Raw genomic sequence first — 112,080 nt, 5'->3', positions numbered from 1 at the left:
CCTCTGATCTGGATGCCCTCAAAGCCGATTTCCAGTTCAAGTCCGAGCCCGACAAGGACGGTTTGCAGTGGGTGCGTGCCACGCCCAAAAAACCAGAAGGCCAAATCCAGTCGGTGCTGGTGGGCTTGCGCAGCACCGAGAAAGGGGTGGCCTTGTCGGTACTGGATGTGCAAGACAGCCTGGGTCAGCGTTCGGTGCTGACCTTTTCAGCCTTTGAACTCAACCCGACTTTGGCGGCCCAGACCTTTGTCTTTCGGGCACCCGCCGGTGTGGATGTGATCCGTCCCTGAATTCCCTTTGGACCCCATGACTGCAGCACCCTCCCATGCGCCACTGGCTGAGCGCTTGCGTCCCCGTCGCCTGGGGGAGGTGATCGGTCAGCAACATTTGCTGGGCGATGGCATGGCGCTGCGCCTGGCCTTCGAGTCGGGCCAGCCGCACAGCTGCATCCTGTGGGGGCCACCCGGTGTGGGCAAAACCACCATTGCCCGTTTGATGGCCGATGCCTTTGATGCCCAGTTCCTGAGCATCAGCGCGGTGCTGGGGGGCGTCAAGGACATCCGCGAAGCGGTGGAAAAAGCCGAATTGGCCCGAACCGGGCTGCACCCGCAGCGCACCATCATGTTTGTCGATGAGGTGCACCGCTTCAACAAAAGCCAGCAAGACGCGTTTTTGCCGCATGTGGAAAGCGGGCTGTTCACCTTCATTGGTGCCACCACCGAAAACCCTTCGTTTGAGGTGAATTCGGCCTTGCTCTCGCGCGCGGCAGTTTATGTTTTGCAGCCGCTCAATGAAGACGATCTGAGCCACATCGTGCTGCGCGCGCAGGCCATACAGGCTGTGCCGCCCATTGAGCCCCAGGCACTGAGCCGTTTGCTGGCCTATGCCGATGGCGATGCCCGCCGCTTGCTCAACACGTTGGAAACCTTGTCCATGGCGGCCAAGCAGCAAGGCGTTGACCCTGTGACTGACGAGTGGTTGCTGCGCGTGCTGGGCGAACGCATGCGCCGCTATGACAAGGGTGGCGAGCAGTTTTACGACACCATCAGCGCTTTGCACAAATCCGTGCGTGGTTCGGACCCTGACGCCGCACTGTATTGGTTCGTGCGCATGCTCGATGGCGGTGCCGATCCGCGTTACATGGCGCGCCGATTGATCCGCATGGCCAGCGAAGACGTGGGCCTGGCCGATCCCCGGGCCTTGCGCATGGCGCTCGATGCATCCGAGGTGTACGAGCGCCTGGGCAGCCCGGAAGGCGAGTTGACGCTGGCACAGTGCGTGATTTATCTGGCCATGGCACCCAAGTCGAACGCCGCCTACAAGGCCTACAACGAAGCCCGCGCCTTTGTCAAAAAAGACGGCACACGCCCCGCGCCGATGCACTTGCGCAACGCGCCCACGAAGCTGATGAAAGACCTCGATTACGGCAAAGGCTACCGCTACGCCCACGACGAGGAAGATGGCTTTGCAGCGGGTGAGCGGTACCTGCCCGATGGCATGGCCGATCCGGGCTTTTACAGGCCCGTGCGCCGGGGTCTGGAGATCAAAATCGCTGACAAACTGGAAGAACTGCGAAAGAAGAATTTGGCTGCAGGGTAAGTCCGTAGTGAATTGAATACCGACCCCATGTTTTCTTTCACTACAATCCCGCCACCCCGCCAGGCCTTGCATCGATCTGGCGGGGTTTTTGCTAGTTGTCAGGGCTCACCCAAAAGGTGATTCTTGATTTCAGAACAACAACCGAAGCGTGATCTGCTAAGCGCAGGTCAATACACGGAGAAATGAAATATGGACGTCTTCCTGCAACAGGTCATCAATGGCCTGGTCATGGGCAGCATGTACGCCTTGGTGGCCCTGGGCTACACCATGGTGTACGGCATCATCAACCTGATCAATTTTGCGCACGGTGAAGTGCTGATGGTGGGCGCTTTGACGAGCTGGTCCGCCATCGGCATGATGCAGAGTGCCATGCCGGGCACCCCAGGCTGGATCATTTTGATCTTGGCCACCCTGATTGCCTGCGTGGTGGCTGTCGTGCTGAACTTCACGATTGAAAAAGTCGCCTATCGCCCGCTGCGCAACAGCCCCAAATTGGCCCCCCTGATCACGGCCATTGGCATGAGCATCTTGTTGCAGACCGTGGCCATGATCATCTGGAAGCCCAACTACAAAGCTTATCCCACCTTGCTGTCCAGCACACCGATCAATCTCGGTGGCGCGGTCATCACGCCCACGCAAATCATGATTTTGGGCGTGACGGCGGTGTCTTTGGCGGTCCTGATGTGGCTGGTCAACTACACCCGTTTAGGGCGCGCCATGCGTGCCACGGCTGAAAACCCCCGTGTGGCCGGTTTGATGGGCGTCAAGCCCGACATGGTGATTTCGGCCACCTTTGTGATCGGGGCGATTTTGGCGGCCATTGCAGGTGTGATGTACGCCTCCAACTACGGCACGGCGCAGCACGCCATGGGCTTTTTGCCCGGACTCAAAGCCTTCACGGCTGCCGTTTTTGGCGGCATCGGCAACTTGTCGGGCGCTGTGGTGGGCGGCATCTTGCTGGGCCTGATTGAGGCCATCGGCTCGGGCTACATTGGCCAGCTGACAGGCGGCGTTTTGGGCAGCCACTACACCGATATCTTTGCGTTCATTGTGTTGATCTTTGTGCTGACCCTGCGCCCTTCGGGCCTGATGGGTGAACGCGTGGCCGACCGGGCTTGATGGAAGGGACCACTGTCATGAAAATCAACAAAACACTTCAATACATCCTGATTGGCGTGGCGCTCATCGTGCTGCCCCTGATCCTTCAGGGCTTCGGTAACGCCTGGGTGCGCATTGCCGACATGGCCTTGCTTTACATCTTGTTGGCCGTTGGCCTGAACATCGTGGTGGGTTATGCCGGTTTGCTCGATTTGGGCTATGTGGCTTTCTTCGCAGTGGGGGCCTACATGTATGGCCTGCTGTCGTCGCCCCACCTGTTCAACACCTTCGCGTGGATCGCTGCGGCCTTTCCGGAGGGCATGCACATGCCCATCTGGCTGATCGTGCCCGTAGGAGCGGCTTTGGCGGGCATTTTTGGCATGCTGCTGGGGGCGCCCACGCTCAAGTTGCGAGGGGACTACCTGGCCATCGTCACTTTGGGTTTTGGCGAAATCATCCGCGTGTTCATGAACAACTTGGACCACCCCGTCAACATCACCAACGGCCCCAAAGGCCTGGATCAAATTGACCCGATTTCTGTTTTTGGCATCAACCTGGGCAAGAAACTGATGATTGGGGACTTTGAAATTTCCTCGGTGTCGCTCTATTACTACCTGTTCCTGAGCCTGGTGCTGCTGGCCATTTTGATCTCGCACCGTCTGGAGTTTTCGCGCATTGGTCGCGCCTGGATGGCCATTCGTGAAGACGAAATCGCGGCCAAGGCCATGGGCCTGAACACCCGCAACCTGAAGTTGTTGGCATTTGGCATGGGTGCCACCTTTGGCGGCGTGTCGGGGGCCATGTTTGCAGGCTTTCAGGGCTTCATCTCGCCCGAGTCCTTCAGCCTGATGGAGTCAGTGATGATTGTGGCCATGGTGGTATTGGGGGGGCTGGGTTATTTGCCGGGCGTGATTTTGGGCGCGATTTTGTTGTCGGCATTGCCCGAAGTGTTGCGCTACGTGGCCGGTCCTTTGCAAGAGATGACGGGTGGTCGTTTGGATGCCTCCATCATGCGGCAGTTGCTGGTGGCGCTGGCCATGATCGTGATCATGTTGATGCGTCCTCGCGGGCTGTGGCCTTCGCCTGAGCATGGCAAATCGCTCACGACGAAATGAAGGAGCAGACCATGAATCCAACAGCGAACAAAGACACCGTCCTCAATGTCTCGGGCATTTCCAAGCGCTTCGGTGGCCTGCAAGCCCTGACTGATGTGGGCATCACCATCCAGCGCGGCCAGGTCTATGGCCTGATCGGCCCCAACGGCGCGGGCAAGACCACGTTCTTCAACGTGATCACGGGCCTGTACACCCCTGACAGCGGCACATTCGAGCTGGCGGGCATGCCCTACCAGCCCACAGCCGTGCACGAAGTGGCCAAGGCGGGCATTGCCCGCACATTCCAGAACATCCGCTTGTTTGCCGAGATGACCGCCCTCGAAAACGTGATGGTGGGCCGCCATGTCCGCACCCATTCGGGCTTGCTGGGTGCCATCTTCCGCACACCCGGCTTCAAAGCCGAGGAGGCCGCCATTGCTGGGCGGGCGCAAGAGTTGCTCGACTATGTGGGCATTGGCAAATACGCCGACTTCAAGGCTCGCACCTTGTCCTATGGCGACCAGCGTCGCCTGGAAATCGCCCGCGCTTTGGCCACTGACCCCCAACTGATTGCCCTGGATGAACCCGCTGCGGGCATGAACGCCACCGAAAAGGTGCAACTGCGCGAGTTGATTGACCAGATCCGCAAGGACAACCGCACCATTTTGCTGATCGAACACGACGTGAAGCTGGTCATGGGCCTGTGTGACCGTGTGACGGTGCTCGACTATGGCAAGCAGATTGCCGAAGGCACGCCTGCCGATGTGCAGAAGAATGAAAAAGTGATTGAGGCCTATCTGGGCACGGGAGGGCACTGAGATGGCCAATGTTCTTTTGAAAGTCAAAGACCTGCAAGTCGGCTACGGCGGCATTCAGGCGGTCAAGGGCGTGAGCCTGGAGGTGCGCGAGGGCGAGCTGGTCTCGCTGATCGGCTCCAACGGTGCGGGCAAAACCACCACCATGAAAGCCATCACTGGCACCTTGCCATTGCAAGTGGGCGACATCGAGTACCTGGGCAAGAGCATCAAGGGCCAAGGCCCCTGGGATCTGGTCAAACAAGGTCTGGCCATGGTGCCCGAAGGCCGTGGCGTGTTCACCCGCATGACCATCACCGAAAACCTGCAAATGGGCGCTTACATCCGCTCAGACACAAAAGGCATTGCAGACGACATCGAGAAGATGTTCACCATCTTCCCGCGTTTGCGCGAGCGCAAGGACCAGCTGGCGGGCACCATGTCCGGCGGCGAGCAGCAAATGCTGGCCATGGGCCGCGCCCTGATGAGCCGTCCCAAGGTCTTGCTGCTGGATGAACCCTCCATGGGCCTGTCGCCCATCATGGTCGACAAGATCTTTGAGGTGGTGCGCGATGTGTATGCTCAAGGCGTCACGGTGCTGCTGGTGGAACAAAACGCCAGCCGTGCACTGGCCATTGCCGACCGTGGTTATGTGATGGACTCCGGTCTCATCACCATGACCGGTGTGGGCAAAGACATGCTCGAAGACCCCAAAGTCAGGGCAGCCTACCTGGGCGAGTGATCGCTTCAAGCGCTGAGATGCCAAAGGGCCGGTTCACCGGCCCTTTGGCTTTGTGGGGGTGTAACTGTGACTCATGCAGTGCGGGTTCGCAGGTGTCTGTCGGGGTCTTCGACCACCGACCTACGGCAGCGCGGTCCCCGTAGGTCGGCAGCTTCAGCTCCGACGTTTTTCCGCTTCGGCACAGGCCCATGTCGGGGTCTTCGACCGCCGACCTACCCATGCAGCCCCGTAGGTCGGCACTCGAAGAGTCCGACGTTGTCAGCCGCCCGACATCAAGCCGTCATGTACTCGCCGGGCTCCCCGCCTTGGATGATGCGCAGCTTGCGTGAACCTGCAAAGATGTCGCGGGGCTTGAGCCCATAAGTCTGGCGGATCGAGTGGCTGAAGTGGGTCGAGTCGGGGTAGCCGATATCCAGCGCCACGTAGACCAGATTGCTGTCGCTGTTCACATGGTGCAGCAAGCTGCGGGCACGCTTCCAGGTGCGAAAACTGCGAAAGGGTGCGCCCACCTCTTGCTTGAACAGGTGCAAAAAACGCGAGAAGGACAATTTGGCTTCTTCGGCGCAGGCTTGTGCCGCTGCCTGTGTGGAGGGGTCGGTTTTGATGCGCTCAAGCACCCCTGCGATGCGGGCATCGATCTGGCGTGTGGGCAGTGGCTGGTCAAAAAACAGCGGGTCAAAGTCTTCGGGCCTCAGGTCATGATCACGCCCTGTGGCCACGAGCTGAGCATGGGCGCTGCGCACGCGGGCTGCAAACTCTGGGGCATGCACGGCACCACAGGCGCGCAGCAACTCGGGCAACCGGGACATGTCCAAGGTTTCGGGCTCGATCAGGATGTCCAGGGCATGCCGACCATCGGAGGCAATTTCATAAGGCACATAGGGTTGCACCACCGCCACATCGGTGGTATGCCATTCGCCCCCGGCCAGGCGGATGCGCAAAGGCGCCTCCACCGACACATACACCACGATGGCGCCTGCAGTGTGCATGGCGGGCGCCCCCAGCAGGCCCGCATAAAAAACGCGGTCCGACGTGATCCACATCAGCCGCTCGGCGCTGCTGCAGCGGCGCGGCGAAACGGGCTGAGGGGTGCTCAACAGCAAAGTCATGAATGTCTCCTGAACCGGGGGATTGTCGCCACATGCGTCCATGTGTTTTTGAGGGGGATCGTGTTCTTATGCACGCTGACTTTGACCCGTGTTTGATTATAGAAATGTGGCAAGCGCTCATGATGTCAGACGCGTCGACCGAGCGGCTGAACGCATGTGTCTTCGCGGTCAACAGCGGCATTGCGCGTGTCAGGCCAGCATCGTGCCTCGGCACTTTTTCGCACCACAACGGCACGCATATTGCGCCTTGAGTGCCGCTGTCATGGGTTCGTCGCTGACCAAGCCATAGTCAAACGTCAGCTCTTCACCCCGAAACACGGGTCTGCGCGTTTGGATGAAAATGCGCCCCTTCACGACATCGGGCACGCAATTGGGACGGCATGAATGGTTGATCCATTTGGAAGCGTTGCCGCCATGCAAAGCGTCGATCACCCGGCCATCGTCAAGTTGGAAATAAAAGGTGTGCTGGGGGTCTTTCGGGTCGTGTGGATGGCGGGCAATGGCTTCAGCCATCGTGATGATTTCACCCACGTATTCGATCACCGTTTCGCCTGCAGCCATGTGGCGCGCAGCAAAAACGCCTTTGCCATGCACTTCGGAAGACTGTACCCAGATCGCATCCATGATTTGCTCAAGACTCAAAACCATCCTCGACTGAAAAGGTCTGACTGTAATGGGTTCTTGTGCAATGCCACAGCCATGACTTCAAAGCTTGGGGAGTGGGAGGCATCCATTGGGCACAGACACCACAGGTGATCCATGCATGATGAATAATCCTCAAAGCACATCCAGGCAAGGCCTCCCTTTACGTATTCCAACTTCAACCCGGCATGAAACCCGCATTCAAAGGCAACAAACAGCACCTGCCCAGCAAGCCCTGCGCGGTGTGCGGACGCGACATGACTTGGCGCAAAGCCTGGGCTAAAAATTGGGAACAAGTTCTGTACTGTTCACAAGCGTGCAGAAAAAAAAAGCCGATTCCTCCTGCATCTTGCGTGGCCAATGAGCAGCACCAACGAGACCCGCATGCAAACCAGCCTTCGTCGGCTTGTTTTGGTTTTGGGTGATCAACTCGACCACGGTGCATCGGCATTGAGTGATTTTGACCCGGCGCAAGACGCCATATGGATGGCAGAGGTGGATGAAGAGTCGACCCACATCGTGTCTTCCAAACAACGCACCAGCGTTTTTTTGAGTGCCATGCGGCACTTTGCCGCCACGCTGCAAGCGTGTGGATGGCCCTTGCTGTATAGCCGACTGGAGGCACCGAACAACACAGGCACATTGAGCGGCGAACTGGATCAAGCCATTCGTCAACATCAGCCCCAAAAATTGGTGATGACAGCCCCTGGCGACTGGCGCGTGTTGCAAAGCTTGCGCTCGGTGGCCCACGCGCATTCACTGGAACTGGACATACGGGATGACACGCATTTTTTCAGCACCGTGCGTGAATTTGCCGAGCATGCCCGTGGGCGCAAGCAACTGCGCCAAGAATACTTTTACAGAGAACTGCGCAAGAAAACCGGCATCTTGATGAAAGACGGTCAACCGGTCGGCGGCCAATGGAACTTTGACGCTGACAACCGGGCCAGCTTTGGCAAAAGCGGGCCAGGCCTGCTGCCCCCGCCGAGTCGCTTTGAGCCCGATGCCATCACTCAGGAAGTTCTGGCCTTGGTGCAGCAACGGTTTTCTCACCATCCGGGCAGCTTGCAAAGTTTTGCATGGCCCGTGACACGCGAGCAAGCGCTGTCGGCATTGGCAGATTTCATCGCGCACCGGCTGCCCAGCTTTGGCCTGTACCAAGACGCCATGTGGGAAGGTGAAGTCTGGCTGTACCACTCACACCTGTCTTGCGCCTTGAATTTGAAACTGCTCAACCCCCGGGAAGTGCTGGCAGCGGCACTGCAGGCGTATGAACAAGGCCATGCCCCGCTGCCAGCGGTGGAGGGATTTGTGCGCCAGATCCTGGGCTGGCGTGAATATGTGCGCGGCATCTACTGGACGCACATGCCGCACTACGCCGAGCGCAACGACCTGCAGGCCCAGGCACCGCTGCCCCACTTTTACTGGACGGGTGACACCGAGATGGCCTGCCTGCGCGATGCCATATCGCAATCCCTGACGCAGGGTTACGCCCACCACATTCAGCGCCTCATGGTGACTGGCCTTTACGCCTTGCTGCTGGGCGTCAAACCCCAAGAAGTCCACCAGTGGTACTTGGGGATTTATGTGGACGCAGTGGAATGGGTTGAACTGCCCAACACCCTGGGCATGAGCCAATTTGCAGACGGTGGCCTCATGGCCAGCAAACCCTATATTGCCAGCGGCAAATACATCGACCGCATGAGCAACCATTGCAAAGGCTGCCGATTCAACCCTGCGCAAGCCACTGGAGAAGCGGCCTGTCCGTTCACCACGCTCTACTGGGATTACCTGATGCGGCACGCCGACATGCTTGCTCAAAACCCCCGCATGCTGATGCAGCTGAAAAACATGAACCGCCTGATTCCCGAGACGCGCCAGGCCATTGCCGCCCAAGCCCAGCAGCACCGAACCGCGATGCATTGGGGAGCAGGCCATCCGGCCACCTGAACAGGGTCCCCCTGCACAAGCGGAGGGACTGGAGATCCAGCTGCATGGATCTTGCAGGAGAAGCCGTTTCGCAGCAGTCCGTATCAATATTAAGCACCTGTTGATATTTTTGTAATCTTTGCTACAATTCCAACGTCTTAACAAATCTTAAATTTCATCACTTCATTGTGCGTAATGCTGAATCAAAACACGCTGCTCGACTTGATACCCGAGTCTATTTACGCCAAGTGGGCGCCAGAATTGGAATACACCCATTTGACTTTGGGCAAAGTTCTGGCTGAACCCGGCAGCATCGTCAGTCACATCTATTTCCCGACATCCGCCGTCATTTCCTGGGTCCATATTCTGGAAAACGGGGCCTCCACAGAAATTGCCATGATCGGGTGTGAGGGCTTGGTGGGTTTTTATTTGCTATCGGGTGCCTCACAAGCACCCAACCGGGCAGTCGTACAAATTGCAGGCCAAGCCATCCGAATCCGTTTCAGCACTGTGTTGCAAACTCTTCAAGAAGGCCCCGCACTTCAAAGAATTTTGCTGCGCTTTAACCAGGCACTGGTCACCCAAATGGCACAAATGGCCGTGTGCAACAGACACCACACGCTGGATCAAAAGCTGTGTCGTCTTCTTTTGCTGACATTGGACAGACAGGCAGGAAACACCCTCCAACTGACGCACGAAATGATCAGCAACATGCTGGGCGTGCGGCGAGAGGGGGTGTCCAATGCAGCGTCGCGCTTGATGAAAGCAGGCGTCATCAACTACACGCGCGGCCGCATCACCGTGCTCGATCACAGTGAATTGCAAAAGCGCTCCTGCGAATGCTATGGCGTGGTCAAGAAAGCCTATGAAAGAATGAAGGCATTGTCCAAATAATGCGCAGCTGACAGACTCCAATCAATCAGATGGACACCATCTGATTGCGAATGGCATAACGCGTCAAATCGGCCACTTTGTGCAAGCCGACCTTGCGCATGATGTTGCGGCGGTGTACTTCCACGGTGCTCGGTGCAATTTGCAGATTGCGTGCAATCTCCTTGGAGGAGTAGCCATCCGCAATCAATCGAAGAACCTGCTCTTCACGACCACCCAACTGCCTTCGAACATTGATGTCTCCGGAGCGTGCTTTGCGAACACTGTCCATCATGTCCGAAGCTGCAGACTGACACAAATAAAGACGCCCAGCAGCAGCTGCACGTATGGCTGTCATCAACTCGTCAATGCTGCTCGTCGTCGACACATAGCCTTTGGCACCCGCATCCAGAATCTCGATGATGGCGTTGCGATCTGTGGGACTGCAAAAGGCCACCGTGTTGATGGGTGGGTGCCTGAGCGCCATCTGCTGCATCAGTGTCAGGTCATGCGCATCATTGGAGTGCATGCCGAAAAGCACAACGTCCGGATCGACTTCATCGCACAAGGCAAGGGTACCGGAATCACCGTCTGCCATACCCACAAGGTCCATGTCGTGGTGAGTCCGCAATAAAGCGGCTATGCCTTCAGAAACCGCCTTGTGTTTGGAAGAAAGCAAAACGCGAATGGGCATCGAAACTCCTTGAAGCGAGCGGTAAAAAAACTGTTTTCTAGGTGCTCTGAGCACAGCATGCAACTGTCTTAAAAAGACGGCTTAGCTCTACGTCACGGAGAAAGTGTAATCAGCATTACCCTAATTGAATGTGCGACGTAGCACATATGGACTGTATTTTTAAATTGCTTACATCTCTTCAATAATGAGCGCCGTCACCGCATCGTGCGCACGCAGTCGCGAACGATGTCCCTGCATTTTTTCGTCAGCACAAAGCTGCTCTTTCAATGGGAAAAATCCAGTGCCATGCGGTTGAACGCGGCAGTCCACTTCATACCAAGCCTTGCTCTTGCATGTATCGCTGCAAAGACATGCGTCCAGGGCAATTGAGTTTTTGATAAATGTGATGCAGATGCAACTTGGCCGTGCCTTCGCTGATGAACAATTTGGTAGCAATTTTTTTATTCGGCCAGCCTTCCGTCACCATCCGTGCCACCATCATCTCGCGGGGCGTGAGCAGCTGAGACGCATGGGAATTTTTCTTTTGTTGCTCCAGCAAAAGAGACATGGTTTTGACCGTTAAATCCCGATCCAGCCATTTGCCACCTTCGTGGACCGACTTGATACAACGGGTCAGAACCTGACTGGACTTTTCCTTCGACACCAGGCCCGGAATGTCCAGGTCGATGGCTCGCATCACCTCGCCCAACGGAGCGCCCGTGAACACAATGGGTCGGGTCTTCAGCTTATGGGCTTTGATTTCCTCCAACAAGGCCAAACCGCTGCGCTGGGTCAAAGACAAATCCATGACCAGAATATCTGGTGAATGCTGGCGCAAGGCATGTAAAGCATCGTCGCCATTCTTGACACAAGATTTGACTGAAAAATCGGGGGACTGACCAAACACATGAGACAAGCCGTCCAGCATGACTGGATAGGGGTCGGCCAGTACGATATCTATACACATGGGCGCTATCCTTATCAATGAAAAATCCAACAACCACATCCGTGTCTTGAAAAAGATGACGACTGTCGAATCTCGTTAAAAGAATAAATTCAAACTCTTGGACAGAACATCCTCGGAACTGGTGAAGATCCCTACCTGAAAACCAGTAAAACCACTGAATACCGGTACTTGAAAAGATCTCAAATGAAGGGGGTCTGCAAGCGACGCTTCGCCCACCCAATTTTTGCGGACGTTCTAATGGTGGCAGCTGTCACAGGCTCGCCCTGGGCGTCCTTCAAGGTGAACACCATACGCCCTTCATCGCGCATCAGGGCAAAGCGGTGTGCTTTTGCATAGGCGCTCAGTTCCAGATAACTGTGACCTTCTTGCGCTTTGGAGGCACTGCCGATGCGCTGACTTTGCGCCATCAACAGACTGGCCACGGCAGCCAGGCGAGTACATGGCCCTTGCCTTCAGGGTGTGGGCGCAGCGATGCACAAACCTGATAGGCATTGCGACCTTGTATTTTCAAGATCAAAAAAAACGAACACATACGGTCGGTTTGATGCAAAGCCTTCACCTGAGACTGCAGTTGAAGAACACTTTCATTCGTCAAACAGACATCCATTCTTTGCCCCATCAATCGCTTGCAGCCAGTGGTATCCACGCCCAGGTCATGCAATGCGGTTTCATTCATGTCCACCAATCTGCCTTGGGCATCGATCAACAACTGGGCACAAGGGGATGCATCGTAGAGTTGTCGCTGACGCGCTAGCATCGACTCCAGTTGAAGCAGCGACTGACTCAATTCTTCGGTTTGCAAATCCAGCTCAACCTGATGAACCTGGAGTTCGTGCAAGAGCGCCAATGCATCGGCCGCCGTGTCTGCGTTGGCTGCCAAATCAAACAACACGCGCAAGGCCTGCGTGGCGTCAATCCAAGTGCCCGAGGCATTCCCTTTTAAATGGGCCTGGGCACGTGCACGCAATGCAGTGGAAGATGAAGCGAGTTTTTTCATGGCAATGGCACCTGGTTGAGGGTACTGGCTTGGGTTTGACGCAATTGCAACTCAAGGGCTTTTGACTGTGTGATGTCGACAAATGTCAACACAGCACCCTGGATCGTGTTTGACAAGGTTCGATAAGGCATGATCCGAATCGTGAACCATCGCCCGTCGGTTGAGGCAATCGACTTGGTACAAGGCGTCAGTGTCCTCAAGGTTTCCATCAAGTCGAGCTTCAGATCGGGGTAGTCCAGTGTGTTGGCCAAATCGCTCAATGGCCGTCCCACATCACCTTCCCGAAAATGGAAGATGGCCTCAGCCTGCTCGGTGTAGCGCCTGACATTCAGATCATTGTCCAAAAACAGCGTGGCAATGTCTGTGCTGTTGAGCAGGTTTTGCATGTCGCTTTGAGCCAATGCCAACTCATCAAGTCGACTTTGCAACTCTCCGTTGAGGGTTTGCAACTCTTCATTCATCGACTGGCCTTCTTCTTTGGAAGTGGTGAGTTCCTCATTGGCCGATTGCAACTCTTCATTCATGGATTGCAAGGATTCATTGGATGCTTGCAAGGTTTCCTTGAACGTTTTCATCTCATGGCGCAAGGTCAATATTTCTTCGCGCGCATTGTGCAGCTCTTGCACAAGCGAGTCATCCGGTGAGGGCATGGCCTGCACGCCACTGCTGCCCACAGGCATGTCCATCTCTTTAAATATCACCAACGCCATACCCGCCAAATTTTGCGGCTCTTTCATGGGATGCACCGTCAATAAAACACTGCAAGGCATTTCGTCATCCAGGTGATGGACCTGCACAGACACAGCTTGTTGGGCGCGAAGGGCTTGACGAAGAACGATGGCCAAAGAGGCTCGCAAACAAGGAATGGCCATCACATGCACATTCCAGTTGGCCTTGCCTGCAGCAGGCTCCAAGTATCGGCCTGTGCGTCCATGGATGTACAAAATATCCCCCGCTTCATTGACCAGCACCGCGGCGGGTGTGAAGATTTGAAGCAAGAGTTTCTCCACCAGCGTTTGCAAGTTGGGGGGACTGGGACTGGGTACGGTCATCTGTTGTAAGGGCATAGGCGTGAGCATTTGGCGTTGAACGGGAAAGTCAACCGAACCCGGCGACAAAGGCAAATCATTGCGCCGAAAAATGCGTGATTTGGATACCAAAGGTGTGAACAGTGCTTGCGATCGACCCACCGTCTCTGCGCCACCCAAAATCAGCACCCCCCCCGATCGCAGGCTGTAGTGAAACAGTGGCAACAGTCGATGCTGCAAGGCAGCGTTGAAATAAATCAAAACATTGCGACACGAGAGCACATCCAACTGCGTGAACGGAGGATCAAGAACCACGTCATGTCTTGCAAAAAGCACCATGCCGCGTATGTCCGGACGTATCGAAAACCCACCCAAGTGAGGGGTAAAAAACCGTTCCAGACGCTTTTTGTCCAGGCCCTGCACGGCCTTGGCGCAGTACCAGGCTTTGCGGGCGACCGCAATGGCATGCGTGTTCAAGTCGGTGGCAAATATTTGTATGCGCAAGCCCTGCAGACTGGGTTGACTGTCTTTCAACTCTTGAAACACCATGGCCAAGGTGTAGGCCTCTTCACCGCTTGAGCAACCCACAATCCAGGCTCTTAAAGTTCCCTCATGCGCAGGCGAGCGAATCAGATCTGGCAACACCTGATTTTTCAAATCAGACCAGACCTCAGGGTCTCTGAAAAATGAGGTCACACCAATCAGCATTTCCGCGAATAGAAAATCAAGCTCTTGTGTATTGCCCCGCAAAAAATCAATGTAGCCCTCCATGGTGGTCAGGCCATGTGCCGACATGCGCCGCTTGATGCGGCGCATCAAAGTGCTGCTCTTGTAAAGCGACAAATCGCTCTTGCTGTGTTGATGCAGTAAATTCAAGATGACGGCCAATGCCTGACCCTGTGACGATTCAGATATTCCTGTGGCACTGCTTTGCTCCTGCACCATCTGAATGATCCGTTCAGGCATGTCTTCCGGGGCTGCCACCACTTGCACGCACCCTGCATCGATGGCACTTTGTGGCATGGATGTGAAACCTGCTGTTTCGGGTTGCTGAGCAAAGGTCAGACCGCCTTGCGCATGAATGGCTTGAAGGCCTGCGACGCCATCTTGCCCCATACCGGACAACACCACCCCAATCGCAAAATGCCCTTGTTCTTGCGCCAAGGTCTTGAAAAAAACATCAATCGGATAATGCATCGCTTGCACAGATGTGGACGCCCGAAAATGCAAGCAACCTTGAGCCAATTTCAGCTCCCCCCCTGAGGGCATGACATACACCGCATTGGCTTGCACCACCGTCAACTCTTGCACATCGTGCACAGAAAGACGGGTTACCCGGGACAACAAATGAGACAAGGAAGTTTTGTGGTCCGGCCCCATGTGCTGCAGCACCACGTACGCCAATCCCGAGTTCAAGGGCACACGGGAAAAGAAGGCCTTCAAGGCTTGTAAACCACCGGCAGAGGTTCCCAAGCCCACCAGACGCATCATCCCCCGGGACGCATCAAGCGCCCCCTTGATGGACTGAGCGGTCGTTGGCGCATCGGACTTCATGGCACCCAATCGGAAGGTAACAACCTTTCATATTCTTTTTTGATCGCCTTGTAACACTCACAGCTGACACGCTCCAAAGCGCTGCGGTCAGGCACCGCAATGTGCCCGCGGGCATATTGAATCCATTTGCTGCGTTGCCATCGAACCGCGACCTGGCTGACGCGTTCTCTGCGCACCCCGAGGATCTGGGCCATCACCTCTTGTGTCATGTTCAGTTCAGTCGACTGCACACAGTCCAGACTCAAGAGCAACAATCGACTCATGGCTTGCTCAACAGAATGGTACTGATTACACAAGGACGTCTGAGCCATTTGAGAAATGAGTGCTTGTGTGTAACGCAACATCAATGACATCACTGCAGTCGAATTTTCAAACTCATGCCGAAGGGCCTGAGCTCCCATGCGAAAAGCAGGTCCTGATGACAAAACGACTGCATCGCTGGTGCTCGATCCTCCGCCCAAAAAACTGACGATCCCCACCATTCCCTCTCGCCCGACCAAAGCCAATTCAGACATCAAGCCACTTTGGCTGACGCCATGAAGCGCCACAATGGAGCCCATTGGAAAGTAGACATGATTCAAGGACTGACCCGATGCATAAAGTGATTGGCCTTGCTGCAAATCAACGTATTTCAACAAGGAAAGCCATCTGGACTTATCCGACTCTGGTAACAACGCCAACAATTGATTTTCCAAGTGCTCCTCAATGCATGCGAATGGACTGCACAATTTTGACAATGGCGCAGTCCCACCTGATACATTTTGGAACCATCGACTCAGGCAATCTGTGCGCCAACACACGCAAGCGCTCTGAAACTGCAACACACCAAGCACACATCGTGCTGTACACCTCAAGACAATGACGGCCATGGAACCCCTACCCTCCCCACCCGCCCAAGCACGCAACCCCTTGCACGGATTAACCCTGGAAGCCATCGTCACCCAACTGGCCGACCATTACGGCTGGGCCGATCTGGGCAGCCGCATCCCGATTCGCTGCTTCACCCACGAGCCCTCGGTGGGTTCCAGCTTGAAATTTTTACGCAAGACCCCTTGGGCCAGAGACAAGGTCGAAAGTCTTTACCTGTTCATGTTGCGGGAACAAAAACGCTACAACGCTCAACTGGACAATCGCTGAGGGGGCACCCACGCCAAACCGAAGTGTTGATAGAAGATTTTTTTGCACACCTCGACCGCCACCACATAAGCCACAGTCAAACCGACCAAGCCCCCCATCAGTGAGATCGGCAAGGGCACAAAACCCAACATGGCGCTCCAAGGCCAATACGGCAAGCTCAGCGCCACACACAGCACCACTGCACTGCTCACCCACAAGCCCGTGCCGGGTCGGCTGAGGTAAAACGGTCTGCGCGTTCTGACCACCAAGGCGATGACCAGTTGTGTCATCAGGGACACCACGAACCAGCCGGTTCTGAATTCTTCTGGCCTTGCCTGAAACACCCACAGCAACACCCCAAACGCCATGAAGTCGAAGGCCGAACTCAGCAACCCGAACACCAGCATGTAGTTGCGAATGAACAGGGTGTCCCAATGGCGCGGCTGGGCGACCGATTCAGGGTCCACCCGATCCCCGGCAATGGTCGTGGCCGGGATATCGGCCAGAAAACTGTTGAGCAAAATTTGCGAGGCCAGCAGCGGCAAGAAGGGCAAGAAAACCGAAGCCACGGCCATGCTGACCATGTTGCCAAAATTGGCGCTGATTGTGGTCAGGATGTATTTGAGCGTGTTGGCAAAGGTCATGCGCCCTTCGTCAATGCCTTCGCACAAGATGTTCAGGTCTTTGCGCAGCAAAACAAAGTCGGCCGCATCTTTGGCCACATCCACCGCAGTGTCCACCGAGATGCCCACATCGGCTGCATGCAAGGCCAGCGCATCGTTGATGCCGTCGCCCATATAGCCCACCACATGCCCCGTTTTTTGCAGCGCCAAAATGATGCGTTCTTTCTGGTTCGGGTCCACCTCGGCAAACACCGTGGCCTGCCGGGCAATGTGCATCAAGGCTTCATCGCCCACATCGTGCAACTCACGGCCTGTGACCACCTGGGTCACTGGCAAACCCACCGCCTGCGCTACATGCCGGGCCACCTTGTGGTTGTCACCCGTGATGATCTTGAGCTGCACGCCACGCTGCGCCAGATCCCGCAAGGTCTGCTGCACATCGGGTTTGGGGGGGTCCATGAACAGCAAAAAGCCTTCAAAGCTCAAACCGCTTTCATCGTCCCGGGTGTAGGGCACGCTGCGCGCATCGATCTCCCGCGACGCCACCCCCAAGACCCGAAAGCCCTGCTCACTCCAGCTGTCAAACTGCGCCTCGATGCGTTGCGCACAGGCCGCATCCAACGGCAGCCCCGCGCCCACACTGACGCAACGGGCCAGCACCTTGTCCAGGGCCCCCTTGGTGATCAGCGTGCTGACACCGGCCTCATCGACCACCACCGACAAACACTTGCGCACGAAGTCGTATGGAATTTCATCGCGCTTGTTCACCTGCGCCACATCGAGCTGCGCTTTTTGCAAGGCCGCGGTCACCGCCTCATCCAGCGGATTGGCCAGCCCCGACTGAAACTGTGCATTGATCCCGGCCAGCTTGAGCACCCGCGTCGAGGCCTGGCCCTGCACATCGAAAGCGCCGTCCAGCGCGACCACACCAGCCGTCAGGGTGCCAGTCTTGTCCGTGCACAGCACGTCCATGGCACCCAGGTTTTCAATCGAATTGAGACGCCGAACAATCACGCCCAGCCGGGCCATGCGCTTGGCCCCATGCGACAAGGTGATGCTGACGATGGCTGGCAACAGTTCAGGCGTGAGGCCCACCGCCAGCGCCAGGGCAAACAGCAAAGAATCAATCGGCGGTTTGGCCATGAACATATTGATCGCCAAAACAATCACCACCATCACCCCCATGATGCGCGTGAGCAAATAACCAAAGCGGTGGATGCCCCGCTCGAATTCGGTCATAGGCGGACGCAGCGCCAGCTTGCCCGCAATCTGACCGAACACCGTGGATTTGCCCGTTTGCACCACCAGCACGCGCGCGGTGCCACTGCTCACACTGGTGCCCATGAACACCGCATTGCTGCGCTCACTCAAACTGGCTGCCACGTTGACCACGCCGGGCTTTTTTTCCACAGGAAAGGTCTCACCCGTGAGCACCGCCTGGTTGATGAAAAAGTCTTTGGCCTCCAGCACCACCCCGTCTGCAGGAATCAAACTGCCTGCCGACAGCAAAACCACATCGCCTGGCACCACCGCATCGGAGGGCTGCTTGCGGGCTTGGTCATCGCGCAATATCAGCGAATGGATCTTGACGTGGGTGCGCAGTTTTTCAATCGCATTGCCCGCCATGAACTCCTGCCCGAAACCCAACAATGTGCTGCCCAGCACAATGGCCAGCACCACCCCGGCGTCGATCCACTCGGCGGCAAACATCGAGATGACCGACGCCACGATCAAGATCAGGACCAGGGGACTCTTGAACTGACTGATCAACAGACCCCATGTTGAAGTACTTGTGGAATCGGCCAGGGCATTGGCCCCCAGACGCTTGAACGTGGATTCAGCCTGACTCTGCGTCAGACCCTTGGACGATGAGAACAGCTCTTGCAACAACTGCTCGGTGGGGCGGCTCCAATATGCGCTGTCCACCACTTGCTTGCCGGACAACGAGTCTGTGGGGTGGGTGCGAAATTTGTCCAACAACGACATCCATGGACTTTCGGGGCCTTGCAAAGGTGCAAGCTGAAGAATGACAGCCCTTGAGCCGCTGGCCCACACGGAATACATCTTTGTTGACCCAGGTCAATTCATCCCATCAGCCCGCAAGGAAGCAGGTTTGGCGGATCTTGGGCCGTGGGTTCAATTGACGCGACCGTAACGTGGGAACAACAGCCTATCCCTGAGATGTCAGAGTCACAGGCCCAGATGAGCGGTTGCAGGCCCATGATGGGCGGCACAAGGCCTGCTCATCTTGTGCCTACTTGCGGGCTGAACAACACACAGATGTCGGACTCTGCGAGTGCCGACCTACAGGAGGCAAACGGTCCTCGTAGACCGGCGGCTTAGCCGCGAGGACAAAAGCAACGCGACGGGTCGCACCGATCCATCACCCCGTCATCGCAAGGAGCCGCCTTTAGCCGCGAGGAGCGAAGCGACGTGGCGGGACGCGGTGATCCAGAATGGGTTGCAGAACAGGCACTGGATTGCCACGCTTCGCTTGCAATGACGCACAGGGGTTTCGCAAGTCATTGTTGGTTGGTGACTTCAACAACGGATAACTTGCGATGCGGCCGGCCCCGACCCCGTCATCGCGAGCAGCTTGTGACGCGCCGACCCCGACTCCGTCATCGCAAGGAGCCGCCTTTAGCCGCGAGGAGCGAAGTGACGTGGCGGGACGCGGTGATCCAGAATGGGTGGCAGAACAGGCACTGGATTTCCGCGCTTCGCTCGCCATGACGCAAAGGGGGTTCGCAAGTAGTTGTGGGTCGTTGGTTTCAGCCCCGACATGAGGCTTGTGCTGGATCCCGCAATGTCGGAGCTGAAGCTGCCTACCTACAAAAGTACAGCGCCGCCTGCGTTGGTCGGTGTCTTGACCAGTTTGATTGTGATGAAAAAAGGGCGCTGAATCAGCGCCCTTTTTGCTTGCGATCCACAGAAGGATCAAGCGGCTTTCACGGCATCCACATTGCGCAAACGGATGTGCAATTCGCGCAATTGCTTTTCATCCACCACGCTGGGCGCTTGGGTCAGCAAGCACTGGGCACGCTGTGTCTTGGGGAAGGCGATCACGTCGCGGATCGACTCGGCACCGGTCATGAGCGTGACAATGCGGTCCAGGCCAAAGGCCAGGCCGCCGTGTGGTGGCGCGCCGTATTGCAGGGCGTCAAGCAGGAAGCCGAACTTGAGCTGGGCTTCTTCGGGCGTGATCTTGAGGGCATCAAACACTTTTTGCTGCACATCGGCGCGGTGGATACGCACCGAGCCGCCGCCCATTTCCCAGCCGTTCAAGACCATGTCGTAGCCCTTGGAGATGCACTTCTCGGGGGCGGTGACCATCCAGTCTTCGTGGCCGTCTTTGGGCGCAGTGAAGGGGTGGTGCACGGCGGTGTAGCGCTGGCTCTCGTCGTCGAACTCGAACATGGGGAAGTCAACCACCCACATGGGGGCCCAACGGTCTTCGAACAAGCCGTTTTTCTTGCCGAACTCACTGTGGCCAATTTTGATGCGCAAGGCACCGATGGCGTCGTTGACGATCTTGGCTTTGTCGGCACCGAAGAAAATCAGGTCGCCGTTTTGCGCGCCCGAGCGCTCGAGCACGGCGTTGAGGGCCGTATCGTGGATGTTCTTGACGATGGGCGACTGCAAACCGTCACGGCCTTTGGACAGGTCGTTGACACGGATGTAAGCCAAGCCCTTGGCACCGTAGATCTTGACGAACTCGGTGTAGGCGTCGATCTCGCCACGGCTGATGCCGCCGCCTTCGACCGATCCACCCGGCACGCGCAGGGCCACCACACGGCCACCTTTCATATTGGCAGCGCCAGAGAACACTTTGAAGTCCGCATCACCCATGACGTCGGTGACTTCAGTGAACTGCAGTTTGACGCGCAGGTCGGGCTTGTCCGAGCCATAGATGTGCATGGCATCTTGGTAGGTCATGACTGGGAAATCGCCCAGGTCCACGCCAATGGTCTTCTGGAACACACGCTTGATCATGCCCTGGAACATGTCGCGGATTTCTTCTTCGGTCAGGAACGATGTTTCGATATCGATCTGGGTGAATTCGGGCTGGCGGTCAGCGCGCAAGTCTTCGTCGCGGAAGCACTTGGTGATCTGGTAGTAACGGTCGTAGCCCGCCACCATCAAGAGCTGCTTGAACAGCTGGGGCGACTGGGGCAGCGCAAAGAAATGGCCGTCGTGCACGCGGCTGGGCACCAGGTAGTCGCGGGCACCTTCAGGCGTGCTCTTGGTGAGCATGGGGGTTTCGATGTCGATGAAGCCGTTTTCGTCGAGGTACTTGCGCACTTCCATGGCCACTTTGTAGCGCAGCATCAGGTTGTTTTGCATGTAGGGGCGGCGCAGGTCCAGCACGCGGTGTGTGAGGCGGGTCGTCTCCGACAGGTTGTCTTCGTCGATCTGAAAAGGAGGCGTGACGGATGCATTGAGCACAATCAGCTCGTGGCACAGCACTTCGATCTTGCCGCTTTTGAGATTGTCGTTGGTGGTGCCTTCAGGGCGGGCACGGACCACGCCTTTGATCTGCACGCAAAACTCGTTGCGCACGTCTTCGGCCACCTTGAACATCTCGGGGCGGTCGGGGTCGCACACCACTTGCACATAGCCTTCACGGTCACGCAGGTCAATGAAGATCACGCCGCCGTGGTCACGGCGACGATTCACCCAGCCGCACAGGCTCACGGTTTGACCGGTCAGGGCTTCGGTCACCAGACCGCAATAGTGGGAACGCATGGACATGTTGTTGGACTTTCTAAATCGGAAATTGCCGAGCGGGTGATTCGCACGGCACACAAGGTTTATTGAGGGGTTGCGGGTGCGGCCAGTGGCAGTTGCTCGGGACCACCGGGCACCACCACCCCCATGGAGATGATGTATTTCAAGGCGTCATCGACCGTCATGTCGAGTTCAATCACGTCGGCTTTGGGCATCATCAAAAAGAAGCCCGAAGTCGGGTTGGGTGTGGTGGGCACATACACGCTGACCAAGGGCTGGTCGAAATGACGCGCCACGACACCACCGGGCGTGCCTGTCAAAAAGGCGATGGTCCAGGAACCCTGGCGCGGGTACTGCACCAGCAGGGCCTTGGAGAACGCATGACCGCTGCCCGAAAACAAAGTGTCGGCCACCTGCTTGACACTGGTGTAGATGCTGCGCACCACCGGAATGCGGTTCATCAGCTTGTCCCATTGACGGAACAACCACTGACCAAACATGTTGGCCACAAACACACCCGTGGAAAAAATGACCAGCGCCACCAGGATCACGCCCAGACCGGGCACACCCCGCAAGTAATCGGCCAGCGCATGCATGCCTGGAATGAGTGTGTCGGCTGCATGCAAGATCGCCAAAAAGATGCTGTCCAGCAAGCCCACCAGCCAGGTCAGCACCCAGACGGTGATGCCCATCGGCAACCACACCAGCAGGCCGGTGATGAAGTACTGTTTGAAGCTGCGTTGTTTCATGGGGCGTGTCAATCGGTGAAGTCAGCGTTTAGAAAACTCAATGGCAGGCGCATGAAGCGGCGCAGCCGGCAGCGCTGGCCGTTGCGGCAGGCGCTGCGGTATCGCCGCCTGCAGCAGATGCTGGTGTAGCCACCGCATCTGCTGCTGTGCCTGCGGCGGCAGGTACAGCTGCTGCTCCGCCGCCTTTGAAATCGGTAGCGTACCAGCCTGTGCCCTTGAGCTGAAAACCCGGGGCCGTGAGCTGTTTGTTGAATTTGGGGGCACCGCAAGCCGGGCAGTCGGTCAGCGGCGCGTCGCTCATTTTTTGCAGAACATCCTTGGCATGGCCGCAGGCGTCGCATTTGTAGGCGTAAATGGGCATGTTAAGAGCCTTTGAGGTGATGCAAGAAAACCTTCAATTATAGGCTTGGCATCGCCCTTCCAGTCCCCAAGCCCATTGCCGCGCCCGAGTGACCCAGGGCAGCGGCTCAGCTGGGTCAACGACTGGCGCTGTCTTGGGCAGCATGCCCCAAGGCGCTGGCCATGGACTGCCCCCGTTGGCGATCACGGTCGGGGCCAAAGACCCCAGCAGCATGCCGACAATGGAGGCCATGAGGCCCAGCAAGTTGGCCGGCACCAAGGTCTCAGGGGCCAGGAAGTTGAACACCATCCAGGTGCCTAAGCCCAACACCACAGAGAACAAAGCCCCTTGGGTGTTGGCCCGCCGCCAGAAGGCACCGGCAACCAACGGCACAAAGGCCCCGGTCAGGGTGACGTTGTAGGCGTTTTGCACCATCTCGTACATGGTGCTAGTGCTGTTGAGGGCAAACAGCAAGGCGAACGAGGTGAAGGTGACCAGGATCACGCGCAGTAGCAGCAAGAATTGACGGTCGCTCATGTGGGGCACAAAGGGCTTGAGCACGTTCTCTGTGAAGGTGGCCGTGGGGGCCAGCAAGGCCCCGCTGACGGTCGACAAAATGGCCGAGAGCAAAGCGCCAAAAAACAAAATTTGCGCCCAAATGGGCATCTTGCCCAGCACCAGATCGGGCAGGATGCGCTGGATGGTGCGGGCATCTTCCGACTCGAACAAGGCTTTGAGCTCAGGGTGGGCGATCAGGGCTGCATAGGCGATGTACAGGGGGATGAATGCGATCACGAAGTACATCAGACCGCCAATGAGGGTCCCACGTACGGCGGTTTTTTCATCCTTGGCGCTGGTCATGCGCTGAAACACATCCTGTTGTGGGATGGAGCCAAAGGCAAATGCAAAGAAAGCACCCGCCATGGCCCACCAGGCAGCGGCATCCATATCGGCCGGGAACATGTTGAACTTGCCATCGGCCGCAGCTTGCGCCACCACCTTGTCAAAGCCGCCCGCATTGCCGCCCACCAAGGTGGCCACCAAGATCAGGCCCACCACAATGATCACTGTCTGGAACAGATCGGTGAATGCCACCGACCACATGCCGCCAAACACGGTGTAGACCAGCACCACAGCCGCGCCCATCATGATGGCGTAGTTCAGGTCAATGGCCCCGGACGAGAGCACATGAATGACCAGACCCAGCGCCGTCAATTGCGCCGATGTCCAGCCCAAGTAAGACAACACAATCGCCACACTGGTCAGCACCTCCACCGACTTGCCGTAGCGCACCTTGTAGAAGTCGCCAATCGTCAGCAGGTTCAGGCGGTAAAAAAGCTTGGCAAAGAGCAAGGCGGCCAACACCAGACAGACTGAGGCACCAAAGGGGTCACCGGGAATGCCGTGCAAGCCATCCTTGGCAAAAGTGGCCGACACCGACAAGACCGTCTCGGCCCCGAACCAGGTGGCAAACACGGTGGCCACGTTCATATAAAGCGGCAAACTTCGGCCTGCCACCAGGTAGTCCTTGGCCCCATGGACCCGGCGTGCAGCCAACAAGCCAATGCCGATGGTCACGGCCAAGTAAGCGATCACAAAAGTCAGCAGCACCTGCGGCTCCTCCAGATAACAAGTTCAGATGAAAAGTTGCAGGTGCATGCCCACCTGCAAAACGAGCAAGGAGACCACAAAGCCCAGCCCCGCGTAAATCAGGGTTTGCAGCAATCTGTTAGTGCGCCTCTGCTCAGCCAACAACAGATCGAGCTGCCTTGCATCCCCTTGGCGTGGCTGCTTGAGGTAGTCGTGCAACAAGCGCGGCAATTGTGGCAGCAATTTGGCGTAATGCGGCGCTTGCGCCTTGAGCTCTTCCCATAGTTTTTTGGGGCCGATCTGGTCGAGCATCCATTTTTCAAGGAAAGGCTTGGCGGTGCTCCAAAGGTCCAGTTCCGGGTCGAGCTGGCGGCCCAAGCCTTCGATGTTGAGCAAGGTCTTTTGCAACAGCACCAGCTGCGGCTGGATCTCGACCTGAAAACGGCGTGAGGTCTGAAACAGGCGCATCAGCACCATGCCCAGAGAAATTTCTTTCAAGGGCCGATCGAAGTAAGGCTCGCATACAGCGCGAATGGCCGACTCCAGCTCATCCACCCGCGTGTCGGGTGGCACCCAGCCGGACTCGATGTGCAACTCGGCCACGCGCTTGTAGTCACGACGAAAAAAGGCCGTGAAGTTTTGCGCCAGATATTCTTTGTCGTATTCGGTCAGCGTACCCACGATGCCAAAGTCCAGCGAGATGTAGCGACCAAAAGTCTCTGGGTCCAGGCTGACCTGGATGTTGCCAGGGTGCATGTCTGCATGGAAAAAACCATCACGAAAGACTTGCGTGAAAAAAAGGGTCACGCCGTCACGCGCCAACTTGGGGATGTCCACCCCGGCTTCTCGCAGGCGATCCACATGGCTGATGGGCACGCCATGCATGCGCTCCATCACCAGCACTTCGTTGTGGCAATAGTCCCAGATCATCTCGGGGATCAGCACCAGATCAAGGCCATCCATGTTGCGACGAAGCTGCGCGGCGTTGGACGCTTCACGCACCAAGTCCAGCTCGTCGTTGAGGTACTTGTCAAACTCGGCCACCACTTCGCGGGGTTTGAGGCGTTTGCCGTCGGCGCTCAGATTCTCGACCCAGCCGGCCATCATGCGCATGAGGCTCAGGTCTTTCTGGATGATGGGCAGCATGCCCGGACGCAAAACCTTGACAGCCACTTCGCGCAGTTCGCCCGTTTTGCTGCGCAAGGTCGCAAAGTGCACCTGCGCAATGGAGGCACTGGCCACCGGCTGGCGCTCAAACGACTCGAAGATGGTGTCCACTGGCTTGTGAAAGGCCCGCTCTATCGTGTCCACGGCGATGTCCGAACTGAACGGGGGCACCCTGTCTTGCAGCTTGGCCAGCTCTTCGGCGATGTCCAATGGAAGAAGGTCGCGGCGGGTAGACAGCACCTGTCCGAACTTGACAAAGATGGGGCCCAAGCGCTCGAGTGCTTCGCGCAAGCGGACAGCACGGGGGGACCTCAGGTCGCGCCCCACCGACAAGATGCGGGCCAGCAGGCGAATCCAAGGCTTTTGAAAACTGGAGAGCACCAACTCGTCCAAGCCATAACGCAGAACGATGAAGACGATGAAAGCACCACGGCCGAGGCGGCTCATGCACCAGCACCCACCGACTTGCCCGGGGCGCGCTGCGCCACAAAGCTGCGCAAAGCCTCCATGGCTTTGCGCGCAGCATCAGCCAAGGTATGGGCTGCGGCGTCACCCACCAGACGAGCCAGGTCTTCTTCGGCTTCCCATCGCACATGGTCAATCAGCCAGTTGATTTCGGCAGCCAGTTGCACATCGCCTTCGATACGTACCTTGGGCTTATCGCCTCGAACCCATGCAGAAGCCAACGACAGGGGGGACTCTTCCACCACAGTCAAGCGCAGGTCAAAGCCCTCAAAATTTCCCCGCTCCAGCAATCCGGCGGGCGTGGGCGTCAACTGAAGCTGAATGCGATCCCAGATCAGTTCAATGCGCTGGCTCTTTTGACGCGCCAGGCGGGCCATGGCTTCTGGCTCACTTTGCAGGACATGGTTCAAAAACAAAACAAGACGGTTGACCGTCTCATCGACCACCCAGACGGGAGGCTGGAAATTCGCCGACAGATTGGTGGCGATTTGGGGCAGCGCCTGAGCGGCCCAAGAAAAAGGGGACTGTGTTGCCATAGTCCCCGATTATTCCCGAAAGAAGGAGCCCAGCAAGGGCTACGTCTTTATTGAAGGGCTTGAACGCCTGCCACCAACCAACCACCGCCCTGCTTGGACTTGGTCATGTTCCAGACTTCGCGGAATGGGCTTGGACCTGCCGATGCATCTTCACGGATCATGCCGTTGAATTCGACGCTGGCCAGATAAGCGTCGGCTTGCTCTTCAATACCCAGCAACTGGGCATCCAACATGACGACTTCAGTCTTGTTGGGCTGACCTGGGAACTGGGCTTCCCGCTCGGCCAACTGGCTTCGAATTTCAACCACCATGGCGTCTGTCATCATGGCGCGAAGTGCTTCCATGTCTGATCGGTCCCAAGCGTCTTGCAATGTCACAAAGTTGCGTTTGGCTGCAGTGACAAAGCTCTCAACATCAAAACCAGCGGGAATGCCCCAAGTCTGCGACCCCCCCAGTGCGGCACCAATCATGGAACCACTGGTTTGCGAAGCAGCCGAGCTGTCAAAACGTGTGTTTTGACCCTCCCAAGGACGAGCAGATGCATCGTTACCCACATTTTGGGGGCTGTATTGTTTGAGGGAAGCGGGGTTATCAGCCGAAGCGCCTGCACCTTGATAGGCCAGACCACCCGTCTGGGCTCCACCACCACCACGACGCGCCCGCATGATCATGCCGATCACAGCCAACACAGCCACGCCAATCAACAAAGCCATCAAGATATTGCCAAAGGCTGCCCCCAGGCCTAAAGAACTGGCCAACCAAGCCAGCCCCAAGCCAGCAGCCAAACCACCCAACATGGCTCCCCATGGTTTCTTGGGGGCAGCAGCCGGTGCTGCTGCAGGCTTGGCAGCATTGGCGGGCGCAGCACTTTGAGCAGGTGCACTGGGCGATTGTGGCGCAGCATCTCGTTTGGTGACCTGGCTGGATTGCTGTCCAACAGATTTACCGCCACCCATGCGACGAGCAGCTTCGGCATTGAGACTGCCCAAGGCCAAAACGCCTGCGAGCATCAGTGTCATCAACTTATTCATGGAGTCTCCAACTCAAATCAAAACTCGGTTTCAGGCATCAACACTTGATACCTGCATGCAAGGCTACCACCCCGGCCGATAAATTATGAAAGTCCACATGGGCAAAACCGCTATTTTTCATAAGGGTTTTCAATTCCTCTTGACCGGGGTGCATGCGGATGGATTCAGCCAGGTATCGGTAACTGTCAGCATCACCCGCAACCAGTTGACCCATGTGGGGCAGGACCTTGAAGCTGTACCAGTCATATATTTTCTCGAGCGGCTTGGCCACTTTGGAAAACTCCAGAACCAATAATTTCCCCCCCGGCTTGAGTACACGGCACATTTCCTTGAGGGCAATATCCTTGTGTGTCATATTTCTCAGACCGAAGGCAACACTGACCACATTGAAATGCTGGTCCGGGAAAGGCAACTTTTCAGCGTCACAAACCAGTGTGGGCAACACCAAACCATGATTGATCAGCCGGTCGCGCCCGGTGGACAACATGGCTTCATTGATGTCGGTGTGCACCACGCGACCCGAGGCACCTACTTTTTTGGCAAAGGCCATCGACAAATCGCCCGTGCCCCCTGCGATATCCAGGACTTGATCGCCCTCCTTGAGATTGGCCACCTGCACGGTGTAGGCCTTCCACATGCGGTGCAAACCCATGGACATCAGGTCGTTCATCACGTCGTATTTGGACGCAACCGAATCAAACACACCACGGACGTGTTTGGCTTTTTCTTTTTCGTCGACGGTCTTGAAACCGAAATGGGTGGTATTTGTCATAACCAACATTGTAGAAGGCTGCCTTGAAGAGCTTGCATGTTGGCTTGAGAGAGGCACCCGTGTTTGATTCCAGAATGCATTGCTAGAGGCAAGGTCAGGATTTCGACATCACTCAAAGGTGCGAACGCGTCCACTGCGCAATGTCGGCAGCCGAGCGAAAAGCGCCAGCCTGACGGGCAACCTCTTTGCCGTTCACAAACAAGGCGAGCGTGGGGATGCTGCGAATGTTGAAGCGAGCAGCAAGGGCCTGCGCTTCTTCGGTGTTGAGCTTGGCGAGCCGGACATGGGGCTCCAATAGACCCGCCGCTTGCTCAAACGCCGGGGCCATCATGCGGCACGGCCCGCACCATGACGCCCAGAAGTCCACCAGCACAGGTATCTGGTTGCGGCCAATGTGGCGGTCAAAACTGGTGTCGTCCAGCGCCAGCGGGTGCGCGTTAAAAAGCGCTTGGTGACATTGCCCGCATTCAGGTGCCTTGCCCTGATCGGCCACACGCAGCCGGTTGGTGGTGTGGCAATGAGGACAAACAATGTGCAAGCTCTCGGCAGAAGTGGTCATGTCATTCCTTCATGGGTATGAAGAAACACGTGGGGATCATCTTCAGCGCTTCAAGGGCCTGTAGTCAGGGCCGTCACCGCCCAAGAATGACATGGCGTGAGCCCAGCGACACAGTAAGCGCCGCAGATTCAATCAATCAACGGGGGTTGCGTGGTGCCATGGGGGGGCGGCCAGCCAAGTGACGGAAGCTGATGCGACCCTTACTCAGATCGTAGGGGGACAACTCCAGCGTCACGCGGTCACCTGCCAGAATGCGGATGTGGTTCTTGCGCATCTTGCCTGCGGAATAAGCAATCAATTGGTGGCCGTTGTCCAAGGTCACGCGAAAACGGGTGTCGGGCAACACCTCGTTGACCACGCCCATCAGTTCAATCAGTTCTTCTTTAGCCATTTAACACGTCTTTCTCAAAACAGAATCGGTTTGGTTGTCTGGCGCTCCACCCAAAGCACGCCTTCATCGAGGGCGTACTGGCTGGCAGCGGCAGGCGTTGCAAATTCGGGCACAAACCGCATCACACGGTCGGTGCTGGCGCTGCCGTGGCCACTGGCCACCGACACTTGCGCGCCATAAGCTCCGTTGGGCAAAGCCCGGGAGCAAGGTTCAATACGGTACTTGCCCATCGAAATGGGCTTGTGAAAACAATGGTGAATCGACATGGATTTTAACTAATGGAGTTCTTGCCGTTTTTACTGCCTCTTTGGGGGCGGCTTGGCGGCTCGGTTTTGGCATGTCCCGGTGCCAAAAAACGCCTCCATATGAACGCCAAGACAGGCGGGTCACACATCCTCACCGTGCAGAGGTGAGCGAAAAGGAAGCAAAAAAATCGTCTGAGCCCAGCTCTTGAAAAGCATGGCGGGCGATGAGCACAGTGGAGGACAAGACTGGCATCCCTCTGCCGGGATGCGCTATCGGCTCAGCAAGAGCAAGATGGGCATAAGTCGCCAATGGCGTGATGCACTGTAACACAGTTCTCAATTTTGATATTTTCAGCCATGACTCACAGCCACTTGGCCACCAAGCTGGCCAGCATGCTCAAAAGCAAGGTGCTGGTGATGGGCAAAAACCATTCACGACGAAACAGCCGGAACCGAAAGTCGCCGGGCAATCGACCAAATCCCAATTTTTGCAGCCACGGCTGCAGGCCGCTGAACACAATCAGCATCAGCAACACCACAATCAACCAACGCAACATACCGTTCCTTCTAAAGTGTTCAGAGACGGTGTGATCGGTCACCCCGGGCAAAGCCCAAGGCCGATCCATCGGCCGATGTGGAAAACCCGATCACCTTGAACAGCTCGCCCATTTCATGCTCGTTGATCAGGCGCTGGGCTTGGCTGCGCTCGGCCAGGCTGGCGGTGGCCATGCGCTCGGCCAAGCCCAGGTTCAACAAAAACCAGGCTTGGCTGGTGTAACCCAGCACATTCAAACCGGCGCTTTGACCCGCCAAAGCCACACCAGTGAAGTTCACATGGGCCGTGATGTCTTTTTGGCCCACCGCCACCAAGGGGTTGTCGTCGGCCTGGTGCAATTGGTGGCACATGACGGTGCCCATGTGGCGCTGCGGGTGAAAGTATTCAGCCTCTGGAAAGCCGTAATCCAGAAAGAACGCCGCCCCACCCCGCCCAGCCATCAAGCGCTCGGCCAAGCTGGCGATGAAGGCTTCGGCCTGGGGGTGAATCTCGGTCAGGTAATCGTGCTTGCCTTCGATGTCCACAGGCGGGCGCAGGTCGGTCAGGCGGTCTTGCCAAGCAAATCGTTCTCCCGCGCTGACGACGCCACGCTCGTGCCAGACGCCTTGCGTGCGCTGCAAGAGCTGAACCGGCATGGCGTCCAGCACCTCATTGCCCACCACCACGCCCTCGATGGCGTCGGGCCAGGCGTCGAGCCAGCGCACTTTGTCGGCATGTTTGAGCAAAGTGTCAGCCTGACGGGCGCGCAAAGTGCCCGACAAATCGATGATGGTGTAGCGGCGTACGGCATCGCCCAGGCTGTCCAGCAACTGCAAGGCCAGGGCTCCAGTGCCCGCCCCAAACTCCCAGACTTCGTCGGTGCCTGTGGCCTGCAGGGCCTGGCTCACCTGCACGGCCAGGGTCTGGCCAAACAGGAGGGACATGCCGGGCGCGGTCACAAAATCGCTGCCCGAGGACGGCATGGCACCGAACTTTTGCAGGCTGTTGGTGTAGTAACCCATGCCCGGCTCGTACAAGGCCATGGCCATGAAACGGTCAAAACCGATCCAGCCGCCAGCTTGGGTGATGGCCTGGTGGATGCGCAGAGTCAGTTCGGAAGGGGGATGGGAATTCGGCGTGCTCACGCGGCGATTGTCGCCGAAGGTGTACGGGGGTTTGCCGGGGTGCCGGGGGTCCAATCCATAGCTTGCCCGATAATTCAGCCCTTTGTCACCTTGGATGTTCCTGCGCAGTCCCATCTCCCCTACCCACGTCATGAAACAAGTTCTGGTCACTGGAGGCGCTCACCGCCTGGGCGCAGAGATCGTTCGCCAATTCGCGGCGGCGGGCTGGCGCGTGTGGTGCCACTACCAACGCTCGGCCGATGCGGCCAAAGCACTGCAGTCTGAACTGCAGGCCGCTGGGGGCCATGTGGAATGCGTGCAAGCCGATCTGGCCCAGAGCGAACAAGTCGAACAAATGATGGCTCACATCGCGAAAAGCCACGGGCCGCTCGACTGTTTGATCAACAACGCCTCGCTGTTCGAGCCGGACGAGGGCACCCACATGGACTTGTCCGGCGCCCGCCTGCAACTCGAAGTAAATTTGATCGCGCCCATGCTGCTGGCCTCGCTCATGGCCCAACAAGCAGCGCCCAAGGCCCTGCCCGGCCAGCGCAGCGTGGTCCACATCCTGGACCAGAAGGTGTTCAACCTGAATCCGGACTATTTTTCGTACACCGTCTCCAAACTGGCGCTGGAGCGCGCTGTGGCTTTGCAAGCCCAAGCCCTGGCCCCCTTGCGCGTGTGCGGGGTGGCCCCGGGCCTGATGTTTTTAAGCGGCCCGCAAACCCAAGAGAACTTTGACCGCAACAGCCGCGTGAACCTCTTGCGCGAGCCGATCGACCCGGCGCAGGTGGCTGCCACTTGCGTTTTTCTGGCGCAAAACCCCTGCATCACCGGCACCACGGTGTGCGTGGACAACGGCCAGCACCTGGTGCCTTTGGCGCGCGACGTGATGTTTTTGGGTGAACCGAAAGACCCCGCATGAGCGAGCTGATGACCGATTTGGCGCTGAACTGCCGCCGCCTGTTTTTGCGCAACCACACGGTAGACGTGCGCATCGGCGCGCACGACTTTGAAAAGCTCGGCCCCCAGCGCATCGTCTTCAATGTGGAACTGTTTGTGCCCTACAGCGCGTCCACCCCCACACAAGACGACCTGGCCGAGGTGGTGGACTACGACTTCATCCGCGAGGTGATCGCCCGCCGGGTGGCCCAAGGCCACATCGTGCTGCAAGAGACTTTGTGCGACGACCTGATGCGCGAGCTGATCGCCCACCCGCAAGTGCAGGCGGTGCGCCTGTCCAGCTGCAAACCCGATGTGTACCCGGACTGCGAAGCGGTTGGGGTTGAAATTTTTCAGACCAAAAGCCCGACATGAAGACCCCAGCCGGACACCAAACTCTGGAGCTGACCGGTTTGCGCTTTGACGCCAACCTGGGCATCCTGGAACACGAAAAAACCGACCCGCAACCGATTCAGGTGGATGCCGAGCTGAACTTGGGCACGCAGCCCCTGATGCCCAGCGACGACGACATCCACCATGTGCTGGACTACCGCAAAGTGCGCAAAATCATCATCGACGAATGCACGGCTGAGCACATCAACCTGCTGGAAACGCTGATTGGCAAACTCTCGAACCGCCTGATGCAATTGCCCGGCGTTTTGGGTGTGCGCGTCAAGATTGCCAAACTTGAAATTTTTGAAGACTGCGAAGTGGCCATTCGCATGGAAACCGGACAGTGGTGAACCTCATGAACACAGACACAGAAACCGACAACGCCTGGGTACAAGCGCAAGCCGAATCAGAGGCCGCCAAGGCCATCAAGATCGAGCGTGAAACCCACAAACTCGAAAAACGCCTGTGCCGCCAGATGGGCCAAGCCATCAGTGACTTCAACCTGATCGAAGCGGGCGACCGCATCATGGTCTGCATGTCGGGCGGCAAAGACAGCTACGGCATGCTGGACATCCTGCTCAAGATGAAGGCCCGCGCCCCGGTCGACTTCGAGCTGGTGGCGGTCAACCTGGACCAAAAGCAACCGGGTTTCCCTGAGCACATCCTGCCTGCATACCTCAAAGAGCTGGGCGTGGAGTTCCACATCGAGACGCAAGACACGTATTCGATCGTGAAAGACAAGATCCCCGAAGGCAAGACCATGTGCAGCCTGTGTTCGCGCCTGCGCCGGGGCATTTTGTACCGCGTGGCGCGTGAGCTGAAATGCAACAAGCTGGCACTCGGCCACCACCGCGACGACATGCTGCAGACCTTCTTTTTGAACATGTTTTTTGGAGGCAAGCTCAAAGGCATGCCTCCGAAGCTGGTCAGCGACAACGGCGAGTTCATGGTGATCCGCCCACTGGCCTATGTGGCCGAAACCGACCTCATCCGTTGGGCTGAGCACCGACAGTTCCCCATCATTCCGTGCACCCTGTGTGGCAGCCAGGAAAATCTGCAGCGCCTGCAGGTGGGCAACATGCTGCGCGAGTGGCAAAAGAAGCACCCTGGCCGGATTGAAAACATGTTTGCGGCTTTGCAAAATGTGGTGCCCTCGCATTTGATGGACGCCAAGCTGCACGGTTTCAAGGACCTGAAGATCACCGGCATCGAATCGGACGACGGCGACAAGGCTTTTGACGAAGAAGAGTTCAAGGAAGCGTCCTTGCCGGGCATTCAGGTCATCTCGATGTAATCCTCAGGAGGACAGGTCATGCGCACAGAAACTCGACAGCTCACGCGGTGGTTTTCGATGGCCTTGGCCGCTATGGCCTTGACCTTCTTGACAGGCTGCGCCTCGATGCGCCTGATCGACAGCGATGTGGTCTCTGTGGCTGCCGTGCCGTCAGGCATGAGTTTGCAAGGGGCCAAATACCGCTTCGAGCGCCTGCCCTCGCAAGTGCACAACCCCGAAGCCGGGCTGGCCGAACAGCAAGCCCAAGCCGCCATGACCGCCGTAGGTTTGGTGCGCGACGATGCCAATGCCAGCCTGAGCGTGATGGTGGGCTTCAGCGGTACGCAATACCAGGCCGACCCCTGGGGCAGACCCTTGGGTCCAGGCTGGTCGCCCTATGGCAGCATCGCCATCGGTTCGGGCTTTGGCAGGGGCTTTGGTTCGCACATCGGTCTGGGCATGGGCATGCGCTTTCCGCCGCCCACGCATTACCGCCGCGAAGTCAGTGTCATCATGCGTGATCTGAAATCGGGCCAAGTGGTCTATGAAACCCGCGCCAGCCACGCAGGCCCCTGGAGCGACAGCGTGCCGATTTTCGCCACCCTGTTTCAGGCTGCACTGGCCAACTTTCCCAACCCGCCGGCAGGGCCACGCCGGGTCAACATCGAACTGCCGCGCTAAAGCGCCGCCCTCCCCCGAACTCATGGAACCCACACGCATTCTGGCGATTCGCCACGGCGAAACCTCCTGGAACGTCGACACCCGCCTGCAAGGCCATCTGGACATTCCGCTCAACGAAGTGGGCCTGCGCCAAGCGCAGCATCTGGCCAAAGCGCTGGTACAGCAGGACGCCATTGATGCGGTTTATGCCAGCGACCTGTCGCGCGCCCACATCACAGCCCAGGCCATAGCACAGGCCATAGGTCAAAGCGTGAACACGCACCCTGGTTTGCGCGAACGCCACTTTGGTGCATTTCAAGGCCGTACCTTTGCCGAGATCGAAGTCGAACTGCCCGAGCAGGCCTGGCACTGGCGCAAACGCACCCCCGACTGGACGCCTCCCGAAGGGGGCGAATCTTTGCAGATGCTGCGCGAACGCATCGTCAACACTGTGAACGAACTGGCCGCACGCCACCCCGGCGAGCAAATCGTGATGGTGGCGCACGGCGGTGTGCTCGACATCCTGTACCGCGCCGCCACCCGGCTGGAATTGCAAGCGCCGCGCACCTGGCAACTGACCAACACCGCCGTCAACCGGTTGCTGTGGACACCGCAAGGCTTGTCACTGGTGGGCTGGGGCGACACCTCCCATCTGGATGCCCTTGGCAAGGAAGAAACCAGCACCTGAGGGCTTCGTGTTGCGCAGTACTCAACACCTTCTTGCCATCCAGCTCCCCAGCTTGTCACGGCAAGGGCCGCCTTCCTATTGATTTGGCCCTGTGAAGTTTTCAATGCTCAAAGACGCTGTAGGTCGGCGGTCGAAGACCCCGACAGGGGTCTGTGTCAAAACCCATCATGTCGGACTCTGCGAGTACCGACCTACGGAAGACATTTCTCACACTGTTCAAACTTCAGCGGGCCGGATCAATAGGATCATCCCTGCGATGTATTCATGGGCCGATTGCGGATCGACCCAAGGTGCTAACAGGTGCTTGAAAAACAGCACGCCTAAAGCCACCATGGTGAAGGGCTGGATGAGCCAATTGACGCCCAGCGAGAACAGCTGGCCATGGGTTTCAAGACCGGCCGATCTGATCCAGCTCTTTTTTCAGCGCCAGCCGATCCAGTTTATCGATGGGCAGGCTCAACAAAATCGAAATGCGCCGGTGCAGCTTCATGAATGCCTCCCAAAATGCTTGAGTTTTTTCAGCGTCGGTGCTCCCGATACGGTCCGGGTCAGCCACGCCCCAATGCGCGGTCATGGGCTGACCTGGCCACACGGGGCAGACTTCACCCGCCGCGTTGTCACACACAGTGATCACAAAGTCCATCACCGGTGCATCTGGGGCGGCGAACTCGGACCAGCTTTTGCTGCGCAGACCTTCGGTGCTCAGCTGGTTGCGATTCAAGCAATGCAGCGCTTCAGGTTTGACGTGCCCAGCTGGATGGCTGCCCGCACTGTAGGCCACAAACCGGTGCGGCCCCAGGTGGTTCATGATGGCTTCGGCCATGATGCTGCGCGAGGAGTTTTCGGTGCAGATGAACAGGATGTTGTATCGGGCCACGGGACGTTCTCCATTGAAAAAAATTGCTGGTCAGCTGCTGCCCGCTTTGCACGTCATCAGGGGCATGTCTGTGCATGGCAGGCCTTGGCAGCAATGCGCCGTCAAAAACCCCACCAGGCTTTGCATGACAGCCATGTCGGCGCGGTAGCGCAAAAAGCGCCCCTCACGCTGCACACTCACCAGCCCGGCATGATGCAACTCCTTGAGGTGAAAAGACAGTGTGTTGGCCTGCACATCCAGTGCCAGGGACAGCTGTCCTGGTTGCAGGCCTTCGGGGCCCGCGCCCACAATGGCCCTGAACACGCGCAGTCGTGAAGACTGGGCCAGGGCCGCCAACGCCTTGACCGCAAGGTCTTCGTCTATCCCCACCTCTTCCTGTTTGGCGTTCATGGCCGCGTGCCTGTTGGCGGCATGGGGGTGTTCATGGGCACACCCATGGGCAGTCGGAGCGTGGTCAGCCAACACACCAGCAGCATCAGTGCCGAGCCCAGCAGTGCATACAGCAGCCCGCCCCATTGGTAGAGCAAACCCGATAACAAAGTTCCCATGAAACGGCCCAGCGCATTGGCCGCGTAATAAAAGCCCACGTCTTCGGCCGCTTTTTCAGAGCCCGCATAGGCCAGCACCAAATAACTGTGCACCGACGAGTTGATGGCAAAGGCAAAGCCGAACAAACTCAGGCCCCCGACCACCCACCACTGCAACTGCGGCGCCTGCAGCCACATGGCCGCGGCAATGCCCAGAGGAATCAGCGTGAGCACCGCCGACCACCAACGCGCGGCAGGCACCTCGCGGCTCAGGCCATCGGCGCTGCGGCGCACGATCTGTGGTGCCAGCGCTTGCACCAAGCCATACCCAATCGTCCAAGCCGCCAAAAAACCGCCCACCATGGTGAAGGTCCAGCCCACCGAGTAGAGGAAAACCGGCACGCCCACCACAAACCACACATCACGCGCCCCAAACAAAGCCACGCGGGCGGCCGCCAGCGCGTTGATGCCCGCATTTTTGGCGAACAGCTCTTTGGCCGAGCCCGAAGGCTTGCTCTTGCCCATCATGGGCGGCAAGCTGCTCACCACGCCGACCAGCACCAAGGCAAGAAGACCCGACATGGCCCACAGCGAGCCCTGAAAACCCAGCGTCTCTAAAAGTAAACCGCCCAGGAAAAAGCCAAAGCCTTTCATGGCGTTTTTGCTGCCCGTGAACCAGGCCACCCACTTGAAGAGTTGGCCGTTGCCCGTGTCTTTGGCTTGCGCTTGTGTGATCTTGATGGCCGACTTGCTGGCGGTTTTGGTGAGGTCTTTGGCCACACCACACACGCCTTGCGCCAGCACCACCCAGGCCACCGACATGGCCGCTGTCCATTCCGGTTGCAAGGCCGACAGCAATCCAAAGCCGATGATCTGCGTGACCAGGCCCACCGTGAGCATGCGGGCAATGCCATAGCGAGTGGCCAGCCAGCCGCCAATCAGGTTGGCCAACACGCCCGCACCTTCGTAGAGCAAGAACAAAAAGGCCAGCGTGAACGGCGAATAACCCAGCTTGTAAAAGTGCAGCAGCACCAACATGCGCAATGCGCCGTCGGTCAGGGTGAAGCCCCAATAGGCTGCAGTGACGATGCCGTAATTTCTTTCAGCAGCGTTCATCTCAGATGCCCACCTCGTGCATGTGGCAGGCCAAGTCCACCATGCGGCAGGCGTAGCCCATCTCGTTGTCGTACCAGGCGTAAATCTTGAGCAGCGTGCCGTCGGTCACCAGGGTGGACAGCGCGTCCACGATGGAACTGCGCGTGTCGCGGGCATAGTCCACGCTCACCAAAGGTCGCTCTTCGTACCCCAAAATGCCCGCCAAGGGGCCTTGGGCCGCAGCGGCAAACAGGGCGTTGACTTCCTCGGCGCTGGTCTCTCGCTTCATCTCGAACACGCAGTCGGTCAGCGACGCATTGAGCACCGGGGCACGCACCGCGTGGCCGTTGAGCTTGCCCTTGAGTTCGGGGTAAATCAGGGCAATGGCCGTGGCGCTGCCGGTGGTGGTGGGGGCCAGGCTGACCATGGCGCTGCGGGCGCGGCGCAGGTCTTTGTGTGGGGCATCGACCACCAAGTTGGTGTTGGTGGGGTCGTGGATGGTGGTGATTTGGCCATGCTTGATGCCAATGGCTTCGTGCACGACTTTGACCACAGGGGCTAGGCAGTTGGTGGTGCAGGATGCGGCCGTGACGATGCGGTCTTTGGCCGGGTTGTACAAGGTGTGGTTAACGCCCACCACGATGTTCAGCACATCGCCCACCTTCACGGGTGCAGCCACGATCACCCGCTTGGCACCCCGGTCGAGGTGGCCTTGGATGGTTTCGGGTGTCAAAAATTTACCGGTGCATTCGAGCACCAAGTCCACACCCAGGTCGCCCCAAGGGATGTCGGCTGGGTTGGCGTGCGACGAAAAGCCCAGGGTGCGATCACCGATGCGGATTTGGCTGTCGCCAACAGCCTCGATGCGTTCGCGCCACTTGCCCTGCACCGAGTCAAAAGCCAGCAAATGTGCGGTGGCCGCTGCGCCGCCTTTGAGTTCATTCAAGTGCACCACCTCCAGGCGGTTGCCTGCGCGAGGGTCGTCTTGCTGGCGCTCGGCAGCGCCCATGGCCGCACGCAGGGCCAAACGGCCGATCCGGCCCATACCGTTGATTCCGACTTTCATGCTCTATCCTTCGATGGTTCTGGAAATATCAATGCGCGAACTTTGCCACGTTTATGTGACGCAACCATGACAAGTTTTGACCGCTCTTGCGAAACACTTGGACTCGCAGCAATGAGTTTGCGAATCCTTCCCCGTGTGAGCGCTGCCCTCGCTGCCAAGGCTGGTTTGACATCAAACGGTCACACAAAACCCTTTCAATAGGCGTTTTCAATTGGAGTTTCCATGTCGCACCACGATCACGACCCCGTCTTCAACACCTCGAACAACCTTCACTTTCAGGATGTTTTGGCTCAATCGCTGCAAAACCCTGCGCGCCGAGGCTTGTTGCGGGGTGGCTTGGGCCTGGCCGGTTTGGCCATGCTGCCCGGTTGCGCCAGCATGGTGTCGGGCATGGCCGCAGCACCTTCGGCGCTGGGTTTCCCCTCCTTGGACAAAAGTCTGCTGGACAACGTGATTTTGCCGCCCGGTTATCAGTACACGGTTTTGCACGCCACGGGCGACGCACTGGATTCAACGCTGCCTGCTTACTCCAACAAAGGCGTTGAGACCGATGACTGGTCCCGCCGCATTGGTGACCACCACGACGGCATGGACATCTACTACATCGACGCCAATGGCCGCTACTCCGAAAAGGAAACCGGCCGTGCCGTGCTGTGTGTGAACCACGAAAGCTCGGCCGATGCGCACTTCATGCACCCCAATGGCCAAACCTCCAATGGCGTGAGCGGCAAGAAGTTCGACCAATTTGGCTCTTGGGACTTGGGTTCACGTCCTGAATTGGAAGTGCTCAAGGAAATCAACCACCACGGTGTTTCGGTGGTCGAGATGGTCAAAACCCCTCAGGGCTGGCGCATCAAGCAAGATTCCCCGCTCAACCGTCGCATCACCGCCCAAACGCCGACCCGTATCAGTGGTCCGCGCGCTGAAATCGACAACATCCGCAGCTTCATGGTGACCCGTTGGGACACGGCCGGAGCCATGGCGCGCGGCACTTTGAACAATTGCGGCCACGGCAAAACCCCTTGGGGCACCTATTTGGGCTGCGAAGAAAACTGGGCGTTTTACTTTCAGGCCGCGGGCACCGGCACCGGCCTGTCACCCAAAGAAGTGGCGTCACGCCGCCGCTATGGCGTCGCTGCTTCAGCGCCCGCTGCCGGTGTGCAAAAAGCCATCAGCCAAGGCTGGCACACCGTCTCGGCCACCGACGACCGTTTTGCCCGCTGGAATTTGGCGGCCACTGGTGCCAATGCAGAAAGAGACTTCCGTAACGAAGCCAACACCTTTGGCTACAACGTCGAAATCGACCCACTTGCGCCCAATTCCACGCCCGCCAAACGCGTGGCCATGGGCCGTTTTGCACACGAGGCCGCCGTTTGCAGCCTGCCCAAGGCGGGCGAACCCTTGGCCTTTTACATGGGCTGTGACGCACGCAACGAGTACATCTACAAGTTTGTCTCAACGGCTGTTTGGGATCCGCGTGATGTGGGTGGCGGTTTGGTGGCCGGCGACAAGTACCTGAGTGAAGGCAAACTTTACGCAGCGCGCTTTGATGCCACAGGCCAAGGCGAATGGCTGGAGTTGACCATCGCCGATCCACGCATTGCCAACCACAGTGTTTATAAATTCGCCAACCAGGCCGATGTGTTCATCAACGCACGCCATGCAGCCGATGCTGTCGGTGCCACCAAGATGGACCGTCCAGAGTGGGGTGCCGTGAACCACCGCAACGGTGAAATCTATTTTGCGCTGACCAACAACAATGCGGCCAACCGCACGCCCAGCAAAGTGGACGCGGCCAACCCCCGCGCTTACATGGACTTGGACGGCAACAAAGGTATGGGCAACCCCAACGGCCACATCATCCGCTTCAAAGAGTCGGACAGCAAGTCAACAGCCAAAGCCTTTGCCTGGGACATTTTCCTGTTCGGTGCAGAAGAAGACTCGGGCGATGCCAACCTGTCCGGCTTGAGTGCCAAAAACGCGTTCTCATCGCCTGACGGTCTGTGGTTCAGCAAAGCCACTGGCATCTGCTGGATTCAGACCGACGATGGTGCCATGACCGACGAATCCAACTGCATGATGCTGGCCGCCATTCCGGGCCAGGTGGGTGACGGCGGCAAAGTCACCGTGAAAAACAAAATGGTGGTCGGTGGCATGGAGCAAACCGGCACACAAGAAACTTTTATGGGCGCCGCTTTGGGTGATGCCAAACTGCGCCGCTTCTTGGTGGCCCCCAAGGGTGCGGAAGTGACCGGCATCACGGAAACTGCCGACGGCCGCACTTTGTTTGTCAACATCCAACACCCCGGCGAGTTGTCCAAGCCGCTGGCTTCGGGCGAAGCCCCACAAAGCGTCTGGCCCGGTAACCAGGGTTATGGTGTCCAGGGCCGTCCACGTTCAGCCACCATCGTGATCACACGCCAAGATGGCGGGGTGATCGGGCTGTAAGCCGCAAGAAACACGCGCCTCGGTGAGGCTGCGTTCGGCACTCAAAGTGCCCCCATTCACAGGGGCATTTTTTGCCGCTGGCTGTTTGCCGCTGGCTGTGGGTCTGATCGGTTCAATGTGGGTGGCGCAGCCAAGGCCTCAACCATGGGGCGAGCTGTTGCCCCACCACATCCAGACTCAGTGTGGTTTTTCAAGGCATCAAGCGCTTCACTGCCCAAATGACTTGGGCGGCGTGACGCCTAAATGCTTGAAGGCCGCCAGTGTGGCGATGCGCCCACGCGGGGTGCGCTGCAAATAGCCTTGCTGGATCAAATACGGCTCGATCACGTCTTCTATGGTGTCGCGCTCTTCGCCAATGCTGGCGGCGATGTTGTCCAGCCCCACAGGCCCGCCGTCAAAACGGTGGATCACCGCTTCCAGCAGTTTGCGGTCCATCAGGTCAAAGCCTTCCGGGTCCACGTCCAGCATGACCAGGGCTTTTTGCGAGATGGCCTTGTGGATGGTGCCGTCACCCTTCACATCCGCATAGTCGCGCACCCGGCGCAGCAAGCGGTTGGCAATGCGCGGCGTGCCGCGTGAGCGGCGGGCGATCTCGAACGAGCCTTCGGGGTCAATCGGGGCTTTGAGCAGCCCGGCACTGCGGGTCACGATGCGGGTCAGCTCTTCGGGGGTGTAGAACTCCAGGCGCGACACGATGCCAAAGCGGTCGCGCAAGGGGTTGGTGAGCATGCCCGCCCGTGTGGTCGCACCCACCAGCGTGAAAGGCTGCAGGTCCAACTTGATGGACCGCGCCGCCGGGCCTTCGCCGATCATGATGTCGATCTGATAGTCCTCGAGCGCCGGATACAAAATCTCTTCGACCACGGGCGAGAGGCGGTGGATTTCGTCAATGAAAAGCACATCGTTGCGCTCCAGATTGGTGAGCAGCGCGGCCAGGTCCTTGGGCTTTTCGAGCACAGGGCCACTGGTCTGGCGCAGGTTCACGCCCAACTCGGCGGCAATGATGTGACTCAGCGTGGTCTTGCCCAGACCGGGCGGGCCAAACAGCAGCACATGGTCCAGCGGCTCCTCGCGCATCTTGGCGGCGCTGATGAAAATCTCCAGCTGCTCACGCACTTTCACTTGCCCAACATATTCATCGAGCAGCTTGGGGCGCAGGGCGCGCTCAATGGCCTCTTCTTGGTGGGACACTGGGGCCGCGGAAATGACCCGGGGTTCGGGCTGGGGGGCGAAGTCGTCGGTGCGGATGCTCATGGCTCAGTTCATCTTCATTTGTTCAAGGCCTTGAGCGCCAGCTTGATGCCCTCGCTCACACCCACGTCCACGGGCAGGCTCTTCAGGGCCGCAGCGGCTTCCTTGTCGCTGTAGCCCAGCGCCAGCAAGGCTTGCTGGATGTCGCTTTGCGCGTCGGGGGTGTGTACGGCAAACAAGCCGCCGATGTCGCCGCCCAGTTTGCCTTTGAGTTCGAGCAGCAAACGCTCGGCGGTTTTCTTGCCGATGCCGGGCACTTTGACCAGCCGCCCGACTTCTTGCGTGGTGATGGCTTGGGACAGATCGGTCACGCTCATGCCTGACAGCACGCTCAGGGCCGTGCGGGGGCCGACGCCGGAAATTTTGATCAACTGACGAAAGGCTTCGCGTTCGCTCAGGGTAGCAAAGCCATACAGGATTTGCGCGTCTTCGCGCACCACAAAGTGCGTGACCAAGGTGACTTTTTCGCCCGTGGCCGGCAAGTTGTAGAAGGTGCTCATGGGCACATTCACCTCGTAGCCCACGCCGTGGCAGTCCACCACCACCTCGGGTGGGTTTTTGTCGCTCAGGATGCCGGTGAGTTTGCCAATCATGGAGAGGGTGCCTTCAAATGCCTATCATGGGGGAAAATGCACGGTTTTCGACCACTCGTCACCGCGCCCATTCAGGATTATCAACTTGATCGTCAGACACACCTTCACGCCGCACAACAACACCCGCCTGTCGCACCTGTGCGGCCCCATGGATGCGCACCTGCGCACCATCGAGGCGGGCCTGCAGGTGAGCATCGCCCACCGTCACGAGCAGTTCAAGGTGGACGGCCCCAAGGCCGTGGCGCTGCGGGCGATGGAGATTTTGCAGGCGATCTACGAACGCGCAGACCGCCCGATTGCGCCCGACATGGTGCAGCTCATGCTGGTGGGCGACAGCGGGGGCGAAGAAGCCGACCTGCCCGCCTTGCAAACCCGCCGCGCCGACCTGAAGGCCCGCACCCCGGTGCAGGCTGCCTATCTGGAGAGCATCGCCAACCACGACATCACCTTTGGCATCGGCCCGGCTGGCACCGGCAAGACCTATCTGGCCGTGGCTTGCGCGGTGGATGCACTGGAGCGCAGCAGCGTGCAACGCATTGTGCTCACGCGCCCGGCCGTCGAAGCGGGCGAGCGACTGGGCTTCTTGCCGGGTGACCTGTCACAAAAAGTGGACCCGTATTTACGCCCGCTTTACGACGCGCTCTACGACCTGATGGGCTACGACAAGGTGCAAAAAGCCTTTGAGCGCAACGCGATCGAGATCGCACCGCTGGCCTTCATGCGCGGGCGCACGCTGAACAACGCCTTTGTGATTCTGGACGAGGCACAAAACACCAGCACCGAACAGATGAAGATGTTCCTGACCCGCATCGGCTTTGGCGCCAAAGCCGTGGTCACGGGCGATGTGAGCCAGATTGACTTGCCCAAAGGCCAGCTGAGCGGGCTGATCGACGCCGAGCGGGTCTTGAAGCGCGTCAAGGGCATTGCTTTCACGCGCTTTTCGAGTGCCGACGTGGTGCGTCACCCGCTGGTGGCCCGCATTGTGGACGCCTACGACGCGCAAGGCAGCGCCGCCATGCGGGCAGGTGTCACCACCCGCCGCAAGCCTTTGCCCACCGACGATTGAATTCTGAATCCAGCACGCCCATGGCCCTCCAAAAACTCCAGCTGTCCTTGCAATTTGGCGACATTCCCTATGCAGCCCGCCACCGCGCCGCCCTGCCCCGCCACGCAGTGGCCCGTGCCATTCGCCACGCCCTGGCCGATGACGCCGAAATCACGGTGCGCATCGTGGGCGAAGAAGAAGGCCGCGAACTGAACAAGAGCTACCGCAAAAAAGACTACGCCACCAATGTGCTGACCTTTGATTACGAGCAGGAACCTGTGGTGATGGCCGATTTGGTGCTGTGCGCACCGGTGGTGGCGCGTGAGGCCAAAGAACAAGGCAAAACGTTGGCCGCGCATTACGCGCATTTGCTGGTGCACGGCACGCTGCACGCGCAAGGCTGGGACCATGAGACCAGTACCGCCGACGCCGAAGAGATGGAGGCCTATGAGGTGGCCATTTTGGCGGGACTGGGCTTGAAGAACCCTTACCGCTGATGATTGATTAAGCCCTGTGAAGTTTTCAATGCTCAAAGATGTTGTGTGTCGGCGGTCGAAGACACCGACATAGGCCTGCGCCCTATCCCATCATGTCGGACTCTGCGAGTGGCGACCTGCGAGATGACATTTCTCATACATTTCAAACTTCAGGGTGCCGGATCAATTGGAGGCGACTTCGGGTGTTTTGTGCTGTGCCCCAACGGCGGTGCAGGTCTCGAATGAGTTATTGCGTGCGATTCACGGGCGCTTTAGCCATGGCGCCGTGTCCGCCACTTGGTTGGGGGCCATCAAGCGGATGTCTCCGTACCATGCCCGCACACTGCTGCGCGTGTTGTCACTGTCGGTCATGATGGCCAGATTGAGGAGTGCGCCAGGCGCTTCGCCAAAGGCTTTTTCAAAGTCGGCACGTATATCGCGCTCATACAGCAACCATTGTTTGAGACGCTTGCCACCTGACTCGACCACCAGCTTGCGGATGCGGTCGCTGCGTGGGTTGTTGATCACCGACTCCACAGGGCGCTGGTTGCACCAGACGTACATCAGCGTGGCATAAGGCAGCGGTTCGCCCGTTAAAGCTTGGGTCAATTCGCTGAGCATGGCGTTTTTGCCAGAAAACCGACTGCGGTCACCGTCAAACGTCAGAATCAAACGTACCGGGGAATCTTCTGCTTCGCGCTGCGCCATGTCAGCGCCCGCTATCAGGTTCTCCACTTGCCATTGAAACTGTAAACGCCCCAACTGATCAGGCGGCAGATTCAGGCGCTGCCTCAACAGGCTGGCAGAAGATTCGGCTTGCGCCTGCACCGCAGGCCGATTTTGATGTCTCTCCAGCCTGAATGCCGTGCGCAGTTTGCCGGGCAACTGCACTTTTTCCCAGCGGACACTGGCATCGGGCGTGAAGTGCAAGACGCCCTGAGTGGGCTGCGGAATTTTGGCATCACTTCTGCCAGGCGCATCAATGGTGCTGCATCCCCAAAGCGCAAAAAGCAGGCTCCCCGTGAAAACCAAGCGCCCCCAAAACCATCTTGATGCCATGAAAGTTCCGTCAATAGATGCGTGAAAAACCAGCCATTTATATGCCCTTGCATTCTGACATGCATGCATAATTTTGTGAATTTTGAGGGATTTTCAATGTTTCATCGCCGCCTTTGGCTACAAACCCTTTGTTTTGCTGCGCTCACTATGAATGGTGCCCAAGCGCAAACCCAGTTCCCAGTCAAACCCATCAAGATCATCGTGCCATTTGGTGCTGGTGGCGTGGCCGATCTGACAGCGCGGGCCGTGGCTCAAAAACTCTCCGAAAGCCTGGGCCAGCCCGTGTTGATTGACAACCGCCCCGGTGCAGGCGGCATTGTCGCGGCTGAATTGGTGACCCAAGCAGAGCCTGACGGCTACACGCTGCTTCTGATGTCCAACGGCACCGCCGTCAGTGCAAGTTTGTTCAAAAACCTGCCCTTCAACCCACGCAGCGACTTTGCCCCCGTGTCATTGCTCGGTATGTTTGACTTGGCGGTGGTGGTGCCCGAGTCTTCGCCCCACAAAAACCTGAGCGACTTGATCGAGTTTGGGCGTGCTCACCCCGGCAAGCTGAACATTGGAACCATCAACGTGGGCAGCACACAGCACTTGGCCGCTGAATTGCTGCGCAGCCAGGGCAATCTGCTGGCGCAAGTGATTCCCTACAACGGCACACCTGCGGTTCTGAACGGATTGCGCGGCGGTCAAATTGATGCTGCGGTAGAAATTCTGGGCCCGCTCAAACCACAAATCAGTGCCAAGACCGTGCGATTGCTGGGGGTGATGGGTGAGAGCCGCCCCAAAGACATGCCCCAAGTGCCCACGGTTCGCGAGATGCCCGGCCTGAGCCAATTCAACGTGTCCTCCTGGAACGCCTTGGCTGCCCCCGCAAAAACACCGAAGTTCATCGTGGATCGCCTGAACCTGGAACTGGGCAAAGTGCTTTCGCAGCCCGAGTTGGTCCAGCGCATGGCCAGCTTCAACGTCCAAGCCAAATCCAGCACCCCTGCTCAATTGTCACAACTGCTGGACAGCGACATCAAGCGCTGGCGTGAGGTGATTCAAAAAGCGGGCATCACGCCGCAGTGAGCACTTCAAGATGCCACCTGCATGACCTTGATGGTCATTCTGTTCTTGAACGCTCAAGGGTTTGATGCAGGTCAGCTTGGACAGCCAGGGCTTGCTGCTGACATGGCCATCAATCCACCCGAACCAAATGCCAGTCGATGCGGTTGTCAGGCCGGAAAACGACATTGATGTTTTTGGCCATCGCCCATGAAATGAGCTGATTGTGCAGGGGAATCATGGCCACATCGTCGCTTTGCAACTGCAAAGCGGTCGTCAACAAACGGGTACGAGTGATGGGGTCGGACTCGGTTTTGGCGCGATCAATGAAATGATCCAAAGCCGGATTGCTGTAACGGCCCAAGTTGTAGTTGCCGTCCCCACCTTTGCCGCTTGTACGAACAAGAGATTGCAAGGTGTACAAAGCATCAAACGTGGGCACGCCCCAGCCGATCAAATAAATGCTGGCCTCGTAACGCTGCATCATGGGCAGGTAAAGCGGCGCATTGATGATCCGCAACCGGGCTTTGATGCCCACCTTGGCCCACATGCCTGAGATGGCCTGGCAAATTTCACTGTCGTTGACATAGCGGCCACTCGAACAGGCGAAATCCACCGTGAAACCCTCTGCATAACCAGCCTGAGTCAACAGTTTTTTGGCGCTGTCCTGGGAATATGGCTGGCGAGCATGCAGCTTCTCGGTCCAGCCATTGATTTGGGGTGACACCAAAGCTCCGGTATTTTGGGATTGCTTGCGCATGATGATCTCGTGCAAGGAAGCCATGTCAATGGCCTGGTAAAGTGCTCGCCGCACCCGCAAGTCCTTCAGCGGGTTCTTGCCCTTGACACTGGAGCCAATCAATTCCGTTCTGAACTGGTCCATGCCCAGCATGATGGTTCGAAACTCCGGACCCGCGACCACTTTCAGATCATCATTTTTTTGCAGCCTGTAAAGATCTTGCGGGTTCGGGTCTTGCACCACATCCACGGTTTGCTCTTGCAAAGCGTTGATGCGGGCGGTGTCTGAGCGAATGGGGGTGTACACAATCTCAGTGACATTGCCTTCCATCTTGCCCCACCACTTGGGGTTTTTCACCAGGATGAATTTTTGACGTGGCACCCATTCCTTGAGGATGTAGGGCCCCGTCCCGTTGGTTTGACGGTGTGACGCCGTGTCCTGGTTGGTATTGATGTCTTTGGGCTCAACGGAGTCATTGGCCTGGGCCCAGGCTTTGCTCATGATGCGCAATTCAGTGAGCTGGGCCAACAACACGGGGTCAGGTGCCTTCGTGAAGACATCGACGGTGAAATTGTCTACTTTCTCCACTTTGGAGATGCTGCCCATTTGCGCTGTGAAGGTAGATGTCTTGGCCGTTGCACGTCGCAAGGAATACACCACGTCATCCGCTGTGAAATCGGAACCATCATGGAACTTGACACCCTGACGCAGGGTAAAGCGCCATTGCAAAGGTGTCACCATTTTCCAGCCGGTGGCCAGCATGGGTTCCGGCTTGAAAGTCCGTGAATTGAAATACACCAATGACTCGTAGACCGCAGCATGCGCGCCATTTTGAAAGCCATTGATTTGGGAATGAATATCCCAAGTCGTGATGTCACTGGCACCCGTCCATCGCACCGTTTTTGACCACGCTGAAGGGGCGGTGAAACATAATGCCAATGCCACCAGCCCCACATACACGGTATGTTCAGTCAAACTCAGCTTGCGTAAATGTTGCATATGCACCTCGTAATGGTGCAATTTTAGTTAGTTTGAGTGATTTAGATTTATTAAATAATTCAAATTCAAACAAATACTTACTTCAATTTACAGCATGACAAGCGATTTTGATCCCTCTGAGCTCGCGCAAGGGCGGGCGCTCTGACCTGCAGATATCGGTGGCTTGCGGGCAGCGGGGGTGGAAGGTGCAGCCGCTGGGCGGGTTGAGCGGGTTGGGCACTTCGCCTTGCACCGGGGTGCGGGCGCGGCCGGTGTCGTGCATTTTGGGAATCGCGTCCAGCAGCATCTTGGTGTAGGGGTGCTGCGGGTTGCCAAACAGCGTGTGTTTGTCGGCCAGCTCCACCAGTCGGCCCAAATACATCACGCCCACCTGGTCGCTCACATGGCGCACCACGGCCAGGTTGTGACTGATGAACAGATACGTCAAACCGCGCTCGCGCTGCAGGTCTTTCATGATGTTGAGCACCTGCGCCTGCACGCTCACATCGAGCGCCGAGGTCGGCTCGTCGCACACCAGAAACTCGGGCGCGGTGGCCAGGGCACGGGCGATCGAGATGCGTTGACGCTGCCCGCCCGAGAACTGGTGCGGGTACTTGACCATGTCAAGCGGCGACAGGCCCACCGACTTGAGCAATTCGGCCACACGGGCTTTGAGCTCTTCGGCGTCGCTGATCAGGCCGTGCTCTTTGAGCGGCTCGCCAATGATGTTGTCCACCGTCCAGCGCGGGTTCAGGCTGGCATAGGGGTCTTGGAAAATCATCTGGATGCGCTGGCGCATGGCCTTGGCATCGTTCGATTTGAAAGCGGCGTGCGCGTCTTGACCATCGAAGGTCAGGCCGCCGCGTGTGGGCTCGTACAAGCCCACCAGCAAGCGGGCCACGGTGCTTTTGCCGCAACCGGACTCGCCCACGAGGGCGAGGGTTTTGCCGCGCTCGATCTCGAAGCTCACGCCATCCACGGCATTGAGCAGTTGACGCGGCTTGCGCTCGATCACGCGGTTGAGCCACGGGGCCGAGACGTCAAAGGTTTTGGCCAGGTCATGCGCTACGACCAAGGGCTGCGTCTTGTGTTCGCTCATGAGGCGCTCCCATCGTGCAGCCAGCAAGCGGCCATGTTGGCACCAGCCTGGACCAGGTCGGGCCGGTCTTGCCTGCAGCGGTCAAAGGCTTTGGGGCAGCGCGGGTTGAAGGCGCAGCCTTGCGGGATGGCGTTCAGGCGGGGCATGGCGCCGTCAATTTGGTTCAGGCGTTCGCGGTCACTGTCCATGTCGGGGATCGAGGCCATCAGGCCTGCGGTGTAAGGGTGGGCCGGGTGGTTGATGACCTGGTGCACAGGGCCGATTTCGGCCACGCGCCCGGCGTACAGCACAGCCACGCGGTCACAGGTTTCGGCGATCACGCCCATGTCGTGCGTGATCAGCATGACGGCAGCGCCCCGGTCTTTGCAGACCTTTTTGAGCAAGCTGATGATCTGCGCCTGGATCGACACATCCAGCGCCGTGGTCGGCTCGTCGGCCACAATCAGTTGCGGCTCAGCCGCCAGGGCCAAAGCAATCACCACGCGCTGGCGCATGCCGCCCGAAAACTGGTGCGGGTAATGGTCAATGCGCTCTTCGGCGGCCGAAATGCCGGTGTCCTTGAGCAGCTGGATGGCGCGTTGGCGTGCTTCCTGCGGCGTCACAGGCAGGTGGGCCAAGATGGTTTCGGTCAGCTGCCTGCCGATGGAGTACAGCGGGTTGAGCGAGGTCAGCGGGTCCTGAAAAATCGCCCCGATCTTGCGGCCCCGGATGTGGCGCATTTCGTCGTTGTTCAGGTGATCGATGCGCTGGCCTTCGAGCAAGATCTGCCCCCCGGCCACACGGCCCGGCGGCTCCAGCAGGCCGATGATGGCCGCGCCCGTGAGCGACTTGCCCGCGCCCGATTCGCCCACCACCCCCAGAATTTCGCCGGGGGCGATGTCGAAAGAAATATCGTCCAGCGCACGCAGCGTGCCGTGGCGGCTGGGGAATTCCACCACCAGGTTTTTGACTTGTAAAAGACTCATCGCAATCTCGGATTCAGCGCGTCGCGCAACCAGTCACCCAGCAAATTGACCGACAGGGCGATCAGCACCAACATCAGTCCCGGGAAAATCGTGATCCACCACTCGCCCGAGAACAAATAATCATTGCCCACGCGAATGAGGGTGCCCAGCGATGGCGAAGTGGGCGGTGCGCCCACACCCAAAAACGACAGCGTCGCTTCGGTGATGATGGCTGTCGCCACCTGGATGGTGGCCAGCACCATGACCGGGCCCATCACGTTGGGCAGCACATGCTTGAACATGATGCGCAAGGGCGCCACGCCCGTCACGCGGGCGGCTTGCACGTATTCCTTGTTGCGTTCCACCAGCGTGGTGCCACGCACCGTGCGGGCGTACTGCACCCAACCGGTCAAAGAGATGGACAGGATCAACACGCCAAAGGCCAGCGACTCGTGCGCGTTGGGGAACAGCGCACGCCCCACCCCCGCGATCAAGAGCGCCACCAAAATGGCCGGGAAGGACAGCATCACATCGCACAGGCGCATGAGCAAGGCGTCGAGCCAACCGCCCTTGAAACCCGCCAACAAGCCCAGGCCCACGCCGACCGCCACCGACAAGACCACAGACGCCAGGCCCACCACCAAAGAAATGCGCGAACCGTAGATCAGGGCCGACAAAATGTCGCGCCCCTGGTCGTCGGTGCCCAGCAAGAACTTGGTGGTGCCGCCCTCCATCCAGGCGGGCGGCAAGCGGGCATCGCTTAACTCCAGCGTGGTCAGGTCAAAGGGATTGGTGGGCGAGACCCACCCGGCAAAAACCGAACAAAAAAGACAGACGAAGGCGATGCCAGCTGCCACCATCGCCGTGGGCGATTGGCGAAAGCTGTAACCGACGTCGCTTTGCAGCCAACGTTTCAGGGCGTTCATGGATTACTTCACTGTGATGAATTTCCAAGCCATGCCGTTGTCCGGAAACTGCACCAGCTCGATGTTTTTCTTGGCCGCCCAGTTCAGCGCTTGCTGGTGCAAAGGCAGGTGACCCACGTCGTCCTGGTGGATCTTCATGGCTTCACGGATCATTTCGTTGCGCTTTTTCTGATCGGTTTCAGACGCCACTTTGTCCGTCAACTCGTCCACCTTGGGGTTGCTGTAAGAGCCCAGGTTGAACTGGCCGCGACCACCGTCACCGGGGGTGGACAAGATGGGGTACATCACGTTGTGCGCGTCCACCGTGCTGGCGGTCCAGCCCAGCATGTAAAAGCTGGTGTTGCGGCTCAAAATCTTGGGGAAGTAAGTGCCCTTGGTCTCGGCTTCCAGGTTGATCTTGACGCCCACCTTGGCCAAGTTGGCGGCCACGGCCTGGCAAATCTCGGCATCGTTCACATAACGGTCGTTCGGGCAATTCATCTTGACTTCGAAACCGTTGGGATAACCCGCTTCAGCCAGCAATTTCTTGGACGCTTCGACGTCAAAAGGCAAACGCTTGGCCAAGTCGGCCGGATAGCCATTGACTTGTGGGGGGTACATCAATGCCAAAGGCGTGGCAGCGCCGCGCATCACACGGCTCTTGATGGTCTCGATGTCGATGGCCTGATAGAAGGCCTTGCGCACCCGGATGTCCTTGAAGGGGTTTTTGCCCTTCACATTGGAGAACAGCAGTTCATCGCGTTTTTGGTCCATGCCCAGGAAAATGGCACGCAGCTCAGGGCCTTGCAGCACCTTGAGTTTGTCGTTGGCTTTCAGACGCTCCACGTCTTGCACGGGCACGGGCTCCATCACATCGAGTTCACCCGACATCATGGCCGCCACACGGGTGGCGTCGTTGCCAATCACGCTGAAGATGACCTCGTCCACGTTGCCGGGAATCTTGCCCCAGTAGTTGCCGTTGCGCGAGAAGGTGGTGCGCACGGTGGGCTGACGCTCACGCACACGGAAAGGACCGGTGCCGTTGGCACGGAAAGAGGCAGCATTTTCAATGCCTTTGCGGCGATCCACCGGCTTGGTGGCCTGGTTGTCCTCACACCACTTCTTGCTCATGATGGCCCAGTGCGTGATCAGCTCGGGCACGATGGGAAACGGTGCGTTGGTGATGATGTCGATGGTGTGGTCGTTGATCTTTTTGATCTCTTTGAACTGGCCCACATAGCTCTTCATGTCCGAGCCGTCGCCCTTGGCACGCTCGTAGCTGAAGATCACGTCGTCAGCAGTGAAGGGCGTGCCGTCATGGAATTTGACGCCTTTGCGCAGCTCAAATCGCCACACGGTCGGTGCGGTTTGCTTCCAGCTGGTGGCCAGCAAGGGGGCGAGTTTGAAATTAGCGTCGCGCGTCACCAAGGTTTCGTAGACGTTTTCGACCACCGAAATTTGCAAAGACTCGTTGAGCGAGTGCGGGTCCATGGACAAGGCGTCGCCTTGGTTGCCCACGCGCAAGGTCACGGCTGAGGCCGAAACCGCAGACAAGGCCAGCGCAGCGGCCAAAGTGGCCACCAGAGGATTGAGTTTGAAAGCCATGAAAGTCTCCTTGTTGAATGAATAGACTGAATCGAATGCGAGCTTCATGCCGTGCGGGGCAGCGCTTGCTCCACCAAACTGGCGTGCAAGGCCGCGCCCAAAGGCAGAATCTCGTCGTTGAAATCGTAACGGCTGTTGTGCAGCGGATGCGGACTGGGGCCGTGCGGCAGGCCTTGGCCGATGCGAATATAAGCCCCGGGTTTGGCCTGGAGCATGAAAGAAAAATCTTCGCCACCCATGCTGGGCAGCATGTTGCGCCAGACCTTGTCTTCGCCCACCAAGGCCGCCGCCACATCGCAGGCAAACTGCGCCTCAGGCACGGTGTTCACGGTGGCGGGGTAGACGCGCTCATAAGTCAATTCGGCCGATGCGCCAAAGCCCTGGGCGATGCCGGTGCACAAAGACCTTAGCCGCTCCTCGATATGGTCTTGCACGGCCTCGCTGTAAGTGCGTACGGTGCCCACCAAGGTGACTTCACCCGGGATCACGCTCATGGCCCCGGGGTGTCCACCTTGCATCGAGCAAATGCTGACCACCGCCTGATCAAAGGCCGACAGGTTGCGCGAGACCACGCTTTGCGCGGCCGTGATGATGTGCCCGGCCACCAGCACCGGGTCCACGCCCTGGTGCGGGCGTGCGCCGTGGCCGCCTTTGCCGCGAATGATGATCTCGATGCGGTCCACCGCCGCCTGCATGGGGCCGGGCGTGATGCCGATCACACCCAAAGGCGTCTCGGGGGAGTTGTGCTGGGCATAGACCTGCTCACACGGGAAGCGCTCAAACAAGCCGTCTTGCATCATGGCGCGGGCACCCGCATAGCCTTCTTCTCCGGGCTGGAAAATCAGCACGGCCGTGCCGTCAAAACGTCGGGTTTCGGCCAGGTAACGCGCCGCGCCCATCAGCATGGCGGTGTGACCGTCGTGACCACAGCCGTGCATCAAGCCGGGCGTGCCAGATTTCCAGGTGCACTCGTTGTGCTCGGTCAGCGGCAACGCGTCCATGTCGGCCCGCAGGCCGATCATGCGGCCCGGGTTGCTGGCAGTACGACCCTGGCCGTGCACCAGCGCCACCACGCCGGTTTTGCCGATGCCGGTGTGGATGCTGTCCACGCCACAGACTTTGAGCATCTCGGCCACTCGGCCCGAGGTGTAGACCTCTTCAAAGCCCAGCTCAGGGTGGGCGTGCAGGTCGCGCCTGAAGGCCGTGAGCTCAGGATGGAACTGGGCGATGCGTGCAAACGCCGCGCCCCGCCCCAGCACCGATTGCAAAGCAGCACCCACGCTCAATGGCCTCCGGGCTTGCCCACGCGCAGGCGCGGGTCAACCACAAAATAGAGCAAATCCACCACCAGATTGATGACGACAAAAATCAGCGCAATCAAGCACAAATAAGCCGCCATGACCGGAATGTCCGCAAACGTGACCGCCTGGATGAACAGCAGGCCCATGCCAGGCCACTGGAACACCGTCTCGGTGATGATGGCAAACGCGATCAAGCCGCCCAGCTGCAAACCGGTGATGGTCATCACTGGCACCAGGGTATTTTTGAGCGCATGGCCAAAGTGAATGGCGCGGCTGGACAAACCCCGTGCGCGGGCGAACTTGATGTAATCGGTGCGCAGCACCTCCAGCATCTCGGCACGCACCAGGCGCATGATCAGCGTGAGCTGAAAGATCGCCAGCGTCACGGCCGGCAGCACGATGTGGTGCCAACCCTTGGCCGTCATCAAACCGCTGGACCACCAGCCCATCTGCACCACCTCGCCCCGACCAAAGCTGGGAAACCAGCCCAGCATCACGGCAAACACCAGGATCAACAAGATGCCGATCAGGAAGGTGGGCAAAGACACCCCCAGCAGCGACACCGTCATGATCAGTTGGCTGGCCCAGGTGCCTCGGCGCAAGGCCGCGTACACACCCATCGGGATGCCAATGACCAGCGCCAGCGTGGCCGCCACCAGCGCCAGCTCCAGCGTGGCAGGCAAGCGCTCGGCAATCAGGCGGGAGACCTTGGCGCCTTGGCGCAGGCTCAGGCCAAACTCGCCTTGCACAGCGTTCAACAAAAAGTGCCAAAACTGCACAAAAAACGGTTGGTCCAGGCCCAGGCCTTGGCGCAGTTCCTTGATTTGTTCGGGTGTAGCGTCTTGCCCCAGCAAGAACACCACCGGGTCACCCACGTACTGGAACAACAAAAATGCGATGAAAGCGACCGTGACCATCACGACCACGGCCTGAATCAGGCGCTGCAAAATAAAAGCAAACATCAGTTGACCTTGATCAGTGTCCAGTCGAGGCGGTTGTCAGGGCGATGCACCACCTCCACGTTTTTCTTCATGGCCCAGGGGATGACCTGGTTGTGAAGCGGAATGTGAGAGACCGTGTCGTTGGACAACTGCAGGCCTTCGGTCAGCAAGCGGTCACGCACAGGCAAATCGGTCTCGGTTTTGACGCGGTCAACGATGTAGTCCATGCGCGGGTTGCTGTAACGGCCCACATTGTAGTTGCCGTCACCGCCCGTGCCCACCGAGCGGGTGAGCGATTGCAGGCTGTACAGCGCGTCAAAGGTCGGCACGCCCCAGCCCAGCATATAGATGCTGGCTTCGTAGCGCTGGATCATGGGGAAATACGTCACCAGCGGCAGCGTGCGCAGCTTGGCTTTCACGCCCACCTTGGCCCACATGGCGGTGATGGCCTGGCAGATTTCTTCGTCGTTGATGTAACGGTTGTTGGGGCAGGCAAAGTCCACCTCAAAGCCTTGTGGGTAACCGGCTTCGGTCAGCAGCTTTTTGGAAGCGTCCAGCGAATAGGGGAATCGGGTGTCCACGCCTTTGCTCCATCCATTGACCTGCGGGGCCACCAAGGCGCCCGTGTTTTGCGACAGGCCGCGCATGGTCACGCGGTGGATGGTGTCCATGTCAATGGCCTGGTACAGGGCTTTGCGCACCTTCACGTCCTTGAGCGGGTTCTTGCCCTTGACGTTGGAGCCGGGCAATTCATCACGGTGCTGATCCATGCCCAAGAACATGGTGCGGTTTTCAATGCCGTCCACCACCTTCAGGTTGGCATTGCTGCGCATGCGGCCCAAGTCTTGTGGGCTGGGGTCGAGCACAAAATCAATTTCGCCGGACAACAAGGCAGCGGCGCGAGTGGCTTCGTTCTTGATGGGGGTGTAGATGATTTCGGTCACGTTGGTGGGCACTTCGGACCAGCCCCACCAGTTGGGGTTCTTCACCAGCACCAGCTTTTGGTCTGGCTGCCACTCTTTGACCATGTAGGGACCGCTGCCCATGGCGTTGCGGTGGGCAAAGTTTTCATCCTTGGTCTTGGCGTCTTTGGGCTCGACCGACTTGTTCTTTTCGGCCCAGGCTTTGCTCATGATGCGCAACTCGGTCAACTGGTTGAGCAGCACCGGGTTGGGGCCGCTCAAAATGATGTCCACCGTGTTGGCGTCGACCTTGGCCACGCGGCTGATGCCTTGGGCGTAGACGTTGAAGTTGGAGGTCTTGGCGCGGGAGCGTTCCAGAGAGAACACCACATCGTCGGCCGTCAGAGGCGAGCCATCGCTGAATTTGACGCCTTTGCGCAAATTGAAGCGGTATTGCGTGGCCGACATTTCGCGCCAAGATGTGGCCAGCTTGGGCTCAACCTTGAAGGTTTTGCTGTTGTAGTACACCAGCGAGTCAAAAATGGCGGCATGCACGCCGTTGCCCAAAGCGTTGTTTTGCGAGTGGATGTCCAGGGTCGGGATGTCGCTGGCGCTCGACCATTTGAAGGGTTTGGCCTGCACAGCCGTGGTACCGCAAAGGCCCACCCATGCCAAAGATGCCACCAAGGCCGTCGTGCGAGCAGTTAAATGAAAGAAATGTTGCATTTGGTACACCTGTGTCGTTCAATGAAACGAATGATCCCCCGACTATGCAACATTTAGACCCGAATCTGGGAGAGGGAATTCCCCCAAATGGTCTGTCTCGCACAAGACTGGTGCGTCGGCGCACAAACTTTTTGGAGCACAACCAGAGGTCGCTAACATGTGGCTCCTGATTCACAGGGAAAACGATGCTACAGCTTTACATTGCCAACAAAAATTATTCGTCCTGGTCCATGCGCCCCTGGGTGCTGCTGCGCCAGGCGGGCATAGCCTTTGACGAGGTCTTTGTCCGCTTTGACAGCTTCGCGCCCGACTCGCAGTTCAAGGCCGCGCTCAAGGACGTCAACCCGGTGGGCAAGGTGCCCGTGCTGGTGCACGACGGCCTGGCCGTGTGGGACACCCTGGCGATTGCGGAATATGTGGCCGAGCAGTTTCCTGAAAAGCAGCTTTGGCCTGCGGACCGCGCCGCCCGAGCACGCGCCCGCAGCATCTGCGCCGAGATGCACAGCGGCTTTGTGGGCCTGCGCAGCGCCTGCCCCATGAACATCGAAGCGCATCTGCCTGATGTCGGCGCACTCGCCCTGCGGGACAAGCCCGCCGTGCGCGCCGATCTGGCGCGCATCTGCAGCCTGTGGAGCGGCCTGCTGCAAGAACACGGCGGCCCCATGCTCTTTGGCCCATTCACTGTGGCCGACGCCTACTTTGCCCCGGTGGTCATGCGCCTGAAAACTTATGCCCTGCCCGTGCCAGCCGATGTGGCCGCCTACATGGACCGCGTGTGCGCCCTGCCCGGCGTGAAGGCCTGGATCGACGAGGCGCTGGACGAGCAGGACTTCATCGACTTCGAAGAGCCCTTTCGGGTGTCTCGCTGAAGGAAGACGCGGCCATGCAGGTTTTTGTCGTCGGCGGTGCAGTGCGCGATGCCTTGATGGGCCTTGCCGTCAACGACCGCGACTGGGTGGTGGTGGGCAGCACACCCGAGGCCATGACCGCACAAGGCTATGTGCCGGTGGGCAAGGACTTTCCGGTGTTTTTGCACCCGCACAGCCGCGAGGAATACGCCCTGGCCCGCACCGAGCGCAAGACAGCGCGAGGCTACAAAGGCTTTGCGGTGCAGGCATCCCCCGAAGTCACGCTTGAAGAAGACTTGGCGCGGCGCGACCTGAGCATCAACGCCATGGCCTTGCCTGAAGCACTGGCTTGTGCCTTGAATGCCGTCGCCACGCCTGAATCCGGAAAAACCACCGCACATGCCCAGACACACACGACGCCTGCCTGGCTTGGCGAAGTCATCGACCCCTGGGGCGGCCTGGCTGACTTGCGCGCCAAGCGGCTGCGCCACGTCACCCCTGCCTTTGCCGAAGACCCGGTGCGCATCTTGCGCGTGGCACGTTTTGCAGCCCGCTTCACCGACTTCGAAGTTGCCCTCGACACCTTGGCGCTGATGCGCCAGATGGTCGAAGACGGCGAGGTCGACCACCTGGTGCCCGAGCGGGTCTGGCAAGAACTGGCTCGCGGGCTGATGAGCGAAAAACCCTCGCGCATGTTCGAGGTGCTGCGTGACTGCGGGGCCCTGAAGGTGCTGCTGCCCGAACTGGACCGCCTGTGGGGCGTGCCGCAGCGCCCCGAATACCACCCCGAAATCGACACGGGCGTGCACATGATGCTGGTGATGGACATGAGCGCTCGCCTGAACATGCCTCTGTCGGTACGCGTGGCCTGCCTGATGCACGACCTCGGCAAAGGCAACACCCCCGACGACGTGCTGCCCAGGCACATCGGTCATGAAGGGCGCAGCGTCAAGTTGCTGAAAAAGGTGTGCGAGCGCCTGCGCGTGCCCACCGACTGCAAGGAACTGGCCGAGGTGGTGGCACGCGAGCACGGCAACATCCACCGCAGCGCTGAGTTGGGGCCACAGGCGTTGATGCGCCTGCTGGAGCGCTGCGACGCTGTTCGCCAGGCCGAGCGTTTTGCGCAGGTCTTGCAAGCCTGCGAGTGCGATGCACGGGGTCGACTGGGCTTTGAAGATGCGGCTTACCCGCAAGCTGAACGTTTGTTGAAAGCCCAACAGGCAGCGCTATCGGTCCAGACCGCGCCCATTGCCCAAGCAGCGGCTGCGCAAGGCCTCAAGGGTCCGCAAATTGGTGAGCAGATCGCCAAAGCCCGCGTGACAGCCATTGCCCAAACCCTGAAAACTATCAACTGCTGACGATCAAACAGTCACATCCCGCCCAACCTCAAGCCTCCATCGGCTGAACTGCCCCGTCCCGTCAGATCGCTTCGCTCCTCGCAGTGACAAATCCCCGTCATTTCGTGTGAAGCGCGGCAATCCAGCAAGGGCGCATGCTTTGGCGCTGCGGTTTGGACAAGCACTGCAACTGGACTGCCGCGTCCCGCCACGTCACTTCGTTCCTCGCGGCTAAAGGCGGCTCCTCGCAGTGACAAACCCCGTCATTGCGAGCGAAGCGCGGCAATCCAGCAAGGGCGCATGCTTTGGCGCTGCGGTTTGGACAAGCGCTGCAACTGGACTACCGCGTCCCGCCACGTCACTTCGTTCCTCGCGGCTAAAGGCGGCTCCTCGCAGTGACAAATCCCCGTCATTGCGAGCTAAGCGCGGCAATCCCAGCTCCGAATTTCTTCAGTGACTGTGGCCGCAGCTGCTGCCCGCCTTGCCGGGCATGGGCGCATCGCGGTCAGTGCCCGCAGCCTGCAGGCGATCTTCGTATTGTTGCCACAGGGCCGCTTGCTGGTCGCCCAGGAAGTACAAGTACTCCCAAGTGAACAGGCCTGAATCGTGGCCGTCCGAGAACGTGGGTTTAACGGCGTAGTTGCCCACGGGCTCAATGTCGACCACCGTCACTTCGCGCTTGCCGGTTTGAAGCACTTCCTGACCGGGGCCGTGACCCTGGACCTCAGCCGACGGTGAATAGATGCGCATCAGCTCAAAGGGAATGCGAAATTGCGCCCCGTCGGAAAAACCGATTTCCAGCACCTTGGTCTGCCCATGCACGGTCAAGGACTCGGGCGTGGGGCTTGTTTTTGTCAAACCGGCCATATCTTGTTTTCCAGGTTAAACCAACACGCGCTCAATGCCACCGGCATTGGCGGCACTGACGTACTCGGGCATCCAGTTCTCGCCCAGGATGTGCCTGGCCATCTCGACCACGATGTAATCGGCTTCGAGCAGGCCGTTTTGCAGGTCGTCTTGGTAGCGGTTCAAGCCCATCAGACAGCTCGGGCAAGAGGTGAGAATTTTGATGTTTTCCTCTGCTTTGACCGCGCCCGATTGACGCAAAGCGACCTCGCCTTTGCGAATTTCTTCTTCTTTGCGAAAGCGAATCTGTGTCGAGATATCAGGGCGTGACGAGGCCAAACCACCGCTTTCACCACAGCAGCGACTGCTCTCCATCACACCATCGCCCAACAAGGCGGTGACGGTTTTCATGGGCGCTTGCAACTTCATGGGGCTGTGGCAAGGGTCGTGGTAAAGATAGGCACCTTGCGATTCGAGCTTGATGCCTTTTTCGAGCAGGTACTCGTGGATGTCCACAATGCGGCAGCCCGGGAAAATCTTGTCGAACTCGTAACCCTGCAACTGGTCGTAGCAGGTGCCGCAGCTCACAACCACAGTCTTGATATCGAGGTAATTGAGCGTGTTGGCCACTCGGTGGAACAGCACCCGGTTGTCGGTGATGATTTTTTCGGCCTTGTCAAACTGGCCCGAGCCTTTTTGCGGGTAACCGCAGCACAGATAACCTGGTGGCAACACCGTTTGCACGCCCGCATGCCACAGCATGGCCTGCGTCGCCAGACCTACTTGACTGAACAAACGCTCCGAGCCACACCCTGGAAAATAGAACACCGCCTCGGTCTCAGCACTCGTGGTTTTGGGGTCACGAATGATCGGCACGTAATCCTTGTCTTCAATGTCGAGCAAAGCTCGGGCACCCTTCTTGGGCAGGCCCCCGGGCATTTTTTTGTTGATGAAGTGAATCACCTGCTCCTTGATGGGGGGTTGACCCACTGACGCTGGAGGTGCCTTGGTTTGCTGACGGGCAAATACATTCAACACACGGTTGCCCAAGCGTTGCGCCTTGAAACTGATTTTGGTCAATGCCTGACCCAAGGCAATGGCATTCGGACTGGCTGTACCAATGAACCAAGACTGAAACTCAGCCGCTGGGCGGAAGCTCTTTTGCCCCATCTTACGCAGCAGGTTGCGCATGTTCATGGACACATCGCCAAAGTCGATGTTCACCGGGCAAGGCGTCAGGCACTTGTGGCAGACGGTGCAGTGGTCGGCCACGTCCTCAAATTCCTGCCAGTGCTTGATCGAGATGCCCCGGCGGGTTTGCTCTTCGTAGAGGAAAGCCTCGACCAACAAAGAGGTCGCCAAAATTTTGTTGCGTGGGCTGTAAAGCAAATTGGCACGCGGCACATGCGTGGCGCACACGGGTTTGCACTTGCCGCAACGCAAGCAGTCTTTCACGCTGGCCGCAATCGCGCCAATATCGGACTGCTGCATGATCAGCGACTCGTGGCCCATGAGGCCAAAGCTGGGGGTGTAGGCGTGTGTCAGGTCGGCTGCGTGCACATCGTCACCCAAGCCCGTGAGAGCCGCACCGCGCAGCAGTTTGCCTTTGTTGAAGCGCCCTTCGGGGTCTACTTTGGCTTTGTAGGCGGTGAAGTTGGCCAACTCGGCGTCGGTCAAAAACTCCAGCTTGGTGATGCCAATGCCGTGCTCGCCCGAGATCACGCCGTCCAGGCTACGCGCCAGCACCATGATGCGGGCCACCGCTTCGTGCGCGGTTTGCAGCATCTCGTAGTTGTCGCTGTTCACCGGGATGTTGGTGTGCACATTGCCGTCACCAGCGTGCATGTGAAGCGCCACCCACACACGGCCCTTGAGCACGCGTTGGTGAATGGCCGTGACTTCGGTCAGGATCGGCAGAAAAGCTGAGCCCGAGAAAATGTTCTGGAAAGCCGGGCGGATTTGCGTCTTCCAGCTGGCGCGCAAAGTGTGTTCTTGCAGCTGGGGGAAGAGGTCATCGACTTGCGTCAACCAGCCTTGCCACTGCGCCTGCACCTCGCGCACAACGGCCAAGGCTTGCGCCACGCGGTCTTCCAGCAACTCGGCCGACGGGATGTCGCTGGCGTCGTCTTGCTTGCCCAGGGGCAGGTTGCCCCGATCCAGGAAGGCTTCGATTTCGCGGCACAGCTTGAGCTTGTTGCGCAGGCTCAGCTCGATGTTGATGCGCTCAATGCCGTCGGTGTATTCGGCCATGCGCGGCAGCGGAATGACCACGTCTTCGTTGACCTTGAAGGCGTTGGTGTGGCGCGAAATGGCCGCTGTTTTCTTGCGGTCCGACCAGAACTTTTTGCGCGCTTCGGGGCTGATGGCAATGAAGCCTTCGCCGCTGCGCGAGTTGGCAATGCGCACGATCTCGGACGTGGCCTTGGCCACGTCGTCGGCATTGTCACCAGCGATGTCACCGATCAGCACCATCTTGGGGAAGCCGCCGCGCTTGCTCTTGGTGGAGTAACCCACTGCGCGCAAATAGCGGTCGTCCAAGTGCTCCAGACCCGCCATCACGGTGCCGGTGCGCTTTTGCTCGGCAAACATGAAGTCCTTGATCTCGACGATGCTGGGCACCGCCTCACGGGCATGGCCAAAAAACTCCATGCACACCGTGCGGGTGTGCGTGGGCATGCGGTGCACGACCCAGCGGGCGCTGGTGATCAGGCCGTCGCAGCCTTCTTTTTGCACACCGGGCAGGCCGCTCAAGAACTTGTCGGTCACATCCTTGCCCAGGCCTTCCTTGCGGAAGGTTTTGCCGGGAATCACCAGGGTCTCCGTGCGGATCGGGGTTTTGCCATCGGCTTTGAAATAGCGCAGCTCAAATGTCGCCACGTCTGCATCATGGATCTTGCCCATGTTGTGGTCCATGCGCACCACATCCAGCCATTCGGCGTCGGGCGTGACCATGCGCCAGCTGGCCAGGTTGTCGAGCGCAGTGCCCCAGAGCACCGCTTTTTTGCCACCCGCATTCATGGCGATGTTGCCGCCCACGCAGCTGGCTTCGGCCGAAGTTGGGTCGACTGCAAAGACAAAACCACCGCGCTCGGCCGCATCGGCCACGCGCTGGGTCACCACACCGGCTTCGGTGTAGATGGTCGGAATTTTGTGGGCAATACCGGGCAGGTCGACCATTTCGACCTCGGTCATGGCTTCGAGCTTTTCGGTGTTGATGACCGCGCTCTTCCAGGTCAAGGGAATAGCGCCGCCGGTGTAACCCGTGCCGCCGCCACGGGGAACAATGGTCAGGCCCAGGTCGATACAGCCCTTGACCAGCCCCGCCATTTCGACCTCGGAGTCCGGCGTCAGCACCACAAAGGGGTATTCCACGCGCCAGTCGGTGGCGTCGGTCACATGGCTCACGCGCGAGAGGCCATCGAACTTGATGTTGTCCTTGGCTGTGAGGCGCCCCAGGGTCTTTTGCACCTGGCTGCGCAGCTTGGTCATGCGGGTGAAGCGCTCGCTGAATTGGCTGACAGCCTGTGTGGCCAATGCCAGCAACTGGCCAACCAAGGCGTCGCGGGCGGCGTCCACACCCGGCGTGCGGCGTTTTTGGACTTCGCCCAGGCGGTGATGCAGTGCGTCCACCAACATCTTTCGGCGGCCCGGGTTGTCCAGCAGGTCGTCTTGCAAATAGGGGTTGCGCTCGACCACCCAGATGTCCCCCAACACTTCGTAGAGCATGCGGGCCGAGCGGCCGGTGCGACGCTCCTGGCGCAGCTGGTTGAGCAGATCCCAAGCTGTATCGCCCAGCAGACGAACCACGATTTCACGGTCAGAAAAGCTGGTGTAGTTGTAAGGAATCTCGCGCAGGCGCGGCGCATCGGCGTCGGCTTGCATCAATTGTTGGAGCGTGGTGGGTGCATTCATAGGGATAAGGCGCGGTCAACGGCGTGGCAAATACGCTTTCAGCCAGACACGGAAACTGGCTTGAACCCGGCTGAGGCTGAATGTTACCGCAGTGCAACAAACACGCGCCAAAGACAGGGGCACCTGTCGCCCAAGGCTCTGGGCTCATGGAAAATCCGGATTGTCACTTTTTCATCACCCATCCTTAATGAAACTGTCATTTTTCAAAGGCACATTGATCGCGTCAGGATGACCCTTGATCGGGTCTTTTGCTTGTTCAAGCTTTTTTTCAGGAACCCTCATGAAACTCAAACTCACCCTCTCAGCCCTGACTCTGGGCTTGGCCAGCCTGTCCGCCCAAGCCCAAACCGAAATCCAGTGGTGGCATTCCATGGGTGGTGCCCTGGGCGAATGGGTCAACGACCTGGCCAAGGACTTCAACGCCAGCCAAAAAGACTACAAAATCGTGCCCACCTTCAAGGGCAACTACGACGAGTCCATGACTGCAGCCATTGCTGCCTACCGCGCAGGCAACGCCCCGCACATCCTGCAAGTGTTTGAAGTGGGCACCGCCACCATGATGGCCAGCAAGGGTGCCATCGTGCCCGTGGGCAAAGTCATGACCGACGCGGGCCTCAAATTCGACCAAAATGCCTATGTGCCCGCCGTGGCCGGTTACTACACCGCCCCCAACGGCCAGATGTTGAGCTTCCCCTTCAACAGCTCCACGCCCGTCTTCCACTACAACAAGGACGCTTTCAAGGCCGCAGGTCTGGACGCAGAGAAACCCCCAACCACTTGGCCTGAGGTGGCCTTGGCAGCGGCCAAACTCAAAGCCAGCGGCCACAAGTGCCCCTTCACCACCAGCTGGATCAGCTGGACCCAGCTGGAGTCCTTCTCGGCCTGGCACAACACCGAGTTCGCCACCAAAGGCAACGGCATGCGCGGCATGGACGCGCGGCTGAGCTTCAACACCCCGCTGCATGTGCGCCACATTGACAACCTGGCCAACATGGCCAAGCAGGGCTTGTTTGTTTACAAGGGTCGCGGCAATGCGGCTGACGCCACCTTTGTCTCTGGCGAGTGCGCCATGGCCACCGGCTCCTCGGCCCTGTATGGCAGCGTGGTGCGCAACGGCAAGTTCGGCTACGGTATTGGCACCCTGCCCTACTACCCCGATGTGAACGGTGCACCCCAAAACACCGTGATCGGCGGTGCGAGCCTGTGGGTGATGAGCGGCAAAAAGGCCCCCGAATACAAAGGCGTGGCGCAGTTCTTTGCACACTTGTCCAAATCCGATGTGGCTGCAGCCAGCCACCAGCGCACTGGCTACCTGCCCGTCACCAAGGCGTCGTTCGAGTTGACCGAAAAGTCCGGCTTCTACAAAAAGAACCCCGGCACCGATGTGTCGGTCACCCAGATGATCCGCAAGACCACCGACAAGTCGCGCGGCGTGCGCCTGGGCAACTTTGTGCAAATCCGCACCATCATTGACGAGGAACTCGAAGGCGTGTGGAGCGGCAAAAAGGGCACCCAAGAAGCCTTGGACATGGCCATCAAGCGCGGCAACGAACAGCTCGAACGCTTCGAAAAAGCCAACAAGTGATGCCTTAACCGCTCTAAGGGGCGGTGGGCGCCTGAAAGAAGCAGAGGCAGTGCCTCTGCTTTTGCGCATTTTGGGGTGACACTTCAGACCCCGGCTTTGCAAAGAATTTATGGAAAAACGCGTCCGCTTCAAATCCCGCTGGCTGCCCTGGCTGCTGATTGCGCCACAGCTGAGCATCGTGCTGGTTTTCTTTTTCTGGCCTGCCGGGCAGGCTCTGTACCAAAGCGTTTTGCAAGAAGACGCCTTTGGTGCGTCCCGCGAATTTGTGGGGCTGGAGAACTTTTCCCGCTTGTGGAACGACAGCGGCTACCTGGATTCGTTCAAGACCACCGCCGTGTTTTCACTTTTGGTGGCAGTCACGGGCCTCTCGGTCTCGCTGCTGTTGGCCGTCATGGCCGACCGGGTCGGGCGCGGCGCGGGCCTTTACAAAACCCTGCTGATCTGGCCTTACGCCGTAGCCCCGGTGGTCGCGGGCGTGTTGTGGCTGTTCATGTTTGCTTCGCCCATGGGCGTAGTGGGCTACGCGCTTCGGGCCATGGGCATTGAATGGAACCACCTGCTCAACCCCAACCACGCCATGGCGCTGATCGTGATGGCGGCGGTGTGGAAGCAGATTTCCTACAACTTCCTGTTTTTTCTGGCGGGCCTGCAGTCCATCCCCAAGTCGCTGATCGAGGCAGCGGCCATTGATGGTGCCAGCCCCTGGCGGCGCTTTTGGACCATCGTGTTCCCGCTCTTGTCGCCCACCACCTTCTTTTTACTGGTCATTAACATCGTCTATGCCTTCTTTGACACCTTCGCCATCGTGGACGCCACCACCCACGGCGGACCTGGCAAGGACACGGCCATCCTGGTCTACAAGGTCTATTACGACGGATTCAAGGCGCTGGACATGGGCAGCTCGGCCGCGCAATCGGTGGTGTTGATGGTGATCGTGGTCTCGCTCACGGTCTTGCAATTCAAGTTTGTCGAAAAGAAAGTGCAGTACTGATGTTGCGCCCACCCATTCACTTCAGAGGCCGGTCATGATCGAACGACGCCCCGGCCTGCAAATCCTGCGGCATGTCATCTTGCTGCTCGGCGTGGCCATCGTGGCCTTTCCGCTGTACCTGACCTTGGTCGGCTCCACCCAAACCGCCCAGCAGATCAACCAAAGCGTGCCCATGTCGCTGGTGCCGGGCAGTCATTTTTGGGAAACCTACCGCCTGACGCTGTTTGGTGGCCCCAACTCGCAAGGCAGCCCGCTGCCCGCCATGTGGCCCATGATGCAGGTCAGCCTGATCAGCGCCCTGGGCATCGCCATTGGCAAGATCGCGATTTCGCTGCTGTCGGCCTTTGCCATCGTGTATTTCCGCTTTCCACTGCGCAACCTGGTGTTCTGGATGATTTTTGTCACCCTGATGCTGCCCGTGGAGGTGCGCATCAGCCCGACCTATGAAGTGGTGGCCGGACTGGGCATGCTCAACAGCTTTGCGGGCCTGACGGTGCCCTTGATCGCGTCTGCCACGGCTACCTTTTTGTTCCGACAGTTTTTCCTGACCATTCCCGACGAGCTGGTGGAAGCCGCCCGCATGGACGGGGCAGGGCCGATGCGATTTTTCAAGGACGTGCTGCTGCCCCTGTCGTCCACCAACATCGCGGCGCTGTTTGTGATCCAGTTCATCTATGGCTGGAACCAATACCTGTGGCCCCTGCTGGTGACCACCAACGAAGACATGTACCCGGTGGTGCTGGGCATCAAACGCCTGATTTCGGGCGAATCCTGGACCGAATGGAACGTGGTCATGGCTGCGGCCATTCTGGCCATGCTGCCCCCCGCGCTGGTCGTGGTCCTGATGCAAAAATGGTTCGTCAAAGGACTGGTTGATACTGAGAAATAAATACGCCGGGGACAGACCCATGCAAATCATTGCTCTGTCCCCGTCTGATCAAAAAACATATGGCTGCCATCACCCTCTCCCACCTCCTCAAAACCTACGGCACTGGTGCCAAGGGCAACACCGTCATCCACGACCTGAGCGCCAGCATTGCCGACGGCGAATTTGTCGTCATCGTCGGGCCGTCGGGCTGCGGCAAATCCACCTTGCTGCGCATGGTGGCGGGCCTGGAAGACATTTCGGGCGGCACCATTTCGATTGGCGACCGCGTGGTGAATGACCTGGAACCGGCCGAGCGCGACATCGCCATGGTGTTTCAGAACTACGCGCTGTACCCGCACATGAGCGTGTTCGACAACATGGCCTATGGCCTGAAGATCGCCAAGCGCCCGACCGAAGAGATCAAAGCGCGGGTAGACAAGGCCGCTGGCATTCTGGAACTCTCTCACCTGCTGCAACGCAAGCCCCGCGAGCTGTCGGGCGGCCAGCGCCAGCGCGTGGCCATGGGCCGCGCCATCGTGCGCCAGCCGCAGGTGTTTTTGTTTGACGAGCCACTGTCGAATCTGGACGCCAAGCTGCGCGCCCAGACCCGGCTGGAGATTCAAAAACTGCACCGCGAGTTGGGCATCACCAGCTTGTTCGTGACGCACGACCAGGTCGAAGCCATGACGCTGGCCCAGCGCATGATCGTGATGAACGGCGGCCACATGGAGCAGTTCGGCACGCCCGAAGAGGTCTACAACCGCCCGGCCAGCACCTTTGTGGCCAGCTTCATCGGCTCGCCACCCATGAACCTGCTCAAAAGCGCGCCAGGCACACCCACCGGTCAGATCATGGGCATCCGCCCTGAGCACCTCGACATCTCGCCCTCACCCAGCCCGAACAGCTGGGCCTTGAGCGCTGACACCGTGGAACTGCTGGGCGCCGAGCGCTTGGTGCACGCCCGCTTAGGGCAAGAAATCCTCACATTGCGGCTGGACGAGTCGATCACGCCGCCTCATCCGGGCAGCACCTTCCACGCCACCCCCCGCGCCGACCGCGTGCACTGGTTTGACGCGCAAACCCAAAAACGCATCGCCCCATCAGCACCATGACCCACTGGCCCTACCCGCGCTGGATCGCCCATCGGGGCGCTGGCAAACTCGCCCCCGAAAACACCCTGGCCGCCTTCCGGCTGGGCGCGGCGCACGGCTACCGCATGTTTGAATGCGACGCCAAACTCAGCGCCGAGGGTGTGGTGTTCTTGATGCACGACGCCACCCTGGAGCGCACCACCAACGGCCACGGCATTGGCGGCGATCTTGCTTGGCACGCCCTGTCGCAACTGGATGCGGGCGGCTGGCATTCACGCGCTTACGCAGGCGAACCCTTGCCCACCCTCGAAGCGCTGGCCCGTTTTTGCCTGGCCAACCGTTACCTGCTCAACATCGAGATCAAGCCCACCCCTGGCACCGAAGCGGCCACAGGCGAAGCTGTGGCCCGCCTGGCGGCACAGCTGTGGCAAGGGACCGAGGTGCCACCGCTTTTGACCTCGTTCAAACCCGAGGCCCTGGCCGCTGCGCAACTAACCGCCCCCGAATTGCCCCGTGGCTTGCTGGTCGACACGCTGTGGGAGGGTTGGCTTGAAAAAGCCCTGGCGCTTCAGTGTGTGGCCGTGGTGGCCAATTACGCCTTGTGGGACGCCAGCACCGTGGCCCAGGTTCACGGCGCAGGCATGCGCTGCCTGAGCTACACCGTCAACGACGACTGGGCCGCCCAGCACCTGCTGGCGCTGGGCACCGACGGCATCATCACCGACCGGGTGGATGTGTTCAGCCCTGCGTGATGTGACAAAGATATCGGACACGCCGAGCCCTGACCAGCAACATCAGCGCTTCAGTTGTCCTGTGGGTGCTTGGCTTTGCCTAACCCTCCAGACGGGGTTGAGGGTATCGCGGAGGTCGGCGGTCCAAGACCCCGACGTTTTTTCACAAAGCACCAAGGCCTGGATGTACCGCGCCCTATGACTTGCGACAGATGTCGGACTCTTCGAGTACCGACCTACAAGCACTCCATCAGAAACGCCGCGGAGCTACTGCCTCAATCGAGCTTGGCCCCCGATTTCTGAACCACCGCCGCCCAGCGCGGCATCTCGGTTGTCAGGAATTTCGCAAAGTCATCGGCCCCCAAATACGCCGGATCAGCCCCTTGCGCCACCATGCGTTGGCGGATGTCGGGCTGGTTCATCACGGACTTGAACGCGTCGCTGAGCTTGTTGACCACGTCTTTGGGTGTGCCTGCCGGGGCCAAAAAGCCATAAAAGCCCACCACTTCGAAGTTTTTGATGCCGGTTTCCATCACGGTGGGGATATCGGGCAAGGCCGGATTGCGCTCGCGGCTGGTCACGGCCACTGCCCGCACTTTGCCTTGCTTGTGATACTGGGCGGCTTGCGGAATGCTCTCGGCCATGAACTGAACTTGCCCCGCCATCAGGTCGGTGAAGGCGGGGGCGCTGCCCCGGTAGGGGATGTGCACCATGAACAGGCCGGTGGCCACCTTGAACATCTCGGGCACCAAGTGGCTGCTGCCGCCATTGCCCGCAGAGCCGTAGTTGATCTGCCCAGGCCGTGCTTTGGCATAGGCCACAAACTCCTGCAGGGTGTTGGCGGGCACTTTGGGGTTGACCAGCAAGGCCAGCGGTTGCATGGCAGTGCGGGCCACGGGCACAAAGTCCTTGAGCGTGTTGTAGGGCAGTTTGCTGTAAAGCGCCGGGTTGATGACCATCACGCCGGTGTTGGCCAACATGAGGGTGTGGCCATCGGGCGCGGCGCGCATGACTTCTTGTGCGCCCACGGTGCCGCCTGCGCCAGCCTTGTAGTCCATGATGATGGGCTGTCCGAGCTGGGCCTGCAGCCGGTCAGTCAGCAATCGGGCGTGCTGGTCCAGCGGCCCGCCTGCAGGGAAACCCATCACCACCCGGATCGGTTTGCTCGGAAAGGCCCAGGCACTGGCCATGGCTGCGGCCAAGCCAAGCGAAACGATGAGCTTGAAGGTGCGTTTTTTGGTTCGTGTCATGCGGATTCCTATGGATTCGGCCCTGTGAAGTTTTCAATTCCCAAAGATCTTGTAGGTCGGTGGTCGAAGACCCCGACATGGGCCTGTGCCGAAGCGGCCAAACGTCGGACTCTTCGAGTGCCGACCTACGAGATGACATGTCTCACACATTTCAAACTTCAGCGTGCCTGATCAATTGTTAAAAATTGGCCCCGAAAAGCCTGTGCACGTGATTCAATGACGCCTCCAGGCTTTGTTCAAAACCCATTCCAGCGTTGCAGCGGTGAGCACCAAGGCGATGTAAGTGTTCATTTTTCCATCATGCCCCTGCACCCACACGCCGACCACCAACACCAACACCCCACTCAAGGCGTGCAGTGCCATTTTGCGTCGCAAGGTTTGCCCACCCGGCCCCATGACCCATCGCCCGGCCAAAGGCATGACCACGGCCATGGCCAAGGCGGGCATGACAAAGCCTAAAAAATGCAGCATCAATTGCCAAAATGTCATGAGAACTCGTTGTGTTTGGGTGCAAAGGCACGATTGCCCACTTTCGAAGCCTCAAATTGTGCCTTCAAAGGCTCGTCAATTTTGGCTCCCACACATTGTGTCAAGCAAAGTTGACATATCGTGCCTATAATGACCTTCATGGCTGTATGGACCCTCGGTTTGAACCACACCACCGCTCCGCTGGATCTGCGCGGTCGGTTTGCCTTCGCCGTCGACAAATTGGTGCCCACCTTGCAGGGTCTGCGCCGAGACCTGTCCCAACGCATCTCACAAGAACCCGAAGCGGCCATCTTGTCAACCTGCAACCGCACCGAAATTTATTGCGCTGCCGACCAGGCCGCCACCAAGGACACACTGCACTGGCTGGCCCAAACCGGTGGCGTGAGCGCTGCTGAACTGCTTGCCCACACCTATGTGCTGGAAGGCAATGAAGCGGCCCGCCACGCCTTTCGTGTGGCCAGCGGCCTGGACTCCATGGTGCTGGGTGAAGCTCAAATCCTGGGCCAACTCAAAGACGCAGTGCGTGCCGCCGAACAAGCCGGGGCTTTGGGGATCACCCTGAACCAACTTTTTCAGCGCAGTTTTGCCGTGGCCAAAGAGGTGCGCAGTTCCACCGAAATTGGTGCCCACTCCATCAGCATGGCTGCCGCCTCGGTGCGACTGGCCAGCCAATTGTTTGAAGACCTCAAGGACATCCGCATCCTGTTTGTCGGGGCCGGGGAAATGAATGAGTTGGTGGCGACCCACTTTGCTGCCAAACAACCCAAGAGCATGGCCATTGCCAACCGCAGCTTGGACCGGGGTGAACTCCTGGCCAGCCGATTTGGCGCCGAAGTGATGCCCTTGGCCGATCTGCCAGAGCGGCTGCACGAATTCGATGCGGTCATCAGTTGCACCGCCAGTACCCTGCCCTTGATCGGCTTGGGCGCGGTGGAACGGGCACTTAAAAAACGCAAATACCGTCCCATGTTCATGGTCGACTTGGCCGTGCCGCGTGACATCGAGCCCGAAGTCAAGTCCTTGGAAGATGTGTACCTCTACACCGTGGACGACTTGGCCAGCGTGGTGCAAGCCGGACAGGCGCAGCGCCAAGCAGCGGTGGCCGATGCCGAAATCATCATCAATGCCGGGGTGCAAAGTTTCAGTCACTGGCTGGGTCAGCGCGATGCAGTTCCCCTGATCCAGCAACTGCAAAACCAGGCCGACGCCTGGCGCGAAGCCGAACTGGCCCGGGCGCGAAAACTGCTGGCCCGGGGCGACGACCCGATCGCCGTGATGGAGGCATTGTCCAAAGGACTGACGCAGAAAATGTTGCACGGCGCTTTGGCCGAACTGCGCGGCGCTGCCCCGGAACACCGCGAGCAGACCATGCACACGGTGCAGCGCGTGTTTTTGCGCAAAGAGCGTTAGCGGCTCACATCTCAGGTCGGGGCTTGCGCTCCACCCCACTCGCTTGGCACACAGCATGCAGCTTCTGCACTGACACAGGGCAAGCGTCGCCATTGAAGCTCCCAACCGATCCCGCTCGCATGAAACCTTTCCTCATCCAACAACTCGAACGCTACGCCCTGCGCTTGACCGAGCTGGACTTTTTGCTGTCCCGCGAAGACATCATGGCCGACATGACGCAGTTCCTGAAGCTCTCGCGCGAACATGCCGAGGTCAGCGCTGTGGCCTCGCGCTTTGCCCGCTTTCAGCAGCGCAGCGCCGACCTGGCCGCCGCGCAAGCCATGCTGGATGAGGAAGACATGCGCGAAATGGCCGAAGAAGAAGCGGCCAGCGCCAGCGCCGAGTTGCAAAGCCTGGAAGCCGAGTTGCAGCGCATGCTGCTGCCCAAAGACCCAGACGACGCCCGCCCGGCTTTTGTCGAAATCCGCGCTGGCACCGGGGGCGACGAATCGGCCCTGTTTGCAGGGGCCCTGCTGCGCATGTACACGCGCTACGCCGAAAGCCAGGGCTGGCGGTGCGAGATCGTCTCCGAATCGGTGAGCGAGCTGGGTGGCTACAAAGAAGTCGTGGTGCGCATCGACGGCGACCAGGTTTACGGGGCACTCAAGTTCGAGTCGGGCGGTCACCGGGTGCAGCGCGTGCCCGCCACAGAAACCCAAGGCCGCATCCACACCAGCGCCTGCACCGTGGCGGTGCTGGCCGAGCCGGACGAAGCCGAAGCCATCAAGATCAACCCGTCGGACTTGCGGATCGACACCTACCGCGCCAGCGGTGCGGGCGGGCAACACATCAACAAAACCGACTCGGCGGTGCGCATCACCCACTTGCCCACCGGCATCGTGGCCGAATGCCAGGACGGCCGCAGCCAGCACAGCAACAAGGCCCAGGCCCTGAAGGTGCTGACAGCCCGTATTCAGGAAAAAGACCGGGCCGAACGCGCCGCCAAAGACGCGGCCGAGCGCAAAAGCTTGATCGGCAGCGGCGACCGCAGCGACCGCATTCGCACCTACAACTTTCCGCAAGGCCGTCTGAGTGACCACCGCATCAACCTGACGCTGTACAAGCTGCTGACCATCATGGAAGGCGATTTGCAGGACGTGGTCCACGCCTTGCAAAGCTACGAAGCCGCCGAACAGCTGGCCGCGCTGGAAATTGGAGCCACCGCCTGATGCACACCCCTGCGACCGTGGCCGAATGTCTGCGCCAAGCCCAAACCCTGGGTGTCGCCCGGGTAGACGCGCAGATCTTGCTGCTGCACAGCCTGCAACGCCCACTGCACGACCGCGCCTGGCTGCTGGCCCACGACAGCGACACCTTGACGCCAGCGCAAGCAGCCGCCTGGCAAGACGCGCTCAAGCGCCGCTTGCAGGGTGAGCCCGTGGCCTACATCACCGGGCGCAAGGACTTTTTTGGCCTGACGTTGGCCGTGGATGCCCGCGTGCTAGACCCGCGCCCCGACACCGAAACCCTGGTGGAATGGGCTCTGGATTGCCTGCCTGAATCCACACCCGCACCCTCGCCCTTCCATGGTTCGCCCCGCATTCTCGACCTGGGCACGGGCAGCGGCGCGGTGGCCCTGGCGCTGCAACACGCCCGACCCGATGCCACCGTGTGGGCCGTGGACGCCAGCGAAGACGCCCTGGCCGTGGCCCGCGCCAATGCCGCCCGCTTGCAGCTGGGCGTGCAATTCATCGCCAGTGACTGGCTGAGCGCGGAGGATGTTCAACACACGGGCCGCTTTGACCTCATTGTCTCCAACCCCCCTTATGTGGCCGATGGCGACCCGCACCTGGCCGCCCTCACGCACGAGCCCCTGCAGGCCCTGACCAGCGGCCCCGACGGCCTGAATGACATCCGCCAAATCATCGCCCAAGCCCCTGCCTGTCTGGCCCCAGGCGGCTGGCTGCTGCTCGAACACGGCTGGGACCAGGCGGCCCCAGTGCAGGCCCTGCTGCGCGAGGCCGGGTTTGAGCAGGTGCAGTCGCGCCGCGATCTGGGCGGCATTGAGCGCTGCACGGGCGGACAGCTGGCGGTGTAAGGACTTCATGGGACTTCATGGGAGTTCATGGGAGTTCATGGGAATTTGACACTGTCCTATCGATCCATACAATGTATGCACGATCAAGTTTGAATGGGACCCGCCCAAAGCGGCGACCAACCTCAAAAAGCACCAGGTTTCTTTTGAAGAAGCCCAATCCGTTTTTTTATGACGAGTTGGCAGTGCAATTTTTCGATGAAGATCACTCATCGGTTGAAGAGCGATTTCTGATGCTGGGTATGAGCTCGCAAGCCAGATTGCTCATCGTTTGTCACTGTGAACGTGAACAAGGCGGCGTGATCCGCATCATTTCCGCTCGCAAAGCAACCCCTCGCGAACGCGCTTTTTACCCAGGAGGCTGATATGAAAGCTGAATACGATCTCTCCAAGTTGCCCTCCCGCAAAAATCCCTATGCGTCCAAACTCAAGAAATCCGTCACCATGCGGCTTTCCGAAGATGTCGTGGTTTACTTCAAAGGCATGGCTGAAGAAGCGGGCATGCCCTACCAAAGCCTCATCAATTTGTACCTGCGCGACTGTTTGGCCAATCACCGCAAAATTCAGATCAAGTGGCCTCAATCGGTTTGAACAAACAGCCGGTCATCCACATCGACATGCAGGTTTTCAATCAGAGGGATAATTCACCCCATTCGACACCGACCCCATTTGGAGCAACACCATGAGCGACACCCAGCAACGCATCGACGAACTCGTCAAAGGCAACGAGATCACCCTGTTCATGAAGGGCAGCGCCAGCTTCCCCATGTGCGGCTTTTCCGGCCGCGCCATCCAGATCCTCAAAGCCGTCGGCGTGGACCCCAAGACCGTCAAGACCGTGAACGTGCTGGACGACGCCGAAATCCGCCAAGGCATCAAGGAGTACAGCAACTGGCCCACCATCCCCCAGCTCTACGTCAAAGGCGAATTCATCGGCGGCTCGGACATCATGATGGAAATGTACGAATCGGGCGAACTTCAGCAAGTGATCAACGGTCAGGCCTGATCAGTCGCCTCACACGAGGGCTCAACCCCTCCAAAGCCACCTTCGGGTGGCTTTTTTGCGCTTCAATCGGCTGGATGCATCCACAAGCGCTGCGCCGACAGAACCGCTTGTGGGTAGGCCGCTTGCCCCCGGCTGCCGTTGTAGCGGCCCAGCCCCATGAACAGGTCACCCCGCTCCCGGTCCAGCAAGTGACGCAGGATGACGCAACCAAAGCGCAGGTTGGTTTGCATGTGGAACAATCGACTGTCATCGCCGTCACCAATCAGCCGCGCCCAAAACGGCATGACCTGCATGTAGCCGCGTGCACCGGCACTGGAAATGGCGTATTTGCGAAACGCGCTTTCGACCTGCACCACGCCCAGCACCAGTGACAGGGGCAGGCCTGCCCTACGGGCTTCGTACCAAAGTGTTTGTAAAAACTCTTGCCGCTCGGTGGGGTGTTTTTTGTAGCGCGACAGGCGTAGGCTGCTGGCCGTTTGCCACTGCGCATAGCTCTGTTGGTCTGAGGCGGTGGGCAACAGGGGTTCAGGGGGTGCTGCCGCCGCAACCGCAGCGCTGAGAGCCGAGCGCACGGCATGCGACAGCGGCTCTTCGATTTGCCGCCCCGCGTGCGCCAGCCCGGAGGGCAACAGGGCCCCGCACAGGCTGAGCAAACAAACCCGACGGCTGTGCAAGACCGGGCGCGTCATGGGCGCGTGCGGCTCAGGGGGCCAAACGCCCCTTGAGGTGGCCCAGAATATCGGCCACGGCCACTTTGCTCGATTCGGCATCGCGGCGGTGTTGGTACTCGACTTGGCCGTCTTTGAGTCTCTTGTCGCCAATCGTGATGCGGTGCGGCACACCGATCAGCTCCCAGTCAGCAAACATGGCACCGGGGCGCTCGCCTCGGTCGTCCAAGATGACATCGACACCGTCGGCCAGCAATGCGGTGTAGATGCGCTCGGCCTCCTGCTTGACGGCTTCGCTGCGGTCCATGCCGATGGGGCAAATCACCACGGTGAACGGCGCAATGGCGTCGGGCCAGATGATGCCGCGCTCGTCATGGTTTTGCTCGATGGCGGCGGCGGGCAGGCGGGTGATGCCAATGCCGTAGCAGCCCATTTCCAGAAACTGGGGCTTGCCGGTTTCGTCCAGGAAGGTGGCGTTCATGGCCTTGGAGTATTTGGTGCCCAGGTAGAACACATGGCCCACTTCGATGCCGCGCTCAATGGCCAACTCGCCCTGGCCGTCGGGCGACTGGTCGCCCGCGACCACGTTGCGGATGTCGGCCACCAAGGCAGGCTCGGGCAGGTCGCGGCCCCAGTTGACGCCGGTGATGTGAAAGTCTTCTTCGTTGGCACCGCAGATCCAGTCGGTCATGACGGCCACGTCGCGGTCGGCCACCAGGTGCACGGGCTTTTTCAGATTCAGGGGGCCGAGGTAACCCGGCTTGCAACCAAAGTGGTCTTCGATTTCGGTCAGGGTGGCAAAACGGAATCCGCCTTCCATGCCGGGCAGTTTGCCGACCTTGACTTCGTTCATGTCGTGGTCCCCGCGCAGCAGCAAGAGCCAGACTTGGGATTTGACGATCTCGCCATGATCGTTCAGGGTGTCTGTGGCCAGAACCAAGGATTTAACGGTGGTGGACAGCGGCACGTTCAGCAAGGAGGCCACGTCTTCGCAGGTGCTCTTGCCGGGCGTGGCCGTCTTGGTCAGGGCTTGCGTGGCTGCACCGCGTGGCTGGCTGGGGGCCAGGGCCTCGGCTTTTTCCATGTTGGCGGCGTAACTGCTGGTCGGGCAATACACGATGGCGTCTTCACCGGTGGCGGCGATCACCTGGAACTCTTCGCTCAGGTCGCCCCCGATGGCGCCGCTGTCGGCGGCCACGGCGCGGTAGGTCAGACCAAAGCGGTCAAAGATCTTGCGGTAAGCCCCGGCCATGACCTGGTAGCTGGCCTTGGCGCTGGCCACGTCACGGTCAAAGCTGTAGGCGTCTTTCATGGTGAATTCGCGCCCACGCATCAGGCCAAAGCGGGGGCGGCGCTCATCGCGGAATTTGGTCTGGATTTGGTAGAAGTTTTTGGGCAGCTGCTTGTAGCTGCGTACTTCCTGGCGCACCACGTCGGTCACGACCTCTTCGCTGGTCGGCTGGATCACGAAGTCGCGGCCGTGGCGGTCCTTGATGCGCAAAAGTTCCGGGCCCATCTTCTCAAAACGACCGGTTTCCTGCCACAGCTCGGCAGGCTGCACCACGGGCATGGTCATCTCGATGGCACCTGCGCGGTTCATCTCTTCGCGCACGATGGCTTCGACCTTGCGGATCACGCGCAAGCCCATGGGCATGTAGTTGTAGATGCCTGCGCCGAGCTTCTTGATCATGCCCGCGCGGGTCATCAGCTTGTGGCTGACCACTTCCGCGTCGGCCGGCGCTTCTTTGAGGGTGGAGATCAGGAATTGAGAAGCTTTCATCGCGGCACGCTTACTAAACAGGGGTATCAGGGAAACATCCAAGAGCCAGCGCCGATGCGGCGTGCATAATGGACACAATTTAAAAATTTGGGGTTGATTATGCTTGACCGTGAAGGCTTTAGGCCGAACGTCGGCATCATTCTGCTCAACCAGAGAAACCAGGTTTTCTGGGGCAAGCGCATCAGAACCCACAGCTGGCAGTTTCCGCAAGGCGGCATCGACCGGGGCGAAAGTCCCGAGCAGGCGATGTTCAGAGAACTGCATGAAGAAGTGGGGCTCCACCCGGAGCATGTGCGCATCGTGGCCCGAACCCGTGACTGGTTGCGCTATGAAGTGCCAGACCGCTTCATCCGAAGGGATGCTCGCGGTTTTTACAAAGGCCAGAAACAAATCTGGTTCCTGTTGCAGATGGTCACCCACGACCACCACCTGAATTTGCGCGCCACAGACCACCCCGAGTTTGACGCCTGGCGTTGGAATGACTATTGGGTCCCGCTCGATGTGGTGGTGGAGTTCAAGCGCGGCGTCTATGAAATGGCACTGACCGAGTTGGCACGCTTCCTGCCGCGTCATGACCGACAAAACCGCTACCTGCGTGGCGGTAGCAGAGCATCACGCGATGGCATGGAGCAAGAAACCCACCTGGACATGCAGCCACCGATGCACATGGAGCTGCCGCCTGGGGCCAGCTTTGACCCCAATCCGCAAGGATGAGGTGCACAGGCAGGTAGCCCTAAAGGCCCCTGCGCATTCAGCGGCGCAATATCAGGTTGTCTCGGTGCACCATTTCAGGCTCTGCGGTGTAGCCCAGCAGTGACTCGTACTCGTGCGAAGGCTTGCGGCACAGCAAACGGGCCTCTGCGCTGGCGTAATTGGCCAGGCCCCGGGCAATTTCTGCGCCTTGCTCATCCCGGATAGCGATGACATCGCCGCGTGAAAAATCACCCGCCACACCCGTCATGCCAATGGGCAGCAGGCTCTTGCCTTCGGTCAGCACTTTGTGGGCTGCACCAGCATCCACCGTGACCGAGCCTCGCATTTGCAGATGGTCGGCCATCCATTGTTTGCGCGCTTGCTGCTTGGCCGTCTGGGCCACCAGCAAAGTACCCATGTTGTCTCCCTGACAGAGACGAAGCAAGGCATCGGGCTCGCGCCCCCAAGCGATGACGGTGGACGCACCCGAACCCGCTGCTCGCTTGGCTGCGAGGATTTTGGTGATCATGCCCCCCTTACCAATGCTGGAGCCCGCGCCACCGGCCATGGCTTCCAGTGCCGGATCACCTGCACGGGCCTCGTGCACAAACGTGGCTGCTGGGTCTTTGCGCGGGTCGGCGGTGTACAAACCTTTTTGATCGGTCAGTATGACCAACAGATCGGCTTCGATCAGGTTGGCCACCAAAGCGCCCAAGGTGTCGTTGTCGCCAAACTTGATCTCGTCGTTGACCACCGTGTCGTTTTCGTTGATGACGGGCAACACCCTGTGCTGCAACAAGGTGAGCAAAGTCGAGCGGGCGTTGAGGTAGCGCTCGCGGTCGGCCAGATCGGCATGCGTGAGCAAGACCTGGGCGCTGCCCATGCCGTTTTCACGCAGCTTGGTTTCGTACATCTGCGCCAAACCCATCTGGCCCACGGCTGCGGCAGCTTGCAAGGCAGGGACTTCGCTTGGGCGGGTGGTCCAGCCCAAGCGCTTCATGCCTTCAGCAATCGCACCGCTGGAGACCATGACCACTTCCTTGCCTTGGGCACTGAGCAAGGCCATTTGACGGCACCACTCGCCAATGGCGGCCTCGTCCAGCCCCCGGCCTTCGTTGGTCACCAGGCTGGAGCCGACTTTGACGACGATGCGACGGGCATCGCGCAGGAGAGTGGAAACGGCTACAGAGGTCATGCTGCGGTGTTTAGGGTAGACAAGGGGTCGCCATTTTCGGCGCAGGCCACCGAATCAATCGGCGTCGGAAGGCAGCGGCTTGAAGCGCGGATCATCGGCATCGGGCTCTTGGGGCTTGTCTTGCTCTTTGAAGCGGGGATCGATGTCCACCACGCCTTGCTCGATGATTTGCTGCGCACGGATGTGCTTGTAGATTTCCTTGATCAGCGGCTCGCAGCCTTCGCGGGTCAGGGCCGAAATCTGGAAAACCGGCCCTTTGTAGCGCATGCGTTTGATGAAATCCTTCACCCGTGCTTCGCGCTCCTCGGCCGGCACCATGTCCAGCTTGTTGAGCACCAGCCAGCGCGGCTTGTTGTACAGGCCCGGGTCGTATTTTTTCAGCTCGGCCACAATGGCTTTGGCCTGCTGCACCGGGTCGACGTTCTCGTCAAACGGCGCAAAGTCCACCACATGCAGCAGCAAACGGGTGCGCTGCAAATGGCGCAAAAACAAATGCCCCAGGCCTGCGCCTTCAGACGCGCCTTCGATCAAACCCGGCACATCGGCCACCACAAAGCTTTGCTCTGGGCCTACACGGACCACGCCCAGATTGGGGTGCAAAGTGGTGAAGGGGTAGTCGGCAATCTTGGGGCGAGCGTTGGACACCGCCGCGATGAAGGTGGACTTGCCCGCATTGGGCATGCCCAGCAGACCCACATCGGCCAGCACCTTCAACTCGAGCTTGAGCTCTTTCTTTTCACCGAGCCAGCCCGGCGTTTTTTGGCGCGGCGCACGGTTGATCGCGCTTTTGAAGCGCATATTGCCAAAACCACCGTCACCGCCCTTGGCGATCATGATGGTCTCGCCCGGCACCAGCAATTCGTAGAGCACTTCGCCAGTTTCAGCGTCAGTGATGATGGTTCCCACCGGCATTTTGAGGGTGACGTCGTCGCCTGCTGCGCCGAACATGTCGGAGCCCATGCCGTGTTGGCCGCGCTTGGCTTCGTGCCGGCGCGAATAACGGTAATCGACCAAGGTGTTGAGGTTGATGTCGGCAAAGGCAAACACATGCCCACCCCGCCCGCCATCGCCCCCGTTGGGACCACCGAATTCCTTGTACTTTTCATGGCGGAACGAGACGCAGCCGTTCCCGCCGTCACCTGCGGAGATGTCAATATAGGCTTCGTCAACGAACTTCATGAGTTTTCCAGTGTAGCGTGGGGTCCGTCATGCAAAAACAAGACGAACCATAATGCGAAAAGCCCCGGCTGGCGGGGCTCCTCTTCGCAATGCGCGGGACAGGCTTAAACAGCCGGTGTCACGTTCACTGTGTGTTTGCTCAGTGCACCTTTGGTGGCAAACGACACATGGCCGTCAACCAAAGCAAACAGGGTGTGGTCCTTGCCGATGCCGACATTGTTGCCTGCATGGAACTTGGTGCCACGTTGACGAACGATGATCGCGCCAGCGCTGATCAGTTCACCACCGAAAGCCTTGACGCCGAGCATTTTTGGCTTGGAATCACGACCGTTGCGCGTAGAGCCGCCGCCTTTTTTCTGTGCCATGACCTATTCTCCTCAGGCAGCGATCGCACCGATTTGCAGTTCGGTGAACTGCTGACGGTGACCCTGACGTTTCTGATAGTGCTTGCGACGGCGCATCTTGAAGATGTGCACTTTGTCGTGCTTGCCATGAGCCACCACAGTGGCTTTGACTGTGGCGCCGGACACCAGGGGCGTGCCGATCTTCAGATCTGCGCCGTTGCCGACTGCGAGAACTTGATCAATCACGATTTCCTGGCCAACGTCCGCAGCAATCTGTTCTACTTTAATTTTTTCGCCAGCGACAACACGATACTGTTTGCCACCGGTTTTTATGACCGCGTACATAAATGACCTCTTTGAATGGAAGTTTCCAAGGGCTGATCCCCAAGGAACCGAAGATTCTAGCATGCAACGGCACGCGGTTCAATGTTCACGCGTCCATCAATCCCCGGCGCGGCCGGCAGGTCCAGGGTCAGTCCCTATAATGCGCTGAGTTTTTTGTCATTTTTGAACCCAGTATGCCTGGGGAACCTACATTCTCCGGAACTCCAAGTTGCCTGCCTCCGAAAACAGCACCGCCGCCGTTCTTGCACTGGTGGCACCCGACATGGCCGAGGTTGATCGTGTCATTGCCCATCGCCTGGACTCCGGTGTGCCTTTGGTTGGCGAAGTAGCGCGCTACATCATTTCGGCAGGTGGCAAACGCCTGCGGCCCGTGCTGCTGCTGCTCAGTTGCGGGGCTTTGGGCTACCAGGAGACACAACGCCACAACCTGGCTGCGGTGGTCGAATTCATCCACACCGCCACCTTGCTGCACGACGACGTGGTCGACGAGTCCACGCTGCGACGCGGCCGCCCCACCGCCAATGAAAACTTTGGCAACCCGGCCAGCGTGCTGGTGGGCGACTTTTTGTATTCCCGCGCTTTCCAGATGATGGTGGACGCAGGCAGCATGCGCGTCATGCAGACCCTGGCCGATGCCACCAACGTGATCGCTGAAGGCGAAGTGCTTCAACTCATGAACATGCACGACGCCTCTCTCGACGAAGAAGGCTATTTGCGCGTGATCCGCTCCAAAACGGCCAAGCTGTTTGAAGCCAGTTCGCGCCTGGGTGCCATTTTGGCGGGCAGCCCCGCCCCCATTGAGGCCGCCTGCGCAGAATATGGCCAAGCCCTGGGCACGGCCTTTCAGGTCATTGACGATGTGCTGGACTACGACGGCAACGCCGCCGAAATGGGCAAAAACCTGGGCGATGACCTGCGCGAAGGCAAAGCCACCTTGCCTCTGATCCTGGCCATGCAACGCGGCACGCCCAAGCAAAGCCAGACGGTGCGCGAAGCCATTGAAACCGGCAGCGTGGACAAGTTGCACGACATTGTCAGCATCGTGCGCGAAACCGGTGCCTTGGACGCCACCCGCGACGCCGCAGCAGCCGAAGCACAACGCGCCATCGAGGCAGCCATGCAACTGCCCGACAACACTTACCGCCAGGCCATGGTGTTGCTCGCCTCGCAGCTGCTCAATCGCAGAAACTGAGCGGAAAACACAGTGACACGCGTGCGAGCGGGCCAAGCCTTAATCAAACCACAGCTTGAATAAAAGCCAGCTTCAAGTTGGCTTTGGTGACAGGGTTAAAGCTTCAACTGTTCAACCCGGTCCAAGAGCAGGCTGAACCACAGGCACAGGCTCCGACTTAACCTCAGCAGGTTTTTCCAGCGTATTGAGTTCGACAAATGCATCGAATTTTGCAGGCTTGACCAAATAGTCCAGCCCCAACTTCAAGTACTCGGCGCTGGTGCCGACTGTTCCAAATGCTGACTGATGCTTTGCAGAGTAGCCCAAACCAGCCTGCCACTGTGATGTGCGCTTGCCATCGAGATACACCGCGCGAACGCTGTCAAACGTCAACGTTCCACCCAGCTTGAAGCGGGCAGAGACATCGTAGCCCGACACATCTGCGCCCGCTGTGGTCTTGGCATGGCGCAAACCCACCACCGCATCGGGCATGAACGATGAATTTTCCAGCGTCCAGACAAGGCCCACGTATGCTTTGTCCTGAGTGACATCTGCGCTCGCCAGCCCTCCAATCAATGCAAGAACCCCACCCCAAACGGTATTTTTGAGAATTTTTTTCATCAGCAAGTGCTCCATTTGTTGATTTTTCCATTTTCATTAGAAAAATCATCAATAGCAACACACTCAGAGAGGTCAAACTCTCCATGTAGGGATAAAACCACGCCTTTTTCATCCAAAGAGCACTCATTGAGACTGCCTGCGGTTTTGCTAGAATTTTTCCCGCTTCACTGCGGGGTGTAGCTTAGCCTGGTAGAGCGCTACGTTCGGGACGTAGAGGCCGGAGGTTCGAATCCTCTCACCCCGACCACATCACCGCCAAAAAGCCGCTGACTGAACACCGTCTGCGGCTTTTTTCTTGCCTGGCCTGACTGATGCGTCCATTTACAAACCGCCAGGGACAGCCCATGATACGAATACAAAGGTATTCATCAATTATCAGGAGACGTCATGCTGGACAGTGCGATCAACAAGGCGAAGATCGGGGCCATCGAGGATGCGCCGGTGGTGAACTATGTGCAGCAATTGCTGGAGCAAGCGGTGGCCATGAAGGCGTCCGATCTGCATTTCGAGCCCTACGAGCACCACTACCGCGTCCGCATGCGCATTGATGGAGAGCTGCGGGAAATGGCCACCCCACATCTGGTGCTCAAGGACCGTTTGTCTTCGCGCATCAAAGTGCTTTCACGCCTGGACATTGCGGAAAAGCGCTTGCCGCAAGACGGGCGCATGAAGCTGCACATGCCCGATGGCCGTGAGCTGGATTTGCGCGTCAGCACTTTGCCCACACTGTTCGGCGAGAAATTGGTGATCCGGGTGCTGGACTCTGCACAGGCCCAACTGGACCTGAACCGGCTGGGGTATGAACCGGCCGATTTGGCCCGGTTGACGCAGGCCATTCGCCACCCGCACGGCATGGTGCTGGTCACCGGCCCCACGGGTTCCGGCAAGACGCAGTCACTTTACGCCTGTCTGAATTTGCTGAACACCGCCGAGGTGAACATCGCCACGGTCGAAGACCCCTGCGAAATCCAGCTTCAGGGCATCAATCAGGTCAATGTGCAGGACAAGCCAGGACTGAGCTTTGCCGTGGCATTGCGGGCTTTTTTGCGGCAAGACCCGGACATTTTGATGGTTGGGGAGGTGCGCGACCTGGAGACTGCCAACATCGCGATTCAGGCGGCGCAGACGGGACATCTGGTGCTCTCGACGCTGCACACCAACGATGCGCCCAGCACCTTGGTGCGCCTTCGCAACATGGGCACGGCGTCTTACAACATTGCGGCCAGCGTGACTTTGATCACCGCCCAGCGGCTGGTGCGCTGTTTGTGCCCCCATTGCAAGCAAAGTGTGCAGCTGCCCTCCTCGGTTCTGTTGCAGGCAGGGCTGCCGCAAGACCTGCTCAGCAGCGACAGCGTGACGGTTTATGGCCCCGTCGGCTGCGATCAATGCCACAAAGGTTTTGCTGGGCGCACAGGCATTTTTCAGGTCATGCCGGTCAGCGCGGAGATGCAAAACCTGGTCTTGCGCGACGCAGGCAGTCAGGAACTGGCCCTGCAAGCACAGCGAGAGGGGGTGTCCACCTTGCGCCAGGCGGGTTTGCGCAAAGTCTTGCAAGGCGTCACGTCCCTGGAGGAAGTGCTGGCCGCCACACGGGACGGCGCATGAGCACCGGCAACCGCCGCCATCCCACCTTTGCCTGGAAAGGCCGGGACCGACAAGACCAGCCTGCGCAGGGGCAAATCAAAGCGCTCAACGCCGAACTGGCGCGAGCCCAGCTGCGCAGGCAAGGCATCACACACATTCAATTGCAGCGTTTGTGGTGGTACAGCACCCCCAAAGTCAGCACGCGCGAGATGGCCCAGATGACGCGGCAATTGGCTGCCTTGCTGCGGGCAGGCGTGCCCTTGATGCAGGCGCTGCACATGCTCTCTCGCAGCCTGACTTCAACGCTGCTCAGAGAGCTGATCGTGTCTATTGAAAACGATGTGACGTCGGGTACGGCTTTGCATGCAGCACTGGCGCGCCACCCGCAATACTTTTCGGCGCTCTACATCAGCATGGTGCAAGCGGGCGAGTCTGCGGGCATTCTGGACACCATGATGGAGCGCCTGGCCAACACGCTGGAAAAGAATGAAGCCGTGCGGTCGCGTGTGCGCTCCGCGCTGATGTATCCGTGCATCGTCTTGGGGGTGGCCGTGGCGGTGCTGGTGTTGATCCTGGTGTTTGTGGTGCCTGTCTTTGAGGATGTTTTCAAGTCTTTTGGCGCCGATTTGCCCTGGCCCACACAAGTTGTGGTGACCCTGAGCAGGGGTTTGAGCGCCTCAGGGCCATTTGCCTTGGCCTCCCTGTTGCTGGGGATCTGGCTTTGGCAACGGCACACCGCCAAGGCCGTGCAATTCAAGCTCTGGCTGGACCGCTGGCTGCTGCACTGGCCGCTGCTGGGTGCGCTCATTCGCAGTGCCGTGGTGGCGCGCTGGGCGCAAACCTTGTCGGCTTTGCTGGCGGCAGGTGTCCCCTTGGCCGAAGCATTGGGGCCCGTGGCACAGGCATGCGATCATTCGGTCTTTGAACGCGCCACGCTGCAAGTACAGCGTCGCGTGGCCCAGGGCAGCGGATTGAGTGAGGCCATGGCCCAAACGGGGCGTTTTCAGCCCATGATCGTGCAGTTGTGTGCAACCGGAGAAGAGACAGGAGCCATGGAAAATTTGTTAGCGCGGGCCGGTGGCCTGATGGAGTCCGAACTCGATGACCGTGTGAACGGCCTGTCCAGCATGCTGGAGCCCCTGATCATCGTGGTGCTGGGGGGCTTGATAGGGGGCATCCTGGTGGCCATGTATCTGCCCATCTTCCGTCTCGGTCAGGTGTTTTGACATGAGCCCTGACAGCCTGGTGATGCTGCTGGCCGCTGCGCTCGGCTTGGCCATCGGCAGTTTCCTGAACGTGGTCATTCACCGCCTGCCACGCATGCTGGAGGCGCAATGGCAAGCCGAAACAGACGATATGCCGCAGCCCGCTGCCCGCTACAACATCGCTACCCCCAGCTCCCACTGCCCTCACTGCGGGCATGCCTTGAAATGGCACGAAAACATCCCCGTTTTGAGCTATCTGGTGCTGCGGGGTCGCTGTAGCCAGTGCCGCGCCCCTATTGGTTGGCGGTATCCAGCGGTTGAACTGCTCACGGCAGCGCTGTTTGTGTGGAGCTTTGCCACACACGGCCTCAGTCTGCAGGCCGCAGTCTGGGCAGGCTTTGCATCGGCCCTGGTCGCATTGGCCGCCATTGATGCAGACACCAGCTTGCTGCCCGATGCCCTCACCCAACCCCTGACCTGGTCGGGTTTGCTGGCCGCCAGCATGGGGCTAAGCGGCGTGACCCTGCACGACGCCCTGTGGGGCGGGGCAGCAGGCTACTTGTTTTTGTGGTCGGTGTATTGGCTGTTCAGACTGTTCACCGGCAAAGACGGCATGGGACAAGGCGATTTCAAATTGCTGGCGGCGCTGGGGGCCTGGTTTGGCTGGCCCGCGCTGGTCTCGCTGGTACTGATCGCTTCGGTAGGTGGTGCCATCGTCGGTTTGGGGCTGCGGATCACGCAGCGCCTGGCTGGCGATGGCTATATCCCGTTTGGTCCGTTTTTGGCATTGGCAGGCTTGTGGGTCATGGTGTTTGGCCCCCTGCCCATCTTGCATGTGGGAATGACATGAACGCTTCACGACTTTGGCGCCTGGGCCTGACCGGCGGTATCGGCAGCGGCAAAAGCACCGTGGCAGGCATGCTGGCCGCCCGAGGTGCTGCAGTGATGGATGCAGACGCCATCTCGCGCAGCGTGACCGCCCCCGGCGGACTGGCCATTGCGCCCATTGCACAGGCCTTTGGAGCCGCCATGATTGGGGCAGACGGTGCCATGGACCGCCAAGCCATGCGGGCGCTTATTTTCAAAGACCCCAACGCCAAACGCCAGCTCGAAGCCATCATCCACCCACTGGTCAGCCTGATCACGGCCGAACAGGTGCAAGCTGCGCTGCACAGCGGCAGCCGCTGCCTGGTGTTTGATGTGCCCCTGCTGGTGGAATCCGGAGACCGCTGGCGCCGCCAGGTGGACCAGGTGCTGGTGGTCGATTGCGACACGGACACCCAGCGCCAGCGGGTCATGGCCCGCAACGGCCTGGCCCTGGATGAGATTGACCGCATCATCGCCTTGCAGGCTCGCCGTGAGCAGCGCCTGGCGTACGCCGATGTGGTCATCTTCAACCAGTCATTGAGCTTGATCGAATTAGAGGTCCAGGTCACCCAAGTGGCCGCAGACTTCGGGCTATGATTGGCCGCATCTGGAAGATGCCGCGTGATACTGTACGAATACCCCTTTAACGAACGCATCCGCACCTATTTGCGCCTGCAGCAACTGTTCACCCGCCTGGGTCAATTGATCGCCCGCTCTGACGCGGTGGATCATCACTTTGCCCTGACCACCTTGTTTGAAATCATGGAGGTGTCGGCACGCACGGAACTCAAATCGGATGTCCTCAAGGACCTGGAACGTCAAAAGCAGCTGTACAACGGCTACAGGGGGAATCCGGCCATCTCTGAAAAAGCACTGAACACCCTGATCGACCAACTGGACGAGCATTTCGCCGTGATCAACCAGCTGACCGGGAAAATCGGCCAAAGCCTGCATGACAACGACTTTCTGATGGCCTTGCGCAGTCGGGCCGTGATCCCGGGCGGCACCTGCGAGTTTGACCTGCCCGCCTACCACGCCTGGCAGCACCATGACGCGACTCAGCGCATCGCCGATCTGAACCAGTGGGTAGCGCCCTATGCACCCTTGGTCCAGTCCATACAGTTGCTGCTTCAGATGCTGCGCGAGTCCGGCACCACGCAAAAGGTCATGGCCACCTCGGGCCTGCTGCAACAAACCCTGCCGCAAGGCCGCACATTCCAGTTGCTGCGCCTCAAAATTGACCCAGCCTTGGGCATCACACCCGAAATCAGCTGCAACCGTCTGCTGGTCGTCATTCGCATGATGCGCCAGCAAGCGGACGGGCGTCTGCAGTCCTGCACTGACGAAGTTCCCTTTGAAATGGCCTTGTGCGCATGAGCGATTCGAACCCAGCTGCCCCCATCCGGCCACGCCAAGTGCGCTGCCCTGCCTGCGGTGGCAACAGCCTGTACAGCAGCGCCAATCCTTACCGACCTTTTTGCAGTGCCCGCTGCAAAGGCGTGGATCTGGGTGCTTGGGCCAGTGAAGAATTCAAGTTGCCTGACGACACGCCCCCTGACGAGAGTTTTGGCGATCCACGGCTGCAGTGAACGCCTTTGGACTGAGTTCAGCCGGTGTGTGTGTCGCCTTCAAACAGGCGCTCCTGGGCCAGCCAAGTCAGCACCGGAAGGGTGCCCGGTAAGACTGGCACCACCTGCACCGGCAAATCCTGCCAGGCATGTGACTGACCTTCCCGCATCTGCAATTCCCCCTGCCAGGCCCACACCTTGCAAAAGTGCAGCTGCACCAGGGCGTGGGGGTAATCCACCATTTGGGTTTTCCAGAGTTGGGTGTCACCGATGGTGATGCCCAACTCCTCTTGCAATTCGCGGCGCAAGGCTTGCTCGACCGTCTCGCCCGCTTCCAGCTTGCCCCCCGGAAACTCCCAATACCCCGCATAGACCTTGCCGGGAGGACGGGATGTGAGCAAGAAGCGGCTATCGGCCTGCATCAGCACACCAACGGCGACATCCACCACTGGGCGTGCGGGCCCGCCCTCGCGCTGACGCTCGCCATCGGCAACCAGCAAGTCGCTCATGCCTGAATACCCACCTGGCGCCCCATCATGTCCCTGGAAAACTGGTAGGCAATGCGGCCGCTGCGCGAGCCTCCGCGCTCCAGCGCCCACAGCAAGGCGTCTGCCCTGGCCGCCTCGATTTGCGCGGGTGTGGCACCCAAAGCGCCCAACCATTGGGCCACGATGGTGAGGTATTCGTCTTGTGAAAATGGGTAAAAACTGATCCACAAGCCAAAACGCTCTGACAGTGAAATTTTTTCTTCCACGACCTCGCCGGGATGCACCTCACCGTCATCGGTGTGGGTGTAGCTCAGGTTTTCGTGCATGTACTCCGGCAACAAATGGCGGCGGTTGCTGGTGGCATACACCAGCACATTGGGCGTGGCGGCGGCCACGGTGCCATCCAGGATGGATTTGAGCGCCTTGTAGCCGGGCTCGCCATCTTCAAAACTCAGGTCATCGCAGTACACGATGAACTTTTCCGGCCGACTGGCCACGACCTCGATGATGTCGGGCAGATCGGTCAGGTCTTCCTTGTCCACCTCAATCAGGCGCAGGCCTTGTGGGGCGTAGGTGTTCAGACATGCCTTGATCAGGGATGACTTGCCCGTGCCGCGCGCCCCGGTCAAAAGCACATTGTTGGCGGGTCGCCCGTTCACAAATTGCTCGGTGTTGCGCTGCAATTTTTCCTTCTGATCCTCAATTTCTTTCAGATCATCCAGGGTCATGGCCGCCACATGGCGAACCGGCTCCAGCACACCGTGGCCCGTCGAGCGTTTGCGGTAGCGCCAGGCAATGGCCTGCGTCCAGTCGGGTGCCGACAGGGGCTGGGGCAACACCGCTTCAATGCGGCTGACCAGTTGGCTGACTTGGGCCAGCAGTTGTTCCAAGGTGGTGCTCATGACCGGTAATCCGCATTGATGGTGACGTACTCGTGGCTCAAATCGCAGGTCCAGACCGTGTCACTGGCTGTGCCACGCCCCAGGCCCACACGCACGGTGATTTCACTGCCTTTCATGACACGCTGGCCGTCTTCTTCGCGGTATTGGGGATGACGACCGCCCTGGGTGACCACATGCACATCGTCCAGGTGCAACTCGATCAGCCCTTGATCCAGATCTTCAATCCCGGCATAGCCCACGGCCGCCAGGATGCGTCCCAGATTGGGGTCGCTGGCAAAGAACGCCGTTTTCACCAAGGGCGAATGCGCGATGGCATAGGCCACCTGGCGGCATTCTTCGCCGTTGCGACCGCCGTCCACCTGCACGGTGATGAATTTGGTCGCGCCCTCGCCATCGCGCACAATGGCATGCGCCAGTTGACGGGCCACCTGCATCAAGCCCTGAACCAGCGCCTGACCGTCTGCACTGTCCAGTGCGGTGATCGGGGCATTGCTTGCCTGGTGCGTGGCGATCAGCATGAACGAATCATTGGTCGATGTGTCGCCATCAATGGTGATGCGGTTGAACGACCCATCGGCCAGGTGTTTGACCAAGGCCGGCAACAAAGCGGGATCAATGCAGGCATCGGTGGCCACAAAGCCCAGCATGGTGGCCATATTGGGCCGGATCATGCCTGCGCCTTTGCTGATGCCGGTGATGCTCACGGTCTTGCCACCTACCTGAACCTGCACACTGGCCGCTTTGGGCAAGGTGTCGGTGGTCATGATGCCCTCGGCCGCTTGCGCCCAGCGCGCAGGCTGCGCGCTGGCCAAGGCGGCGGGCAGGCTGGCCACGATGCGCTCTACCGGCAAGGGCTCCATGATCACGCCTGTAGAAAACGGCAGGATCTGATCAGGCTGACACTGCAACAAACCGGCCAAGGCGTCACAGGTTTGGCGCGCATGGGCCAAACCCGGTGCGCCCGTGCCCGCATTGGCGTTGCCCGTGTTGATGACCAAGGCACGCACCGCAGAACCTGCAGCCAAGTGCTCGCGGCACACCTGCACCGGCGCTGCACAAAAGCGATTGCTGGTGAAGACCCCTGCAACGCTGGCACCTTCATCGAGCAGGAAAACCGTCACGTCCTTTCGGTTGGCCTTGCGCACACCGGCTTCGGCGGTGCCAATGCGCACACCTGCAATCGAACTGAGTTGAGCTGGGTCCAAAGCGGGGAAATTAACAGGCATGTCGATCCTTCAGAAAACAGGAAAAACTCAGAGATGAAGAGCTTGGTGGCCGCTTTGCACAAAGAAAACGGGCCGAAGCCCGTTTCCATCTGCAGATCACAATCAAGCCAGTTTGCCGTGGCATTGCTTGTATTTTTTACCGCTGCCACAGGGGCATGGGTCGTTGCGTCCCACGGGGGCCCATTCTTGCGCAGAATCGGCTGCCACCGTTTGGGCCAGCCCAGTTTCGTCAGGCGAAGTGTAGGTCACATGGCGGACGCTTTCGGCGCGTTCTTCGATGGCCTGAGCCGCTTGCTCCATCTCTTCACCTGAAGAAATGCGCACATTCATCAAGGTGCGCGTGACTTCGTTTTTCACAGAATCGAGCAACTGACCAAACAGCTCAAAGGCTTCGCGCTTGTACTCTTGTTTGGGCTGCTTTTGCGCATAACCGCGCAGGTGAATGCCCTGACGCAGGTAGTCAAGCGAACTGAGGTGTTCGCGCCAGTGCGTGTCGATGCTTTGCAGCAGCACCATGCGTTCAAACGGCGTGAAATTCACCGCGCCCACCTGCTCAAGCTTGCTCTTGAAATGGGCATGGGCCGCAGCCACCACGGCCTCTAGGATGTCCTCATCCGTGATGGCGTTCGAGGCCTGAACCTTGCCGAGCAAGTCCAACTGCAGTTGCCACTCTTCGAGCAACACCTTTTCCAAGCTGACCAGATCCCACTGCTCTTCCACAGATTCAGCGGGTACGTATTGACGCACCAGGTCGGTGAAGCAGCCTTCGCGCAGCGAGGCGATCTGGCTTTCCATGTCCTGGGCGTCCAGGATGTCGTTGCGCTGCTGGTAGATCACCTTGCGCTGGTCGTTCGACACATCGTCGTATTCGAGCAGTTGTTTGCGGATGTCGAAGTTGCGCCCTTCGACCTTGCGCTGGGCGCTTTCAATGCTGCGCGTGACAATGCCCGCCTCAATGGCTTCACCCTCGGGCATCTTCAGGCGGTCCATGATGGCGCGCACGCGGTCACCCGCAAAAATGCGCATCAAGGGGTCGTCCAGACTCAGGTAAAAACGTGATGAGCCGGGGTCACCCTGGCGGCCGGAGCGGCCACGCAACTGGTTGTCAATGCGGCGGGACTCGTGGCGCTCAGTGGCAATGATGCGCAGGCCCCCATTGGCCTTGACCAGCTCGTGCACAACTTTCCACTGCTCGCGCAATTCGTCCACGCGCGTTTGCTTGTCTTGGGCAGACAAACTCTCGTCTGATTCGATGGCCTGGATGTCTTTTTCAATGTTGCCGCCCAGCACAATGTCGGTGCCACGGCCAGCCATGTTGGTGGCGATGGTGATCATGCCTGGACGACCTGCCTGCGCCACGATGTCGGCTTCACGCGCATGCTGCTTGGCATTGAGCACTTGGTGCGACAGTTTTTCCTGCGTGAGCATCTGGGAAATCAATTCCGAGTTCTCAATCGAGGTGGTGCCCACCAGCACAGGCTGGCCTCGCTCATGGCATTCGCGGATGTCGGCAATCGCTGCGGCATAACGCTCTTGCGAAGTTTTGTAGACCCGATCCAGTTGGTCTTCACGCTGGCTTTTGCGGTGCGGGGGAATGACCACCGTTTCCAAGCCGTAAATCTCCTGGAACTCATAGGCTTCGGTATCGGCCGTTCCGGTCATGCCGCCGATCTTGTTGTACAGGCGGAAATAGTTCTGGAACGTGATCGAGGCCATGGTCTGGTTTTCGGCCTGGATCTGCACGCCCTCTTTGGCTTCCACAGCCTGGTGCAGACCATCACTCCAGCGGCGACCACTCATCAAACGACCGGTGAACTCGTCCACGATGATGATGTCCCCGTCTTGCACCACATAGTGCTGGTCACGGTGGTACAGGTGCTGCGCACGCAAGGCGGCATTGAGGTGGTGCATCAACGTGATGTTGGCCGGGTCATACAGACTGGCCCCTTCAGGGATCATGCCCATCTGAGCCAAAACGGCCTCGGCTTTTTCATGCCCCTGCTCGGTCAGGAAAATCTGGTGGGCCTTTTCGTCCACGGTGAAATCACCGGGTGTGATGATGCCCTCGCCCGTGCGGGGATCGGCCTCGCCCTCTTGGCGGGTGAGCAGCGGAATGACCTGTTTCATCGCCATGTAGGTGGCGGTGTGGTCTTCGGCCTGACCACTGATGATGAGCGGCGTGCGGGCTTCGTCGATCAGGATCGAGTCCACCTCATCGATGATGGCAAAGTTCAGCGGCCTTTGAACGCGATCTCTCGCTTCATAGACCATGTTGTCGCGCAGGTAATCAAACCCGTATTCGTTGTTGGTGCCGTAGGTGATGTCGGAGTTGTAAGCAGCTTGCTTGTCCTCGCGCTGCATCTGCGGCAAATTGATGCCCACGGACAGACCCAGGAAGTTGAACAACTTGCCCATCCACTGCGCATCGCGGCTGGCCAGGTAATCGTTCACCGTAACCACATGCACGCCCTTGCCCGCAAGCGCATTCAGATAGGCAGGCAGTGTTGACGTCAGTGTCTTGCCTTCGCCAGTGCGCATTTCAGCGATCTTGCCGTTGTGCAGTGCAATGCCGCCCGCCAGCTGCACATCGAAATGGCGCATCTTCATGACTCGCTTGGAGCCTTCGCGCACGACGGCAAAGGCCTCAGGCAGCAAGGCATCCAGAGTTTCACCCGCTGCAACGCGGTCTTTGAAACTTTGGGTCTTGGCCCGCAAGTCGTCATCACTCAAGCTCTCCAAACTGGTTTCGAGCGCATTGATGCGGTCAACATGCTTGCGGTATTGCTTGAGCAGGCGGTCGTTGCGACTGCCGAAAATTTTGGTAAGGAATGGGATGGCCATGTCTACAAGATCCACCTTCAGCCCAAGGGCTGAGGAACAGACCGTCTATCCTGTCAGGTTAAAGGGTTCATATGAAGCCGGTTCGATAGGACACAAGACCCATCGAGCCAAGCTGACTGCCTCAGGCACCAGCTCAATGGTCGGATTTTAGCCTCTGTGCTCACTGGCTTTACGGCTGCACCTTCTCTGAAGGCCATCTGCCTCACATCTGCCGGATAATCAGCCCTCCATGCAAAGACGACATCACGCCATTCCCCTGCAACAAGCCGTTCAGGAATCCCCCAGCTTTGCTCTGCTGGCCAACCGTTTGCGTGAATCCTCCGAGCGTCTTCAAACCATTCGCAGCTTGCTGCCTGCACCGCTCAGAGCCAGTGTTCAGGCCGGCCCCATTGAAGATGGCGTTTGGTGCCTGCTGGCCAACTCGAATGCCGTGGCGGCCAAATTACGCCAAATGGTGCCCGCTTTGCAGGCCCACCTCAACACCAAGGGCATGCCCGTCAGCACCATTCGCATCAAGGTTCAAAGTCGAATCATCTGATGGGTGGATCAGCTCACAGCTGCATTGTGCGCGCCCATGCTGGGCGCACAAGAAAAAAGGCCCTGATTTTTCAATCAGGGCCTTTTGATGTGTGGTGCCGCTTGTCGGATTCGAACTGACGACCTACCGCTTACAAGGCGGGTGCTCTACCAACTGAGCTAAAGCGGCACGGGCTAGATTCTAACTTGCTCAATGCCCCATTCGAGGCACCGAGCCGTATTTTTTATTTAATCCTTTTCAAGGACGGCCTGGCAGGCGATGAAGGTGGTGGCACCCTATCGTTTTCAGTAGCCTCATGCGCTTTTCCATCAGCCTCGGTCAGTGAGGCAGCCGTGGGATGGTCGTCACTGACAGGAAAAGCCATCCCCTGACCGTTTTCACGGGCATAAATGGCCATCACACGTGAAATGGGCACCATGATGTCGCGAGGCTTGCCGCCAAAGCGGGCTTTGAACTCGATGAATTCATTGCCCAGCTTCAAAGAGCTGGTGGCATCCATGCTGACGTTCAGCACAATCTCGCCACCTTGCACATATTCACGCGGCACCTGCACAGAGTTGTCCACCTTCACAGCCACATAGGGTGTGAAGCCGTTTTCAGAGCACCATTCGTACAGCGCCCGAATCAAATACGGGCGAGTGGAAGGCAATTCGGTGTCACTGATCATTGCGGACTCCATGCGGGTTTATTTGCGCATGACCTTTTCAGAAGGGGTCAATGCTTCTATGTAAGCCGGACGCGAGAAGATGCGTTCAGCATACTTCAGCAAAGGCGCAGCATTTTTACTCAACTCAATGCCGTAATAATCCAGACGCCAGAGCAAAGGTGCAATCGCTACGTCAAGCATCGAGAAGTTGTCGCCCAGCATGAACTTGTTTTTCAGGAACACAGGGGCCAATTGCGTCAAGCGGTCGCGGATGTGTGCGCGGGCCTTTTCCAGAGCCTTGTCGTTGCCTTTGAGGGCGCGGTTTTCCAGCGTCAAGACATGGGTGAACAGTTCTTTTTCGAAGTTGAGCAAGAACAGGCGCACACGGGCTCGGTCCACCGGGTCACCGGGCATCAACTGGGGATGTGGAAATCGCTCATCGATGTACTCGTTGATGATGTTCGATTCGTACAGGATCAGGTCACGCTCGACCAGAATCGGCACCTGGCCGTAAGGGTTCATCACATTGATGTCTTCGGGCTTGTTGTACAGGTCCACATCACGGATTTCGAAATCCATGCCTTTTTCGAACAGCACAAAACGGCAACGGTGGGAAAAAGGGCAAGTGGTTCCGGAATAAAGCACCATCATGGCGGAGGCTCCTCAAAAAATCAAAAAGAGTGGAAGGCCCCAAGGCCTGCCACTCCACAAGACCCGGCCAAAAAACCGGGCAAAAGATCAATTACTTGACGTCTTTCCAATACGCTGCGTTCAGACGCCAGGCGATGAAGGTGAAGAAGGTCAAGAAAATCAGAACCCAAACACCGATGCGAACGCGGGTGTTTTGAGCAGGTTCTGCCATCCACTGCATGTAACCCACCAGATCGCCAATCGCTTGGTCGTACTGCAAAGGTGTCATGGTGCCGGGCTTGACTTGCTTCCAGCCCGAGAAGATTTGGACTTTGTGACCATGCTCTTCTTTTTCTGTGTATACCGGCTCACGCTCGCCTTGCAGTTCCCACAGCGGGTTGGGCATACCGACGTTGGGCATGGCCAAGTTGTTCCAGCCCGTGGGCTTGGTCTCGTCGCGGTAGTAGGTGCGCAGGTAGGTGTAGAGGTAATCCGCACCCGTGCCACCAGGGCCCGAACGGGAACGCGCCATCAAAGTCAAATCGGGCGGGTTCTTGCCGAACCAATCTTTGGCCTGCACAGGATCAATCGCAGCCTTCATGGTGTCGCCCACACGTTCGGTGGAAAACATCAGGTTGTCTTTGATTTGCTGATCGGTCAAACCGATGTCTTTCAGGCGGTTGTAACGCATGAAAGCAGCGGAGTGGCAGTTCAGGCAGTAGTTGACGAACAACTTGGCACCGTTTTGCAAAGCGGCCAGATCGTTGGTTTTCTTGGGCGCTTTGTCCCAGGCGATACCGCCACCAGCGGCGTGTGCACCGGCCATCAAGCCGAGGGCCATCACAAAGCCCAGCGCGAGTTTCTTGAGGTTTTTCATGTTCTTGAATCTCCGTGATCTCAGTGAGGCGTGAAGGTCACGCGATCAGGCACTTGTTTGAACGTGCCCAGCTTGCTCCACCAAGGCATCAACAGGAAGAAGCCGAAATAGAACAGGGTACCCACTTGGGACACACGCTCACCGATGGGCGAGGGTGGCTTGACGCCCAAGTAACCCAAGATCAGGAAGTTGATCACGAAAACGACGTAAACATATTTGTGCCAGTCAGGACGGTAGCGGATCGACTTGGCAGGGCTGTAGTCCAGCCATGGCAAGAAGAACATGATGATCACAGCACCGCCCATGACCACCACACCCCAGAACTTGGCATCAATGGCCAGCATCAGGGCGGAGATCACCACCGCAGCGCCAATGACGCCACCTTTGAGCAGTGTGGGGAGCTTGCCTTTGGCCACAGCCAAAACGGAACCGACCACCACGCAAGCGATCAACACATACATCATCTCGCTGGTGATGGCACGCAGCATGGAGTAATAAGGCGTGAAGTACCAAACAGGTGCAATGTGCAAAGGCGTGGTCAGCGGATCGGCCGGAATGAAGTTGTTGTACTCCAAGAAATAGCCACCAAACTCAGGCGCGAAGAACACCACCGCAGTGAAAGCCATCAAGAAGATGCTGACCGAGAAGATGTCGTGCACGGTGTAGTAAGGGTGGAAAGGAATGCCATCCAATGGGTTGCCCTTAGCGTCTTTGGGCGCATCGGGTGCCTTGATCTCCACACCGTCGGGGTTGTTGGAACCCACTTCGTGCAAAGCAATGATGTGGGCAACGACCAAGCCCAAGAGCACCAAAGGCACGGCAATGACGTGGAAGCTGAAAAAGCGGTTCAAGGTGGCATCGCCCACCACGAAGTCGCCACGGATCAACAGAGCCAGGTCAGGGCCCACGAAAGGAATGGCCGAGAACAAGTTCACGATCACCTGGGCACCCCAATAGGACATCTGACCCCAAGGCAAGAGGTAACCCATGAAGGCTTCTGCCATCAAGCACAGGAAGATGGCGCAGCCGAAAATCCAAACCAGCTCGCGCGGCTTGCGGTAGCTGCCATAGATCAGGCCACGGAACATGTGCAGGTAAACCACCACAAAGAAAGCGGATGCACCTGTGGAATGCATGTAGCGGATCAACCAGCCCCATGGCACATCTCGCATGATGTATTCCACCGAAGCGAAGGCCAAAGCGGCGTCTGGCTTGTAGTGCATGACCAAGAAAATACCGGTCACGATTTGGATCACGAGAACCAAAAGCGAAAGGGCACCAAACACATACCAAAAATTCAAATTTTTGGATGCGTAGTACTCGGACAAATGGTCTTTGTATAGCTTGGACAACGGGAACCGGTTGTCAACCCAATTGAGGAGCTTTTCGCCTGCTGGGGCGTTGGGGGAGATTTCTTTGAAATGAGCCATGTTGTTCTCCATCAGGCCTTCTTGTCTTCACCAATGATCAACTTGGTGTCAGACAGGTACATGTGCGGAGGCACTTCGAGGTTGTCAGGCGCAGGCTTGTTCTTGAACACGCGGCCAGCGAGGTCGAACGTCGAGCCATGGCAAGCGCACAGGAAACCACCGTTCCAATCATCAGGCAGTGAAGGCTGGGGGCCTGTGGCGAATTTGTCGCCTGGCGAGCAACCCAAATGGGTGCAAATGCCCACTGCCACCATGATTTCGGGCTTGATGGAACGGTGTGGATTCTTGGCGTATTCAGGGGTGGGGTATGCGGTGCGATCCGAGGCAGGATCGGCCAGCTGACCTTCGATTTTCTTGAGGGATTCGAGCTGCTCGGGCGAGCGCTTCATGATCCACACAGGTTTACCACGCCATTCGACAGTGAGCTTTTCGCCCGGGTTCAAAGCGGAAATGTCCACCTCGACGGCCGCACCAGCCGCTTTGGCTCGTTCGGAAGGTTGAAAGCTGCTGACGAAGGGGGTGGCCACAAAGCCAGCGCCTACGGCACCTGCACAAGTGGAGGCAATCAGCCAGGTCCGCTTGCTGCTGTCGACTGGGGTGTCACTCATGGGAATCCTCTAGCGAGTCAATATCAGGGTCAACCCGCGATTGTAGCGGAGTGAAACAGCCAACTGACTTACAAGTCAATGTCAGTTCCCCTGCATGGTTCACAATAAGCCCTCTGATTCATTTTTTTATGGAGCATTTCTCATGTCGGTTATTCAGGAATTCAAAGCTTTTGCCCTCAAAGGTAACGTCATGGACTTGGCCGTCGGCGTCATCATTGGCGCTGCTTTTGGCAAAATTGTGGATTCAGTGGTTGGCGACCTGATCATGCCGCTCATCAGCAAGGCTTTCGGCGGTCTGGACTTTTCGAACTACTACTTGGCCCTGGCAGGTCAAGCCGCGGGGCTGTCACTGGTCGAGGCCAAAAAAATGGGGGCCGTTTTTGCTTACGGCAACTTCATCACGGTGGCCTTGAATTTCATCATTTTGGCGTTCATCATTTTCCTCATGGTCCGTCAGATGAACAAACTCATGGCCGCCGCCCCCGCAGCGCCAGCAGAAGCTGCCGTCACACCAGAAGAAGTGATGCTGCTGCGTGAAATTCGTGACAGCCTGAAAAACAAAGCCTGAACCATCAACAGCGCAAGGGTCAGATCAATTGTCTGGCCATGCGGATGGCCTCGATCATGCTGCGGGGGTCGGCCACACCTTGGCCAGCCACATCCATGGCTGTACCGTGGTCTGGGCTGGTCCTGACCAAGGGCAAGCCCAAAGTCACATTCACCCCCTGCTCCACCCCCAAATACTTGACGGGAATCAAGCCTTGGTCGTGATACATCGCAATCACCACGTCAAATTCGCGACGACCATCTGACTGTTGTCGGGCTCGCATGAATACGGTGTCTGGCGCAAACGGCCCATGCACATCCAGGCCGTCTTGCCGCGCCAAAGCCAAACAAGGCTGCAAGACCTCGATTTCTTCACGGCCAAACAAGCCGCCCTCGCCTGCGTGCGGATTCACCCCTGCAACAGCGATGCGGGGCCGACGCCCCATCATCCGGCCAAGCGATGCGTCCGTGATGCGCAAGGTTTGCAGCACACGTTCCTGCGTGATGGCATTGAGCGCATCACGCAAAGACAGGTGGATGCTGACCAGGACTGTGCGTAACTCATCGTTGGCCAGCATCATGCGCACAGGCATCTGCGCCAGCGGCAAACCTGCATGACGAGCTGCCTCGGCTTGCAGCAATTCAGTGTGACCCGGGTATTGGTCATAGGGCGCACCGGCCGCGTGCAAGGCCTCCTTGTGCAAGGGTGCCGTCACCAAGGCCGCGACCTCACCGCGCAAGGCGGCACGCGTAGCCCACAACACCGCCTCCCCGGCCAATTGCCCAGCCCGTGCATCGACAAGTCCCCATGGCAGCACAGGCGCAGTAGGCACAACCTGCAACACCGGCAAACAACGAGGGGGCACGCTCAGCGCCTGTGAAGGCTCAGTGATTTCACATACCGGAAACGCTGGCCCAGATTGCACCAAACCCAAGGCGCGTCGCATCAGCTGCACATCCCCGGCTACAAAACAGCCCTGCGTGACATCTGGCGCATCACACCAGGCACGCGCAATGATTTCCGGGCCAATGCCGCAAGGGTCCCCGGGTGTGATGGCAATGGGACGGGTGATGCAAGGCGTATCCGAGGACATGGCGTGTCTTTTCATGCGGGGTTGTCAATTTCAATGAAGCGATGGGCCAAGCCGAGGTCGTGCGCCACGCGCTCACCCACAGCAGGTGCGCCATAGCGCTCACTGGCATGGTGTCCACACGCCAAGAATGCCACGCCGGTTTCGCGGGCCAAATGGGCTTGCGGCTCTGAAATTTCGCCGGTAATGAAGGCGTCGGCGCCCGCTGCAATGGCCGACTCGAAATACCCTTGCGCCCCACCCGTGCACCAGGCCACTCGTCGAACCGGTCTTTCGGCATCACCCACGCAAGTCACATGACGACCCAGTTGTTTGGCCACATGATCAGCCAATGCTTGAGGTTTTGACCAGGTCTGTGCGCCAGCACCCACAAAACCCAAGTCCTGCTCACCAAAACGTGCATCGGCGAGTAAACCCAACACACGGCCCAATTGCGCGTTGTTGCCCAATTCAGGGTGCGCATCCAGTGGAAGATGGTAGGCAAACAAATGAATCCCATGGGTCAGCAACAAACGCAATCGCTCACGCATCCAGCCTGTGACGCGCCCATCTTGCCCCCGCCAAAACAAGCCATGGTGCACCAAAATGGCATCGGCCTGAGCCTCAATGGCCGCTTCAATCAGTGCTCTACTGGCCGTGACGCCACTGACAAGCAAGCGAATGTCCCGGTCGCCTTCTACCTGCAGGCCATTGGGTCCGTAGTCACGAAATTTTTCAGGTTGCAGCAAGGCATCAAATGCCTGGCCCAGGGTTTTGGCATCAGTCATGGGGGTGAGTGTTTGTCATGAACAGCTCATTGTGTCTGAAGCACGCCAGCAAAACGCCACATCAACCGCACAGATCAAGGACAATCCCCCATATGAAACGCTATTGGCTCCTCTTTTCTCAATGGGTGACAGTTTTTCTGGCCATCTGGTTTGTCGTCGCCACCCTGCAGCCCGATTGGTTGCGCAGAGCGCATGACTCGGCCAACAGCATGACACTCTTGCAAAGTCCGCCCAACGCCACGAACCATCGCCCCATGGGCAGTTTGAGCGGGCCAGCCCAGAAAGCCTCGCCAGCGGTGGTCAGCATCAACACCAGCAAAGCCAACAGCCAGACGCCGCAAGACCCTTGGTTTAAATTTTTCTACGGCGAACAAGATGAGCCCAACACCGCAGGCTTGGGCAGCGGCGTCATCGTTAGCCCCGAGGGCCACATCCTGACCAACAACCACGTCATCGAAGATGCAGACGATATCGAAGTCGTATTGACTGACGGGCGCCGCGCTGCGGCAAAAGTCATCGGCACCGACCCCGACACCGATCTGGCCTTGCTCAAAATCAAACTCGATAAATTGCCCGTGATCGTGTTGGGACAAATCCAAAACCTGCAAGTGGGCGACGTGGTGCTGGCCATCGGCAATCCTTTTGGTGTCGGGCAAACTGTCACCTCCGGCATCGTGAGCGCGCTGGGACGCAGCCAACTGGGCATCAACACCTTTGAGAACTTCATTCAAACCGATGCCGCCATCAACCCAGGCAACTCGGGGGGGGCTCTTGTCGATGTCAACGGTCACCTGATGGGTGTCAACACCGCCATTTACTCTCGCTCAGGTGGCAATATGGGCATAGGTTTTGCCATTCCCGTGTCCACCGCACAGCAAGTCATGCAAGACCTGCTCAAAGACGGCAAAGTCACGCGAGGCTGGATCGGCGTAGAGCCGCAAGACATGTCACCCGAATTGGCCGAGAGCTTTCAGCTGCCCAAATCCGGTCAAAACACCCTGCCCAAAGGCGTTGTGATCACCGGGGTTTTGCAAAATGGCCCTGCCGCCAAAGCCGGCATTCGTCCAGGCGACGTGATCATGAAAGTGGGCGGCAGCCCCGTCAGCAACGTGTCTGAGTTGCTCACGCAAGTGGCAGCACTCAAACCTGGCACGCCGACAGATGTCCAAATCTGGCGGCGACAGGGTGAAACCAACTTGCGCATCACCCCGGCCGAACGCCCTTCCGTCAAGAAGGCTCGCTGACATCGCGTTTTCATGGCCTTGAACAGGGATGCACCAGCAAAAAAGGGGCCAACAGGCCCCTTTTTTGGTCTTGACCAATGCCCACAGCCATTGATCCGGCCCTGTGAAGTATTCAATGCTCAAAGATGTTGTAGGTCGGCGGTCGAAGACTCCGACATGGGCCTGTGCCGCAACCCATCATGTCGGACTCTGCGAGTACCGACCTGAGAGAGGCCATTTCTCACACATTTCAAACTTCAGCGTGACGGATCAATAATGGCTTGGTCATCGAAGACCCCAATGGCCGGTGATGTTGTGATTGAATTTGGTTGAGTGACGCCATCCACCGGCGATCGATTGGCAACTTGTACAGGCCGACGCCCAAAACCGATCGAATAGCCCGGTGATTAAATCAAGAAGCGCTGGAAGCTTCGTCTGGTGCTTGCGTGTGTTTGATGAACACTTGCGCTGCCCAAATGCCCAGCTCATAAAGCAGGCACATGGGAATGGCCAGCGCCAGCTGCGACACCACATCAGGGGGCGTGACCACGGCGGCGATCACAAAGGCCAGCACCACAAAGTAGCCCCGGAAATCCTTGAGTTTTTGGATGCTGACCACGCCCATGCGGGCCAACACCACCACAGCCACAGGCACTTCAAACGCCAGGCCAAAGGCCAGGAACATGGACAACACAAAGCTCAGGTAGGCCTCGATGTCAGGCGCAGCAGTGATGCTTTTGGGGGCAAAACTCTGGATAAAACTGAACACCTGGCCAAACACAAAGAAGTAACAAAACGCCACCCCGATGAAAAACAGCACCGTGCTGGACACCACCAAAGGCATGACCAGCTTTTTTTCGTGGCTGTACAAACCGGGGGCCACAAAGGCCCAGACCTGGTAAAGCACCACGGGCAGAGCGATCAAAAAGGCGCTCATCAACAAAATCTTGAGTGGCACCATGAAAGGCGAAATAACCGAGGTGGCGATCAATGTGGCCCCCTTGGGCAAATGCACCACCAGAGGGGCCGCCAAGATGTCGTACAAATTGCCAGGGCCGGGGTAAATGGCCAAGGCAGCCGCAGCGACAGCCACAGCGGCCACCGCCCAGATCAGGCGGTCGCGCAACTCGATCAGGTGCGCCACAAAAGGTTGCTCGGAACCTTTGAGTTCGTCGTCGGGCTGGGAGGGGGTATCGGACATGGCGGGGTCGGTTGGAGGGGGCGCACCGCAGGTGCGCAACCCTCACACAGAATTGAGGGGCTTGGGCCGGTAACGGGCCACGCGTGCGGCACCCGATAACGCCTTGGTGCGCACGCCAGAGCGTGCTTTGTACCACTGGGGCACCGCACCACGCTTGAGACGCCAGTTTTTGTCTGGGCGAACGTAATAAGGCGGCGGAGGCTCGATGGCAGGCAAATCGCTGGGCAAGCCTGAAGTGGTCTCGGCCCAGTCCTTTTCAAAATCAGAAGCCGTAGTTTGGACCGTTTGCTCGACATCGCGAGCCGCCGACTCCATGGTTTCTTTCATCTTTTTGAGCTCTTCGAGGTCCATGGACCGGTTGACCTCGGCCTTGACGTCTGAAACATAACGCTGCGCCTTGCCCAAAAGGGTGCCCAGGGTGCGGGCCACCTTGGGCAGTTTTTCAGGACCGATGACGATCAACGCCACCACCCCGATGAGCGCCATTTTAGAAAAGCTTAAATCCAGCACAGTGCGGCGTTCAGTCGTTCAAAAGTGCAAGCGCTCAAGACTTGGTCTTGGCTTCGACGTCGATGGTGGTCTTTTCGGGCTGAGCCGGAGTCGATGCAGTGACCTGACCGGCCACAGGGGCTGCCTCGTCCTTGGTGCCGCCCTCTTTCATGCCGTCCTTGAAGCCCTTCACAGCGCCGCCCAGGTCAGAACCCATGTTCTTGAGCTTTTTGGTGCCGAACACCATGACCACGATCAGCAGCACGATCAGCCAGTGCCAGATGGAAAAAGTACCCATGAAAATCTCCTAAAGATGTGGGGATTCTAAGGGGATCGACACCCCGTATCGGATCGGCCCTGAGGAAGGAAGGATTTGGGGGGTAAAAGCGCCGTTTCAACCCCGCAGCCATGGGCGCGAGCCGCCCATGACATGCATGTGCAGGTGGTGCACTTCCTGGCCACCTTCGGTCCCGTTGTTGAGCACAATGCGGAAACCGCCATCCGGGTAAGGGTTGCAACCTTCTTGCAAAGCCAGCTTGGGCGCCAAGGTCATCATGTGGCCCATCAAGGCAGCGTGCTCGGTGGTCAGTTGCGCCATCGACGGGATGTGCAGCTTGGGAATGATCAGGAAATGGATGGGCGCCCATGGCGCGATGTCATGAAAGGCGAACACATGCTCGTCTTCATACACCTTGCGCGAGGGAATCTGGCCCGCGATGATTTTGCAAAAAATACAGTTGGCGTCGGTCATGGCTTGATGGGATTCAAAGTCAAAAAATGTCATTCGGTCACAGGCCGCTGCGTGTTCAAGCGCACCATGCCCAGCACGATGCGGTACAAAAACCAGATCGAAATGGCCACCCAGGCCAGCCAGCCCGGAAAGACAAAGAAAAACCAGAGCGGCAAGGTCACCAGGTACAGCAAAGCCGCCCAGATCACCGTGCGGATGCGGTAGCTGAAATGCGTGCCCTCCCAGCCATGGGCATCGTCTTTTTTGACCAGATCAATGATGAGCGCCACCACCAACAAGGCCGGGCCCATTTGCGCGCCGGGAATGACCGCGCTGACGGCCACGATCAGGTGCAGGATGTAACTGACCCAGCTGATGGTGTGGGTGCTGTCGTTGGAAGGTTGTGTGTTCATGGCTACAGCTTACTCCCCTAAGCGTTCGCGCTCTTGCACTTTGCGCAGGGCTTTTTCTTCCAGACCGCTCAGGCCCTCTCGGCGGGCCAACTCGTTGACCACGTCGGCGGGCGTCAGGCCGTAGTGCGCCAGCGCAATCATGCTGTGAAACCACAGGTCGGCCACCTCATAAACCAGCTTGGTTTTGTCACCGCCATGGTCCACGTCTTTGGCAGCCATCACAGTTTCGGTGGCTTCTTCGCCAATCTTCTTCAAAAAGGCGTCCGGCCCCTTGTGCAGCAAGCGGGCCACATAGCTTTTTTCGGGGTCGCCACCGTTGGCGGGTTTGCGGCTTTCGACCACGGCCGCGAGGCGGTCAAGGATGTCCTGGTTGCTCATGGGCTTTTGGCGCTCACTTGTAAATGGTTTCGGGGTCTTTCAACACCGGATCGGCCGCCTGCCACTCATCGGCTTGCAGGCTCTGGAAAAAGCAGCTGTGGCGGCCCGTGTGGCAGGCAATGCCCGGCTCGTGCCCCAGCTGCGTGACTTTGAGCAGCACCACATCGTTGTCGCAATCGATGCGGATGTCGTGCACCGTCTGCACATGGCCCGACTCCTCGCCCTTGAACCACAGCTTGTTGCGCGAACGGCTGAAATACACCGCCCGCTTGAGTTCGGCCGTCTTTTGCAGCGCCTCGCGGTTCATCCAGGCGAACATCAACACGTCGCCGGAGCCTTGTTCTTGGGCAATGACCGGCACCAGGCCTTTGTCATCCCATTTGATTTTGTCGAGCCAATTCATAGGGGGGTGATCTTAAGACATTGGGGTGTCAGGACTGCATTCGCACCTCATAGCACCGTCAATCAAGCTACTTCAAAGCCTTAACAGGTTGCACAAAACACTCATTGGTTGCAAAATGCAACCTCATCACGGAGAAGCACCATGGCTGTTGCAATGAAACTGTCTGACGAGTTGGTCGAAGACGCCAAACCCTACGCTGCCGCAGAGCACCGCTCTGTGCCCAAGCAAATTGAGTACTGGGCACGCATCGGCAAAGCCGTGATCGACAACCCTGACATGCCTTTGCGGGTGATCCAAGACACCATGCTCTCGCGTGAAGAGGTCAAAGCCGGACTGGCTGCGCCTTATGAGTTTGGCTGATGCTGCAAGTCAGCGCCTCGCCATCTTTCAACCGGGTGGCCAAAAAGCTTCACGCCCGCGACAAAAAAACTCTGGATGAAGCCATCAAGGCCATTCTTCAAAATCCACAGCTGGGCGAGGAAAAGAAAGGCGACCTCGCGGGTGTTTTCGTCTACAAGTTCAAACTGAACGGTCAGGAAACTCTGCTGGCCTATGAACTGCAACCGCACAAAACAGCCCCCATTGAAGCGATGCTGCTGGCGGTCGGGCCGCATGAAAATTTCTACGTGGCTTTAAAGCGTTGATGAGCGCCAGCAACTTACAGCTCTGACGACTTGGCCAAAAGCTTACGCGCACAAAAACACAAACTGCCCCTAAAAATACATGGACTACTTCCTGAACAGGTTTCAGCCAAGCAAGTCAGCCGTTGGCGCTCCGGTTGAACGACCCGTTAGGCTGCATTCGCCCGTTCATACCTGACCTCGTCACTACCGTAAGGACCGACGCACTCCCATCCGTTCTTGTCGTAGAACTCTCTGGCCTTGGTGGTTGTGCCCGTCAAGAGCCAGAGCCTGTCGATGGGTTGCTTGCGGAACCACTCGATCATTGCGGCATGCAAACGGGTTCCATGGCCTCGGCCTTGTGCATCTGGCCTGACGAACAGCGCCCAGACATTGCCCGTCTTGGCGATGCCTACGGCGAATGCCTCAATCCTTCCAGCTTCTTCGATGACCCACCCGCAGCCTGTGTCTTCAATCGACCCTCTGGCCTCTTCATCTGAGATGCGGCCGGGTGTCAGGGTGTTCTCGGTCACTGAGTAGCGCACCTCCCAAATGCCCGGGATGTCGGCAGCGGTGGCTTGGCGCAAATGAGGCCCAGACATTTAGCCTAACGCCCCAGTTAACTGGCAGCGACGTGCGCTGCACGTTGCCGTCCGGTTGAGCGCAGCGTTCGGGGACAGCCAGGTACGCCAAAGGTTGAAGGACTCATGACTGGGTAACTCGTCGGTTGTAAGCGAAGAAAATTTCATCGCGTTCCCAGCTCAGTGACTCGTAAAGAGACTGCGCAGGCTGGTTGCTGCGAGCGGTGGTGAGGTCCATACGTGTCTTGCCTTCGGCAGCTGCTTTGTTCTCGGCAGCAAGCAGGAGCAATCGGCCAACACCGGCCTTTCGGGCGACGGGCAAAACAAAAAGGTCGTAAAGCAAATAAATCGGTTTCGCCTCAACAGAGCAAAAGGAAGGATAAAGCTGGCAGAAGCCAAGCATGCCCGATGAAGCGGACTCCGCTGACAGGATGACCGACTCACAATTGTTCAGACGATCGGCGATGAACTGTTGCGCCAATGGCAAGTCGGGGGGCTGCTCATAGAACTGGCGATACAAATCAAACATCTCCGAAACGGCTTGAATGTCTGTGGTGCGCGCTTCTCTGATGGCGATGCTCATGGTTGATTTACTCGGCGTTGCCATGTATTCGAAAAATATTCTCCGCATCCGATTCCACAATCTCACGCAGCGTGAGTCGGGATGTCTGCAGCGTTGGAAAATCGACCATCAGCTTTTAGTGGTTTAACTTGGACCAAACCGGACTGCGACAGATAAACGAAGCCGGTTAAGAATGAAATGATGCCCGACGCAGCCACGCTGAAGCACGTCCGGTTAACAAGGGGCTAGGCCTCAACTCGCCACGGAGGATTTAGGCGATTGCTGCCCGCCCAATACAGGCAGATGACGTTGCCCGCTGGGCCTTTGACTCCTGAGTGGAATGAACCAATAAGTGAAAGGCCCTTCTTGGCTTCAGCCTGACAAACAAGCCAGGCCACACACCGTGTGCTGAACACTTGAATATGGCAGTTGATTTCATGCTTGCCGCTCCTGATGCGCTTCACTTTTTGTGGTGACAACACGACCAGCCAATGGATGTTGGATTCCATTGTCGCCATACGTGCCGGTAACTTGAGCGATGACCACTTGAAAGCCATTGAGCCAACGCGATTGCTGCTGCTTTGCCTTCATGTGCTCAGGGTGCTTCATCAATGATTGCAATGCAGCCATGGACTCCCAGTAGTACACATTTGAGATGAGTCCGGTTTGTTGGTTTTCCCAAGACTCTTCACCCAAGTAACCTGGGATGGACTTCGCTATCTGTGCAATGACATCGTCAAGGGCATAGAACTCTGCGTCGTATTGCCTTTTTGCAAACGTAAAGGTGGATGTGTACATTTTTCCAGTCCGCATGACCGAAGGGATGGGTGTCATTGCGCGGCCTCCCTTGCTTGCCTGAACTTCATTCGCAGCCCGCAGATCGCCGTTGACTCAAGTGAAATCTCATGTTCTGACGACGCGCCAAGCAAACCATTCGCCAACAGAAAATCTCTGGCGGATTCCAGCGATCTGACTTCGAAGGTCAGTGATTGAATAACCTGGCGGTTGCCCTGAGTCAATCTTAGGACCATGTCCGCGGTCAGCTCGATCCCTGTTCCCGATGACTCCGTCAGAAGCCTCCATTTTTTCTCTGCGTCAGACAGATTCGGAGTTGACATCTCGATTGCCGACAACCCGACAAGCCCAATCGTTCCGCCTCCACGCTTTGTCATCTCAAGTTGATCCCTGGCTCTCCGTTCGGCTGTAGTCAGCCGCTCCTTCCACGGATAGATTGTTCCTTCAGGATTCCATGCGCAAAAAAAGATACAACAAGAATCGGAAGAAAGATCCAGCAACACCGAGTTGGTGAAGTTTGTAGTGAGAGAACCGTCTGCGGTCTTGGTCTGGTAAGGTCGGGGGGATTTGCATTGAAGTCCCGCTTGGGTAAGGTGCGCAACGCTGGCCTCCAAGTCAACAGGTTCCAGAGCAAATCCATGAATGAGTGGCGGCTGACTTTCTTTGGGAAGATCTGAATTGCTCGCCGATGCCCACAACTCAAGTTCGGTGTTTCCCACATGCACCCATGCGAACGTCGCAAAGCTGCTGCTTTGCTTTGGCCATGAAACGGGAAGGCCGAACACATCGGCAAAGAGCGAGAGCAATGGGTCGATGTCCAACAAGCGGATCATCACATGGTCAACGGTGGAATAGACAGCGGTGTTGCTCATTGCGCACTTGTAGTTCGAGGTAAGTTGGCGACCCCGGCAAGACCCTGGGTCCGATCTAACGAATATGTACCGCACTCCACCAGTCCGTGCTCGGTGGCCTGTCGTTGACACCCGGCTTGAGTCAGGGGTTGCCCCACACGATGCGCCATGGCTTAGCTGCCGGTCGGGAACCGGTGATACATGAAGAACTGTGCGTCCTTACGCCAGCCTTGAGCTTCGTAAAGCGCTTGACCCGTAGTGTTCTCGATGGCGACGTTCAGAGTGACGCGGGCTGCGCCATGGCTCCAGGCATAGCTCTCGACAGCTGAGAGCAACTGCGATCCCACCCCTTTGCGGCGACCACGCTCATGGACGAAGAGGTCGTTCAGAATGAAGACCCTGGCGAGATCCGTAGAGGAATAGATGGGATACAGCTGTGCGAACCCGACAGGAGTAGCAACTTCTGATGCCAAGAAGACTACAGACTCGCCGTGATCGAACCGTGCTTGAAGAAAGGCTGCTGCGACTGGAAGGTCGCTGGCCTTGCCTTGAAACACACGGTACTGATTGAACAGGTCTGCGAGCGCTTCGAGGTCTGAAAAAACGGCCTGACGTACGTTGATGATGCTCATTGGCGTTGGGGGCAAGTTTGACGCTGGGTGTGTTTGCTGGTCCTAACGTGAAGGTGACCGGCACATTGCGGCAGCGAGTCGGCGTTGACCGACCTGTTGGACATGACGACCACTACATCAGCGTATTCGAACAAGATTGGTGTCATATGCGAGAGCGTTAGGGGCAGGACGCGAACTTAAATGTGAGAGGGTACGTCAGATTCTGCTTCGTCGGCACGACGAGCTGTAGCCGGAGCACTTCCGATTCAATTGTTCCATCGAACAACGTGGTTGCACTGAGGGATGCCGTTTGAAAGGTGAGGCGGCTCCCCGCCAGGCGATAACTCGCTCCCTTTGACCAGTACTCACGAGCCAGTTCAGGTCTGAACCATTCGCACAGCCGTTCGTGAGTCGCTGGCATCGCAACGTGCGTTAAGAACACACTGTTGTCAGGCGCAAATCGAAGTACGCTGATGTAGCTTGTACCTTCTGCATTGGTCTGAACCTCACTGCGGTAGATGCCTCCCGTGTGAAGAACCTCGGACGGAAGTTCGGCGCGCGCAAAACTCAATGCACCCAGAAAAAGCGAAAGGCATCGAAGCGCTATGCGTCTAAAAGTCATGAGGTGTCACTTTCTAAGGTCTAACGTTCGAGCTAAGCGGGCGCCAACGGCAGAATGCCAGGCCCGGACCGGTCAGAATGTATAGCGTATCACCGGCCCGGGCCTGGCATTCTGCCGTTGGCGCTCCGCTTGAGCCAGGGGTTGGACGAAGCCGCTACGCGGAGCGGGTGTGCCGCAACGGCTGTTGGTGAATTCGTAAGCTGTAGGCTCATGCCTCAATTGTGGGGCATGTGATCTTCAACTTATCTGGAGTTCGCCCATGTCGACGTATCCCGGTGGCTATGACCCCGCCATTTTCCCCGAACCCTTTTCCAGCGCGTACCGCACCCACCTGCAGCACCTCAAGCTCAAAGGCCTGCAGCCCAAAACCATTGACGCTTACGCCCGTGCAATTCGGCGCATGGGCGACTACTTTGATTTTGCAATTGACAAGCTCCTGCCCACGCAACTGACCCACTATTTCAGCGATCTTGTGGCCTCCCATTCTTGGAGCGCCGTCAAACTCGATCTATACGGCTTCAAGTTCTTTACCTCGCACGTGCTGGGCAAACCCTGGAGCAGCCCGAACTTCATCAAGCCCCCCAAGGTTCAACGCTTGCCTGACATTGTCACCGTCGAAGAAGCGCAAGCTCTGTTTGCCGCCACTCAGGTGTTGAGTTACCGCGTGTTTTTCTTCACGCTCTACAGCATGGGGTTGCGTCTGAGCGAAGGCTTGGCTTTGAAGGTCGCAGACATTGATGCAGTCCGCCAGCGCATACATATTCGCGACTCTAAAGGTAACCGTGACCGGCTGGTTCCCCTGCCTGCAGCCACGCTTTTGGTGCTGCGCCGCTTTTGGGCCACGCACCGCAACCCCGAGCTGATGTTTCCCAATCGCCTGGGTGGATTGAAGGGCGCGCACGCGGCACGTACGCCGCTCGACCGGGGCGGCGTGCAAAAGACATTGCATCAAGTGGCCATCGATTGCGGCCTAAAAAAAAGATCACCCCGCACAGCCTGCGCCACAGCTATGCCACGCACCTGATTGAAGCTGGGGTCGATTTGCTTGAGGTCCAGAAGATTTTGGGCCACCACTCCATCCTCACCACCACCCGCTACACCCACCTGACCCACAACACCAATACCCAGGCAGGCGAACGCATTGAGGCCTTGATGGCGCGCTTTTGTGTGGATTGGGGTGATGTCAAATGATCACCCTGGCCTCCATCATTGAGCGCTTTGGCGCAGACTACTTGGCGCAGTATCCCCAGTGTGCCTCACACGTCCAGCGCCAGGCCCTCACAGCCATGCAGCGCTGCCGCACCACATTGGCGCCGCGCATGCTGGCCCAGTGCACCGACTGTGGCGATCAGAAAATGGTGCCGCACTCCTGCGGCCACCGCAACTGCCCCCACTGCCAAGCCCACGAGAGCCAGTCCTGGATTGAGCGCCAAACAACACGGCTGGTGCCGAGCAACTACTTTCTTCTCACGTTTACTTTGCCCAGCGAGCTGCGCACGCTGGTTTGGCAGCATCAACGCGTTGCCTACACCGCCTTGATGGATTGCGCCTGGCAGACGTTACGCGTCTTCAGTGCCAACCACAAACAGTTGCAAGGCACGCCCGGGGCCATGGCCGTACTGCATACCCATTCGCGGCAGTTGGAGTTTCATCCACACGTTCATGTGCTCATGCCTGCGGCGGCGCTGGATGCCAACAAAGGCTTG

119 protein-coding genes, 2 tRNA genes and 1 pseudogene (1 of these 122 only partly in view) are annotated in these 112,080 nt (G+C 58.5%); 50 read left to right on the top strand and 72 right to left on the bottom strand.

All coding sequences use genetic code 11. The features are described 5' to 3' along the window. The 6 genes from lolA to H663_RS29090 all read left to right on the top strand — a co-directional run. Positions 1-290, top strand: partial view of an outer membrane lipoprotein periplasmic chaperone LolA gene (lolA, locus tag H663_RS29115; RefSeq protein WP_240620472.1) — the 3' portion only. Its footprint begins 325 nt before the window's first position; only the last 290 of its 615 coding nucleotides appear in the window; its start codon lies beyond the left edge, outside the window; its stop codon occupies positions 288-290. Positions 291-306: 16 nt separating this feature from the next. Further along, positions 307-1,599 (top strand): replication-associated recombination protein A, encoded by a 1,293-nt coding sequence (locus H663_RS29110; RefSeq protein WP_053170325.1) that lies wholly within the window; start codon positions 307-309, stop codon positions 1,597-1,599. 189 nt (positions 1,600-1,788) lie between these two features. After that, positions 1,789-2,718, top strand: a complete 930-nt coding sequence (locus tag H663_RS29105; protein ID WP_053170323.1) for a branched-chain amino acid ABC transporter permease — start codon at positions 1,789-1,791, stop codon at positions 2,716-2,718. Positions 2,719-2,735: 17 nt separating this feature from the next. Continuing rightward, complete coding sequence (locus H663_RS29100) at positions 2,736-3,812, top strand: ABC transporter permease subunit (protein WP_053170321.1); 1,077 nt, start codon at positions 2,736-2,738, stop codon at positions 3,810-3,812. Further along, positions 3,809-4,609 (top strand): ABC transporter ATP-binding protein, encoded by an 801-nt coding sequence (locus tag H663_RS29095; protein ID WP_053170319.1) that lies wholly within the window; start codon positions 3,809-3,811, stop codon positions 4,607-4,609. The genes H663_RS29100 and H663_RS29095 overlap by 4 nt, the downstream gene beginning before the upstream one ends. 1 nt (position 4,610) lies before the next feature. Continuing rightward, the gene (locus H663_RS29090) at positions 4,611-5,327 is read left to right on the top strand and encodes an ABC transporter ATP-binding protein (protein WP_053170317.1); all 717 of its coding nucleotides are present in this window, start codon (positions 4,611-4,613) and stop codon (positions 5,325-5,327) included. 272 nt (positions 5,328-5,599) lie between these two features. Here the strand turns inward: H663_RS29090 and H663_RS29085 are convergent, their stop codons facing one another. Continuing rightward, positions 5,600-6,436 (bottom strand): helix-turn-helix domain-containing protein, encoded by an 837-nt coding sequence (locus H663_RS29085; RefSeq protein WP_240620467.1) that lies wholly within the window; start codon positions 6,434-6,436, stop codon positions 5,600-5,602. A 189-nt stretch (positions 6,437-6,625) separates the two neighbouring features. Continuing rightward, positions 6,626-7,060, bottom strand: coding sequence for an SET domain-containing protein (locus H663_RS29080; RefSeq protein ID WP_240620466.1), 435 nt, complete (start codon positions 7,058-7,060; stop codon positions 6,626-6,628). Positions 7,061-7,266: 206 nt separating this feature from the next. Here H663_RS29080 and H663_RS29075 point away from each other — a divergent pair, with 206 nt between their 5' ends. From H663_RS29075 to H663_RS29065, 3 genes are all read left to right on the top strand, one after another. Continuing rightward, positions 7,267-7,503: a DUF2256 domain-containing protein gene (locus H663_RS29075; RefSeq protein WP_083451134.1), complete on the top strand. Its 237-nt coding sequence runs from the start codon at positions 7,267-7,269 to the stop codon at positions 7,501-7,503. Further along, the gene (locus tag H663_RS29070) at positions 7,463-9,028 is read left to right on the top strand and encodes a cryptochrome/photolyase family protein (protein WP_205872707.1); all 1,566 of its coding nucleotides are present in this window, start codon (positions 7,463-7,465) and stop codon (positions 9,026-9,028) included. Before H663_RS29075 ends, H663_RS29070 begins: the two co-directional genes overlap by 41 nt. A gap of 174 nt (positions 9,029-9,202) precedes the next feature. Further along, on the top strand, positions 9,203-9,901 hold the full coding sequence (locus H663_RS29065) for a Crp/Fnr family transcriptional regulator (protein ID WP_053171862.1): 699 nt from the start codon (positions 9,203-9,205) through the stop codon (positions 9,899-9,901). A 25-nt stretch (positions 9,902-9,926) separates the two neighbouring features. Here H663_RS29065 and H663_RS29060 read toward each other — a convergent pair whose 3' ends face one another. The 6 genes from H663_RS29060 to H663_RS29035 form a co-directional block, all read right to left on the bottom strand. Continuing rightward, positions 9,927-10,571, bottom strand: coding sequence for a LuxR C-terminal-related transcriptional regulator (locus tag H663_RS29060; RefSeq protein WP_053171859.1), 645 nt, complete (start codon positions 10,569-10,571; stop codon positions 9,927-9,929). 310 nt (positions 10,572-10,881) lie between these two features. Beyond that, positions 10,882-11,556, bottom strand: coding sequence for a response regulator transcription factor (locus H663_RS29055; protein WP_240620464.1), 675 nt, complete (start codon positions 11,554-11,556; stop codon positions 10,882-10,884). Between the two features lie 140 nt (positions 11,557-11,696). After that, entirely contained in the window at positions 11,697-11,939 is a 243-nt protein-coding gene (locus tag H663_RS29050) for a hypothetical protein (RefSeq protein ID WP_053171856.1), read from the bottom strand. Next, positions 11,924-12,409: a PAS domain-containing protein gene (locus tag H663_RS29045; protein ID WP_165803885.1), complete on the bottom strand. Its 486-nt coding sequence runs from the start codon at positions 12,407-12,409 to the stop codon at positions 11,924-11,926. The genes H663_RS29050 and H663_RS29045 overlap by 16 nt, the downstream gene beginning before the upstream one ends. A 101-nt stretch (positions 12,410-12,510) precedes the next feature. Further along, positions 12,511-15,096, bottom strand: a complete 2,586-nt coding sequence (locus tag H663_RS29040) for a chemotaxis protein CheB (protein ID WP_083451132.1) — start codon at positions 15,094-15,096, stop codon at positions 12,511-12,513. After that, positions 15,093-15,791 carry a Crp/Fnr family transcriptional regulator gene (locus H663_RS29035; protein ID WP_240620463.1) on the bottom strand — a complete coding sequence of 233 codons (699 nt, stop codon included), beginning with the start codon at positions 15,789-15,791 and terminating at the stop codon, positions 15,093-15,095. The genes H663_RS29040 and H663_RS29035 overlap by 4 nt, the downstream gene beginning before the upstream one ends. A 163-nt stretch (positions 15,792-15,954) precedes the next feature. Here H663_RS29035 and H663_RS29030 point away from each other — a divergent pair, with 163 nt between their 5' ends. Continuing rightward, a complete protein-coding gene (locus H663_RS29030; protein WP_053171850.1) occupies positions 15,955-16,233 on the top strand; it encodes a VF530 family protein in 279 nt (92 codons plus the stop codon). Here the strand turns inward: H663_RS29030 and mgtA are convergent. From mgtA to H663_RS28960, 14 genes are all read right to left on the bottom strand, one after another. Continuing rightward, positions 16,215-18,812, bottom strand: a complete 2,598-nt coding sequence (gene mgtA, locus H663_RS29025; protein WP_205872706.1) for a magnesium-translocating P-type ATPase — start codon at positions 18,810-18,812, stop codon at positions 16,215-16,217. The two genes, H663_RS29030 and mgtA, sit on opposite strands and share 19 nt — an antisense overlap. A 960-nt stretch (positions 18,813-19,772) precedes the next feature. Then, positions 19,773-21,587 (bottom strand): aspartate--tRNA ligase, encoded by a 1,815-nt coding sequence (gene aspS / locus H663_RS29020; protein WP_053171848.1) that lies wholly within the window; start codon positions 21,585-21,587, stop codon positions 19,773-19,775. A gap of 59 nt (positions 21,588-21,646) precedes the next feature. Then, a complete protein-coding gene (locus H663_RS29015) occupies positions 21,647-22,312 on the bottom strand; it encodes a DUF502 domain-containing protein (protein ID WP_053171846.1) in 666 nt (221 codons plus the stop codon). 37 nt (positions 22,313-22,349) lie between these two features. Beyond that, positions 22,350-22,673, bottom strand: coding sequence for an FmdB family zinc ribbon protein (locus H663_RS29010; RefSeq protein WP_053171844.1), 324 nt, complete (start codon positions 22,671-22,673; stop codon positions 22,350-22,352). 33 nt (positions 22,674-22,706) lie between these two features. Next, complete coding sequence (locus H663_RS29005; protein WP_083451129.1) at positions 22,707-24,263, bottom strand: high affinity choline transporter 1; 1,557 nt, start codon at positions 24,261-24,263, stop codon at positions 22,707-22,709. A gap of 24 nt (positions 24,264-24,287) precedes the next feature. Further along, entirely contained in the window at positions 24,288-25,856 is a 1,569-nt protein-coding gene (gene ubiB / locus H663_RS29000) for a ubiquinone biosynthesis regulatory protein kinase UbiB (protein ID WP_053171842.1), read from the bottom strand. Then, a complete protein-coding gene (locus tag H663_RS28995) occupies positions 25,853-26,410 on the bottom strand; it encodes a hypothetical protein (protein ID WP_053171840.1) in 558 nt (185 codons plus the stop codon). Before H663_RS28995 ends, ubiB begins: the two co-directional genes overlap by 4 nt. 47 nt (positions 26,411-26,457) lie before the next feature. Beyond that, positions 26,458-27,441: a Tim44 domain-containing protein gene (locus H663_RS28990; protein ID WP_053171838.1), complete on the bottom strand. Its 984-nt coding sequence runs from the start codon at positions 27,439-27,441 to the stop codon at positions 26,458-26,460. A gap of 37 nt (positions 27,442-27,478) precedes the next feature. Further along, complete coding sequence (ubiE, locus tag H663_RS28985) at positions 27,479-28,213, bottom strand: bifunctional demethylmenaquinone methyltransferase/2-methoxy-6-polyprenyl-1,4-benzoquinol methylase UbiE (RefSeq protein ID WP_053171836.1); 735 nt, start codon at positions 28,211-28,213, stop codon at positions 27,479-27,481. A 112-nt stretch (positions 28,214-28,325) separates the two neighbouring features. Further along, entirely contained in the window at positions 28,326-28,772 is a 447-nt protein-coding gene (gene trxC, locus H663_RS28980) for a thioredoxin TrxC (protein WP_053171834.1), read from the bottom strand. A gap of 136 nt (positions 28,773-28,908) precedes the next feature. Next, entirely contained in the window at positions 28,909-29,163 is a 255-nt protein-coding gene (infA, locus tag H663_RS28975) for a translation initiation factor IF-1 (protein ID WP_053171832.1), read from the bottom strand. 14 nt (positions 29,164-29,177) lie between these two features. Next, positions 29,178-29,393, bottom strand: a complete 216-nt coding sequence (locus H663_RS28970) for a hypothetical protein (RefSeq protein ID WP_228768104.1) — start codon at positions 29,391-29,393, stop codon at positions 29,178-29,180. A gap of 377 nt (positions 29,394-29,770) precedes the next feature. Continuing rightward, positions 29,771-29,965: a DUF2905 domain-containing protein gene (locus H663_RS28965; protein WP_053171831.1), complete on the bottom strand. Its 195-nt coding sequence runs from the start codon at positions 29,963-29,965 to the stop codon at positions 29,771-29,773. Positions 29,966-29,984: 19 nt separating this feature from the next. After that, positions 29,985-31,142 carry a class I SAM-dependent methyltransferase gene (locus H663_RS28960; RefSeq protein WP_240620471.1) on the bottom strand — a complete coding sequence of 386 codons (1,158 nt, stop codon included), beginning with the start codon at positions 31,140-31,142 and terminating at the stop codon, positions 29,985-29,987. Between the two features lie 76 nt (positions 31,143-31,218). On the opposite strand from H663_RS28960, the gene H663_RS28955 reads away from it, so the two are divergent. From H663_RS28955 to H663_RS28930, 6 genes are read left to right on the top strand one after another with little or no spacing between them, the layout of a single operon-like run. Then, a complete protein-coding gene (locus tag H663_RS28955; RefSeq protein WP_053171829.1) occupies positions 31,219-31,992 on the top strand; it encodes an SDR family oxidoreductase in 774 nt (257 codons plus the stop codon). Continuing rightward, the gene (locus H663_RS28950) at positions 31,989-32,384 is read left to right on the top strand and encodes a dihydroneopterin aldolase (protein WP_053171826.1); all 396 of its coding nucleotides are present in this window, start codon (positions 31,989-31,991) and stop codon (positions 32,382-32,384) included. Before H663_RS28955 ends, H663_RS28950 begins: the two co-directional genes overlap by 4 nt. After that, positions 32,381-32,752 (top strand): dihydroneopterin aldolase, encoded by a 372-nt coding sequence (locus tag H663_RS28945; RefSeq protein WP_053171824.1) that lies wholly within the window; start codon positions 32,381-32,383, stop codon positions 32,750-32,752. The genes H663_RS28950 and H663_RS28945 overlap by 4 nt, the downstream gene beginning before the upstream one ends. Before the next feature lie 5 nt (positions 32,753-32,757). Then, positions 32,758-33,696 (top strand): tRNA 2-thiocytidine(32) synthetase TtcA, encoded by a 939-nt coding sequence (ttcA, locus tag H663_RS28940; protein ID WP_053171822.1) that lies wholly within the window; start codon positions 32,758-32,760, stop codon positions 33,694-33,696. A gap of 18 nt (positions 33,697-33,714) precedes the next feature. Beyond that, on the top strand, positions 33,715-34,356 hold the full coding sequence (locus H663_RS28935) for a DUF4136 domain-containing protein (protein WP_053171820.1): 642 nt from the start codon (positions 33,715-33,717) through the stop codon (positions 34,354-34,356). 22 nt (positions 34,357-34,378) lie between these two features. Next, complete coding sequence (locus tag H663_RS28930) at positions 34,379-35,023, top strand: histidine phosphatase family protein (protein WP_053171818.1); 645 nt, start codon at positions 34,379-34,381, stop codon at positions 35,021-35,023. Between the two features lie 388 nt (positions 35,024-35,411). Here the strand turns inward: H663_RS28930 and H663_RS28920 are convergent, their stop codons facing one another. Genes H663_RS28920 through H663_RS28905 form a run of 4 tightly spaced genes read right to left on the bottom strand, consistent with a single transcriptional unit; the run spans position 35,412 to position 38,588 of the window. Continuing rightward, positions 35,412-35,900: an arsenate reductase ArsC gene (locus tag H663_RS28920; RefSeq protein ID WP_053171816.1), complete on the bottom strand. Its 489-nt coding sequence runs from the start codon at positions 35,898-35,900 to the stop codon at positions 35,412-35,414. Between the two features lie 30 nt (positions 35,901-35,930). Further along, complete coding sequence (locus H663_RS28915; RefSeq protein WP_240620462.1) at positions 35,931-36,290, bottom strand: ArsR/SmtB family transcription factor; 360 nt, start codon at positions 36,288-36,290, stop codon at positions 35,931-35,933. Continuing rightward, a complete protein-coding gene (gene arsJ, locus H663_RS28910) occupies positions 36,287-37,543 on the bottom strand; it encodes an organoarsenical effux MFS transporter ArsJ (RefSeq protein ID WP_053171814.1) in 1,257 nt (418 codons plus the stop codon). Before arsJ ends, H663_RS28915 begins: the two co-directional genes overlap by 4 nt. Position 37,544: 1 nt before the next feature. Beyond that, positions 37,545-38,588 carry an ArsJ-associated glyceraldehyde-3-phosphate dehydrogenase gene (locus H663_RS28905; RefSeq protein ID WP_053171813.1) on the bottom strand — a complete coding sequence of 348 codons (1,044 nt, stop codon included), beginning with the start codon at positions 38,586-38,588 and terminating at the stop codon, positions 37,545-37,547. A gap of 222 nt (positions 38,589-38,810) precedes the next feature. Between H663_RS28905 and H663_RS28900 the strand changes: the two genes are divergently transcribed. Then, positions 38,811-41,036 carry a PhoX family protein gene (locus tag H663_RS28900; protein WP_053171812.1) on the top strand — a complete coding sequence of 742 codons (2,226 nt, stop codon included), beginning with the start codon at positions 38,811-38,813 and terminating at the stop codon, positions 41,034-41,036. Between the two features lie 207 nt (positions 41,037-41,243). On the opposite strand, the gene ruvB is transcribed toward H663_RS28900, so the two are convergent. Both ruvB and ruvA read right to left on the bottom strand, forming a co-directional pair. Next, on the bottom strand, positions 41,244-42,290 hold the full coding sequence (gene ruvB / locus H663_RS28895) for a Holliday junction branch migration DNA helicase RuvB (protein WP_053171811.1): 1,047 nt from the start codon (positions 42,288-42,290) through the stop codon (positions 41,244-41,246). 14 nt (positions 42,291-42,304) lie between these two features. Beyond that, positions 42,305-42,880 (bottom strand): Holliday junction branch migration protein RuvA, encoded by a 576-nt coding sequence (ruvA, locus tag H663_RS28890; protein ID WP_053171810.1) that lies wholly within the window; start codon positions 42,878-42,880, stop codon positions 42,305-42,307. Between the two features lie 85 nt (positions 42,881-42,965). On the opposite strand from ruvA, the gene H663_RS28885 reads away from it, so the two are divergent. Continuing rightward, a complete protein-coding gene (locus H663_RS28885) occupies positions 42,966-43,946 on the top strand; it encodes a PhoH family protein (RefSeq protein WP_053171809.1) in 981 nt (326 codons plus the stop codon). A gap of 20 nt (positions 43,947-43,966) precedes the next feature. After that, on the top strand, positions 43,967-44,422 hold the full coding sequence (ybeY, locus tag H663_RS28880; RefSeq protein ID WP_053171808.1) for an rRNA maturation RNase YbeY: 456 nt from the start codon (positions 43,967-43,969) through the stop codon (positions 44,420-44,422). A gap of 240 nt (positions 44,423-44,662) precedes the next feature. Here ybeY and H663_RS28875 read toward each other — a convergent pair whose 3' ends face one another. After that, entirely contained in the window at positions 44,663-45,460 is a 798-nt protein-coding gene (locus H663_RS28875) for a DUF3047 domain-containing protein (protein WP_083451128.1), read from the bottom strand. A gap of 96 nt (positions 45,461-45,556) precedes the next feature. Here H663_RS28875 and H663_RS28870 point away from each other — a divergent pair, with 96 nt between their 5' ends. Beyond that, positions 45,557-46,531: a Bug family tripartite tricarboxylate transporter substrate binding protein gene (locus tag H663_RS28870; RefSeq protein WP_053171807.1), complete on the top strand. Its 975-nt coding sequence runs from the start codon at positions 45,557-45,559 to the stop codon at positions 46,529-46,531. Between the two features lie 109 nt (positions 46,532-46,640). Here H663_RS28870 and H663_RS28865 read toward each other — a convergent pair whose 3' ends face one another. The 8 genes from H663_RS28865 to H663_RS28830 form a co-directional block, all read right to left on the bottom strand. Then, complete coding sequence (locus H663_RS28865; protein ID WP_083451127.1) at positions 46,641-48,245, bottom strand: ABC transporter substrate-binding protein; 1,605 nt, start codon at positions 48,243-48,245, stop codon at positions 46,641-46,643. Positions 48,246-48,327: 82 nt separating this feature from the next. Next, complete coding sequence (locus H663_RS28860) at positions 48,328-49,323, bottom strand: ABC transporter ATP-binding protein (RefSeq protein ID WP_053171806.1); 996 nt, start codon at positions 49,321-49,323, stop codon at positions 48,328-48,330. Further along, a complete protein-coding gene (locus tag H663_RS28855) occupies positions 49,320-50,288 on the bottom strand; it encodes an ABC transporter ATP-binding protein (protein ID WP_053171805.1) in 969 nt (322 codons plus the stop codon). The genes H663_RS28860 and H663_RS28855 overlap by 4 nt, the downstream gene beginning before the upstream one ends. Further along, entirely contained in the window at positions 50,285-51,193 is a 909-nt protein-coding gene (locus H663_RS28850; RefSeq protein ID WP_053171803.1) for an ABC transporter permease, read from the bottom strand. The genes H663_RS28855 and H663_RS28850 overlap by 4 nt, the downstream gene beginning before the upstream one ends. A 3-nt stretch (positions 51,194-51,196) precedes the next feature. Further along, on the bottom strand, positions 51,197-52,777 hold the full coding sequence (locus H663_RS28845; protein WP_053172148.1) for an ABC transporter substrate-binding protein: 1,581 nt from the start codon (positions 52,775-52,777) through the stop codon (positions 51,197-51,199). A 44-nt stretch (positions 52,778-52,821) separates the two neighbouring features. Then, positions 52,822-54,057 carry a M20 aminoacylase family protein gene (locus H663_RS28840; RefSeq protein ID WP_116695839.1) on the bottom strand — a complete coding sequence of 412 codons (1,236 nt, stop codon included), beginning with the start codon at positions 54,055-54,057 and terminating at the stop codon, positions 52,822-52,824. Between the two features lie 2 nt (positions 54,058-54,059). Beyond that, positions 54,060-55,040 (bottom strand): ABC transporter permease, encoded by a 981-nt coding sequence (locus H663_RS28835; RefSeq protein WP_053171801.1) that lies wholly within the window; start codon positions 55,038-55,040, stop codon positions 54,060-54,062. After that, on the bottom strand, positions 55,040-56,647 hold the full coding sequence (locus tag H663_RS28830) for an ABC transporter substrate-binding protein (RefSeq protein WP_053171798.1): 1,608 nt from the start codon (positions 56,645-56,647) through the stop codon (positions 55,040-55,042). Before H663_RS28830 ends, H663_RS28835 begins: the two co-directional genes overlap by 1 nt. A 185-nt stretch (positions 56,648-56,832) precedes the next feature. Between H663_RS28830 and H663_RS28825 the strand changes: the two genes are divergently transcribed. Together H663_RS28825 and H663_RS28820 are read left to right on the top strand one after the other, a co-directional pair. Continuing rightward, positions 56,833-57,516, top strand: coding sequence for a glutathione S-transferase family protein (locus tag H663_RS28825; protein ID WP_053171796.1), 684 nt, complete (start codon positions 56,833-56,835; stop codon positions 57,514-57,516). A gap of 14 nt (positions 57,517-57,530) precedes the next feature. Next, the gene (locus H663_RS28820) at positions 57,531-58,853 is read left to right on the top strand and encodes a multifunctional CCA addition/repair protein (protein ID WP_053171794.1); all 1,323 of its coding nucleotides are present in this window, start codon (positions 57,531-57,533) and stop codon (positions 58,851-58,853) included. A gap of 429 nt (positions 58,854-59,282) precedes the next feature. Here H663_RS28820 and H663_RS28815 read toward each other — a convergent pair whose 3' ends face one another. Together H663_RS28815 and H663_RS28810 are read right to left on the bottom strand one after the other, a co-directional pair. After that, the gene (locus H663_RS28815; protein ID WP_053171793.1) at positions 59,283-59,699 is read right to left on the bottom strand and encodes a gamma-butyrobetaine hydroxylase family protein; all 417 of its coding nucleotides are present in this window, start codon (positions 59,697-59,699) and stop codon (positions 59,283-59,285) included. A 15-nt stretch (positions 59,700-59,714) separates the two neighbouring features. After that, on the bottom strand, positions 59,715-63,590 hold the full coding sequence (locus H663_RS28810) for a DUF3683 domain-containing protein (RefSeq protein ID WP_053171791.1): 3,876 nt from the start codon (positions 63,588-63,590) through the stop codon (positions 59,715-59,717). A 280-nt stretch (positions 63,591-63,870) separates the two neighbouring features. Between H663_RS28810 and ugpB the strand changes: the two genes are divergently transcribed. The 5 genes from ugpB to ugpQ all read left to right on the top strand — a co-directional run bounded on the left by ugpB (position 63,871) and on the right by ugpQ (position 68,877). Further along, positions 63,871-65,175 (top strand): sn-glycerol-3-phosphate ABC transporter substrate-binding protein UgpB, encoded by a 1,305-nt coding sequence (gene ugpB, locus H663_RS28805; protein WP_053171789.1) that lies wholly within the window; start codon positions 63,871-63,873, stop codon positions 65,173-65,175. A 109-nt stretch (positions 65,176-65,284) separates the two neighbouring features. Further along, entirely contained in the window at positions 65,285-66,166 is an 882-nt protein-coding gene (gene ugpA / locus H663_RS28800) for a sn-glycerol-3-phosphate ABC transporter permease UgpA (protein ID WP_053171788.1), read from the top strand. 34 nt (positions 66,167-66,200) lie between these two features. After that, positions 66,201-67,055, top strand: coding sequence for a sn-glycerol-3-phosphate ABC transporter permease UgpE (gene ugpE, locus H663_RS28795; protein ID WP_053171786.1), 855 nt, complete (start codon positions 66,201-66,203; stop codon positions 67,053-67,055). A gap of 59 nt (positions 67,056-67,114) precedes the next feature. Beyond that, positions 67,115-68,146, top strand: a complete 1,032-nt coding sequence (gene ugpC / locus H663_RS28790; protein ID WP_053171784.1) for a sn-glycerol-3-phosphate ABC transporter ATP-binding protein UgpC — start codon at positions 67,115-67,117, stop codon at positions 68,144-68,146. Then, the gene (gene ugpQ, locus H663_RS28785) at positions 68,143-68,877 is read left to right on the top strand and encodes a glycerophosphodiester phosphodiesterase (RefSeq protein WP_053171782.1); all 735 of its coding nucleotides are present in this window, start codon (positions 68,143-68,145) and stop codon (positions 68,875-68,877) included. The genes ugpC and ugpQ overlap by 4 nt, the downstream gene beginning before the upstream one ends. Positions 68,878-69,131: 254 nt before the next feature. Here the strand turns inward: ugpQ and H663_RS28780 are convergent, their stop codons facing one another. Both H663_RS28780 and H663_RS28775 read right to left on the bottom strand, forming a co-directional pair. Further along, positions 69,132-70,046, bottom strand: a complete 915-nt coding sequence (locus H663_RS28780; RefSeq protein WP_240620470.1) for a Bug family tripartite tricarboxylate transporter substrate binding protein — start codon at positions 70,044-70,046, stop codon at positions 69,132-69,134. Positions 70,047-70,319: 273 nt separating this feature from the next. Then, on the bottom strand, positions 70,320-70,595 hold the full coding sequence (locus tag H663_RS28775; RefSeq protein ID WP_053171778.1) for a hypothetical protein: 276 nt from the start codon (positions 70,593-70,595) through the stop codon (positions 70,320-70,322). Positions 70,596-70,733: 138 nt separating this feature from the next. Here H663_RS28775 and hemA point away from each other — a divergent pair, with 138 nt between their 5' ends. The 6 genes from hemA (at position 70,734) to grxD (ending at position 75,085) form a co-directional block, all read left to right on the top strand. After that, the gene (hemA, locus tag H663_RS28770) at positions 70,734-72,005 is read left to right on the top strand and encodes a glutamyl-tRNA reductase (RefSeq protein ID WP_053172144.1); all 1,272 of its coding nucleotides are present in this window, start codon (positions 70,734-70,736) and stop codon (positions 72,003-72,005) included. A gap of 119 nt (positions 72,006-72,124) precedes the next feature. Further along, positions 72,125-73,213 carry a peptide chain release factor 1 gene (gene prfA / locus H663_RS28765; protein ID WP_053171777.1) on the top strand — a complete coding sequence of 363 codons (1,089 nt, stop codon included), beginning with the start codon at positions 72,125-72,127 and terminating at the stop codon, positions 73,211-73,213. After that, positions 73,213-74,082: a peptide chain release factor N(5)-glutamine methyltransferase gene (gene prmC / locus H663_RS28760; RefSeq protein ID WP_053171775.1), complete on the top strand. Its 870-nt coding sequence runs from the start codon at positions 73,213-73,215 to the stop codon at positions 74,080-74,082. Before prfA ends, prmC begins: the two co-directional genes overlap by 1 nt. A 143-nt stretch (positions 74,083-74,225) precedes the next feature. Further along, complete coding sequence (locus tag H663_RS28755) at positions 74,226-74,444, top strand: BrnT family toxin (protein WP_240620460.1); 219 nt, start codon at positions 74,226-74,228, stop codon at positions 74,442-74,444. Position 74,445: 1 nt separating this feature from the next. Further along, entirely contained in the window at positions 74,446-74,670 is a 225-nt protein-coding gene (locus tag H663_RS28750; RefSeq protein ID WP_053171773.1) for a BrnA antitoxin family protein, read from the top strand. A gap of 91 nt (positions 74,671-74,761) precedes the next feature. Then, positions 74,762-75,085: a Grx4 family monothiol glutaredoxin gene (gene grxD, locus H663_RS28745; protein ID WP_053171770.1), complete on the top strand. Its 324-nt coding sequence runs from the start codon at positions 74,762-74,764 to the stop codon at positions 75,083-75,085. A 62-nt stretch (positions 75,086-75,147) separates the two neighbouring features. Here grxD and H663_RS28740 read toward each other — a convergent pair whose 3' ends face one another. Together H663_RS28740 and H663_RS28735 are read right to left on the bottom strand one after the other, a co-directional pair. After that, entirely contained in the window at positions 75,148-75,774 is a 627-nt protein-coding gene (locus H663_RS28740) for a lytic transglycosylase domain-containing protein (protein ID WP_053171769.1), read from the bottom strand. A 13-nt stretch (positions 75,775-75,787) separates the two neighbouring features. Further along, positions 75,788-77,533 (bottom strand): proline--tRNA ligase, encoded by a 1,746-nt coding sequence (locus H663_RS28735; RefSeq protein WP_053171767.1) that lies wholly within the window; start codon positions 77,531-77,533, stop codon positions 75,788-75,790. Between the two features lie 99 nt (positions 77,534-77,632). Between H663_RS28735 and H663_RS28730 the strand changes: the two genes are divergently transcribed. Continuing rightward, entirely contained in the window at positions 77,633-78,247 is a 615-nt protein-coding gene (locus H663_RS28730; RefSeq protein ID WP_053171765.1) for an RNA pyrophosphohydrolase, read from the top strand. A 37-nt stretch (positions 78,248-78,284) separates the two neighbouring features. Here the strand turns inward: H663_RS28730 and proB are convergent, their stop codons facing one another. From proB to rplU, 4 genes are all read right to left on the bottom strand, one after another. Further along, positions 78,285-79,421 (bottom strand): glutamate 5-kinase, encoded by a 1,137-nt coding sequence (gene proB, locus H663_RS28725; protein ID WP_053171763.1) that lies wholly within the window; start codon positions 79,419-79,421, stop codon positions 78,285-78,287. A 54-nt stretch (positions 79,422-79,475) separates the two neighbouring features. Continuing rightward, the gene (gene cgtA / locus H663_RS28720; RefSeq protein ID WP_053171761.1) at positions 79,476-80,600 is read right to left on the bottom strand and encodes an Obg family GTPase CgtA; all 1,125 of its coding nucleotides are present in this window, start codon (positions 80,598-80,600) and stop codon (positions 79,476-79,478) included. 104 nt (positions 80,601-80,704) lie between these two features. Then, positions 80,705-80,965, bottom strand: coding sequence for a 50S ribosomal protein L27 (rpmA, locus tag H663_RS28715; RefSeq protein WP_053171758.1), 261 nt, complete (start codon positions 80,963-80,965; stop codon positions 80,705-80,707). Between the two features lie 12 nt (positions 80,966-80,977). Continuing rightward, a complete protein-coding gene (gene rplU / locus H663_RS28710) occupies positions 80,978-81,289 on the bottom strand; it encodes a 50S ribosomal protein L21 (protein WP_053171757.1) in 312 nt (103 codons plus the stop codon). A 262-nt stretch (positions 81,290-81,551) separates the two neighbouring features. Here rplU and H663_RS28705 point away from each other — a divergent pair, with 262 nt between their 5' ends. Beyond that, a complete protein-coding gene (locus tag H663_RS28705) occupies positions 81,552-82,481 on the top strand; it encodes a polyprenyl synthetase family protein (RefSeq protein WP_053172142.1) in 930 nt (309 codons plus the stop codon). Positions 82,482-82,592: 111 nt separating this feature from the next. On the opposite strand, the gene H663_RS28700 is transcribed toward H663_RS28705, so the two are convergent. After that, the gene (locus H663_RS28700; protein WP_133239994.1) at positions 82,593-83,087 is read right to left on the bottom strand and encodes a hypothetical protein; all 495 of its coding nucleotides are present in this window, start codon (positions 83,085-83,087) and stop codon (positions 82,593-82,595) included. A gap of 164 nt (positions 83,088-83,251) precedes the next feature. Here H663_RS28700 and H663_RS28695 point away from each other — a divergent pair. The 7 genes and pseudogenes from H663_RS28695 to H663_RS28665 all read left to right on the top strand — a co-directional run bounded on the left by H663_RS28695 (position 83,252) and on the right by H663_RS28665 (position 88,326). Beyond that, a tRNA-Pro gene (locus H663_RS28695) sits at positions 83,252-83,328 on the top strand. A 134-nt stretch (positions 83,329-83,462) separates the two neighbouring features. Then, positions 83,463-84,686: pseudogene (locus H663_RS28690) on the top strand (GspE/PulE family protein); the annotation flags it as partial. Next, positions 84,683-85,891, top strand: coding sequence for a type II secretion system F family protein (locus H663_RS28685; protein WP_053171751.1), 1,209 nt, complete (start codon positions 84,683-84,685; stop codon positions 85,889-85,891). The pseudogene H663_RS28690 and the gene H663_RS28685, both read left to right, overlap by 4 nt. 1 nt (position 85,892) lies before the next feature. Then, positions 85,893-86,720, top strand: coding sequence for a prepilin peptidase (locus H663_RS28680; protein WP_053171749.1), 828 nt, complete (start codon positions 85,893-85,895; stop codon positions 86,718-86,720). Next, on the top strand, positions 86,717-87,334 hold the full coding sequence (gene coaE, locus H663_RS28675; protein WP_053171747.1) for a dephospho-CoA kinase: 618 nt from the start codon (positions 86,717-86,719) through the stop codon (positions 87,332-87,334). Before H663_RS28680 ends, coaE begins: the two co-directional genes overlap by 4 nt. Before the next feature lie 24 nt (positions 87,335-87,358). Continuing rightward, positions 87,359-88,114 (top strand): cell division protein ZapD, encoded by a 756-nt coding sequence (gene zapD / locus H663_RS28670; protein WP_053171743.1) that lies wholly within the window; start codon positions 87,359-87,361, stop codon positions 88,112-88,114. After that, a complete protein-coding gene (locus H663_RS28665; RefSeq protein WP_053171741.1) occupies positions 88,111-88,326 on the top strand; it encodes a DNA gyrase inhibitor YacG in 216 nt (71 codons plus the stop codon). The genes zapD and H663_RS28665 overlap by 4 nt, the downstream gene beginning before the upstream one ends. A gap of 17 nt (positions 88,327-88,343) precedes the next feature. Here H663_RS28665 and H663_RS28660 read toward each other — a convergent pair whose 3' ends face one another. The 4 genes from H663_RS28660 to secA form a co-directional block, all read right to left on the bottom strand. Further along, complete coding sequence (locus H663_RS28660) at positions 88,344-88,814, bottom strand: NUDIX domain-containing protein (RefSeq protein WP_053171739.1); 471 nt, start codon at positions 88,812-88,814, stop codon at positions 88,344-88,346. Continuing rightward, a complete protein-coding gene (locus H663_RS28655) occupies positions 88,811-89,695 on the bottom strand; it encodes an ATP-binding protein (RefSeq protein ID WP_053171737.1) in 885 nt (294 codons plus the stop codon). Before H663_RS28655 ends, H663_RS28660 begins: the two co-directional genes overlap by 4 nt. After that, a complete protein-coding gene (argJ, locus tag H663_RS28650) occupies positions 89,692-90,921 on the bottom strand; it encodes a bifunctional glutamate N-acetyltransferase/amino-acid acetyltransferase ArgJ (RefSeq protein ID WP_053171735.1) in 1,230 nt (409 codons plus the stop codon). The genes H663_RS28655 and argJ overlap by 4 nt, the downstream gene beginning before the upstream one ends. Positions 90,922-91,023: 102 nt before the next feature. Next, a complete protein-coding gene (secA, locus tag H663_RS28645) occupies positions 91,024-93,762 on the bottom strand; it encodes a preprotein translocase subunit SecA (protein ID WP_053171734.1) in 2,739 nt (912 codons plus the stop codon). Positions 93,763-93,991: 229 nt separating this feature from the next. Between secA and H663_RS28640 the strand changes: the two genes are divergently transcribed. Continuing rightward, positions 93,992-94,300, top strand: a complete 309-nt coding sequence (locus H663_RS28640; protein ID WP_053171732.1) for a DciA family protein — start codon at positions 93,992-93,994, stop codon at positions 94,298-94,300. A gap of 92 nt (positions 94,301-94,392) precedes the next feature. Here H663_RS28640 and H663_RS28635 read toward each other — a convergent pair. The 6 genes from H663_RS28635 to petA all read right to left on the bottom strand — a co-directional run bounded on the left by H663_RS28635 (position 94,393) and on the right by petA (position 98,491). Then, positions 94,393-94,468, bottom strand: a tRNA-Thr gene (locus H663_RS28635). 55 nt (positions 94,469-94,523) lie between these two features. After that, positions 94,524-94,967 carry a ClpXP protease specificity-enhancing factor gene (locus H663_RS28630; protein ID WP_053172140.1) on the bottom strand — a complete coding sequence of 148 codons (444 nt, stop codon included), beginning with the start codon at positions 94,965-94,967 and terminating at the stop codon, positions 94,524-94,526. An 18-nt stretch (positions 94,968-94,985) separates the two neighbouring features. Continuing rightward, a complete protein-coding gene (locus H663_RS28625; protein WP_053171731.1) occupies positions 94,986-95,597 on the bottom strand; it encodes a glutathione S-transferase N-terminal domain-containing protein in 612 nt (203 codons plus the stop codon). A 91-nt stretch (positions 95,598-95,688) separates the two neighbouring features. Further along, positions 95,689-96,453, bottom strand: a complete 765-nt coding sequence (locus H663_RS28620) for a cytochrome c1 (RefSeq protein ID WP_053171729.1) — start codon at positions 96,451-96,453, stop codon at positions 95,689-95,691. Between the two features lie 20 nt (positions 96,454-96,473). Beyond that, positions 96,474-97,883, bottom strand: coding sequence for a cytochrome b (locus H663_RS28615; RefSeq protein ID WP_205872704.1), 1,410 nt, complete (start codon positions 97,881-97,883; stop codon positions 96,474-96,476). Positions 97,884-97,894: 11 nt separating this feature from the next. Further along, on the bottom strand, positions 97,895-98,491 hold the full coding sequence (petA, locus tag H663_RS28610; RefSeq protein WP_053171727.1) for a ubiquinol-cytochrome c reductase iron-sulfur subunit: 597 nt from the start codon (positions 98,489-98,491) through the stop codon (positions 97,895-97,897). A 142-nt stretch (positions 98,492-98,633) separates the two neighbouring features. Between petA and mscL the strand changes: the two genes are divergently transcribed. Next, positions 98,634-99,059, top strand: coding sequence for a large conductance mechanosensitive channel protein MscL (gene mscL, locus H663_RS28605; RefSeq protein WP_053171725.1), 426 nt, complete (start codon positions 98,634-98,636; stop codon positions 99,057-99,059). Between the two features lie 19 nt (positions 99,060-99,078). Here mscL and pdxA read toward each other — a convergent pair whose 3' ends face one another. After that, positions 99,079-100,146 (bottom strand): 4-hydroxythreonine-4-phosphate dehydrogenase PdxA, encoded by a 1,068-nt coding sequence (pdxA, locus tag H663_RS28600; protein WP_240620459.1) that lies wholly within the window; start codon positions 100,144-100,146, stop codon positions 99,079-99,081. Next, entirely contained in the window at positions 100,143-100,895 is a 753-nt protein-coding gene (locus H663_RS28595; protein WP_053171723.1) for a Nif3-like dinuclear metal center hexameric protein, read from the bottom strand. The genes pdxA and H663_RS28595 overlap by 4 nt, the downstream gene beginning before the upstream one ends. 92 nt (positions 100,896-100,987) lie before the next feature. On the opposite strand from H663_RS28595, the gene H663_RS28590 reads away from it, so the two are divergent. Next, positions 100,988-102,139, top strand: coding sequence for a S1C family serine protease (locus H663_RS28590; RefSeq protein WP_053171720.1), 1,152 nt, complete (start codon positions 100,988-100,990; stop codon positions 102,137-102,139). A gap of 391 nt (positions 102,140-102,530) precedes the next feature. Here the strand turns inward: H663_RS28590 and tatC are convergent, their stop codons facing one another. The 7 genes from tatC to hisI all read right to left on the bottom strand — a co-directional run bounded on the left by tatC (position 102,531) and on the right by hisI (position 105,732). Next, positions 102,531-103,319, bottom strand: coding sequence for a twin-arginine translocase subunit TatC (gene tatC / locus H663_RS28585; protein ID WP_053171718.1), 789 nt, complete (start codon positions 103,317-103,319; stop codon positions 102,531-102,533). A 42-nt stretch (positions 103,320-103,361) separates the two neighbouring features. Continuing rightward, positions 103,362-103,829 carry a Sec-independent protein translocase protein TatB gene (gene tatB / locus H663_RS28580; RefSeq protein ID WP_053171716.1) on the bottom strand — a complete coding sequence of 156 codons (468 nt, stop codon included), beginning with the start codon at positions 103,827-103,829 and terminating at the stop codon, positions 103,362-103,364. 34 nt (positions 103,830-103,863) lie between these two features. Then, the gene (gene tatA, locus H663_RS28575; RefSeq protein ID WP_053171714.1) at positions 103,864-104,106 is read right to left on the bottom strand and encodes a Sec-independent protein translocase subunit TatA; all 243 of its coding nucleotides are present in this window, start codon (positions 104,104-104,106) and stop codon (positions 103,864-103,866) included. A gap of 96 nt (positions 104,107-104,202) precedes the next feature. Beyond that, the gene (locus tag H663_RS28570) at positions 104,203-104,559 is read right to left on the bottom strand and encodes a histidine triad nucleotide-binding protein (protein WP_053172136.1); all 357 of its coding nucleotides are present in this window, start codon (positions 104,557-104,559) and stop codon (positions 104,203-104,205) included. Positions 104,560-104,588: 29 nt separating this feature from the next. Then, on the bottom strand, positions 104,589-104,951 hold the full coding sequence (locus H663_RS28565) for a DUF4870 family protein (RefSeq protein WP_053171712.1): 363 nt from the start codon (positions 104,949-104,951) through the stop codon (positions 104,589-104,591). Between the two features lie 9 nt (positions 104,952-104,960). Then, entirely contained in the window at positions 104,961-105,329 is a 369-nt protein-coding gene (locus H663_RS28560; protein ID WP_053171710.1) for a phosphoribosyl-ATP diphosphatase, read from the bottom strand. Positions 105,330-105,342: 13 nt separating this feature from the next. Next, a complete protein-coding gene (hisI, locus tag H663_RS28555) occupies positions 105,343-105,732 on the bottom strand; it encodes a phosphoribosyl-AMP cyclohydrolase (protein ID WP_053171708.1) in 390 nt (129 codons plus the stop codon). Between the two features lie 141 nt (positions 105,733-105,873). On the opposite strand from hisI, the gene H663_RS28550 reads away from it, so the two are divergent. Further along, positions 105,874-106,092, top strand: a complete 219-nt coding sequence (locus tag H663_RS28550) for a TA system antitoxin ParD family protein (RefSeq protein ID WP_053171706.1) — start codon at positions 105,874-105,876, stop codon at positions 106,090-106,092. Beyond that, entirely contained in the window at positions 106,092-106,376 is a 285-nt protein-coding gene (locus H663_RS28545) for a type II toxin-antitoxin system RelE/ParE family toxin (protein WP_205872703.1), read from the top strand. The genes H663_RS28550 and H663_RS28545 overlap by 1 nt, the downstream gene beginning before the upstream one ends. Positions 106,377-106,522: 146 nt before the next feature. Here the strand turns inward: H663_RS28545 and H663_RS28540 are convergent, their stop codons facing one another. The 5 genes from H663_RS28540 to H663_RS28515 form a co-directional block, all read right to left on the bottom strand. Further along, on the bottom strand, positions 106,523-106,954 hold the full coding sequence (locus tag H663_RS28540) for a GNAT family N-acetyltransferase (protein ID WP_083451126.1): 432 nt from the start codon (positions 106,952-106,954) through the stop codon (positions 106,523-106,525). 103 nt (positions 106,955-107,057) lie between these two features. Further along, positions 107,058-107,516 carry a GNAT family N-acetyltransferase gene (locus H663_RS28535; RefSeq protein WP_053171702.1) on the bottom strand — a complete coding sequence of 153 codons (459 nt, stop codon included), beginning with the start codon at positions 107,514-107,516 and terminating at the stop codon, positions 107,058-107,060. Between the two features lie 414 nt (positions 107,517-107,930). Beyond that, the gene (locus H663_RS28525) at positions 107,931-108,293 is read right to left on the bottom strand and encodes an antibiotic biosynthesis monooxygenase family protein (protein ID WP_053172132.1); all 363 of its coding nucleotides are present in this window, start codon (positions 108,291-108,293) and stop codon (positions 107,931-107,933) included. A 32-nt stretch (positions 108,294-108,325) separates the two neighbouring features. Then, the gene (locus tag H663_RS28520) at positions 108,326-109,162 is read right to left on the bottom strand and encodes a VOC family protein (RefSeq protein WP_133239993.1); all 837 of its coding nucleotides are present in this window, start codon (positions 109,160-109,162) and stop codon (positions 108,326-108,328) included. A 152-nt stretch (positions 109,163-109,314) separates the two neighbouring features. Beyond that, positions 109,315-109,773, bottom strand: a complete 459-nt coding sequence (locus tag H663_RS28515; RefSeq protein WP_053171698.1) for a GNAT family N-acetyltransferase — start codon at positions 109,771-109,773, stop codon at positions 109,315-109,317. An 860-nt stretch (positions 109,774-110,633) separates the two neighbouring features. On the opposite strand from H663_RS28515, the gene H663_RS28505 reads away from it, so the two are divergent. The 3 genes from H663_RS28505 to H663_RS28495 form a co-directional block, all read left to right on the top strand. Then, a complete protein-coding gene (locus H663_RS28505; protein ID WP_116695833.1) occupies positions 110,634-111,398 on the top strand; it encodes a site-specific integrase in 765 nt (254 codons plus the stop codon). 17 nt (positions 111,399-111,415) lie between these two features. Then, positions 111,416-111,565 carry a hypothetical protein gene (locus H663_RS28500; protein WP_420844041.1) on the top strand — a complete coding sequence of 50 codons (150 nt, stop codon included), beginning with the start codon at positions 111,416-111,418 and terminating at the stop codon, positions 111,563-111,565. Next, positions 111,562-112,080: IS91 family transposase (locus H663_RS28495; RefSeq protein WP_133239997.1), on the top strand; the 519-nt coding region annotated here is incomplete at its 3' end. The genes H663_RS28500 and H663_RS28495, both read left to right, overlap by 4 nt.

The sequence above is a fragment of the Limnohabitans planktonicus II-D5 genome, assembly GCF_001270065.2.
GTDB classification, from domain to species: Bacteria; Pseudomonadota; Gammaproteobacteria; order Burkholderiales; family Burkholderiaceae_C; genus Limnohabitans_A; species Limnohabitans_A planktonicus.
Note: the sequence above shows the minus strand (reverse complement) of the source record. Positions and strands in the feature narration are given on the sequence as shown.

Coding starts and splice junctions, on each gene's coding strand:
- H663_RS28875 (WP_083451128.1), bottom strand. CDS start 45,460: ATGGCATCAAGATGGTTTTGGGGGCGCTTGGTTTTCACGGGGAGCCTG.
- H663_RS28865 (WP_083451127.1), bottom strand. CDS start 48,245: ATGCAACATTTACGCAAGCTGAGTTTGACTGAACATACCGTGTATGTG.
- H663_RS29040 (WP_083451132.1), bottom strand. CDS start 15,096: ATGAAGTCCGATGCGCCAACGACCGCTCAGTCCATCAAGGGGGCGCTT.
- H663_RS29110 (WP_053170325.1), top strand. CDS start 307: ATGACTGCAGCACCCTCCCATGCGCCACTGGCTGAGCGCTTGCGTCCC.
- secA (WP_053171734.1), bottom strand. CDS start 93,762: ATGGCCATCCCATTCCTTACCAAAATTTTCGGCAGTCGCAACGACCGC.
- aspS (WP_053171848.1), bottom strand. CDS start 21,587: ATGTCCATGCGTTCCCACTATTGCGGTCTGGTGACCGAAGCCCTGACC.
- H663_RS29075 (WP_083451134.1), top strand. CDS start 7,267: ATGAAACCCGCATTCAAAGGCAACAAACAGCACCTGCCCAGCAAGCCC.
- H663_RS28685 (WP_053171751.1), top strand. CDS start 84,683: ATGAGCACCGGCAACCGCCGCCATCCCACCTTTGCCTGGAAAGGCCGG.
- H663_RS28930 (WP_053171818.1), top strand. CDS start 34,379: ATGGAACCCACACGCATTCTGGCGATTCGCCACGGCGAAACCTCCTGG.
- ttcA (WP_053171822.1), top strand. CDS start 32,758: ATGAACACAGACACAGAAACCGACAACGCCTGGGTACAAGCGCAAGCC.
- H663_RS28505 (WP_116695833.1), top strand. CDS start 110,634: ATGTCGACGTATCCCGGTGGCTATGACCCCGCCATTTTCCCCGAACCC.
- H663_RS29090 (WP_053170317.1), top strand. CDS start 4,611: ATGGCCAATGTTCTTTTGAAAGTCAAAGACCTGCAAGTCGGCTACGGC.
- prmC (WP_053171775.1), top strand. CDS start 73,213: ATGCACACCCCTGCGACCGTGGCCGAATGTCTGCGCCAAGCCCAAACC.
- H663_RS29055 (WP_240620464.1), bottom strand. CDS start 11,556: ATGTGGTTGTTGGATTTTTCATTGATAAGGATAGCGCCCATGTGTATA.
- infA (WP_053171832.1), bottom strand. CDS start 29,163: ATGGCTAAAGAAGAACTGATTGAACTGATGGGCGTGGTCAACGAGGTG.
- tatA (WP_053171714.1), bottom strand. CDS start 104,106: ATGGGTACTTTTTCCATCTGGCACTGGCTGATCGTGCTGCTGATCGTG.
- argJ (WP_053171735.1), bottom strand. CDS start 90,921: ATGCCTGTTAATTTCCCCGCTTTGGACCCAGCTCAACTCAGTTCGATT.
- H663_RS28950 (WP_053171826.1), top strand. CDS start 31,989: ATGAGCGAGCTGATGACCGATTTGGCGCTGAACTGCCGCCGCCTGTTT.
- H663_RS28630 (WP_053172140.1), bottom strand. CDS start 94,967: ATGATCAGTGACACCGAATTGCCTTCCACTCGCCCGTATTTGATTCGG.
- H663_RS28815 (WP_053171793.1), bottom strand. CDS start 59,699: ATGGCCGGTTTGACAAAAACAAGCCCCACGCCCGAGTCCTTGACCGTG.
- H663_RS28810 (WP_053171791.1), bottom strand. CDS start 63,590: ATGAATGCACCCACCACGCTCCAACAATTGATGCAAGCCGACGCCGAT.
- H663_RS28860 (WP_053171806.1), bottom strand. CDS start 49,323: ATGAGCGAACACAAGACGCAGCCCTTGGTCGTAGCGCATGACCTGGCC.
- H663_RS29080 (WP_240620466.1), bottom strand. CDS start 7,060: ATGGATGCGATCTGGGTACAGTCTTCCGAAGTGCATGGCAAAGGCGTT.
- H663_RS28835 (WP_053171801.1), bottom strand. CDS start 55,040: ATGTTTGCTTTTATTTTGCAGCGCCTGATTCAGGCCGTGGTCGTGATG.
- H663_RS28655 (WP_053171737.1), bottom strand. CDS start 89,695: ATGAGCACCACCTTGGAACAACTGCTGGCCCAAGTCAGCCAACTGGTC.
- H663_RS28820 (WP_053171794.1), top strand. CDS start 57,531: ATGCAGGTTTTTGTCGTCGGCGGTGCAGTGCGCGATGCCTTGATGGGC.
- arsJ (WP_053171814.1), bottom strand. CDS start 37,543: ATGAACGCTGCTGAAAGAAATTACGGCATCGTCACTGCAGCCTATTGG.
- ruvB (WP_053171811.1), bottom strand. CDS start 42,290: ATGAGCATCCGCACCGACGACTTCGCCCCCCAGCCCGAACCCCGGGTC.
- H663_RS29015 (WP_053171846.1), bottom strand. CDS start 22,312: ATGAAACAACGCAGCTTCAAACAGTACTTCATCACCGGCCTGCTGGTG.
- H663_RS28775 (WP_053171778.1), bottom strand. CDS start 70,595: ATGACATTTTGGCAATTGATGCTGCATTTTTTAGGCTTTGTCATGCCC.
- H663_RS28900 (WP_053171812.1), top strand. CDS start 38,811: ATGTCGCACCACGATCACGACCCCGTCTTCAACACCTCGAACAACCTT.
- prfA (WP_053171777.1), top strand. CDS start 72,125: ATGAAACCTTTCCTCATCCAACAACTCGAACGCTACGCCCTGCGCTTG.
- rplU (WP_053171757.1), bottom strand. CDS start 81,289: ATGTACGCGGTCATAAAAACCGGTGGCAAACAGTATCGTGTTGTCGCT.
- H663_RS29010 (WP_053171844.1), bottom strand. CDS start 22,673: ATGCCCATTTACGCCTACAAATGCGACGCCTGCGGCCATGCCAAGGAT.
- H663_RS28665 (WP_053171741.1), top strand. CDS start 88,111: ATGAGCGATTCGAACCCAGCTGCCCCCATCCGGCCACGCCAAGTGCGC.
- ugpC (WP_053171784.1), top strand. CDS start 67,115: ATGGCTGCCATCACCCTCTCCCACCTCCTCAAAACCTACGGCACTGGT.
- H663_RS29100 (WP_053170321.1), top strand. CDS start 2,736: ATGAAAATCAACAAAACACTTCAATACATCCTGATTGGCGTGGCGCTC.
- H663_RS28850 (WP_053171803.1), bottom strand. CDS start 51,193: ATGAACGCCCTGAAACGTTGGCTGCAAAGCGACGTCGGTTACAGCTTT.
- H663_RS28970 (WP_228768104.1), bottom strand. CDS start 29,393: ATGGGCAAGTACCGTATTGAACCTTGCTCCCGGGCTTTGCCCAACGGA.
- H663_RS28945 (WP_053171824.1), top strand. CDS start 32,381: ATGAAGACCCCAGCCGGACACCAAACTCTGGAGCTGACCGGTTTGCGC.
- grxD (WP_053171770.1), top strand. CDS start 74,762: ATGAGCGACACCCAGCAACGCATCGACGAACTCGTCAAAGGCAACGAG.
- H663_RS28560 (WP_053171710.1), bottom strand. CDS start 105,329: ATGAGCAACCAGGACATCCTTGACCGCCTCGCGGCCGTGGTCGAAAGC.
- H663_RS29105 (WP_053170323.1), top strand. CDS start 1,789: ATGGACGTCTTCCTGCAACAGGTCATCAATGGCCTGGTCATGGGCAGC.
- pdxA (WP_240620459.1), bottom strand. CDS start 100,146: ATGAAAAGACACGCCATGTCCTCGGATACGCCTTGCATCACCCGTCCC.
- H663_RS28780 (WP_240620470.1), bottom strand. CDS start 70,046: ATGGCCAGTGCCTGGGCCTTTCCGAGCAAACCGATCCGGGTGGTGATG.
- H663_RS29060 (WP_053171859.1), bottom strand. CDS start 10,571: ATGCCCATTCGCGTTTTGCTTTCTTCCAAACACAAGGCGGTTTCTGAA.
- H663_RS29095 (WP_053170319.1), top strand. CDS start 3,809: ATGAAGGAGCAGACCATGAATCCAACAGCGAACAAAGACACCGTCCTC.
- trxC (WP_053171834.1), bottom strand. CDS start 28,772: ATGACCACTTCTGCCGAGAGCTTGCACATTGTTTGTCCTCATTGCCAC.
- H663_RS28735 (WP_053171767.1), bottom strand. CDS start 77,533: ATGAAAGCTTCTCAATTCCTGATCTCCACCCTCAAAGAAGCGCCGGCC.
- H663_RS28565 (WP_053171712.1), bottom strand. CDS start 104,951: ATGAACACACAACCTTCCAACGACAGCACCCACACCATCAGCTGGGTC.
- ubiB (WP_053171842.1), bottom strand. CDS start 25,856: ATGAGCCGCCTCGGCCGTGGTGCTTTCATCGTCTTCATCGTTCTGCGT.
- cgtA (WP_053171761.1), bottom strand. CDS start 80,600: ATGAAGTTCGTTGACGAAGCCTATATTGACATCTCCGCAGGTGACGGC.
- hemA (WP_053172144.1), top strand. CDS start 70,734: ATGGCTGTATGGACCCTCGGTTTGAACCACACCACCGCTCCGCTGGAT.
- H663_RS28525 (WP_053172132.1), bottom strand. CDS start 108,293: ATGTACACATCCACCTTTACGTTTGCAAAAAGGCAATACGACGCAGAG.
- H663_RS29030 (WP_053171850.1), top strand. CDS start 15,955: ATGACGGCCATGGAACCCCTACCCTCCCCACCCGCCCAAGCACGCAAC.
- coaE (WP_053171747.1), top strand. CDS start 86,717: ATGAACGCTTCACGACTTTGGCGCCTGGGCCTGACCGGCGGTATCGGC.
- ugpE (WP_053171786.1), top strand. CDS start 66,201: ATGATCGAACGACGCCCCGGCCTGCAAATCCTGCGGCATGTCATCTTG.
- H663_RS28990 (WP_053171838.1), bottom strand. CDS start 27,441: ATGAATAAGTTGATGACACTGATGCTCGCAGGCGTTTTGGCCTTGGGC.
- ugpB (WP_053171789.1), top strand. CDS start 63,871: ATGAAACTCAAACTCACCCTCTCAGCCCTGACTCTGGGCTTGGCCAGC.
- H663_RS28905 (WP_053171813.1), bottom strand. CDS start 38,588: ATGAAAGTCGGAATCAACGGTATGGGCCGGATCGGCCGTTTGGCCCTG.
- ruvA (WP_053171810.1), bottom strand. CDS start 42,880: ATGATTGGCAAACTCACCGGCATCCTGAGCGACAAAAACCCACCCGAG.
- H663_RS29085 (WP_240620467.1), bottom strand. CDS start 6,436: ATGACTTTGCTGTTGAGCACCCCTCAGCCCGTTTCGCCGCGCCGCTGC.
- H663_RS28845 (WP_053172148.1), bottom strand. CDS start 52,777: ATGGCTTTCAAACTCAATCCTCTGGTGGCCACTTTGGCCGCTGCGCTG.
- ubiE (WP_053171836.1), bottom strand. CDS start 28,213: ATGACAAATACCACCCATTTCGGTTTCAAGACCGTCGACGAAAAAGAA.
- H663_RS28520 (WP_133239993.1), bottom strand. CDS start 109,162: ATGAGCAACACCGCTGTCTATTCCACCGTTGACCATGTGATGATCCGC.
- H663_RS28750 (WP_053171773.1), top strand. CDS start 74,446: ATGAAAGCTGAATACGATCTCTCCAAGTTGCCCTCCCGCAAAAATCCC.
- H663_RS28830 (WP_053171798.1), bottom strand. CDS start 56,647: ATGCAACATTTCTTTCATTTAACTGCTCGCACGACGGCCTTGGTGGCA.
- H663_RS28965 (WP_053171831.1), bottom strand. CDS start 29,965: ATGTTGCGTTGGTTGATTGTGGTGTTGCTGATGCTGATTGTGTTCAGC.
- tatC (WP_053171718.1), bottom strand. CDS start 103,319: ATGTCCGATACCCCCTCCCAGCCCGACGACGAACTCAAAGGTTCCGAG.
- H663_RS28740 (WP_053171769.1), bottom strand. CDS start 75,774: ATGACGCGCCCGGTCTTGCACAGCCGTCGGGTTTGTTTGCTCAGCCTG.
- H663_RS28625 (WP_053171731.1), bottom strand. CDS start 95,597: ATGATGGTGCTTTATTCCGGAACCACTTGCCCTTTTTCCCACCGTTGC.
- H663_RS28540 (WP_083451126.1), bottom strand. CDS start 106,954: ATGTCTGGGCCTCATTTGCGCCAAGCCACCGCTGCCGACATCCCGGGC.
- H663_RS28615 (WP_205872704.1), bottom strand. CDS start 97,883: ATGGCTCATTTCAAAGAAATCTCCCCCAACGCCCCAGCAGGCGAAAAG.
- H663_RS28545 (WP_205872703.1), top strand. CDS start 106,092: ATGCTGCAAGTCAGCGCCTCGCCATCTTTCAACCGGGTGGCCAAAAAG.
- H663_RS29070 (WP_205872707.1), top strand. CDS start 7,463: ATGCAAACCAGCCTTCGTCGGCTTGTTTTGGTTTTGGGTGATCAACTC.
- H663_RS28535 (WP_053171702.1), bottom strand. CDS start 107,516: ATGAGCATCGCCATCAGAGAAGCGCGCACCACAGACATTCAAGCCGTT.
- H663_RS28955 (WP_053171829.1), top strand. CDS start 31,219: ATGAAACAAGTTCTGGTCACTGGAGGCGCTCACCGCCTGGGCGCAGAG.
- ybeY (WP_053171808.1), top strand. CDS start 43,967: ATGGCCCTCCAAAAACTCCAGCTGTCCTTGCAATTTGGCGACATTCCC.
- H663_RS28680 (WP_053171749.1), top strand. CDS start 85,893: ATGAGCCCTGACAGCCTGGTGATGCTGCTGGCCGCTGCGCTCGGCTTG.
- ugpA (WP_053171788.1), top strand. CDS start 65,285: ATGGAAAAACGCGTCCGCTTCAAATCCCGCTGGCTGCCCTGGCTGCTG.
- proB (WP_053171763.1), bottom strand. CDS start 79,421: ATGACCTCTGTAGCCGTTTCCACTCTCCTGCGCGATGCCCGTCGCATC.
- H663_RS28870 (WP_053171807.1), top strand. CDS start 45,557: ATGTTTCATCGCCGCCTTTGGCTACAAACCCTTTGTTTTGCTGCGCTC.
- H663_RS28660 (WP_053171739.1), bottom strand. CDS start 88,814: ATGAGCGACTTGCTGGTTGCCGATGGCGAGCGTCAGCGCGAGGGCGGG.
- ugpQ (WP_053171782.1), top strand. CDS start 68,143: ATGACCCACTGGCCCTACCCGCGCTGGATCGCCCATCGGGGCGCTGGC.
- H663_RS28705 (WP_053172142.1), top strand. CDS start 81,552: ATGGCCGAGGTTGATCGTGTCATTGCCCATCGCCTGGACTCCGGTGTG.
- H663_RS29065 (WP_053171862.1), top strand. CDS start 9,203: ATGCTGAATCAAAACACGCTGCTCGACTTGATACCCGAGTCTATTTAC.
- hisI (WP_053171708.1), bottom strand. CDS start 105,732: ATGAATTGGCTCGACAAAATCAAATGGGATGACAAAGGCCTGGTGCCG.
- H663_RS28570 (WP_053172136.1), bottom strand. CDS start 104,559: ATGACCGACGCCAACTGTATTTTTTGCAAAATCATCGCGGGCCAGATT.
- H663_RS28590 (WP_053171720.1), top strand. CDS start 100,988: ATGAAACGCTATTGGCTCCTCTTTTCTCAATGGGTGACAGTTTTTCTG.
- rpmA (WP_053171758.1), bottom strand. CDS start 80,965: ATGGCACAGAAAAAAGGCGGCGGCTCTACGCGCAACGGTCGTGATTCC.
- H663_RS28935 (WP_053171820.1), top strand. CDS start 33,715: ATGCGCACAGAAACTCGACAGCTCACGCGGTGGTTTTCGATGGCCTTG.
- H663_RS28515 (WP_053171698.1), bottom strand. CDS start 109,773: ATGAGCATCATCAACGTACGTCAGGCCGTTTTTTCAGACCTCGAAGCG.
- H663_RS28550 (WP_053171706.1), top strand. CDS start 105,874: ATGGCTGTTGCAATGAAACTGTCTGACGAGTTGGTCGAAGACGCCAAA.
- H663_RS28855 (WP_053171805.1), bottom strand. CDS start 50,288: ATGAGTCTTTTACAAGTCAAAAACCTGGTGGTGGAATTCCCCAGCCGC.
- H663_RS28595 (WP_053171723.1), bottom strand. CDS start 100,895: ATGACTGATGCCAAAACCCTGGGCCAGGCATTTGATGCCTTGCTGCAA.
- H663_RS28995 (WP_053171840.1), bottom strand. CDS start 26,410: ATGGCAACACAGTCCCCTTTTTCTTGGGCCGCTCAGGCGCTGCCCCAA.
- H663_RS28620 (WP_053171729.1), bottom strand. CDS start 96,453: ATGAAAAACCTCAAGAAACTCGCGCTGGGCTTTGTGATGGCCCTCGGC.
- H663_RS28640 (WP_053171732.1), top strand. CDS start 93,992: ATGCAAAGACGACATCACGCCATTCCCCTGCAACAAGCCGTTCAGGAA.
- H663_RS28825 (WP_053171796.1), top strand. CDS start 56,833: ATGCTACAGCTTTACATTGCCAACAAAAATTATTCGTCCTGGTCCATG.
- mscL (WP_053171725.1), top strand. CDS start 98,634: ATGTCGGTTATTCAGGAATTCAAAGCTTTTGCCCTCAAAGGTAACGTC.
- H663_RS28730 (WP_053171765.1), top strand. CDS start 77,633: ATGCTTGACCGTGAAGGCTTTAGGCCGAACGTCGGCATCATTCTGCTC.
- petA (WP_053171727.1), bottom strand. CDS start 98,491: ATGAGTGACACCCCAGTCGACAGCAGCAAGCGGACCTGGCTGATTGCC.
- H663_RS28915 (WP_240620462.1), bottom strand. CDS start 36,290: ATGAACGCCAAACAGGAAGAGGTGGGGATAGACGAAGACCTTGCGGTC.